The organism is Micromonospora sp. CNB394, from assembly GCF_000374985.1.
In the GTDB taxonomy this organism is placed as follows: Bacteria; Actinomycetota; Actinomycetes; order Mycobacteriales; family Micromonosporaceae; genus Micromonospora; species Micromonospora marina.
Window position 1 is genome coordinate 54,979 of sequence record NZ_KB895826.1, and the last position, 113,103, is coordinate 168,081.

The window sequence follows — 113,103 nt, forward strand, 5'->3', positions numbered from 1 at the left end:
GCCATGCCCACCCTGCGCTTCGGTGGGAGTCGGAGCCGCGGCTGGCGCGGGTTTCCTGATCTTGATCAGTTCTCCCGTGTAAGACGTTGTGGGCCGTCCGGAGTAACCGACGTCAGGACAGCGGAGGACATGCCGAAAAAAGACGGAGCAATCGAGATCGAGGGTCGGGTCATCGAGCCCCTGCCGAACGCCATGTTCCGGGTGGAGCTCGCGAACGGCCACAAGGTGCTCGCTCACATCAGCGGCAAGATGCGGCAGCACTACATCCGCATCCTGCCGGAGGACCGGGTCGTCGTCGAACTCTCGCCGTACGACCTGACCCGCGGGCGCATCGTCTACCGCTACAAGTAAGCCTGACGGCGGCCGGGAGACCCGTGTCCGTCTTCGACGTCCGGATCGCGCTCCGTCGCGGCTCCGGGCCAGATGGGAAGTAAGGCAACCGTGAAGGTCAAGCCGAGCGTCAAGAGGATCTGCAACAAGTGCCGGGTGATCCGCCGGCACGGCCGGGTCATGGTCATCTGCACCGACCCGCGCCACAAGCAGCGCCAGGGCTGACGCCCCAACACATCACCAGCTCGTCCCAGCCGCGGTCGGGTGCGCAGCGCGTACCCCCTCGTGGTTGACCCCCGGTCGGAGGCCGGGGCCCGCTCGGGCAGCGACCGATCCCGGTCGCCGGCGTTCTCGACGCCGGAAGGACAGGGACGGCCGGTAGCGGGGTGGGACGGGTCCACACCTCCGCCACAACATCACGAGGAGTACGCCCGCACATGGCACGTCTAGTCGGCGTGGATCTCCCCCGCGAGAAGCGGATGGAGATCGCGCTCACCTACATCTTCGGGGTCGGTCGCACCCGCGCCCTGGAGACGCTCGCCGCGACCGGCATCTCGCCGGACAAGCGCGTTCGGGACCTCACGGACGAGGAGCTCGTCGAGCTCCGGAACCACATCGAGGGCAACTACAAGGTTGAAGGCGACCTGCGCCGCGAGGTCGCCGCTGACATCCGCCGCAAGGTCGAGATCGGCTGCTACGCCGGTATCCGGCACCGTCGCGGTCTGCCCGTGCGTGGCCAGCGCACCAAGACCAACGCGCGGACCCGGAAGGGCCCGAAGCGGACCGTGGCCGGCAAGAAGAAGCCCGGCAAGAAGTAACTAGGAGCGCACAGACTTATGCCACCGAAGGCTCGTGCCGGAGCCGCCGTCAAGAAGGTCCGGCGCAAGGAACGCAAGAACGTCGCCCACGGGCAGGCGCACATCAAGAGCACCTTCAACAACACCATCGTGTCCATCACGGACCCGACCGGTGCGGTCATCTCCTGGGCCTCCTCCGGCCAGGTCGGCTTCAAGGGCTCTCGCAAGTCGACTCCGTTCGCCGCGCAGCTCGCCGCCGAGGCCGCCGCGCGCCGCGCGATGGAGCACGGCATGCGCAAGGTCGACGTGTTCGTCAAGGGCCCCGGCTCCGGCCGGGAGACCGCCATCCGTTCGCTGCAGGCCGTCGGCCTCGAGGTCGGGCAGATCTCCGACGTCACGCCGCAGCCGCACAACGGGTGCCGTCCGCCGAAGCGTCGCCGGGTCTGAGAGGTTAGAGAGAGATGGCTCGTTACACCGGTGCTGACTGCCGCCGTTGCCGGCGGGAGAAGATGAAGCTGTTCCTCAAGGGCAGCAAGTGCGATGGTCCGAAGTGCCCGTTCGAGTCCCGGCCGTTCCCGCCCGGGCAGCACGGCCGCGGCCGCACGAAGGAGACGGAGTACCTGCTCCAGCTCCGTGAGAAGCAGAAGGCCCGCCGTGTCTACGGCGTGCTGGAGAAGCAGTTCCGCGGCTACTACGAAGAGGCCGTGAGCAAGGAAGCCAAGACCGGTGAGGTCCTGCTGCAGATCCTCGAGTCGCGGCTGGACAACGTGGTCTACCGGGCCGGCTACGCCAAGTCCCGGGACATGGCCCGTCAGCTGGTCAAGCACGGCCACTTCACGGTGAACGGCAAGAAGGTCGACATCCCGTCGTACCGCGTCAAGGAGCACGACATCGTCGAGGTGCGTGCCAAGAGCAAGGAGCTCACCCCGTTCCTCGTGGCGCAGGGTGAGGCCGGCTCGCGGACCGTTCCGGCGTGGCTGGAGGCGATCCCGAGCCAGCTGAAGATCCTCGTGCACTCGCTCCCGGCCCGCCAGGTGATCGACACCCAGGTCCAGGAGCAGCTGATCGTCGAGCTCTACTCCAAGTAAGGGCTCGTTGCGGTGGCCCGTCCTCCGGGGCGGGCCACCGGAACAGTTGTGTCGTGGGCGTCATATAGCGGGCGCCCCGGAAGAGAAGAGAAAAGATGCTCATCAGCCAGCGACCGTCTCTCTCCGAAGAGTCGATCAACGAGACCCGCTCCCGGTTCACCATCGAGCCGCTGGAGCCCGGCTTCGGCTACACGCTCGGCAACTCGCTGCGGCGTACGCTGCTGTCGTCGATCCCGGGCGCGGCGGTCACCTCGATCAAGATCGACGGTGTGCTGCACGAGTTCACCACGATCCCCGGTGTCAAGGAGGACGTGGTCGAGCTCGTCATGAACATCAAGGAGCTGTGCGTCAGCTCCGAGCACGACGAGCCGGTCAGCATGTACCTGCGCAAGCAGGGCCCGGGCGACGTGACCGCCGGTGACATCCAGCCCCCGGCCGGTGTCTCGGTGCACAACCCGGACCTGAAGCTCGCCACCCTCAACGGCAAGGGCCGGCTCGACATGGAGCTGACCGTCGAGCGGGGGCGCGGCTACGTCACGGCGGCGCAGAACAAGCAGGCGGGCGCCGAGATCGGCCGGATCCCGGTCGACTCGATCTACTCGCCGGTGCTCAAGGTGACGTACCGGGTCGAGGCGACCCGTGTCGAGCAGCGGACCGACTTCGACCGGCTGATCATCGACGTCGAGACCAAGCCGTCGATGGGCCCGCGTACCGCGCTGGCCTCGGCCGGCTCGACGCTGGTGGAGCTGTTCGGGCTGGCCCGGGAGCTGGACGAGACCGCCGAGGGCATCGACATCGGGCCGTCCCCGCAGGACGCCCAGCTGGCGGCGGACCTGGCCCTGCCGATCGAGGAGCTGGACCTCACCGTCCGCTCCTACAACTGCCTCAAGCGCGAGGGCATCAACGCCGTTGGTGAGCTCATCGGGCGTACCGAGGCCGACCTCCTCGACATCCGCAACTTCGGTCAGAAGTCGATCGACGAGGTCAAGATGAAGCTCGCCGGGATGGGCCTGGGGCTGAAGGACTCGGCTCCGAACTTCGACCCGGCGCACGTCGTGGACGCCTTCGGCGAGGCCGACTACGACACCGACGACTACCGCGAGACCGAGCAGCTCTAGTCCGCGCTGCCGCCACACCTGAGGAGCACCAAGCATGCCCACGCCCACCAAGGGCCCCCGCCTCGGCGGCAGCCCCGCGCACGAGCGGCTGATGCTGGCCAACCTGGCCACCGCGCTGTTCCAGCACGGCAAGATCCAGACCACCGAGACGAAGGCCCGGCGGCTGCGTCCGCTGGCCGAGCAGCTCATCACCAAGGCCAAGCGCGGCGACCTCGCCTCGCGCCGCCGGGTGCTGGGCGTCGTCAAGGACAAGGACGTGGTCTACGCCCTGTTCGACCAGATCGCGCCCCGGTACGCCAACCGCAACGGTGGCTACACCCGGATCGTGAAGACCGGCCCGCGCAAGGGTGACGCCGCTCCGATGGCGATCATCGAGCTGGTGGAGGAGCTTCAGGTCGCCGAGCCGAAGGCGAACAAGAAGACCGCCGCCCGCAAGGCCGCGCAGCAGGACAAGGTCGAGGCCCTGGCCCCGGCCGAGGAGACGCCGCGCTCCAGCGACGCCGACCAGGACGCCGAGGCGCCGGTCTCCGCGTCGGGTGACACCGCCGCCGCCCGTGAGGACAGCGACGAGGCCACCGAGAACGACAAGGCCTGAGATCAGGCTCGACCGGGCCCGGTATCCCCTCGGGGGTGCCGGGCCCGTCGCCGTCGACAGGAGGTACGAGGTGGACGAGCGGACCCGGCTGCGGCTGGACGTCTCGTACGACGGCACCGACTTCTCCGGCTGGGCGCCCCAGCCGGAGCGGCGCACCGTGGCGGGCGTGCTCATGCAGACGGTGGACCTGGTGCTCGGCGCGGGCACGGCGACCGGCCTGACGGTGGCCGGACGTACCGACGCCGGGGTGCACGCCACCGGGCAGGTCTGCCACCTCGACCTGCCGGCGGCGGTGTGGCGGGAGCACGAGGGGCGGTTGCTGCGCCGGCTGGCCCGGCTCCTGCCGCCCGATGCGCGGGTGCGCGCGATGACCGAGGTGCCGGCCGACTTCGACGCCCGGTTCTCGGCCACGTTCCGGCGCTACGAGTACCGGGTCACCGACGCGCCGTGGGGCGCCGAGCCGCTACGCCGCCGGGACACGCTGGCCTGGCCCAAACCGCTGGACCTGGCGGCCCTCAACGCCTCCGCCGCCGGGCTGGTGGGCGAGCACGACTTCGCCGCGTACTGCCGGCGCAAGGAGAACGCGACCACGTTGCGCGAGGTGACCCGGCTGGACTGGCGGCGCGACCCGGACGGGATCCTGGTCGCCACCGTGCAGGCCGACGCGTTCTGTCAGAACATGGTGCGCAGCCTGGTCGGGGCGATGCTGGTGGCCGGCGACGGGCGGCGGCCGGTCCAGTGGCCGGCCGGCCTGCTGACCCGGCGGGAACGCTCCAGCGAGGTGACCGTAGCGCCCGCGCACGGTCTCGCCCTGGTGGAGGTGGGCTACCCGGCCGACCCGGCCGAGTACGCCCGCCGGGCCGAGGAGACCCGCCGGTTGCGGGTGCCGGTGGCCGAGGGCTGAACCCGGATCAGTCCGTGCCCCGCTGACCGCCGCTGTCCTCGACCGAGTCCGCGTCGGGCTGCCCGGCGGTTCCGGAGGCCGCGCGGCGGTCCAGCACACCCTGGTTGAGGTGCAGCTCGACCAGGTCGTACATGATCTCGCGGGCGGTCGCGTCGTCGCTCGGGATGTGCTCCCCGTCGGCGCGGGTGACCAGGCAGAAGGCGACGTAGTGTCCGCGTACCTGCCAGGCGACCCGGGCCGCGGCCCGCTCCACCGCCTCGGTGCCGTCGCCCGCGGCCATGCCACGGAACCGTCCCTGGCGCGTGTCGAGCAGCGGCCGGATGCGGTCGCGTACCCGCTGGGCGGTGGCCACGTCGGTGAGGTTGAGCAGACCGGCGGTGATCAGGTGGTCGCCGTCGGGGGAGCGGAGCGTGCCCCGCACGACCTGGTTGCAGCCGAGCCGGACCAGCAGGTCGGCGATCTCGCCGGTGGCCGCGACCTGGCACTTCGTGCTGGCCTGGGTCTTGAGCACCCGGTAGGCCGGTTCTCCGTCAGTGACCACGAGCTCCTTGGCCGGGAAGACCTCCTTGGCGGTGAGTGACGCCTGGTCGGTGTCCCGGGAGTCCAGGTCGGTGCCGCCGGACGGGGCGCTCGACTCGGTCGGCTGCGGGGTCGGCCGGCCGGCCGGCGGCGTGGTGGTGCGTTCGTCGAGCAGGGCCGCGACGGCGAGCCCGGTGAGTGAGAGCAGGAGCAGTACGGCGGCGCCGCCGACGAGCGTCTGCCAGAACCGGCCGCCGCCGCGGCGTTCGGCGCGCCGGGTCCGGGGCGGCTCGGAGACGTCGGCGGCGCGGGCGGCCGGGCTGGCCTGGATCGGCACCGCCGGCCGGTTCGTCGCCGCCGGTACGGGTGCCGGCACGGGCGGCGCGGGCTGCGGCACCGGGGAGGGTTCCCGTGGTGGCGCGGGCCGCCCGGGTGTGGGCGCCGGGGCCGGTGGTGCCGGAACGGGTGCGCGGGCGTCGTCCACCACCGCCTGCCCGTCGGGGTCGGCCTGCTCGGCCGCAGCGGCCGGTGGCAGGGTGGTGGGTCGCGGCGGCGGGGGCAGCGACGGGGTGGGGAAGCGGGAGCGTGACGGACCCGCGGGCGGGGGCGTCGTGGCTGCGGGCCCGTTCGGGGCCGACCCGGGCTTCGGGTACTCCAGGAAGGCGTCCTCTTCGGACTCGTACCGGTACACCATGTGGCATAGAGTAGGGCTGATTGTCCCTTTCAGGGGTAATATCGGGAAAATCTGGCGGAGTGGCGTGCGGCCCGGCCCGCGACACCGTCGCCGGAACCACTCCGGCCCGGTGCGAGAATGCCTGCGTGACCGGCGACCACTACTTCACCGCTGAGCCCTCGACCCCGGCCCGCCCGCGCGAGGTCGAGTTCACAGTCGCCGGACGCGACTACACGCTCGCCTCGGCCGGCGGCGTCTTCTCCGCCGACCGCCTCGACCCGGGCACCGCCGTGCTGCTGCGCAAGGCCGAACTGCCGGCCGCCGACGTCACCGGCGCGCTGCTCGACATCGGGTGCGGCTTCGGCCCGATCACCTGCGTCCTGGCCACCGTCGCACCGCAGGCCACCGTCTGGGCGGTGGACGTCAACGAGCGCGCCCGCGCCCTCACCACCGCCAACGCGGCCCGGGTCGGCGCCGCCCGTCGGGTACGCGCCGTCGCACCCGACGAACTGCCGGACGACGTCACCTTCACCCAGATCTGGTCCAACCCGCCGATCCACATCGGCAAGCCGGAACTGCACGGCCTGCTGCTGCGCTGGCTGCCCCGGCTCGCCCCGGACGGCGTGGCCTGGCTGGTCGTCGCCCGGCACCTCGGCGGCGACTCGCTGCACCGCTGGCTGGTCGAACAGGGCTGGGCGGTCGAGCGGCACGCCAGCCAGAAGGGCTACCGGGTGCTGCGGGTCACCCGGTAATCCGGTGTCGTCCACCGACCCGGCTCGGGCAGGATGCCCGCGTGGGATACGTGGACGTGGCAGGGGTCGGGCACATCCTCCCGGACGGACGTGAGCTGTTCGGCGACGTGTCGTTCCGGGTCGGCGAGGGCGCGAAGGTGGCGCTCGTCGGTCCGAACGGCGCCGGCAAGACCACGCTGCTGCGAATGGTCGCCGGCGACCTGCCGGTGAAGACCGGCGCGATCGCCCGCTCCGGCGGGCTCGGCGTGATGCGGCAGTTCATCGGCATGATCGGTGACGAGTCCACACTCGCCGACCTGGCCCTGTCGCTCGCCCCGCCGGCGCTGCGCGACGCCGGGCTGCGGCTCGCCGAGACCGAGGCGGCCATGCGGGCGGCCGAGGTCCGCGGCAAGTACAGCTCCGCCGCCGCCAAGGCCCAGCTCGCGTACGCCGACGCGCTCGCCGCCTGGGGTGAGACCGGCGGGTACGACGCCGAAGTCCTGTTCGACACCGTCGCCACCATCGTGCTCGACCTGCCCTGGGACAGCGCCCGGGACCGGCCGGTGCGCACGCTGTCCGGCGGCCAGCAGAAGCGCTTCGCGCTGGAGCTGCTGCTGCGCGGCCCGGACGAGGTGCTGTTGCTCGACGAGCCGGACAACTTCCTCGACGTACCCGGCAAACGCTGGCTGGAGGCGCGGCTGCGCGAATCCGGCAAGTCCGTGCTCTACGTCTCGCACGACCGGGAACTGCTGGCCCAGACCGCCGACCGGGTCGTCGCGGTGGAGGGCGGCAGCGCCTGGGTGCACCCGGGCGGCTTCGCGAGCTGGCACTCGGCGCGGGTGGCCCGGCACGCCCGCCTCGACGAGCTGCGCAAACGCTGGGACGAGGAACACCAGAAGCTGCGCGAGCTGATGCTGATGTACAAGCAGAAGGCCGCGTACAACGACGGGATGGCCTCCCGCTACCAGGCCGCGCAGACCCGGTTGCGCAAGTTCGAGGAGGCCGGGCCCCCGCCCGTACCCCCGAAGGACCAGGACATCCGGATGCGCCTGACCGGCGGGCGGACCGGCAAGCGCGCGGTGATCGCCGAGCAGCTGGAGCTGGACGGCCTGACCTACCCGTTCGACCTGGAACTCTGGTACGGCGACCGGGTCGCGGTGCTCGGCGCGAACGGCACCGGCAAGTCGCACTTCCTGCGCCTGCTGGCCCGGGGCGGCACCGACCCGGAACCGGGCAACACGCCTGTGGACGGTGCCGCCGCGCTCGCGCCAGTCGCCCACGGCGGCGTGGTCCGGCTCGGCGCCCGGGTCCGGCCCGGGCACTTCTCGCAGACCCACGACCGGCCGGAGCTGATGGCGAAGACGCTGGTCGAGGTGCTGTGGCGCGGCGACGACCACCGGGCCGGCATGGACCGGCACGCGGCGATGGCGGCGCTGTCCCGGTACGAGCTGGCCGGGCAGGGCGACCAGCGGTTCGGCACGCTCTCCGGCGGGCAGCAGGCGCGGTTCCTGGTGCTGCTGCTGGAACTGTCCGGGGCGACGCTGCTGCTGCTCGACGAGCCCACCGACAACCTCGACCTGGCCTCCGCCGAGGCGCTGGAGGCCGGGCTGACCGCGTTCGACGGGACGGTGGTCGCGGTGACACACGACAGGTGGTTCACCCGTACCTTCGACCGGTTCGTCCTGTTCCGGGGCGACGGCGACGTGGTGGAGACGCCGGAACCGGTCTGGGACGTGGGGTGATCGGCCAGGACCTGGCCGACCGGCTGTCTTCTACTCGCACGCGTACGCCGGGGAGGTGGCGCTCGGGCGGGTGCTCGCCGACCCGACCGGCGAGCTGACCGCGCTGCGGGCCGAGACCGCCGACTACCCGCCCGCGCTCGGCGCCGCGCTGGTCGCCGGTGGCTGGGAGGCCGGGCTGCTGCTCGACGGCGCGGCCAAGGGCGCGGCCGGAGGTGACTCCGGCTACGTGGTGGGCTGCCTGTTCCGGGTGGTCGGGGTGCTGGTCCACGCGCCGCACGGACGGGCCGGACGGTGGCTGGTCAACGAGAAGGGCATGATCGCCTCCGCCGGGCGCCTGCCGGGCGCGCCGCCGGACTTCGCCGCGCGGGCGCAGGCGCTGCTGGGCGCGGTGGGGCGTACCCCCGCGGAACTGGCGGCGACCATCGGTGACGCCCGGGTGTTGGCCGCCGAGGTGCGTGGTTGAAGTGCTCGCCGGGTGGGTGCCCGGCCTGCGGGCATAGGGTGGATCTCGTGAGTGAGATGACCTATCGCCGGTTGGGCGACTCCGGGCTCGTGGTGTCAGTGGTCGGCATCGGCTGCAACAACTTCGGCCGCAAACTCGATCTCGACGGCACCCGGGCCGTGGTGGACGCCGCGCTCGACGCCGGGATCAACTTCTTCGACACCGCCGACATCTACGGTGAGCCGCAGGGCGCCTCCGAGGAGACGCTCGGCCAGGCACTGAAGGGCCGCCGCGACGACGTGGTGGTGGCCACCAAGTTCGGCATGGACATGCACGGCGCGAACGGACCGGATCACGGCGCCCGGGGTGCCCGCCGCTACATCGCCCGCGCGGTCGAGGCGTCGCTGCGCCGGCTCGGCACCGACCACATCGACCTGTACCAGATGCACGAGCCCGACCCGGGCACCCCGATCGACGAGACACTCGCCGCGCTGGACGACCTGGTGACCGCCGGCAAGGTGCGCTACCTGGGCAACTCCAACTTCGCCGGGTGGCAGATCGCCGACGCCGACTGGACCGCGTCGTCGCAGGGGCGTACCCGGTTCATCTCCGCGCAGAACCACTACTCCCTGCTGGAGCGCGGGGTGGAGGACGAGGTAATCCCGGCCTGCGAGCGGTTCGGCCTCGGCATGCTGCCGTTCTTCCCGCTCGCCAACGGGCTGCTCACCGGCAAGTACAAGCGGGGCGAGGCACCCCCGGCGGGCAGCCGCCTGGCCGGTGGCGGCCGGTACGCCGAGCGGCTGGCCGCCGCGCGCTGGGACGTCATCGAGGCGATCGAGGCGTACGCGGCCGAGCGCGGGATCAGCATGCTCCAGGTGGCCGTCGGCGGTCTGGCGGCCCGTCCCGCCGTGACGTCGGTGATCGCCGGGGCGACCACTCCCGAGCAGGTGAGGGCCAACGCCGAAGCCGGCACCTGGCAGCCCACCGACGAGGACCTGGACGCCTTGGACGCCATCCTCTGACAGCCTTCGCCGCACCGACGCCCTGACCACGTCGGGCCTGCGCGTGTGCTCGCGCGTACGGCGTGCCGTCCGCGCGTCGGGTGTGCCGTGCGCGCGTCGGGCGTGCCGCCCGCCGGGGCTTGCCCGCGCGCGAGGCACCCATGGCGTTCCACCCAGAGGCAGCGCTCACGATGGGTGGAACGGTATGGGTGTCAAGAGGGCCTTGAGACACCCATGGCGTTCCACTGGCGGCTGGATCTGGCGACGAGTGGAACGGCATGGGTGTCTGCGACGGCCTTTGAGCCCGTGGTGTCTCCGGCGGCCCGGCGGGCGGCGGGCGCGGATCAGTGGTCCGCCGCGGTGGCGCGACGTTCCGCCAGGGCCTGGCGGACCAGGGCGACTGTGGCGTCCGGGCGGCGTAACACGTCGTCGGCCGTGAACCGCAGCACGACCCACCCGGCCGCGCGCAGCGCGTTCAGGCGAGCCACGTCCCGCCGGAAGTGAGCCCGTTCGCGGTGGTGGTCGCCGTCGTACTCGACCGCGAGGCGGAGCGCCGGCCAGGCCAGATCCACCCGGGCCACGAAGCGTCCGCCGGCGCGCACCTCGTGCTGGGCGACGAGCGGGCCGAGGCCGGCGTCGAGCAGGAGCAGCCGCAGCCGCGTCTCCATCGGGGACTCGCTCAACGGCTCGGCCAGCGCCAGCACCTCGCGCAACAGCGGAGCGCCCGGCCAGCCCGGGCGGTCTGCGGCGTAGGCCCGCAGGACGGGCAGCTGCACGACCCGTCGACGCAGCAGCGCGTCGACGGCGACCAGAGCCTCGGCGACTGGACCCTGCCGACCCAGGTCGAACGCGGTACGCAGCCCGGTGGTGACCGGCAGCCCGCCGACGCGGGTGCGGTCCCGCTCCGGCAGCGGCGACCGGACCACCCGCAACCGTGGGTGTGGGCGCAGTCGAGTGGCTGCCGGCAGCAGCACGGCGACCGGTGCGTCGCGGGTGAGCACGTCTGCGCCGTACAGCCAGGCGGCGCTGCGCCCGGCGAGCACGGCACCCGGCGGCAGGCGCAACGACACCGCCTCGCACCACATCCGGTGGTCGTCGGCGCGGTATGCGTCCCGGTGGACGTACACGTCCGGCAGCAGGCGGACCCACGCCGGCCCGCGCAGCATCGTCCAGGTGAGCAGCCCCTCGGAGACGGCACGGCCGCCCCGGAACGGCAGGACCGCCAGGCGGCCCGGGACACGGGCGGGAACGGACATCCCGGCAGCGTGTCGTGACGAGACCGTCACCCGTCGCCCCGGTACGGCATGTGCACGGTTCCTGGGAAAAACCTCACCCGGGCTTCCGTACGGGCGGGAGGCGTCGTACGGTAGGCCGCAAGTGACCCACGGGAGCCCGGTGCGGACCGGGCTGAGAGGGGGGCTGGGAGCCCCCGACCGTCGAACCTGATCCGGGTAATGCCGGCGCAGGGAGGAGCGTTGCCGTGCTGTCCCTGGGACGACTGCATCTCATCACCGACACCCGGCCGGGGCGTGACCCGCTCGCCGTGCTGGATGCCGCCCTGCCCGTGGCGGGCGCCGAACTCGTCGTGCAGGTGCGCGTGGAGGTCGACGCCACCGACCGGGAGGCGTACGAGCTGGCGCACCGGGTGACCGAGGCGTGCCGGCCGTACGGGGCACTGTGCCTGGTCAACGACCGGCTGCACGTGGCGCTCGCGGTGGACGCCGCCGGGGGCCACGTCGGCGCGGACGACCTGCCGGTGGCCGCCGCGCGCCGGGTGCTCGGACCGGACGCGGTGCTCGGGGCGACCGCCCGGGAGCCGGTGGGCGCCCGAGCGGCGGTGGACGCGGGCGCGAGCTACCTGGGCGTCGGCCCGTGCCATGTCACCGCCACCAAGTCCGGCCTGCCGGACCCGATCGGCCCCGAGGGGGTACGCGCGGTCGCCGAGGCGGTCGGCGTGCCGGTGATCGCGATCGGCGGGGTGACCGCAGCGAGCGTGCCGGCGTTGCGGGCCGCCGGGGCGTACGGGGTGGCAGTGGTCGGCGCGCTCAGCCTGGCCGCCGATCCCGCGCACGCCACCGCCGAGCTGCTGCGGGCGCTGACGTGTTAAGAGGGGGCCCTTCCTCTACCGGAGGCGTTAACAGGGGGCCCTTCCTTACCGATGTGGCGGTGGTGGGGGGCGGTCCGGTGGGGTGGGCTGTCGCGTGGCGGTGCGCGCAGCGAGGACTGCGCGTGGTGGTGCACGACGACCGGCCCGGATCGGGTGCCTCGTCGGTGGCCGCCGGGATGCTGTCGCCGGTCGCCGAGGCGTACTTCGGTGAGCACGAACTCACCGCGCTGCTCGTGGAGTCCGCCGCCCGCTGGCCCGGCTTCGCCGCCGAGCTGGCCGGGGCGAGCGGCGTCGGCCTCGGGTACCGCACCGAGGGCACGCTCGTCGTCGGGCTCACCGCCGACGACCTCGCCGAGGCGCGGCGGCTGTGGTCGTACCAACTGGGGTTGGGGCTGCCGATCACGCCGCTGCGCCCCTCGGAGCTGCGCGACCGCGAGCCGGCGCTGGCGCCGCGTGTGCGTGGCGGCGCGGTCGCCCCCGGCGACCATCAGGTCGACCCGCGGCGACTGGTCGCGGCGTTGCGCACGGCCGCGGAGCGCGCCGGGGTGGAGCTGCGCCCGAGCCGCGTCGGTGCGCTGTCCGAGGTGGACGCGCGGGTCACTGTGGTCGCTGCCGGGTGTGGTGCGGCGGGCCTGACCGGCCTGCCGGTCCGGCCGGTGAAGGGCCAGGTGCTGCGGCTGCGCGCACCGGGTGGCGGTCCGCCGGGCTTCCGGCACGTGATCCGGGGGTACGCGGACAGCGAGCCGGTCTACCTGGTGCCCCGGGACAGCGGTGAGGTGGTGGTCGGGGCGACGGTCGAGGAGCGCGCGGACACCGCTGTCACCGCCGGTGGCGTGCTGACGCTGCTGCGCGCCGCCGCGGAGCTGGTGCCGGAACTCGTCGAGTACGAGCTGGTGGAGTCGGTGGCCGGGCTGCGCCCCGGTACGCCCGACAACGCGCCGATCATCGGGCCGCTGCCCGGGCGGCCGGGCGTGCTCGCCGCGACCGGGCACCACCGGCACGGCATCGTGCTCACCCCGGTCACCGCCGACCTGGTCACCGAGCTGATCGTCACCGGCGAGCCGGATCCCGCGCTCGCCCCCTTCACCCCGGACCGCTTCGGGAAGGAGCGCACGTGGAACTGATCGTCAACGGCACCGGCCGGACGCTGCCCGAGGGCGTCACAGTCGCCGAGGTGGTCCGCACCGTGACCGACCGGGAGCGTGGGCTCGCGGTGGCGGTGAACGGCGAGGTGGTGCCGCGCGGCGGCTGGTCGGCGAGCGTGCTGCGCGACGGCGACCGGGTCGAGGTGCTCAGCGCCACACAGGGCGGGTGAGCGGATGTCCACGTGGGAGATCGGCGGGGTCACGTTCGGTTCCCGGCTCATCCTCGGTACTGGCGGCGCGGCCAACCTGCACGTGCTGGAACAGGCGATGAGCGCCTCCGGCACCGAACTGGTGACGCTGGCGCTGCGCCGGGTGGACACCACGCCCGGCGGGTCGGGCGGCCTGCTCGACCTGGTGGAGCGGTGTGGCGTACGGCTGCTGCCGAACACGGCCGGCTGCCGGACCGCGGTGGAGGCGGTGAAGACGGCGCACCTGGCCCGGGAGGCGTTCGACACGGACTGGGTGAAGCTGGAGGTGATCGGTGACGAGCGCACGCTGCTGCCCGACGGGGTGGAGCTGCTGCGCGCCGCCGAGGAGCTGGTGGCCGACGGGTTCACCGTGCTGCCGTACACCTCGGACGATCCGGTGCTGGCCCGGCGGCTGGCCGATGTGGGATGCGCGGCGGTGATGCCGGCCGGGTCGCCGATCGGCTCCGGGCTGGGCATCGGCAACCCGCACCACATCCGGCTGATCCGGCAGGCGGTCGACGTGCCGGTGGTGCTCGACGCGGGCATCGGCACGGCGTCCGACGCGGCGCTGGCGATGGAGCTGGGCTGCGACGCGGTGCTGCTGGCCAGCGCCGTGACCCGGGCCGCCGACCCGGTGGCGATGGCCACGGCGATGCGGTACGCGGTCGAGGCCGGGCGCCTGGCGTACGGCGCGGGCCGGATCGCCCGCCGCTTCCACGCCCTGGCGTCCACCCCCGACACCGGACGCCCCGACCTGTGACCGCCTTACGCGTAGCGGATCTCGGTATGGAAGCGCCCCTGGAGGGGCAGCCGCGTACCAAGATCTACGCCGGCCCGACCGGGGTGGTCGTGTTGACCGATCGGCGTGCCGTCCGGGGGGCGCTCGTCGACGTGGTGGCGGGTGCCGTCGGTGGGGGTGTGCGGTGGGTGGTGCTGCGGGAGAAGGATCTGCCCCGCGCCGAGCGCCTCGCGCTCGCCGTCGACCTGCGCGCGGTGCTCGCCGAGGTGGGCGGCGCGCTGATCGTCGCCGGACCCGATCCGCTCGACGGGGACGCGGTGCACCTGCCCGCCGCGGGCCCGTACCCGCCGCCCGCCGTCGGACTGTTCGGCCGCTCCTGCCACGACACCGCCGAGCTGGCCCGGCTCACCACCGAGCACTACGTGACGCTGTCCCCGGTCTACGAGACCCGCACGAAGCCCGGCTACGGCCCCGCGTTGCGACCGGCCGGACTCGCCGCGCTGGTGAAAGCCAGCCCGGTCCCGGTGCTCGCCCTAGGCGGCATCGAAACTCCGGCCCAGGTAGCGGCCTGCGTGGAGGCAGGCGCCACCGGAGTGGCAGTCCTGGGCGCCATCATGCGCGCCGACGACCCGGGAGAAACCGCCACCACGCTGGGCAGAGCCTTCCAGGAGGCGGCCACCCGTGTGACGCGCACCCACCTCGCGCGATCCGACGAAGGCCAGCCCTCAACCGCAACCACCGGAGAAGAGGACCAGTGACGCCGAAAACCGTTCTGAGCATCGCCGGCTCCGACTCCGGAGCCGGGGCGGGCATCCAGGCCGACCTCAAGACGTTCGCCGCGCTCGGGGCGTACGGCACGAGCGTGCTCACCGCCGTCACCGCGCAGAGCACGAGGGGCGTCGACGCCGTCCTGCCGCTGCCCCCGCAGACCGTACGCGACCAGATGGACAGCGTGCTCGGTGACTTCGACGTCCGGGCCGTGAAGAGCGGGATGCTCGGCACCCCGGCGGTCGCCGACGCGGTGGCCGAAGCGGCCCGGGCCGGGCGGCTGCCGCACCTGGTCGTCGACCCGGTGCTGGTCGCCACGAGCGGGCACCGGCTCGGCGTGGTGGAGGCGGTCGAGCGGCTGCTGCCGTACGCGGAGGTGGCGACGCCCAACTGCGCGGAGGCCGCGGCCCTCACCGGAGGCCCGGTGGGCACCGTCGAGGAGATGGTGGCGGCGGCGGAGGCGCTGGCGGCGCGCGGACCGGCCTTCGTGGTGGTGACCGGCGGCGACGTGGACGCCGACGGCGAGTCGGTGGACGTGCTCGCCGGCGGCGGGACCACCCGGCTGCTGCGCGCGCCGCGGGTGGACACCCGGCACAACCACGGCACCGGCTGTTCGTTCTCGGCCGCCGTCGCGGTCCGGCTCGCCGCGGGCGACGCGGTGCCGGTGGCGGTGGCGGCCGCCAAGGAGTACGTCACCCGCGCGCTGACCGGCGCGCGGGGCTGGGAGCTGGGCGCGGGACGCGGCCCGCTGGACCACTTCGGCTGGTCCGCTTGAGCGACAGGGAGGCTGTCATGCAGGCACGTCGCAAGGTGTACGTGGAAGGGGCACGCCCGGACATCCGGGTGCCGTTCGCCGAGGTGACGCTGACCGGGGACAACCCGCCGGTACGGCTGTACGACACCTCCGGTCCCGGCTCCGACCCGGAGGTGGGGCTGCCCGCGCTGCGCGGCCGGTGGATCGCCGAGCGCGGCGACGTCGCCCCGGTGCGCGGCGCCGGTACGCCGCTGGCGGGCGTGGACGGGAAGCGGCCGACGCAGCTCGCGTACGCCCGGGCCGGGATCGTCACGCCGGAGATGGAGTTCGTGGCGATCCGGGAGTCGGTGGCGCCGGAGTTCGTGCGGGACGAGATCGCGGCCGGCCGGGCGGTGCTGCCGCTGAACGTCAACCACCCGGAGTGCGAGCCGGCGATCATCGGCAAGGCGTTCCTGGTGAAGGTCAACGCCAACATCGGCACCTCGGCGGTCACCTCGTCGGTGGCCGAGGAGGTGGAGAAGCTGACCTGGGCGACCCGGTGGGGCGCGGACACCGTGATGGACCTGTCCACCGGCAAGCGCATCCACGAGACCCGCGAGGCGATCGTGCGGAACGCGCCGGTGCCGATCGGCACGGTGCCGATCTACCAGGCGCTGGAGAAGGTCGGCGGCGACCCGGTGAAGCTGAGCTGGGAGGTGTTCCGCGAGACGGTGATCGAGCAGGCGGAGCAGGGCGTCGACTACATGACAGTGCACGCCGGGGTGCTGCTGCCGTACGTGCCGCTGGCGGTGGACCGGGTGACCGGGATCGTGTCCCGGGGCGGCTCGATCATGGCGGCCTGGTGCCTGGCGCACCACGAGGAGAACTTCCTCTACACGAACTTCCGGGAGCTGTGTGCGCTGCTCGCGAAGTACGACGTCACGTTCTCCCTCGGTGACGGGCTGCGTCCCGGTTCCATCGCGGACGCCAACGACGAGGCGCAGTTCGCCGAGCTGCGCACGCTCGGTGAGCTGACGAAGGTCGCCTGGGAGTACGACGTCCAGGTGATGATCGAGGGCCCCGGGCACGTGCCGATGCACAAGATCAAGGAGAACGTGGACCTCCAGCAGGAGTGGTGCCACGAGGCGCCGTTCTACACGCTCGGGCCGCTGACCACCGACGTCGCGCCCGCGTACGACCACATCACCTCCGCGATCGGCGCGGCGATGATCGGCATGTTCGGCACCGCGATGCTCTGCTACGTCACCCCGAAGGAGCACCTGGGGCTGCCGGACCGCGACGACGTGAAGGCGGGCGTGATCGCGTACAAGATCGCGGCACACGCGGCCGACCTGGCCAAGGGGCACCCCGGCGCGCAGGCGTGGGACGACGCGCTCTCCAAGGCCCGGTTCGAGTTCCGCTGGGAGGACCAGTTCAACCTGGCGCTCGACCCGGAGACCGCGCGGGCGTACCACGACGCCACGCTGCCCGCCGAGCCGGCGAAGACCGCGCACTTCTGCTCGATGTGCGGGCCGAAGTTCTGCTCCATGAAGATCACCCAGGAGCTGAAGGACTACGCGGCGCGGGGCATGCGCGGCAAGTCGGAGGAGTTCGTCGCCTCCGGGTCACGGGTCTACCTGCCGCTGGCATGAGCGAGGCCGGGGCGGGCCGTGCGTTCCGGTCCGCCCCGGTCGCCGTTCAGTCGCGGTGGTGCCGCCCGGTACGCAGCGAGCGGGCGTCGTCGGCGTTGTCGTCCGAGGCGAGACCGGCGACCCAGTCCACGTACTCGTCGTCACCCGCGTCGCCGGGCTCGGCCGTACGGTCGGTCGGCTCCGGCTCGTTCCTGGCCCGGTTGCGCCGGAACAGGCCGCGCCGGTTCTTCGGCTTCCCGGCGGGAGCGTCGGTGTCGTCCGTCTCGGCGTGCCGCCCGCGCCGGGAGTCCGTCTCCGTCTCCGCCGCGGTGGCCTCCGGCAGCGCCGTGCCAACCTCGGCCGGTACCGCCGTCTCCGGCTCCGGGCGGGCGACCGCCGTCCCCGGCTCCGGGCGGGCGACCGCCGTCCCCGGCTCCGGGCGGGCGACCGGTCCGGCGGGGCGGGCGTTCGTGGCGAGCGCGTCCCACCCGGTGCTCGCGCCCGGTTCCGGCAGTCCCCGGTGACGGGGGTGCGGCGGCTCGGCCGGGGTGGTCGCCTCCGCGCCGTCCCGCGCCGGTGCGTCCGGTGCGGTGGTCGCGCGGTGCGGGCGGGACGCCGGAGTGAGCGGCCAGGCCGGGCGTACCTCGCCGGGCGTGCCGGTGACGTCCTCGAACATCGGGAACCGGGGCCGGGACGACGGGGCCTGCGCCGGGTCGTCGAAGAAGAAGCTGCGTCCGGCCGGTGCGGGATCCCCGGTGGCGGTGCCGGGAGCCGGGCTGGTACCGGCCGGTGTGCCGGGGTCCGGTGCCGAGGCGACGCTCGCGCCGTCCCGGGCCGGGTTCGTGGCCTGGGGGATCGGTGCGGTGCCGGCCGCACCGGACCCGGGGACGGCCGGGCCGCCGGCGCGCGGTCCGGTCTTCGGGGTGCGGGGACGCCGGGAGCGGGTGGTACGGCCCGCCGCGCCGCTGTCTCCGGTGGCTTCGGCCGGTGGCGTGGCGGCGGGGTCACTGTCCGTGTCGGCCGCGACCGGCCCGGCGGGGGCGCTGCTGTCCGTACGCGGGCCGGGGACGTGGCTCGCGGTCGTGCCGCCGGTGACCGGCGACGCGTCCTTCGAGGCGGTGCCCGCACCGGCGCTCGGGGAGGTGGCGTCCGTGGCGCGGGGAGTGGTGGTCTCGTCGGCGGGTGACGTCGATCCGTCGGTCGTCCCGCTGGACCGGCCGGGGCCGGTACGGCGCGGCCGGGTCACCCGTGGCGCGGTCGTCGCAGCTTCCGGTCCCGGTGCGGCACGGGAGGTGTCCGTGCCGTCCACGGGGGTGACTGTGGAGGTGTCAGCGGGCCGGTCGGCGGTGCCGGTGCGGTCCGAGGTGGTCGCCTCGCCGGTGCCCTCCGCATGTGCCGTGCCCGTACCCGGGACCGGGCGGCCGGCGGCGAGGACGTCGATGGCCGAGGTCCGGCGCCCCGGGGGCAGCAGACCCGGCATGGGCTGGCCGTGGCGCGTGTCGACGACGGCCGGGCGGTCGCCGGGCGGCTGAGCGGCGGCGGGCGGCTGAGCGGCGGCCGGCTGCGTGGCGGCGGGAGGATCGGTATCGGCCGGAGCCGTCGCCGGGCCGCCGGACTCCGGCCAGTCCCAGTGCGCCGGTGCGGCGGCACCGCTCGTCACCGGAGGCGCGGGCGGGGCGGCCGGGACACCCGGAGCGGACGAGTGCGGCAGTGGCGCGAGGATGTCGGTGGCCTCGACGGCCTCGGGATCACCGGTGGCGGTGACCGGGCGGGGCAGCACGGTGGTGGCGGTCGAGCCGAGCGCTCCGGCGACCACGGCGATCAGCGCGCCGTAGTAGGGCGCGACCTGGTAGCGGTCGACCGCCGAGCCGGGACCGGCGGTCAGGTAGGCGAACGCGACGAGCACCGGGCCGGCCGCACCGGCCGCCCCGCCGACGAGCGGCGGCCAGTCGGCCCGGCGGGCGAGCACGCCGACCGCCCCGCCGGCCACCAGCGCGAGCACCGGCAGCACCAGCATGGACAGGCGCTGCGCCGCCTCCGGATCGAGCCAGGACGGTTCGAGTACGCCGAGCCGTACCGTGTCCAGCGGGCGGTTGGAGACGATCGTGGGCGCGACGGACAGCAACGCCATCAGCCAGACGGTCCCGGCGGTGATCGCCACGCCCCAGCCGAACGGCGGCTTGAGCAGGACGGCGATCGCGGCGCCCGCGCCGACCACCGCGCCGAGGGCGGCGCAGATGCCGGCCGCCCAGCCCGGGTCGACGGATCCGCCCAGCTCGGCCGCGCGGGCCGGTTGCATGCACAGCGGGGCGACCACCATCGCGCCCAGCGCGCTGACGCCGGCGATGGAGAGCAGTTCGGTGGTGCCGCCCTGATCGCCGTCGCGGCGGGCGAAGCGCTCGGTGAGGACGGCTCCGGCGACCGTGGCGACAGCGGCGAACCAGCCCACCCAGACGAGCTGGGCGGGCCACCGGTTGACCGAGACGTCGACGAACGCGCCGTCGAGGCGTACGACTCCGAAGCCGTACGCGATGCCCAACTGGCCGGCCCCGGCCAGCACGCTCACCCCGAGCGCCGTGAGCAGCAGCCTGCCCCACGTCCGAAAGGCCATGTCGGGCACGTTACGGCCCGGTGCCCCCGATCGCCACCTTGCCGCCGCGCGGCGCGGCGAACCCGCCGGTGCGGCTACAACAGTTCGACCAGGCGCGCGAGGTAGGTGGTGTCGCCGACGTTTGTGAGCATGTGCACCGCGCCCGGGTCGCGGTAGACCACGCCGCCGGTCGGCTCGTCGGCGTCGATGGTGTGGCCGTCGACCGTCTGCACCACGTTCTTGGCGCCCTGGATCGCCACCACCAGATACGGGTGGTCGTGGCGGTGCAGCGGCTGCCGCTCACCCGGCTCCAGCCGGATGTGCCAGACGCGTACCCGGTCGTTCTCGTACACGATCTCCTGGCCCACCGGGCCGAGTTCGAGGTCGGCGGAGGTGTCGGTCATCGCGGTCCGTCCAGGCGGGGGAGCACCTCGGCGGCGATGAGCTCCACGTGGTCGAGGTCGTCGAAGTCGATCAGGCGCAGGTGGACCCGCGTGGCACCGATCGCGGCGAACTCGCCGATCCGGTCGACCAGCTGGGCGGGGGAGCCGACCACCGGGTCCTCCGGCGGCAGCGCGCTCGTGACGTGCAGCGGCGCGGCCCGGCGCTGCGCCTCGGCGTCGGTGCGCCCGATCGCCACCACGATGCCGGCGGAGAGCGTCAGCGGCGCGCGGCCGGAGGCGTCCCGCCCGGCGCGGTCGCACGCCTCCCGCACCCGCTCGTACGCGACGGCGGTCTCGGCCACGCTCTTGAACGGCATGTTGAACTCGTCGGCGTAGCGGGCGGCCAGCTCGGGGGTGCGCTTCGGTCCCCGGCCGCCGACGATCACCGGCGGGCCGGGCTGCTGCACCGGCTTGGGCAGCGCGGGGGCGTCGACCAGGCGGTAGTGCTCACCGGTGAAGCTGTACGTCTCGTCGGACGGGGTGCGCCACAGCCCGGTGACGATCTCCAGTTGCTCGGCCAGCCGGTCGAAGCGCTCGCTCACCGGCGGGAACGGGATGCCGTACGCGGTGTGCTCGCGCTCGTACCATCCGGCGCCGATGCCCAGCTCGACCCGGCCGCCGCTCATCCGGTCGACCTGGGCGACCATGACCGCCAGCGGCCCGGGGAGCCGGAACGTGGCGGACGTGACGAGCGTGCCGAGCCGGATCCGGGAGGTCTCCCGGGCCAGCGCGGCGAGCGTCAGCCAGGCGTCGGTGGGGCCGGGCAGCGCCGGCTCGTCCCCCATGGCCCGGTAGTGGTCGGCCCGGAAGAAGCCCTCGAAGCCGGTCTCCTCGACCAGCCGGGCGAACCGGAGCTGGTCGTCGTAGTCCGCACCGCGGTGGGGTTCGGTGAACACCGAGACCCGCATGGTCACCGTCCTCCCACGGGTACGCCCGGGGCGTCCCGCTCCATCAGCAGTTCGTGCAGCTCGGCGCTGATCCGTGCGACGTCGGCCAGGTGTTCGTGGCGGCCCAGCGTGCGGGGCCGGGGGACGTTCACCTCGACCACCTCGCGGATGCGGCCGGGGCGCGGGCTGAGCACGACGACCCGGTCGGCGAGCAGTACCGCCTCGTCGATCGAGTGGGTGACGAAGACGATCGTCGCCTTCGTCTCCATGTGCACCCGCTGGAGTTCGCCGGAGAGTTCCTCACGGGTGAGCGCGTCGAGCGCGGAGAACGGCTCGTCCATCAGCATCACCCGGGGTGAGCCGATCAGCGACCGGCACAGCGAGACGCGCTGCTGCATGCCGCCGGACAGCTCGTGCGGGAGGCGCTTCTCGAAGCCGCCCAGCCCGGCCATCTCCAGCAGCTTGCGGGCCCGGTCGCGGTGCTCGGCCCGGCGCCAGCCGAAGATCTCCACCGGCAGCAGCACGTTGTCCAGCACCGAGCGCCAGGGCAGCAGTGCCGGCCGCTGGAACAGCATCGCCACGTCGCGGCGGGGCTTCGTGATCGGCGTACCGTCCACGGTGATCTCACCGCCGGTGACCGGCAGCAGACCGGCGATCATGCGCAGCAGCGTGGACTTGCCGCAGCCGGAGCGGCCGAGGACGGCGACGAACTCGCCTTCGGCGACGTCGAGGTCGATGCCGCGCAACGCCTCCACCCGCCCCGAACGGCCGTCGAAGGTGCGGGACACCCCGGACAGTCGGATCATCTCCCGCCGGCTCCCTTCCACGTCGTTGGCGAACGCGAGCCGGGCTAGCGTAGCGGACCGGCCATATAGCACCGTCCGGGGTGGACGTCAGTCCGCTTTCTGTCACGCAACTTCGTTTCCGTTCCGCAACCGGGACGGCGGCGGCGGTTCATCCACCTTCTCGTACGCTGTTGCGCGCGAAGAGTCCCCTCACGACGGTCCAGTCGGCCGAACCCATGTGCCGACCCCGTCGGACCCACGACCCGACCGGCGAAGAAGTCCTGGTCGGAAAGGACATGGTGCACTGATGAGAAGGCTGACCCGTACGGTCGCCGCCGCGGCTCTGGCCACCGCCCTCGCCCTGGTGGGCGGCTGCAGCAGCGACTCGGAGAAGTCCGAGAGCGGCGGCGGCAACGGCGCGGCGCTGGAGAAGGTGACGTACCTCACCTCGTTCGGCAACTTCGGGCGTGACTCCTACGCCTGGGTGGCGAAGGACAAGGGCTTCTTCAAGGAGGCCGGTTTCGAGGTCGACATCAAGCCCGGTCAGGGCACGGGCTCCGTCATCCAGACCATCACCGGCGGCCAGGCCGACTTCGGCCCGATCGACCTGACCGGTGGCATCCTCCAGCTCGGCAACGGTCAGGCGAAGGACTTCGTGGCGGTGGCCGCGATCCAGCAGCGCACCATGGCCGCGATCGTCACGGTCGAGGGCAAGAACATCGCCACCCCGAAGGACCTCGAGGGCAAGAAGCTCGCCGACACCCCGACGTCCGTCGTGCGCAACCTCTTCCCGACGTACGCGCGGCTGGCCGGCATCGACGGCAGCAAGGTGACCTGGGTCAACGGTGAGGCGCAGGGCCTGATCGGCATGCTCGGCTCGGGTTCGGTGGACGGCATCGGCCAGTTCGTCGTCGGCCAGCCGACGGTGAAGACGGTGACCAAGAAGGAGCCGGTCATCCTGCCGTACAGCAACGTGATGCAGGACCTCTACGGCAACGCGCTGATCACATCCACGAAGATCGCCAAGGAGAAGCCGGAGATGGTGAAGAAGTTCACTGCCGCGCTGCTCAAGGGCCTGGAGTACTCGCTGGCCAACCCGGACGAGGCGGCCGAGATCCTGAAGAAGAACGTGCCGGCCGCCGTGCCGGCCGCGGCCTCCGCCGAGCTTGCGCTGATGGCGGCGTACGTCCGGTCGAGCAACTCCGGCACCGCGATCGGCACGCTCGACAGCGGCCGGGTGGCCAAGAGCATCGCGCTGCTCCAGGGCGCCGGTTCGCTCAAGCAGAACCTCACCCCGGACCAGATCATCGACTTCAACCTCGCGCCGAAGGCCTGACCGGTCCGCTCGGGCCAACGGGGGTGCGACCCGCCGGACACCCCGGTGGGGCGCACCCCCTTCCCGTGCCGGTCACACCGACCGGCGCAGAGAGGAGGACACGTTGACACAGTCGACCGAGGCCCGGCCGGAGGCGCCGCCGCGCCCGACGGTCCGGCGCGGGGTCGCCGTACGCCCGGCGGCGGTCGGACTGCCGGCGCTGGGACTGGTGATCGCGGTGGCGGCCTGGTGGCTGGTCACCTCGGGCCTGAACCTGGTGCACCCGGCCGCGTTGCCCCCGCCGCAGGCGGTGGGGAAGTCCCTCACCGGCACCACGGAGGTGCTGCTGCCCGCGCTGGGCATCACCACCTGGATGACCCTGTTCGGCTTCCTGCTCTCGTCGGTGGCCGGGGTGCTGATCGGGATGGCGCTGGCCGCCTCCCGCCGGGTGGAGCGGATGTTCGCGCCGCTGCTGGTGGCGGTGAACGCGGTCCCGAAGATCGCGTTCGGGCCGCTGCTGGTCGTGGCGGTGGGCTGGGGGCAGAAACCCATCCTGACCATGGTTTTCCTGCTCTGTTTCTTCCCGATCGTGCTCTCCACCGCGACCGGCCTGACCACCACTCCGGCGGATCTGGCGGAGCTGGGTCGGTCGCTCAACGCCTCGTGGTGGCAGTCGTTCCGCAAGGTGCGCTTCCCGGCGGCGTTGCCGCAGATCTTCGTCGGGCTCAAGGTGGCCATGCCGCTGGCCGCGATCGGGGCGGTGATCGGGGAGTTCTACTCCGACCGCCCGGGCCTGGGGTATCAGATCCTCCAGTACAACGGCGTCGGTGACACCGCGACCGCCTGGGCGGCGATCGTGCTGGTGGCACTGATGAGCATCGTGCTCTACGCGGCCCTGAGCCTGGTCGAGCGCCTGGCCCTGCCCTGGGTGCGGGCCACCACCTCAGCCCGCTGAGCCCCAGACAGGAGAACCCGACGTCGACCGAGAACCCAGAAGAAGACATCAACCCCACGGCTGGCGGCCGACCACGACAGGCGTGGCCCCACCGCAAACCGGCGCAGGTATCAAGCCTGAGCCGGTTGCGGTGGGGCCACGCCCCCAACAGTGACTAACCAGCGAGCCGCCAGCGACCACCCCGAGCTACCAGCGTCGTCAACGCCTGCGGCATCAAGCCGGAGTGGTTGTCCGGCGTCATCCGGATCGGCCCGGACAGCCCGTCGAGCTGCGAGGTCTCCAGCACGTCACGCAGCGCGTCCCGGTGGACGGTGCCCGGCTCGCCGCCGGCCCGCTGCTCGGCGTCGGCGATCAGCTGGACCGCGTCCGCCGCGAACGAGGAGAAGCCGTTGTAGCCGCCGAACCGGGCGGTGTAGTCCTGGAACCACTGCCGTCGCGCGGCCTTGGCCGGGGTGGTGGCGATCACGTCGTCGATCACCATGGTCTGGGTGAAGATCAGCGTCGCCTCGTCGGTCGAGCGGGCCGACGGGCCCAGGAAGAGGTCGCCGGCGGCCGTGGCGTCGAAGAACAGCGACCCGCGGAACTTGCTCTGCCGGGCGGTGGTGGCGGCGAGCATCGCCTGCTCCGGCGTGGTCCACAGGACCAGTGCCTGCGGTTTGCCGTCGATCAGCTCGTTGATCTGCGTGCCGACCTCGGTGTCGGTGACCCGCACCGACTCGTTGCCGACCAGCTTGATCGGGGTCTTGCTCAGTTCGCGGCGCAGGGCGGCGAGCCCTTCCTGGCCGTAGCCCTCGGCGCTGTGCAGCAGCGCCACCTTGCGGATGTTGCGCCGGTCCAGTTCACCGACGAGCGCGGCGGCGCTGTCGGTGGCGTTCGGGGCGAGCTTGAAGACATATCGGCGCTCGGCCACCGGCTCGGTGATGGCACTCGACGACCCGAGTGCGATCGTCGGAATGCGCTTCTCGCCGATCGTTCGGGCCGCGCCGACGGCGCATTCGTTGCAGCCGCCCATGATGACCGCGCTCACGCGTGAGTCACTGCTGAAATCGTTGATGTTCCGCAAGGACTCCGCCGCGTCCGAGCGGTTGTCCTTGACCCGCAGATCGATCTTCCGGCCGCCCAGCGCGCCGGAGGCGTTCAACTGCTCGACCTTCAGTTGCAGAGCCCGTTGGTAGACCTTGCCGACCGGCGCCGACGCGCCGGAGAGTTCCAGGTCGGCGGCGATCACGATCGGGCTGGTGTCCTGCGGTTCCCCGCCGATCCCGCAGCCGGTGAGCGTGGTGGCCAGCACGGCCGATGCGAGCGCCGCGATGCTCGCGGAGCGGATGGGGCTCAACTCAGTCCTCCAGGTGCGGCGCGGGCCGACGCCCGACCACCGCCGCTCGTCCGTCCTCAGTGGAGGAACGGGATTGGTTTGCCGTACGGTGTGCGCGAAGCCTGCAAAACCTTGCCAATGCCGGGGCCTGTGGTCAAGCGGGGATGTCGGGTGCTGTTTCGGGACAACCATCCCACATGCTGGGGTCACGGAGCATTAACCGACAATTACTGCACAGAAGCGTATGACCACTCTGGAGTGACATCCCCTGATCAGGGGGTCGGAGAAAAGAAGGTATTAGGTGATCGGATCCCGGGTTGCGTCAGCCGCGACCGTTTCCTGCCTCACTGCGGCTTCCCAAACAGGATCTCGTCTGATGAAATCGCGGCCGTGCCGCGCGCGGCGCTGGCCGCTGCGCCAGGCACGGGTCAGCGGGTCGCGCGTGGAAGAAACGACGGAGGCGATGTCGTGAGCACCGGACCTACGGCCCTGCCCGGGACCCCCGACGCCGAACAGCGGAACCGGCGCCGGCGCCTGCCCAGGCTGCGCGACGCGCGGATCCGCTCCAAGCTCGCCCTCATCCTGGTCGTTCCGGTCGCAGCTGTCATCGCACTGGCAACTATCCGACTCGTCTCGGTCGGTCAGGGCGCGTACGAGGCGGACCAGGTCCGGGCGCTGAGCGCGGTGTCGGTCGACATCGCGGCGCTCACCCAGGACCTGCACAAGGAGCGGATGGCGGCGGCGGTCTTCCTGGCCGACGCGAACCAGAAGCCGGACGCCTACAACCTGCGGGTGCGCCAGACCGACGAGCGCATCGCGGCGTACCAGGACGAGCGGGGCAGGCTCGGCGACCTGACGGGCGCCATCAGCAACCAGCTCAGGGTGATCGACGCCCACCTGTCCACGTTGAACGGCACCCGCCAGGAGGTGCTGGACCGGCTGCAGATGCCGGTGGCCGAGGCGGCCCTGCGCTACGGCATCGTGCTGGACGACCTGGTCGCGTACAGCGACGCGCTGGCCCAGCAACCGGGCGCGGACAGCCTGGCCGACGCCCGCCGTGCGGTGGCCGCGTTCGCCCACGCCAAGGCCGAGGTGGCCGAGGAGCAGGCGGTGGCCTTCACCGCACTCGACGGCGGCGCGGTCGACGAGGAGCAGTTCTCGTCCTTCGTGGCCACGCTCACCGGTCAGCAGGAGGCGCTGCTCACCTTCTCCCGGACCGCGACGCCGAGCCAGCGGGCCCTGGTGGACCGCACCGTCTCCGGTGACGCCGTCCAGCTCGCCGACCGGGTCGCCGGCGACATCTCCCGGTCCGTCGGGCGCCCGGCGCTGGTCACCCGCGACGAGGCGTCCGCCGCCGTCGGCGCGGTCGACGACCTGATGCGGTGGGCCGAGATCCAGCTCCTGGACGACATGCTCGCCGACGCCGACGAGGTACGCGCCGACGTGATCCGGCAGGCGATCGTGGAGAGCCTGCTCGTGCTGCTCACGCTCGCGGTCGCGGTGACGCTCGCCGTGGTGCTCGCCCGCTCGCTCAACGACTCGCTGCGGCGGCTGCGTGAGGGCGCGCTCGCCGTGGCCAACCACGACCTGCCGGACGCGGTGAGTCGGCTCCAGAACGTCAACGCCATCGGCGACGGCGGCGTGGACGAGATCGTCCAGCAGGTACGGGATCCGATCAAGCTGAGCAACCGCGACGAGGTCGGCCAGGTGGCAGTGGCCTTCAACGTGGTCCACCGCGAGGCGGTCCGGGTCGCGGCCGAACAGGCCGCACTGCGGACGAGCGTCTCGGCGATGTTCCTCAACCTGGCCCGCCGCTCGCAGAGCCTGGTCGACCGGATGATCGGCGAGCTGGACGCGATCGAGCGGTCCGAAGAGGACCCGAAGCGTCTGGCGCAGCTGTTCGAGCTGGACCACCTCGCCACCCGGATGCGCCGCAACGACGAGAACCTGCTGGTGCTCGCCGGCGCCGACTCGGCCGTGCCGCGTCGCGACGACGCGCTCCTGGTCGACGTGCTGCGCGCTGCGCAGTCCGAGGTCGAGCTCTACAACCGGATCGAGTTCGGCACCGTCGACAACGACATCTCGGTCGCCGCGCACGCCGTCAACGACGTCGTCCGGCTGGTCGCCGAGCTGCTCGACAACGCCACCCGGTTCTCGCCACCGAACACCGCAGTGGTCGCCGACGGCCGCCGGATCCGCGACTACGTGCTGATCCAGATCGAGGACCGCGGTCTGGGCCTCAGCGACGACCAACTCGACTCGCTCAACCGGCGCCTGGCCGCGCCGCCGACCGTCGACGTGGCGGCGTTCCGGCTGATGGGCCTGGCCGTGGTGAGCCGGCTCGCGTCCCGCTACGGGATCCGCGTCGAGCTGCGCCGCAACGTCGAGGGCGGCACCGTCGCCCAGGTCACGCTGCCGAACTCGACAGTCGTGCTGCCGGCCAACCGGGGCCAGGCCCCGCTGACCCGGCCGCGTCAGCCGCTCGCCGTCGAGCAGTCGCCGCTCAGCCAGGTCGGCGGCACCGACGCACTCGCCGGCGCCGGGCGGGGCGCGGCCACCGCGACGCTCGCCGACCAGTGGCGCGGGACGACCACCGCTCCGCCGTCCCGGTGGCAGACGCCCGCCGAGACGCGCGACACCACGCCCGCCGTGCAGCTGGGTGGGGCGACCGGCGCGCTGCCCACGGTGGCGACGCCCGCCCCGGTGGCCGCGGCGCCCGCGCCCGCGACCGCGCCGGCTCCGGTCTCCGGAGCGGGCTGGTCGGCGGGGGGACCGACGGTGGCGTACCCGGCGCTGGACCCCCTGCCGAAGCGGACGCCGGGTGTCGAGACCACGGCACCCGCGTCCCAGGCCGCGCCTCCGGCCTACCAGCCGCTGGCCGCGGCGCCGGCGGTGGAGAGCACGCCGGCGACGCCGGTGGTGGCCCGGCCCGAACAGCGGGCCGAGGCGCCGATATTCCGGGAGATGGAGGCGGTCTGGTTCCGTTCGCACGGAGACGACGAGACCACGATCTTCACCCGTCCCACGTTCGACGAGCCGCCCGCGCCGGCACAGCCGGCGGTGGCACCCCCCACGGCGTCGGCACGTCCGAAGCTGCCCACCCGCACCCCGGGGGCCCAGGCGTCGGGGCTGACCACGCCGCCCGCTTACAGCCCGCCGGACGTTCCGGCCACGCCGCCGGCGGCCGCGACGCCGCCCCCGGCGCCACCCGCCGCCGAGCCCGCGCCCGCGCCGTCGATCGACCCGGAGGCCTGGCGTACGGCGGCCGACGAGGGCTGGTCGCGGGCCAACCGTGCCGCGGAGCCCACCACCGGCGGCACCACCCGCTCCGGTCTGCCCAAGCGGGTGCCGCAGGCCCAGCTCGTGCCCGGCGGGATAGAGCCGAAGAGCGGCCGGGACCGCAGTCGGCGCACGCCGGACGAGGTACGCGGCCTGCTCTCCGCCTACCACCGTGGCGTCCAGCGGGGCCGTACGGCCGGCGCCGATCTGAACAGCACCTCGACCAAGGAGACGAACCGATGAACAGGCCGGCGGCCATGCAGGACATGGGGTGGCTTCTCACCAACTTCGCCGACAGCGTCGCGGGCATCGCGCACGTGGTGGCGGTGTCCGCGGACGGGCTGCTGCTCGCCTCCTCCCGGGACCTGCCCGGCGACCGGGCCGACCAGCTCGCCGCGATCACCTCCGGCGTGGTGAGCCTGACCGAGGGCGCGGCGCGGATGTTCAGCGCCGGCGGGGTGTTGCAGACCGTGATCGAGATGGACAGCGGCTACCTGTTCCTGATGTCCATCAGCGACGGTTCGTCGATGGCCGTGCTCGCGGCGCGCAGCTGCGACGTCGGCCAGGTGGGTTACGAGATGGCGCTGCTGGTGGAGCGGGTCGGCCAGGCGCTGGTCCCGCTGCCGAGGGACGCGGTCCGGTCCTGATCGGACCGGGGAGCTGACGACCGGAGCCGGTGCGGCTCCGAACGAGGGGAGGTGATCGCGAGATGGACCCGCGACGTGATCCACGTGGCGCGCTGGTGCGTCCGTACGCGGTCACCCGGGGCCGCACCGAGCCGTTGCAGAACATCGCGCTCGAAGCGGTGCTGTCGAGCACGCCGACGCAGTCGGCCGAGGCGCGTTTCGCCGGGCACGACAAGTACCGCATCTCCTCGGTCTGTGAGGGCCGGGCGCAGTCGCTTGCGGAAATCGCCGCTTACACCCGGATGCCGCTGGGCGTCACCCGGGTGCTGGTCGCCGACATGGTGGCCGAGGGCCTGCTGACGCTACATACTGCCGCTCCCGCGACGGGTTTCGCGGCGCGGATGAACCTGCTTGGAAGGGTGCTAAGTGGACTTCGCGAACTATGACCCCGACGGGGCGAGCCGCGGCCGGGAGATCATCTCCGCGAAGATCGTGATCGCGGGTGGCTTCGGCGTGGGCAAGACCACGCTCGTCGGGGCGATCTCCGAGATCCAGCCGCTGACCACCGAGGCGCTGATGACCGCGGCTGGCGTGGGCATCGACGACGCGTCGAAGGTGCCGGGCAAGGAGACCACCACGGTCGCCATGGACTTCGGCCGTATCACGATGGCCGAGGACCTGATCCTCTATCTGTTCGGGACGCCGGGCCAGACCCGCTTCTGGTTCATGTGGGACGAGATCATCCGGGGCGCGGTGGGCGCGGCGGTGCTCGTGGACACCCGCCGGATCACCGACGCGTTCGCGCCGCTGGACTACTTCGAGAACCGCAAGCTGCCGTACGTCGTGGCGTTGAACCGCTTCGGCGACGCGCCGCACTACGAGCTGGAGGAGGTCCGGGAGGCGCTCGCGATCTCCCCGGACGTGCCGATGGTCATGTGCGACGCCCGCCAGCGGGACTCGGTCAAGCAGGTGCTCGTCACGGTGGTCGAGCACGCGATGCTCCGCCTCCAGGCCGAGCACGGCTACCCGGCCTCGGTGGGCTGACCGCCTGCGGGTCAGTCGACCCGCAGGCGGTAGCCCCGCTTGACCACTGTGTGCACCACACGGGGGGCGTTCAGCCCGGCCCGCAGGCGGGCGACAGCCATCTCCACCGCGTGCTCGTCGGCGCCGCGCGGCAACGTCCGCAGCAGCGCGGTGCGGGAGAGCACCTTACCCGGCGACGCGGCCAGCGCCCGCAGCACCGCCATCGGCGCCGGCGCCAGCTGACGCAGCTCCCCGTCCACCACCGCGGCGTGCCCGCGCAGCGTCAGCACGTGCCCGGCCGCCTTCACCGAGACCGTGCGCCGGGGCAGTTCCTCGACGATGGTGCGGACCAGGGCGCCCAGCCGGGCCCGGCTCGGCGCGCTCACCGGCACCCCGCGCCGCACCAGTGGTTCGGCGGTGACGGTGCCGACGCACCCGGCCAGCACGTCGCCGCGCAGCGCCTCCAGCACCGTCTCGGTACGGTCCCCGGCCGCCCGCAGCAGTGCCTCGGCCGCCGGGGCCGAGGTGAACGTGACGGCGTCGACGAGACGCCCGGCCACCAGGTCGATCAGCCGGTGCAGCGGCGCCGGGTCGGCCGGTGGCGCCCACCGGTACACCGGCACCTCGATCACCGTGGCGCCGGCCGCCACCAGCGCGTCGGCGCACTCGGGCTGCCGTTCACCGTGTAGCTGCATCGCCACCACCTGGCCGGCCACCCCGCGCCGGACCAGGTGCTCGACCACCTCGTCGCAGCTCTCCGACTCCGGGGACCAGTGCTCGCGCAGCCCGGCGGCACGGATCGCGCCGGTCGCCTTCGGACCACGGGACACCACGTACGCGCGGTCGAGCGTGCCGCGCAGCGGCTCGGCCAGCCCCCAGCCCTCGGCCGCCTCCAGCCAGCCGCGCATGCCGATGCCGGTGTTGGCCATCAGCACGTCCGGCGGGTGTTCCAGGCAGGCCCGGGTGGCCTCACGCAGGTCGGTGTCGTCGGCCAGCGGGACGATCCGCAGCGCCGGGGCGAGCACCACCCGCGCGCCGCGCCGCTGGAGCAGCGCGGCCAGTTCGTCGCGCCGCCGGTCGGCGGTGACGCCGATGGTGAAGCCGGCCAGCTCGTCCCGCATCATTCCTCCTGCCGTAGCCGCACCTCGACCAGGCCGTCCCGGCAGCGCACCGGGTGCCGGCGCAGCGTCACGCCCGGCAGGTCCAGGCACCGCCCGGTGGTGAGGTCGTAGACCTGCTTGTGCAGCGGCGAGGCGAGCGTGGGCACCCCGCCCCGGCTGCCGACCAGGCCCCGGGACATGACGTACGCGCCGCCGACCGGGTCGAGGTTGTCCACCGCGTACAGGCCGTCGGTGGTCCGGAAGACCGCAACCTGGACGTCCTGGACGAGCGCGGCCACGCCCCGGTCGGGGTCGAGCCGGTCCAGCGGGCAGACCGGGGTCCAGTCCAGCGTGACGACGGGGCTCATCGGCGTACCTCCGGTAGGCCCAGCACGACGGGCTGGCGACGGTGCCCGCCGTCCGGGGGCGTGCCCCGGACCGGCACCGGCTGACCCCGCTCCTGGGTGAACGTGATGGACGGGTCGGGCACGTCGGGCGCGTTGACGAAGGAGGTGAAGCGGCGCAGCCGGTCCGGGTCCTCCAGCACGTCGCGCCACTCGTCGGAGTAGCCCGTGACGTGCCGGGCCATCGCCGCGTCGAGGTCGGCGCAGAGCCCGAGCGAGTCGTCCACGAGCACCGACCGGAGGTGGTCCAGGCCGCCGTCCATGGCCTCGATCCAGGCGGCGGTGCGCTGCAACCGGTCGGCGGTGCGGATGTAATACATTAAAAATCTATCGATTAGTCGAATCAGTGCTTCTGTGGATAAATCAGTGGCGAACAGGTCGGCGTGCCGGGGCCGGAAACCGCCGTTGCCGCCGACGTACAGGTTCCAGCCGGTCTCGGTGGCGATGACGCCGAAGTCCTTGCTCCGGGCCTCGGCGCACTCCCGGGCGCAGCCGGAGACCGCCGACTTGAGCTTGTGCGGCGCACGCAGGCCCCGGTAGCGCAGCTCCAGGGCGACCGCGAGCCCGACCGAGTCCTGCACGCCGTAGCGGCACCAGGTGTCGCCCACGCAGGACTTCACAGTGCGCAGCGCCTTGCCGTACGCGTGGCCCGACTCGAAACCCGCGTCGACCAGCCGGCGCCAGATCTGCGGCAACTGGTCGACCCGCGCGCCGAACAGGTCGATCCGCTGCCCTCCGGTGATCTTGGTGTAGAGCCGGAAGTCGCGCGCCACCTCACCGATCGCGATCAGCTTCTCCGGGGTGATCTCGCCACCGGGAATCCGCGGCACCACCGAGTAGCTGCCGTCGCGCTGCAGGTTGGCCAGGAAGTGGTCGTTCGTGTCCTGGAGCGACGCCTGCTCGCCGTCGAGCACGTGCCCGGTGCCGAGCGAGGCCAGGATCGAGGCCACCACCGGCTTGCAGATGTCGCACCCGCTGCCGCGCCCGTGCTCGGCGACGAGCCGGGAGAACGTACTGATGCCCCGCACCCGGATCAGGTCGAACAGCTCCTGCCGGCTGTGGTCGAAGTGCTCGCACAGCGCCGTCGACTGGCGTACCCCGGCGGCGTCCAGCAGCTGCTTCAGCATCGGGACGCAGGAGCCGCAGCTCGTACCGGCGCGGGTGCACGCCTTCAGCGCCGGCACGTCGGTCGCCCCACCGGCGATCGCCGCGTCCAGGTCGGCCCGGGTCACCGCGTTGCAGGAGCAGACCTGCGCGGTGGCGGGCAACGCGCCCGCACCCGCGCCCGCGCCGCCGGCCGGCGCCAGCAACGCCAGCGGGGGAGCGGGTAGCGGCCCGCCGACACTGGCCCGCAACGTCGGGTACGCGCTCGCGTCCCCGACCAGCACGCCGCCGAGCAGCGTCCGCGCGTCGTCGGAGAGGACCAGCTTCGCGTACGAGCGGGTGGCCGGATCGGTGTACGTCACGTCGAGGCAGCCGGGGGTGACGCCGTGCGCGTCACCGAACGAGGCCACGTCCACGCCGAGCAGCTTGAGTTTCGTGGCGGTGTCCGCGCCGGGGAACGTCGCCGCGCCGCCGAGCAGCCGGTCCGCGACCACCTCGGCGGTGGCGTACCCGGGGGCGACCAGACCGTGGCAGACCCCGTCCACCGCCGCGCACTCGCCGACCGCCCAGATCCGTTCGTCGGCGGTCCGGCAGGACGCGTCCACCAGCACGCCGCCGCGCGGGCCCAGCGGCAGCCCCGCCACCCGGGCCAGTTCGTCGCGTGGACGGATCCCGGCGGCCACCACCACCAGCTCCGCGTCGACGGTCCGGCCGTCGGCCAGGTCGAGTGCGGCCACAGTGCCGTCCGGCCCGGTGCGCAGCGCCGTGGTGGCCACCCCGAGGTACGGCGTGACGCCCAGCTCCTCGACGTACCGCCGGAGCATCGCGCCACCCGCCTCGTCCACCTGGACCGGCATCAGCCGGGGCGCGAACTCGACAACGCTCGTGGCGAGTCCGAGCAGCCGCAGCGCGTTCGCCGCCTCCAGCCCGAGCAGCCCGCCACCGATCACCGCGCCGGTACGGCGGCCCCGGGCGTGCTCCCGGATCGCGGACAGGTCGTCCAGCGTCCGGTAGACGAAGACGCCTGGCAGATCGGTGCCGTCGACCGGCGGCACGAACGCGTACGAGCCGGTGGCCAGCACCAGCGCGTCGTACGGGTACTCGCCGGCCGCCGTGGTCACCACCCGCCGGGCCCGGTCGACGCCGGTGGCCGGTTCGCCCAGGCGCAGGTCCACTCCCGCGTCGGGGGTGTGCAGGTTCAGCTCACCGGCGTCCACCCCGTCGAACACGGCCGAGAGCCGCACCCGGTCGTACGCCGGGCGCCGCTCCTCGGCGAGGACCGTGACCCGCCACCGCCCGTCGGTGTCCCGGGCCCGCAGCGCCTCGACGAAGCGCTGCCCCACCATCCCGTTCCCGACGACGACCAGTCTGCTGATCCGCTCGGTCATGACGCCACCTCCACCGTCTCGCGTACCTCGTCGGTTGTGGACGGATCCGCCTCGGCGAGCCAGCCGGCGATGCCCGCCACCGCGTCCCGGCAGCTGCCGCAGCCGGTGGCGGCCCGGGTCGCCGCGGACAGCGCCGCCGCCGTCCGGGCGCCCGCCCGCCAGCACGCCACCAGTGCGCCCTTGCTCACGTCGTTGCACCGGCACACGGTCGCGGCGTCCGGCATCAGCGCCGGTGACGCGGCCGGTCCGGCCGGCATCTCGCCGAACGCCCGGCCGAGCAGCAGCGAACGCCGGTCCGCCGGCACCGGCGCGCCCCTGTCGAAAAGCTGCACCACGGTGCCGACCGCCGGGTTGTCGCCGAGCAGGATCGCGCCGGTCAGTCGCTCGTCCCGGATGCGCAGCCGGGCGTAGGTGCCCCGGGCCGGGTCGGCGAAGGTCAGCTCCTCGACCGGTCCGTCCGGGTCGCCCGTGCCGGCCACGTCGCCCATCGCGGCCAGGTCGATGCCGGCCGCCTTGAGCCGGGTCACCGCCGGCCGGGGCCGGTAGCGGGCCAGCGGGTCCGCGCCGGTCAGCACGTCGGCCACCACCCGGGCCTGTGCCCAGGCGGGCGCGACCAGCCCGGTCAGCGTGCCGTCGTGCTGCGCGCAGTCGCCGATCGCGGAGATCCGCCGGTCGCTCGTCCGCATCCGGTCGTCCACCACCACACCCCGCTCGACGGCGAGCCCGGCCGCCGCGGCGAGCGCGGTGTCGGGGCGTACCCCGCAGCAGAGCACCAGCAGGTCGGCGTCGAGCGGTTCGGCGTCGCCCAGGTGCAGGCGGACGCCGTCGGCGTCGGCGGTCACGGCGGTCGCCGGCACCCCGAGCCGGGACCGGACGCCCAGGCCGGCGAGCGTGCCCGCGAGGACCGCGCCGGCGGGCGGGTCGAGCTGCCGTTCCATCAGGTGGCCGACCGGGTGGACCACAGTCACGTCGAGACCCCGGGCGGCCAGCCCGCGGGCCGCCTCCAGACCCAGCAGCCCGCCGCCGAGCACGATCACGCGTCGCGCGCCCTCGGCGGCGGCGAGGATCCGGCGGCAGTCGCCGAGCGTGCGGAACGGGACGACCCGCTCGGGCAGCGGGGCGAGGCCCGGCAGCGGCGGCACCACGGCCCGGCTGCCGGTGGCGAGCACCAGGTGGTCGTACCCGTGCCGCTCGCCGTCGTCGGTGACAACCTCGCGGGTGGCCCGGTCCACGGCGGTGACCGCCGCGCCGGTGCGGACCCCGACGCCCGGCCCGATTGCTTCGACCAGTTCCACGTCCGGCTCGCCGATGCGCCCGGCGAGCAGCGTGGAGAGCATGATCCGGTTGTACGCGCGGTGCGGCTCCGCCCCGAGCACTGTGACCGAATGGTTCCCGCCGCGCGCGTGCAGCTCGGCGGCGAGCCGGGCGCCGGCCATGCCGTAGCCGACGACGACGATGCGCTCGCTCATGCCGCCTCCACCCGGACCGCGCAGATCTTGAACTCGGGCATCCCGGAGACCGGGTCGAGGGCGTCGTTGGTGACCGAGTTGGCGCGTTGCGCGCCGGGCCAGTGGAACGGCGCGAAGACGGTGTCCGGCCGGATCGCCGTGCTGAGCCGGGCCGGCGCGCGCAGTTCACCCCGGCGGGAGACCACCCGTACCGGTGTCCCTTCGGTCACGCCGATCCGGGCCGCCAGGTCCGGGTGCAGCTCGACGAAGCCGCCGGGTGCGGCCCGGCGCAACGCGGCCACCCGCCGGGTCTGCGCGCCGGACTGGTACTGCGCGAGCACCCGGCCGGTGGTGAAGTGCAGCGGGTAGTCGGCGCACACCGGCTCGGCGGCCGGCCGGTGGGTCACCGGATGGAACCGGGCCCGGCCGTCCGGGGTGGGGAAGCGGTCGGCGAACAGCCGGGGGGTGTCCGGGCCGTCCCGGTCCGGGCAGGGCCAGAACACGCCGGTGTCGGCGTCGATCCGGTCCCAGGTGATCCCGGCGTAGTCGGCCGGCCCGCCGGCCGAGGCCCGGCCCAGCTCCGCGAACACCTCGCGCGGATCGGTCGGCAGCGGCGGCCCGCCGGTCAGCCGTCCGGCGAGCGCGGCGAGGATCTCCAGCTCGGTACGGACGCCGGCGGGTGGTTCGCGCAGTGCCCGGCGGCGCAGCACCCGGCCCTCCAGATTGGTCATCGTGCCGTCCTCCTCGGCCCACTGGGCGACCGGCAGCACCACGTCGGCCAGCTCGGCCGTCTCGGAGCGGACGAGGTCCGCCACCACGAGCAGGTCCAGGGCGCGCAGCCGGGACTCGACCCGCGCCGCGCGGGGCGCGGAAACGACCGGGTTGGAACCGAACACCAGCAGCGCTTGCGCGCCGGACGGCGTGCCGAGGGCGTCGAGGAGCTGGTACGCCGGAACGCCCGGCCCGGGTAGCGAGTCCGGGTCGACGCCCCACACCCCGGCCACGTGCGCGCGGGCCGCCGGGTCGTCGATGCGCCGGTATCCGGGGAGCTGGTCGGCCTTCTGCCCGTGTTCCCGGCCGCCCTGTCCGTTCCCCTGCCCGGTCAGGCAGCCGTAGCCGGAGCCGGGACGGCCGGGCAGGCCCAGGGCGAGTGCCAGGTTGATGAAGGCGGTGACGGTGTCGACGCCCTTGGCGTGCTGCTCGGCGCCCCGGGCGGTGAGGACGACCGCCCGGTCCACTGTGGCCAGTGCGCGGGCGGTCGCGTACAGGTCGGCCACCGGTACGCCGGAGAGCCGTTCGACCTCCGCCGGCCAGTAGCCGGCCACCGTCCGCCGGACCTCGTCGAAGCCGGTGGTCCGCTCCGCGACGTACGTCCGGTCCAGCCAGCCCTCGGTGAGCGCGATGTGCAGCAGCGCGTTCGCCACCGCGAGGTCGGTGCCGGGCAGGGGTTGCAGGTGCAGGTCTGCCTGGCGGGCGGTGGCGGTGGCGCGCGGATCGACCACGATCAGCCGGCCGCCGCGTTCCCGCAGGTCGGCGACGTGCCGCATCAGCGGCGGCATGGTCTCGGCCGGGTTCGCGCCCACCAGCAGCAGCGTGTCCGCGCGGCCGAGGTCGGCGAGCGGGAACGGCAGTCCACGGTCGATTCCGAACGCCCGGTTCCCGGCCGCGGCGGCCGAGGACATGCACCAGCGCCCGTTGTAGTCGATGTGCCGGGTGCGCAGCGTCACCCGGGCGAAGCGGCCGAGCGCGTACGCCTTCTCGTTGGTGAGCCCACCGCCGCCGAAGACCGCGACCGCGTCCGGCCCGTGGCGGTGCTGCACGTCCCGGACCCCGGCGGCGACGCGGTCCAGCGCCTCGTCCCAGGCCGCCGGCCGCAGCTCGCCGCCGGGTCGGTCGCGCAGGAGCGGGGTGGTGAGCCGCTCCGGGTGGTCGAGCAGGTCGGCGGCGGTCCAGCCCTTCTGGCACAGCCCGCCCCGGTTGGTGGGGAAGTCGCGTGCGGCGACCTCGACACCGTCACCGGTGGCGCGCAGCACCATGCCGCACTGCAACGCGCAGTACGGGCAGTGCGTGGCGGCCTCGACGGGGCGTGACCCCGAGCGCGTCGCCGTGCGTGCACCGTCTGTCATGTCGGAAAAGCGTGCCGTCGGGCGGTTTCCGGTCCGGGTCTGCTCTGTTTCGGTCCTGTCACGACCGCTTCACACCGCACGTGGGTGACGTCGTCCTCCGCGGGGTTTACAATGCGGGAAGCTTGTCTCAAATAACGGGAGCAATGATGAGCGTGGTGGACGCGTTCGACGCGGTGGCCGGCAGCTACGACCAGGCCCGGCGCCGCCTGGTGCCCTGCTTCGACGCCTTCTACGGCACCGCCGTCGAGGTGGCCGCACCCCCGCTGCGCGCCGCGCTCGCCGCCGGGCGTACCCCCGAGGTGCTGGACCTCGGCGCGGGCACCGGCCTGCTGTCCCTGCTGCTGGCCGCGGCCGTCCCCGGGGTCCGCCTGACGCTCGTGGACGGCGCTCCCGGCATGCTCGCGGTGGCCGCCGGGCACCTGGACGCCCGGGGCGTGCCGCACCGCACCGTCCACGCCGACCTGGCCGGCCCGCTGCCCGCCGGCCGGTACGACGCGGTGGTCTCCGCGCTGGCCGTCCACCACCTCGACGACTCCGGCAAGCGGGCGCTGTACCGGCGGGCGGCCGACGCGCTCGTCCCCGGCGGGGTGTTCGTCAACGCCGAGCAGGTCGCCGGGCCGACCCCCGCGCTGGACCGCCGCTACGACGAGGTGTGGACGGCCCGGATCACCGAGCTGGGTTCCGACGCCGAGGAGATCGCCGCCGCGCGGGAGCGGATGCGGCACGACCGGCCGGCCCCGGTGGCCGAGCAGTGTCGCTGGCTGGCCGAGGCGGGCCTGGTGGACGTGGACTGCTTCTTCAAGGAATGGCGCTTCGCGGTCTTCGGCGGTCAGCGGCCGGGGGGACCGGCGAGATGATTCTCGAGCCGCTCGGCGAAACGGGGTGCGCCGGCCTTCCGTAGGTGGGCGATCAGTTCGACCAGGTTCTTGTCCTCGGCGACCAGGCTGCGCCGGTAGTAGTCGATCTGCCGCGCCATCGTCTGCAGGACCAGCGGCGTCGAATGGTCGGCCACCCAGTTGAGGAACTCGTCGGCGGTCAAGACCGACAGTGATTCCCGTACGCATTCCGGCGCAAAGGCGCGCCGGTCGTCGGTCACCAGGATGTCGGCGCGCCCGTGGACGGCGGCGGCCAGCACGTGCCGGTCGTCCGGGTCCGGCGGGCACGGCACGTCGTTCGGCGAATAGCCGGTGACGAGGCCGTACGGGAACGCCTGGACGAAGCGTCGCCGCTGCCCGCCGATCGCCTGCTCGGAATGCTCGGGCCGCTTGCGGCGCAGGCGGTACATCCATTCCGCCAGGACGTCCTCGCTGTACCGCAGATCGAAGACGGCGCAGTCGCCTTCGAGCGCGAGAAGGCTGATCCAGTCGCGAAGGGTCCTGGAATAGAGAACGTTCGCGTCCAGGAACACCAGGGCGGCGCTGGGGATCACAGTGGACACCCTACCCAGCGCCCCGTGGCCGGTCCGGGAACTACACGTCGTCGGTGAAGCCCAGCGCGTCGGACTCCCACATCAGGGCCTCGTACGACTTCCGTCGCTCCTCCATCTGCCGTTGCCGGAATGCGAGGACGTCGCGGAGGAAGAGGCGCCGGTGGCTCCCGACGCGGTGGGACGCGATCGCCCCGCTCTCCAGAAGGCGCACGAGTGTGGGGCGGGACATGCCCAGCAGCTTCGCCGCCTCGGTCGTCGTCAGTTCGCGGGAGACGGCGCTGATCGCGACGCCGTCGCCGCGGGCGAGCATCGCCGAGATCTGATGGAGGACGTCGAACATCTGGGCGGGAACCTCGACCTCTTCGCCGTCCGCCGAGACGAGGCGGGCTACCCCCTCGCCTGCGTCAAGGGGGTGCCGCACGAGGAACTCCTCCATGGCGGCTGCCTTCTGGCGCTCCGCTCCATCGGTGGGCATGACCGAGGCGGCCATGCCGGTGCTGAGGCTCATGGCGGCTCCCTGTGGCAGATGCGGCTCGCGTCCTGACCGTCCGGACTCATCCCATGGTCCCTTCCAAGTGCAATATCCGCAACCAGCTTCGGTTGTTTCACCTGGTGGTGTCCCAATCCCCGATCGGCGGGGACGAGGATGACTGGCGGTCACACCGATGGGTAGTCTTCCCGGCATGACCGCCAAGGTGACGTTGTCGTTCTCCGACGAGACGATCGAGGAGGCGCGCCGGTTCGCCAAGCGGGAAGGGCTCTCCCTCTCCGCCTGGATGGACCAGGCCGCCCGGGAGAAGGCGCTGCGGGAGGTCTTCACCGCGCACGCCGACGCGGTCGGCCGCGCCGGCCTGGACCTGGAAACCGCCGCCGTGGCCGACGCCCAGGAGGCCGCGCTCGTCGACGACGCCCTGTTCGGCGGGCGTCCGCGTGCTGCGTAGGGGTGAGGTCTGGCGCATCTCCGGCGCCCGGGAACGGCTCGGCCTGGTGATCAGCTCCGACGTCTACAACGCCACGGCGGTGCCCATCGTGATCGTGGCCGAGGTGGTCGAGGAGACGCTGCTGCGCGACTCGCCGCTCGCCGTGCCGATGGGCCCGTACGTGGTGATGCCCGACCGGATCTCCGCACCGATGAAGAAATGGTTCACCGAGTGCGTGGACGTGGCCGACACCGAGACCATGCAGCGGGTCGGCCGGGCGCTGCGGATCCTCCAGGAGCTGTGAGCACCTCACCGGCGCCGTCCGGCGGACGTGCGATCTCCGTTGCCGGGCCGACGCGCGCGGGGCACGCCGGGGAAACCACCGGCTGAGAGCGTCGCCCTCGTCATCGACGAGGAGGAGTCCGTCAGTGAGCACGCTCGCTTCCGCACCGACCACGCCGCCGGCCCCCACCGCCGGCCGGCTCACCGAATGGCGGCCGGAGGACCCGGCGTTCTGGGCGGCCGGCGGCGCCCGGGTGGCCCGGCGCAACCTGTACGTCTCGATCTTCGCCGAACATGTCGGCTTCTCCGTGTGGAGCCTCTGGTCGGTGACGGTGCTGTTCCTGGGCCCCGAGTACGGCATCGACCCGGCCGGGAAGTTCCTGCTCACCGCCGTGCCGGCCGCGCTGGGCGCGGTGCTGCGGCTGCCGTACACGCTGGCCGTGGCCCGGTTCGGCGGCCGGAACTGGACCATCGTGAGCGCCCTGCTGCTGCTCGTGCCGGCGGTGCCGATGGCAGTGCTGATCGAACCCGGGGTGTCGTACGCCACGCTGATGGTGCTGGCCTGCCTGTCCGGCGTCGGCGGCGGCAACTTCGCCTCGTCGATGGCGAACATCAACCTGTTCTTCCCGGAGCGGCTCAAGGGCCGGGCACTCGGGCTCAACGCCGGCGGCGGCAACCTGGGCGTACCGGCCGTGCAACTCGTGGGGCTGGCGGTGCTGGCGACCGCCGGCGCCGCGTACCCCCGGTTGGTGCCGGCGGTCTACCTGCCGCTGATCGTGCTGGCCGCGTTGGCCGCGGCCCGGTGGCTGGACAACGTGCCGGGGGCGCGCAACGAGCCCGGCGCGCTGCGCGCGGCCGCCCGCGACCCGCACACCTGGGTGATGTCGCTGCTCTACGTGGGCACGTTCGGCTCGTTCATCGGCTTCGGGTTCGCCTTCGGCCAGGTGCTCCAGCTCCAGTTCCACGAGCGGTTCCCGACGCCCGTCGACGCCGCCTGGCTGACCTTCCTCGGCCCGCTGATCGGGTCGCTGATCCGGCCCGTGGGCGGCCAGCTCGCCGACCGGCTGGGCGGCGCCCGGGTCACGTTCTGGAACTTCGTGGCGATGGCCGCCGGAGCCGGGCTGGTGCTGTACGCCGCCCGGGACCGGTCGTTCCCGCTCTACCTCGCCGGGTTCATGGCGCTGTTCGTCTTCTCCGGCATCGGCAACGGCTCGACGTACAAGATGATCCCGGCGATCTTCCGGGCCCGGGCCGTCGCGGAGGGCGAGCTGACCGGCGATCCGGAGGCGGCGCAGCGGCGGGCCCGGCGGCTGTCCGGGGCGGTGATCGGCATCGCCGGGGCGGTCGGCGCCTCCGGCGGCGTGCTGGTGAACGTGGCGTTCCGGCAGTCGTTCCTGACCTCCGGCACCGCCGACGCCGCCTACCTGGCCTTCATCGGCTGGTACGCGCTCTGCTTCCTGGTGACCTGGGTGGTCTACCTGCGCCCCGGGCCGCGTACGCTGACCAACGTGTGACCTGTGCCATGACGAACCCGCAGGCCACGCGCGGTGCGACCCCGTTTTGACCTGCCGCCGGGCGGCCGGGTATCGTTGCCTGCTGTTGTACGACATTCTTAGGCGTGCCGCATCAGGTACGCTTGGTCGTTCGTGCGCGCTGGTCCGGCTGGGTACTCCCGGTCACCTCGGCGCGCGACCCCAGACCGACGACGAGACAAGGTAGACCTGTGCGTACGTACAGCCCGAAGCCGGGTGAGATCGAGCGTCAGTGGCACGTCATCGACGCCTCTGATGTCGTGCTGGGCCGCCTGGCGACCCACGCCGCCACGCTCCTGCGTGGCAAGCACAAGCCGACTTTCGCGCCGCACGTCGACACGGGCGACTTCGTCGTCATCGTGAACGCGGGCAAGGTCGCGCTGACCGGCAACAAGCGTCAGACGAAGGTCGCTTACCGCCACTCCGGTTACCCGGGTGGCCTGAAGCGGGTCGGCTACGACGAGCTGCTGACCAAGCGGCCCGAGCGGGCCATCGAGCTGGCCGTGAAGGGCATGCTCCCGCACAACAAGCTGGGCCGCCAGATTCTCAAGAAGCTGAAGGTCTACGCCGGTGCCGAGCACCCGCACACCGCGCAGCAGCCGGTGCCGTTCGAGATCAAGCAGATCGCGCAGTGAGCGCGGGCGAAGGAAGCAGCATGACCGACATCACCGCCACCGAGGTCGCCCCCGAGGCCACCGAGGCGCCGGCGCCCGTCGCGCGCGCGCCCCGTGGTGACCGCCCGATCCAGACCGTGGGTCGGCGCAAGGAAGCCATCGTCCGGGTCCGGATCGTGCCGGGCACCGGCAAGATCACCTGCAACGGCCGCGACCTCGAGGCCTACTTCCCGAGCAAGGTGCACCAGCAGCTCATCAAGGACCCGCTGGTCACCGCCGAGAAGCCCGAGGCGTTCGACGTGATCGCCAACCTGCGTGGCGGCGGCACCACCGGCCAGGCCGGCGCGCTGCGGCTCGCCATCGCCCGGGCGCTGATCGTCAGCGAGCCCGACGACCGCCCGGCCCTGAAGAAGGCCGGCTTCCTGACCCGTGACGCCCGGGTCAAGGAGAGCAAGAAGTACGGCCTCAAGAAGGCCCGCAAGGCTCCCCAGTACTCGAAGCGCTGATCACCACAGGCGCCTTGTACTTCTGACGGACGGCCGGTCCGCTTCCCCTCGCCGGGAGGCGGACCGGCCGTTCCGCGTTTCTCTCCTTATCGGCAGTTCCACGGAGGTTGGCGGGTATGGGCCGGTTGTTCGGCACGGACGGCGTACGCGGGCGGGCGAACGCGGATCTCACCCCGGAGTTGGCGCTGGCGGTCGCGGTGGCCGCGGCCCACACGCTGGCCGAGACCGACAAGAGCCATCCGCCGCTCGCGGTGGTCGGCCGGGACACCCGGGCCAGCGGCGAGATGCTGGAGGCGGCGGTGGTCGCCGGGCTCACCAGCGCCGGCGCCAACGTGGTCCGGGTCGGCGTGCTGCCCACCCCGGCGGTGGCGTTCCTCACCGCCGAGGCCAAGGCCGACCTGGGCGTGATGCTCTCCGCCTCGCACAACCCGATGCCTGACAACGGCATCAAGCTGTTCGCCGCCGGCGGGCACAAGCTGCCCGACGAGATCGAGATGCGGATCGAGGAGGCGGTGAAGGCCAACGCCACCACCGCCTGGAAGCGCCCGATCGGCGCCGGCGTGGGCCGGGTGCACGACCTGCTCGACGGCGCCGACCACTACGTCCAGCACCTGGTCGGCACCGTGCCGCACCGCCTCGACGGGATCAAGGTCGTCGTCGACTGCGCCAACGGCGCGGCGGCCGACGTCGCCCCGGTCGCTTACCGGGAAGCAGGCGCCGAGATGGTCGCCATCCACGCCGAGCCGGACGGGCTCAACATCAACGACGAGTGCGGCTCCAACCACATCGACGCGCTGCGCGCCGCCGTGGTCGAGCACGGCGCCCACCTCGGCATCGCCCACGACGGCGACGCCGACCGCTGTGTCGCGGTCACCGCCGACGGCGACGAGGTCGACGGCGACCAGGTCATGGCGATCCTCGCGCTGGCCATGCGGGACGCCGGCGAGCTGACCCAGGACACCCTGGTCGCCACCGTGATGAGCAACCTCGGTCTCCGGCTGGCCATGTCCGAGCACGGCATCCGGCTGGTCGAGACCAAGGTCGGCGACCGGTACGTGCTGGAGGAACTGCGCGCCTCCGGTCTGGCGCTCGGCGGAGAGCAGAGCGGACACATCGTGCTGCCCGCCTACGCCACCACCGGCGACGGCGTGCTGACCGGCCTGCACCTGATGGCGCGGATGGCCGCCACCGGCACCTCGCTGGCCGAGCTGGCCGCCGTGGTCACCAAGCTGCCCCAGGTGCTGATCAACGTGCCGGTCGGGGACCGTACCGTCGGCGCCGCCGCACCCGCCGTCCGCGCCGAGGTCGAGCGCGCCGAGGCGGAACTGGGCGAGACCGGCCGGGTGCTGCTGCGGCCCTCCGGCACCGAGCCGCTGGTGCGGGTCATGGTCGAGGCGGCCACCGAGACCACCGCGCGCGAGGTCGCCGAGCGCATCGCCGAGCAGGTCCGCACCGCCAGCCCGGCCGCCTGACCGGACCGGCCGCCTGGTCCGGCGGCCCGCCGGCCACCTGATCGAGTGCGGCGAGCTGCTCCCGGACGGAGGCCGGGCGTACGCCGGAGAGCATCGTGTCGCAGCCGCGCTGGGCGGCGAACCGGCGCAGCCGCGTGACCTGCCCGTCGCTCATCCCTTCTCCTGGAGCCGGCGCAGCCGGGTCACCGCTTCGGCCAGCACCTCGGATCGCTTGCAGAACGCGAACCGGACCAGCCGGCGGCCGGCCTCCACGTCGTCGTAGAACACCTGCGTGGGCACCGCCACCACACCGCAGCGCTCCGGCAGCGCCCGGCAGAACTCCACCCCGTCCCGGCCACCCAGCGGCGTGACGTCGGCGGTGACGAAGTAGGTGCCCTCCGGCGCGAGCACGCCGAAGCCGGCGTCGGCCAGGCCGGCGGCGAGCTGGTCCCGGCGGCGTTGCATGTCGTCCCGGAAGCCGGTGAAGTACGCGTCCGGCAGCCCGAGCGCCACCGCCACCGCCGGTTGCAGCGGCCCGGCGTTGACGAACGTCAGGAACTGTTTCACCCGCAGCACCGCCGCCACCAGCGGTGCCGGACCGCTCACCCAGCCGACCTTCCAGCCGGTGCAGGAGAACGTCTTCCCGGCCGACGAGATGCGCAGCGTCCGCTCCCGCATGCCGGGCAGCGTGGCCAGCGGTACGTGCGTCGCGGCGGCGTCGGTGAACACCAGATGCTCGTAGACCTCGTCGGTGACCGCGTACACGTCGTGTGTCCGGCACAGCTCGGCCACCGTCGTCAGCTCGTCGGCGGTGAAGACCTTGCCGGTCGGGTTGTGCGGCGAGTTCAGCAGCACCAGCCGGGTACGTGGCCCGAACGCGGCGCGCAGCTCGTCCGGGTCGAACGCGTACCGGCCGTCGGGGCCGGGCCGCAGCGTCACCGGACGGCGGACCGCACCGGCGAGCGCGACCGAGGCGGCGTACGAGTCGTAGTACGGCTCGAAGCAGATCACCTCGTCACCCGGCTCGCAGAGTGCGAGGATGCTCGCCGCGACCGCCTCGGTCGCCCCGGCGGTCACCACGATCTCGCCGTCCGGGTCGTACTCCAGCCCCCAGAACCGGCGCTGGTGGTCGGCGACGGCGGCGCGCAGCGCGGGGATCCCCGGACCGGGCGGGTACTGGTTGTGGCCGGTACGCAGCGCCTCGGCGGCGGCGGCGAGCATCTCCGGCGGGCCGTCGGTGTCCGGGAAGCCCTGCCCGAGGTTGACCGCTCCGGTGCGCACTGCGAGCGCGGACATCTCGGCGAAGACGGTGGTGCCGAACGGCCGCATCCGGGCCACCAGGGGATCGGTCGTCGTCACGGCGGCCAGCCTACGGCCCGCCGCCGACCGCTCACCAGCCGAAGCAGGCCACACCCCATCTTCCCGAGTTCTGGGCGACGACCTTGCCGTCGATGGTTATCCGGCAGGTCACTTGGCCGGCGCGTCCGGCGCTTGTGACGATCTGGACCCGCTCACGGTCGCTTGTGGTGAATCTGAGCCGCCAGGGCGAGTCGACGGAGTCGAGCAGGTGGAAGTCGCCGTTCGCGTCGTAGAACTGCACCTCAGCCTCGCCCTCGGAGCCGGTCACCTCGTACAGGACGGTGAACCGGCCCGGGCCGCCCGAGGGGGTCGTGGCCGGCGTGGCCGGGGGAGGGGTGGGCTCGTCGGCCCATCCGTCGGGTTCGCCGTAGAACGGGTCGTCGTACCGCTCGCCGGAAGCGCTCCCGCCGTCCATGGCCCGGCCGAGGAAGGACAGCCCGACGCAGCCGCAGACGATGAGCGCCAGCACGGTGACGATGCCGATCACCAGGCCGGCCACCCAGCCGTTGCCGCCGCGCTGTGGCGGCATGCCCGGATACGCGTACGGCGGCGGGTAGGGCCCGGACGGGTGCGGGCCGGGCGGGTACGACCCGGCCTGGTAGGGGCCGGGCGGGTAGGCGCCCGGCCCCCAGCCGGGCGGTGCCGGGTGGCCCGGGGCGCCGGGCTGGGACGGCCGCCCGGCCGCGCCTGGGAGCCCGGACGCCTGGGGATCGCCGGGAACCGGTGGGACGGCCGGGCGCGGCATGGCGACCGGGTCGGCCGGAGCCGCCCAGCCCGGTTCGCCCACCGCCCGGCCGGTGCCGCTCGGGGACGCGGCCGGGTCGGCTCCAGACGCGCTCACCGGGCCGGCCGCCGCCCACGGGCTCGGAGCCGGGGGCGGCGACCAGGGCGCGGGAGGCGTCCACGGCTGCGGTGCGGCCAGCGGGTCCGGCGGCGTCCAGGACGAGGGCTGCGGCGTGGCCGGCGCGGCGGTCGGGTCGCTCGGTCCGGCGGCCGGTTCGGGGGCGGGGGTCGTCTCGGACATCAGGTCAGCTCACAGGGGTACGGCGCGGACGACCGCGGAACGGTGGGCCCGGGGGGGACGGCACCCGGCCTCAATGTAGGCGGTGGTGGTCGGCTGCGCGGTCCCGGCCGGCGGTCCGCGTGCCGCGTCCCGAACCGGTCCGGACGGGCGGAACGACGTACGTGCTCGGTTCGCTCAAATTCAGTGATCGTTAACCGGCTTTCCGAGCACACGCGATGAGCGAAACTCGGCTAGGCTGCGGACCATGTGTGGAATCGTGGGTTACGCCGGTGCGCGCCCGGCACTCGGCATCGTGCTTGACGGACTGCGGCGTCTCGAATACCGCGGCTACGACTCGGCCGGTGTCGCCGTGGTCTGCGAGGACGAGCTGCTGACCGAGAAGAAGGCCGGCAAGCTCGCGAACCTGGAGAAGGTCCTCTCCGAGCGGGCGGCCGACAACCCCGACGACTGCGCCGCCAGCCCGATCGGCATCGGCGACGGCACCACCGGCATCGGCCACACCCGGTGGGCCACGCACGGCGGCCCGACCGACCGCAACGCCCACCCGCACCTCTCCCCGGACGGCCGCGTCGCGGTGATCCACAACGGCATCATCGAGAACTTCGCGAAGCTGCGCGCCGAACTGGAGGACGAGGGCGTCGAGTTCGCCAGCGACACCGACACCGAGTGCGCGGCGCATCTGATCGCGCGCGCGCTGGCCGACCTGCGCTCGGCCGGTGAGACCGACAGCCCGCAGCTCCTCGCCGCCGCCATGCGCGTGGTCTGCGCCCGCCTGGAGGGCGCGTTCACGCTGCTCGCCGTCGACGCCGGCATCCCCGGCGCGGTGGTCGGCGCCCGGCGCAACTCGCCGTTGGTGGTCGGCCGGGGCGACGGCGAGAACTACCTGGCCAGCGACGTCGCCGCGTTCATCGAGCACACCCGGGACGCGGTCGAGCTGGGGCAGGACCAGATCGTCCTGATCACCCCGGACAGCATCGACATCACCGACTTCCACGGTCAGCCGGCGAGCGGCACCGACTTCCACATCGACTGGGACTCGTCGGCCGCCGAGAAGGGCGGCTACGACTGGTTCATGCTCAAGGAGATCGAGGAGCAGCCGCAGGCCATCGCCGACACGCTGCTGGGCCGGCTCACCGAGACCGGCGAGATCGCCCTCGACGAGGTCCGCCTCAGCGAGCAGGACCTGCGCGACGTCGACAAGATCTTCATCGTCGCCTGCGGCACCTCGTACCACGCCGGCCTGGTCGCCAAGTACGCCATCGAACACTGGACCCGCATCCCCTGCGAGGTGGAGCTGGCCAGTGAGTTCCGCTACCGCGACCCGGTCCTGGACCGGTCCACGCTGATCGTGGTGATCTCGCAGTCCGGCGAGACCATGGACACGCTGATGGCGCTGCGCCACGCCAAGGAGCAGAAGGCCCGCGTGCTGGCGATCTGCAACACCAACGGCTCGACCATCCCGCGTGAGTCCGACGCGGTGCTCTACACCCACGGCGGCCCGGAGATCGCTGTCGCCTCCACCAAGGCGTTCCTCACCCAGGTCGTCGCCTGCTACCTGATCGGCCTGCACCTGGCCCAGGTGCGCGGCATCAAGTTCGCCGACGAGGTGGGCGCGGTGGTGGCCCAGCTCCAGGAGATGCCGGGCAAGCTGCGGGAGCTGCTGGACCGGATCGAGCCGGTCCGTGAGCTGGGCCGCGAGCTGAAGTCCGAGCCGACGGTGCTGTTCATCGGCCGGCACGTGGGCTACCCGGTGGCGCTGGAGGGTGCGCTGAAGCTCAAGGAGCTGGCGTACATGCACGCCGAGGGCTTCGCCGCCGGCGAGCTGAAGCACGGCCCGATCTCGCTGATCGACCAGGGCACCCCGGTGATCTGCATCGTGCCCTCCCCGGTGGGCCGGGGCATGCTGCACGACAAGGTCGTCTCCAACATCCAGGAGGTCCGCGCCCGCGGCGCCCGCACCATCGTGATCGCCGAGGAGGGCGACCAGGCGGTGGTCCGCTACGCCGACCATCTGATCTACGTGCCGCGTACGCCGACGCTGCTGGCGCCGCTGGTGACCACAGTGCCGTTGCAGGTGCTGGCCGCGGAGATCGCCGCCGCCCGCGGACACGACGTCGACCAGCCCCGGAACCTGGCCAAGTCGGTCACCGTCGAGTAGCGGATCCCGTCCACGCTCCCTCCGCCCGTCCACCGGGCGGAGGGACCGCGTCGTCTCCGGCCCGCCTCGCGGGCGACCGCCGGACGGGCGTGGCCGGCCGCCGGAAGGCCACGGGTGGCGGGTCATCGGCCCAGCACGATCCGCGCCATGCCGTCCAGCGCCGGGTTGCCGGGATCCCAGTAGCCGGTGTGGCCGTGCGGAGCGCTCGGGAAGCGCCTCCCGCCGAAGCCCGGCGCGCTCGGGTCGGCGCCGAACCAGAGCCGCTCGCCGTGCGGGTCGAGCACGGCGAGCGCCGGACCGAGCGGCGTACCCGCGAGCAGGGCGCGGCGGGCCAGCTCGTCCGGCGGCCGGGCCAGCCGGATCACGTCGTCCGGCGCGGTCGACGACCAGACCTGACCGGCGGGCATGCGCAGGTCGGCGGCGTGGTCCACGCCCACCCCTGGCGAGCCGACGAAGACCAGCGCATCGGCGCCCAGCCCGTGGTCGCGCGCGGCGGTGCCGACCACGAGCGAGCCGTAGCTGTGCCCGAGCACGGTCTGCCGGGCCGGTGGGCCCTCGTGCGCGGCCCGCAGCCCGTCCTGGAACCGGTGCAGTGCCGGGCCCGCGTCCGCGGCCTGCCGGGTGCCGGCCGCCTCGGTGAGGAAGTCGGGCGCGTCGTAGTCCAGCCAGAGCACCGCCGCCGTCTCCTCACCCGGCCCGAGCGCCGCGCACCGCTGCCACACCCGTGCCGCCCGGCCCAGCTCGGCCGGCGCGTCGGCGAGATCTGAGGTCATGCCCGGGACGTAGGTGAGCACCGAGGCGGCGCGGTCCGGGTTGCCGAGCGCCACCACCGCGCGGCCGTCGCCGGCCGGGTCCAGCCCCAGCAGGTACGCCCGGGGCGCCCCGCCCGCGGCCAGCCGATCGCCGAGCCCGTCCAGCCCGCGCAACGCCGCCTCGACGGCGGCGAGCCGGACCCGCCGGGACGCCTCCAGCGGCCCGGCCGGAAGCGGGTGCAGCAGCGCGAGCCGCCGCGCGAGCAACTGCTCCCGCCGGTCGCCGAGCAGCAGCCGGTTCGCCTGGTCCCGGGCGGCGGCCGGAAGCCCGTCGAGGCGTCCGATCCGGCCCGGTTCCCGTCCCACCAGCCAGCGCCGTTCGGCCGCGTTCAGTCCGGCCCACCAGCGGCTCACCTCGGCCGGTCCGGCGCCGGGCCCGGGCCGCCACGCGGGCGGGACGCTCACCCAGCCGCGTACCGCAGCGGTGGTCAGCTCCGCCAGCCGGCCGGCCGCCTCCCGGTCGGCGGCACCGGCGAGCGTCAGCGCGCCCTGGATCGCGGCGTGCGCCTGGACCACCGCCGGTCCGGTCTGCGCCACCGGCCGCGCCGGGTCGGGCCGGACCGCGCCGGTGCGGTCGACGAGCAGGCCACCGGACTCGGCGCGGGCCACCTCGGCACCGAGCCGGGCCTTCGCCGTGCCCAGCCGGGCGCCGAACTCGGCGAGCACCTGGTCGACCTCGACCAGCGCGGGCAGCACGTCGGTGAGGCCGGTGCGCAGGTCCTCGATGCGCCGCCGGGCGGCAGTCGAGGCCGCGCCCGACCACCCGGGCCGGAGCCCGCCGATCCGGGCGGTCAGCGCGTCGGCGCGCTGCCGTACCGGCCCGGCGAGGCCCCGCCACGCCGTACCGGCGGCCGGCCAGGCGCCCGGATCGGCCCGCCAGAGCTGCGCGTAGCCGACCGGCACGTCCGCGGGGCCGCCGCCGGACCGCCCGCCGGGCCCTCCGGGGCTTGGCACGGGCTGCCCGGGGGCACCGCTGCTCACCGGAGTACCCCGGTGAGGCGGCGGGCGGCGCGTTCGTCCACCGCCTCGTAGCCGTCCGCCCCGTGGCGCAACGCCTGCGCGGTGTCGGCCACCCGGGCACCGAGCGCGCCGGACCAGCGCCGCACGGCCGACTCCAGGTCGGCCAGCGCCACCGCGGACCGCCAGCCGTCCGGCGCCGCCACCAGCAACGACTCCGGTGCCGCGCCCGGCCCGCAGGCCAGCCGGTACGCGTCGTCGGCCAGCTCGCGCGCCACCGATCGCAGCAGCTCCGGGTCGACGTCGAACGGTCTCTCCACCATGTGCCCTCCCTCGCCCGGCGCCACCGGTCGGCCCCGGAACCGGGACGCTAGGCGGTACCCGACGGCGGCCGCCGACCCCTGTGGACAACGTGCCGGGTTGTCCACAGGGACTGTCTGCGAGCCGGTCCCGGGCGTGTACCGCCGGTAGGGTGAGGCCGTGATCGGGGGAGCCGCGAAGCGGATGCTGAGCCGGCGCGACGAGCGGGGTGGGGTGGCATGAAACAGGTGTGGCGGGTCGCCGACGTCCGCGCGGCGGAAGCGGGCCTGGTGGCCACCCTTCCGGCCGGTGCGCTCATGCAGCGGGCCGCCGCCGGGCTGGCCCGCCGCTGCGCGTTGCTGCTCGCCGGCCGGGGCGGCGTCTACGGCGCCCGGGTGCTGGTGCTCGCCGGGTCCGGCGACAACGGCGGCGACGCCCTGTTCGCGGCCGCGCACCTGGCCCGCCGGGGCGCGGCGGTGACCGCGCTGCTGCTCACGCCGGGCCGGGCGCACGCCGAGAGCCTGGCCGCCCTGCGCGCCGCCGGTGGGCGGGTCGCCGACCGGCCGCCCGCGGTGGTCGACCTGGTGCTCGACGGCATTGTGGGCATCGGCGGCACCGGAGGGCTCCGGGAGACGGCCGAGCAGCTGGCCACGAGCCTGACCGGGCAGCGCGGGCGCGACGGCACGCCCGCCACCGTGGTCGCTGTCGACGTGCCCAGCGGCGTCGCCGTCGACACCGGCCACGTCCCGCTCACCGACGCCGGGCGGCCCCGGGCGGTGCGCGCCGACGTGACTGTCGCCTTCGGCGCGCTCAAGCCCGCACTCGTCGTCGGTCCGGCCGCCGAACTGGCCGGCGAGGTCGAACTGGTCGACATCGGGCTGGCGCCGTGGCTGCGCGGCACGCCCGCGCTCCAGGTGATCGAGCGGACGGACGTGGTCGACTGGTGGCCGGCGCTGGGCGCGTCGTCGGAGAAGTACGCCCGGGGCGTGGTCGGGGTGGCCACCGGCTCGGCCACGTACCCGGGGGCCGCCGTGCTCTCGGTCGCCGGGGCGCTCGCCGGTCCCACCGGCCTGGTCCGCTACGCCGGAAGCGCCAAGGACGAGGTGCTGCACCAGCACCCGTCGGTGATCGCCACCGGCCGGGTCGCCGACGCGGGGCGGGTGCAGGCGTGGGTCTGCGGCTCCGGGCTCGACACCGGCGAGGAGTCCGCCGCCGAGCTGCGCGCGGTGCTCGCCGCGCCGGTGCCGGTGGTACTCGACGCGGACGCCCTGACGCTGCTCGTCGACGGCAAGCTGGCCGACCGGCTGCGCGGCCGGGACGCGCCGATCGTGGTGACGCCGCACGACCGGGAGTACGCCCGGCTCTGCGGCGAGATGCCGGGGGAGGACCGGGTCGCCGCCGCGCTGCGGCTGGCCGCCTGGATGAACGCTGTGGTGCTGCTCAAGGGCGACCGGACGGTCGTCGGCACGCCCGACGGCCGCGCGTACGTGAACCCGACCGGCACCCCGGTGCTCGCCACCGGTGGCACCGGCGACGTGCTGGCCGGGTTGCTCGGCTCGCTGCTCGCCGCCGGGCTCGCGCCGGAACGGGCGGCGGCTGCGGCGGCGTACCTGCACGGGCTGGCCGGCCGGGAGGCGGCGCGCGGCGGACCGGTGACCGCGCCCGACGTGGCCGCGGCGTTGCGTCCGGTACTGGCCCGGCTGGCCTGATCCGGCCGGCGGCGGGTGGCGGCGGGCACCGCCCGCCCGGCTCACGGCGCTGATGATCACTGACGGAAGTAGGCTGGGGACATGTGGCAGTCGGAGGTGCGCGTCGACCTGGACGCGATCCGGGAGAACGTGACCCGACTCAGGGCCGGCACCAGCGCCGAGCTGATGGCGGTGGTCAAGGCCGACGGGTACGGCCACGGCATGGCGCATGCCGCCCGCGCGGCGCTCGACGCGGGGGCGGACCAGCTCGGCGTCTGCACGCTTGACGAGGCGCTGCGGTTGCGCGAGGCGGGGATCACCGCGCCGGTGCTGGCCTGGCTGCTCGACCCCGGCCTGCCACTGCACGACGGGATCACCGTCGGCGTCGACCTCGGCTGCGCCAGCCTCGCCCAGCTCGACGAGATGACCCTTGCGAGCCGCCGGGCGGACCGCCCGGCCCGGCTGCACCTCAAGATCGACACCGGGTTGTCCCGGGGCGGCGCCACCGTCGCCGACTGGCCGGCGCTGCTGGAGGCCGCCGCGAAGGCCCAGGCCGACGGCCTGGTCGAGGTGGTCGGCGTGTGGAGCCACTTCGTGTACGCGGACTCGCCCGGCCACCCCACCACCGACCGTCAGCTCGCCGTGTTCCGGGAAGGGCTGGAGATGGTGACGCGCGCCGGGCTGCGTCCGCGCTACCGGCACCTGGCCAACTCGGCCGCCACGCTCACCCGGCCGGACACCCACTTCGACCTGGTCCGCCCCGGCATCGCCGTGTACGGCCTGTCGCCGGTGGCGGGCGAGCAGTTCGGTCTGCGACCCGCCATGACCGCCCGCGCCCGGGTGATGCTCACCAAGCGCGTCGCGGCCGGCACCGGCGTCTCCTACGGGCACACCTACCTGACCGAGCAGGAGTCCAACCTCGCGGTGGTGCCGCTCGGCTATGCCGACGGGGTGCCCCGGCACGCCTCGAACACCGGGCCGGTGCATCTCGCCGGCAAGCGCCGGACCATCTCCGGCCGGGTCTGCATGGACCAGTTCGTGGTCGACTGCGGCGACGACGAGGTGGCCGCCGGCGACGTGGTGACGCTGTTCGGCGGCGGCGCGGACGGCGAGCCCACCGCCGACGACTGGGCCGAGGCGGTCGGCACCATCAACTACGAGATCGTGACCCGCTTCGGCGGCGTGCGCGTGCCCCGCGTCTACGACGGTGAGCGCGCATGAGTGTCCGGTTGCCGCGACCGCGTACCGCCGCCGGCAAGGTGGCCGGGCTGGTCGGCGCCGCCGTCGGTGTGGCCGCCGCCGGGCTCGCGGCGGGCGTGGTCAGCGAGCGGGTGCTGGTCCGCCGGCTCAGGAACGACCCCGCCGACCGGTACGCCGACGAGGTCTTCGGCGAGCAGCGCAGCGACGAGACGTACCGGCTGGAGATGCCGGACGGCACCGACATCCACGTGGAGGTGGTCGAGCCGACCCGTCCGGTGACCGGGCACCCGACGGTGGTGCTGGTGCACGGCTTCTGCCTGGACATGGGCACGTTCCACTTCCAGCGCAAGCGGCTCGCCGAGCGCGGCGACCACCGGGTGGTGGCGTACGACCAGCCGGGGCACGGCCGCTCCGGCCGGCTGGAGAGCGGTGAGTACGACCTGACCGCGCTGGGCCACACGCTGCGCCGGGTGCTCGACGAGGTGGCCCCGGACGGCCCGCTGGTGCTGGTCGGGCACTCCATGGGCGGCATGACGATCATGGCGTTGGCCGAGCTGTACCCGGAGATGTTCGGCGACCGGGTGGTCGGCACCGTGCTGATGGCCACCTCGGGCGGTCTGGCGGCGGAGACCAAGCTGGTGGCACCCGCGCTGCTCGGCCGCGTCGGCTCGCCGGTGCTCTACATGATGAGCAACGCCACCCGGTACGGCGGCACCGTGATCGACCGGGCGCGCCGGTCGACCTCGAACGTGGCCTGGCTGCTCACCCGCAAGTACGGCTTCGGCACCTCGAAGCCGAGCCCGGCCCTGGTGTCGTACGTCGAGATGATGAACTCGCGCACCTCGGCCGACACGGTCACCCGCTACCTGCGCACGATCGCCACCCACTCCCGGTTCCCGGCGCTGGCCGCGCTGGCGGGCACGCCGGTGCTGGTGATCGTGGGGGACAAGGACATGATCACGCCGGTGACGCACTCCGAGGAGATCGTCCGCCGGCTGCCGCACGCCGAGTTCGTGAAGATCCACGACAGTGGGCACGTGGTGATGCTGGAGCACGCCGACGAGGTGAACGTGGCGCTGGAGAGGTTCCTGGACTCGCTATGACGGTGGTCGTGGAGCTGAAGACCGTCGAGGACACCCACGAGTTCGGGCGGCGGCTGGCCGGGGTGCTGCGCGCGGGCGATCTGCTGCTGCTCAGCGGCCCGCTCGGGGCCGGCAAGACGGCGCTGACCCAGGGCATCGGCGCCGGCCTCGGCGTACGCGGGGACATCACCTCACCCACCTTCGTCATCGCCCGGGTGCACCGGCCCGACCCGGCGCGGGGTGGCCGGGTGACGCTCGTGCACGCCGACGCGTACCGCCTGGGTGAGGCCGCCGACCCGCGTGCGGAGATCGACGACCTCGACCTGGACGCCTCGGTGGACGAGGCGGTCACCGTGGTGGAGTGGGGCGAGGGGATAGTCGAGCAGTTGGCCGACGCGCATCTGCGGGTACGCATCGACCGCCGCGACGACGACACCCGGGCGGTCACGCTGGAACCGGTCGGCGGCGACTGGGCCGCCCGGCTGGCCACCCTCGGCTGAGCGCTGTCGTACCCGCTGCCTAGAGTCCCGGGGACGACTGCGAAAGGTTGCCGATGCCCGACGACGCCCCCGCCCTCGACCTGATGGCACTCCTGCCCGAGCCGTGGCGGGAGGCGCTCGCCCCCCACCTGGACCCGGCCCGCACCGCGGCGCTGGCCGAGTTCGTCGCCCGGGAGTACGCGACCGCCACCGTCTTCCCGCCGCTGGAGGACCTGTTCTCCGCGTACCGGCTGTGCGGGCCGGCCGACACCCGGGTGCTGATCCTCGGGCAGGATCCGTACCACAAGGCGGGTCAGGCGCACGGGCTGAGCTTCAGCGTGCGTGAGGGGGTGGCGGTGCCGCCGTCGCTGCGCAACGTCTTCAAGGAGCTGGGCGAGGATCTGGGCGTGCCGAAGCCGCGCAGCGGCAACCTCGACGGCTGGGCCGCGCAGGGTGTTCTGCTGCTCAACTCGGTGCTGACGGTGCGGCAGGCCACGCCCGGCTCGCACGCGAACCGGGGCTGGGAGGAGTTCACCGACGCCACCATCCGGGCACTCGACGCGCTCGACAAGCGCGTGGTCTTCCTGCTGTGGGGCGGCTACGCCCGTAAGAAGGCGGCGCTGGTGACCAACCCGCAGCACGTGGTCCTGGAGGCCGGGCACCCGAGCCCGATGAACCCGCGCGGCTTCCTCGGCAGCCGCCCGTTCAGCGCGGCCAACAAGGCGCTGGCCGACGCGGGGCTGCCCACCGTCGACTGGGAACGCTCAGCCGGCTGACCCGTCCGACGCCTCGCCCGCCGCGGCGAGGCGTCGGCGGTACCGGGACAGCAGTTCGGCCGCGCGCCGGTCGGTCACCTCCACCTCGACCAGCGGCTCGACCGGATACACACGTTCACCGAGGCGGACCTCGACGGGCGCGGGCAGTTCGTCGCACATCCGGGCCCGCAGCTCGCCGTAGCGGGTCCGCCAGCGGTGCTCGCCCGGCTCCTCGGGCTCGGTGTGGATGCCGCCCCACTCCTGCCATCTGGCGTTCCAGCGCTGTGCGTAAGCCCGATCGAGGAACGCGCTGAACCGGGCGGAGTCCCGCCACCGCACCGCGATCTCGACCGCGTCCACCGGCAGTGACGCGCCCTGCAACAGGGCCGCCGTGCCGCCCGACAGCACGTATGGCAGGTCGCCGAGGGCGTCGATGATCCGGTCCAGCCCGAGATGCTCGATCCGCTCGGTCGGCGCGGTCCCGGCCAGCTCGTCCAGCGCCGCGTCCAGGTGGCTGTCCAGCGGCTCGACCTCGATTCGCAGTTGCCGCCCGAGCGCGGCCAGCAGGCGTTCCGCGGTGGTCAGGCTGGGCAGCCGGTCGCCGCGCTCGATCCGGGCGATGGCGGCCTGACTGATCCCGGCCCGCCCGGCCAGCGCCTGCTGGGTGAGCCCTGCTTGTTCGCGTTCACGCCGCAGGGTGCGGGCGACCTCTCGAACGAGGCGACTCTCCGTCATCCCCGGAGAATGGCAGTCCTCTTCCGAGCCTTATGCCTCTGAGTCATATTCATGACCCAGAGGCATAAGGCTCGCACCGCTTCTCTCTTTGATCCGGGCGCTACGCACCGTGACCGGGCGTGCGGCGAGGGCGTGCCCGGGGCGGGCGGAGCAGGCGGCTAGGCTGGCTTACCGTGCTCGTACTCGTGGTGGACTCCTCGACGCCCGCGGTGACCGCGGCCCTGGCCGAGGTCTCGGCGGACGGCGTCGCGCTCCGCGCGTCCCGGTGCACTGTCGACGCCCGCGCCCACGGCGAGCTGCTCGCGCCGCAGGTCGACGCCGTGCTGGCGGACTCCGGCGCGCGGCCCGCCGACCTGGCCGCGATCGTCGCCGGCCTCGGCCCGGGCCCGTTCACCGGGCTGCGCGTCGGGCTGGTCACCGCCGCCACCATGGGTCAGGTGCTGGGCGCACCCACGTACGGTGTCTGCTCGCTGGACGGGATCGGCCACCCGGCGGCCGCCGGCGAGCCGGTGCTGGCCGCGAGCGACGCGCGGCGCCGGGAAATCTACTGGGCCGTCTACGACGGCGCCGGCCGGCGCCTGGCCGGGCCGGAGGTGGCGGCCCCGGCGGTGGTCGCGGAACGGGCGCGCGGCCTGGCGGTCACCGTCGCGGCCGGTGACGGCGCACATCGGTACGCGGACGTGCTGGGGCTGCCGGTACGCGACGAGCCGCGTTACCCGGACCCGCTGGCGCTGGCCCGTCTCGCCGCGCCGCGGATCCGCGCGGGCGCGCCCGCTGAGACGCTCACCCCGCTCTACCTGCGTCGCCCGGACGCGGTCGCGGCCACCGGCCACAAGCCGGTCCTGCCATGAGGCTGGGCCGGTTCCGCTGGTGGCACATCGACGAGGTGCTGCCCGTCGAGGCGGACCTGTTCGGCGCCGAGCAGTGGTCGGCGGCCATGTTCTGGAACGAACTCGCCAACGGGCACTTCTACCTGGTCGCCACCGACGACGACGGCAGCCTGCTCGGCTACGCCGGGCTGGCCGTGTCCCCGCCCGACGAGGCGTGGGTGCAGAACGTCGCGGTCCGCCGGGACGCCCAGCGCCGGGGGATCGGCCGCCTGCTGCTGGAGGCGCTGCTCGCCGAGGCGGCCCGGCGCGGCGCCCGCAGCACGCTGCTGGAGGTCGCCGCGGACAACGCGCCCGCGCAACGGCTCTACGCCGGCTACGGCTTCGAGCCGATCGGCGTACGGCGCGGCTACTACCAACCGAGCAACACCGACGCGCTGGTCATGCAGCGCAACGAGGACTGACGCGCATGGCTGACGAACCCCTGATCCTCGGCATCGAGACCTCCTGCGACGAGACCGGCGTGGGCATCGTGCGCGGGCACACACTGCTCGCCGACGCGCTCGCCTCCAGCGTCGAGGAGCACGCCCGGTTCGGTGGCGTGGTGCCCGAGGTGGCCAGCCGCGCCCACCTGGAGGCCATCGTGCCGACCATGGACCGGGCGCTGCGCGAGGCAGGCGTCACCATCGCCGACATCGACGCCATCGCCGTGACCTCCGGGCCGGGCCTGGCCGGCGCGCTGCTCGTCGGGGTCGCCGCCGCCAAGGGGTACGCGGTGGCGGCGGAGAAGCCGGTGTACGGCGTGAACCACCTCGCCGCGCACGTCGCGGTGGACACGCTCGAACACGGCCCGCTGCCCGAGCCCGTTGTCGCGCTGCTGGTCTCCGGCGGGCACTCCTCGCTGCTGCGCGTCGACGACCTGGCCCGCGACGTGGTACCGCTCGGCGCCACCATCGACGACGCAGCCGGGGAGGCGTTCGACAAGGTGGCCCGCCTGCTCGGGCTGCCGTTCCCCGGCGGGCCGTACATCGACCGCGAGGCGCGCGCCGGTGACCCGGCTTCGATCGCCTTCCCGCGCGGGCTGACCGCCGCGAAGGACCTGGTCGGGCACCGGTACGACTTCTCCTTCTCCGGCCTGAAGACGGCTGTTGCCCGCTGGGTGGAGGCGCGGCAGCGGGCCGGTGAGCCGGTGCCGGTCGCCGACGTGGCCGCGTCCTTCCAGGAGGCGGTCTGCGACGTGCTCGTCGGCAAGGCGATCGACGCGTGCCGCAGCAGCGGCATCGACACGCTGGTGATCGGCGGCGGGGTGGCGGCCAACTCGCGACTGCGGGCGATGGCCGAGCAGCGGGCCGGCAGGCACGGCATCCGGGTGCGTACGCCCCGGCCGAAGCTCTGCACCGACAACGGCGCGATGGTGGCCGCGCTCGGCTCCCACCTGGTGGCCGCGGGCGTCGCGCCGAGCCGGCTGGACCTGCCGGCCGACTCGGCGATGCCGCTGACAGTGGTCAGCGTGTGAGCGGGGAGGGGACCGACATGATCGTCCGCATGTGGGAGGCAAAGGCCGAGCCGTACGGGTTCGCCGACCTGATCACCTGGGTCTGCGAGACCGCGCTGCCCGAGTTCGAGCACGACCCGATGCACGTCTCCAGCGAGGTGTTCTCCTCCACCGACCACCGGCTCGTGGTCGTCTCCAAGTGGCGTAACACCCCTCGGGAGCTGCCCGAGCCGCCGGCCCGCCTGATCGCCCGCCCGCCGCACAGCTGGGACTTCACCCAGGTCGACCGCTGACGCGACGGCCGTCACGACGGCCGGAATTGGTTGGCGCCCGGGTCGCCCGGCACCTAGCGTCGGTGGGTCATGCGCTTCTCACCGGCCGGCGATCCCGGCACCCCCGACGCGCGGTCGGCCACCCGGTACCTCGTGTGGCTCGCCGGGCGGCACCCCGTCATCTTCGGCGCCGGTCTCGCACTCGGCGTGCTCTGGATGCTGGCCCAGGCGCTGGTGCCGGCCGTGCTCGGCCGCGCCGTGGAGGCCGGCCTGGCCCAACGCGACCCGGACGCGCTGGTCCGCTGGAGCCTGGCCCTGCTCGGGCTGGGCCTGGTGCAGGCAGTCGCCGGGATCCTGCGCCACCGCTGCGCGGTGCACAACTGGCTCGGCGCCGCCTACCGCACCGTGCAGGTGACGGTGGACGCCACCAACCGGCTCGGCGCGGCGCTGCCCCGGCGGGTCGCGGCGGGTGAGGTGGTGAGCATCGGCACCGCCGACATCGAGCACATCGGCAGCGCCGTCGACATCACCGCGCGGGGCGCCGGCTCGGTGGTCGGCATCGTCACCGTCGCGGTGATCCTGCTCAGCGCCTCCCAGCCGCTCGGCCTGGTGGTGGTGCTCGGGGTGCCGCTGCTGATGGCGCTCGTGGCGTTGCTGATCCGCCCGCTGCACCGGCAGCAGGCCGCGTACCGGGACTCGACCGGCCGGCTCACCGCCCGCGCCGCGGACATCGTCTCCGGTCTGCGCGTACTGCGCGGAGTCGGCGGCGAGCCGGTGCTGTCGGAGCGCTACCGGCAACGGTCGCAGGCGTTGCGATCGGACGGACTGCGGGTGGCCCGGGTCGAGTCGCTGTTGCAGGCCGCGCAGATCCTGCTGCCCGGCGTCTTCGTGGTGCTGGTGACCTGGCTGGGCGCCCGGTACGCGCTGCGCGGCGAGATCAGCGCCGGTGAGCTGGTGTCGTTCTACGGCTACACCGCGTTCCTGGTGAGCCCGCTGCGCAACCTCACCGAGGCGGCCGACAAGCTGACCCGGGGACACGTCGCGGCCCGCCGGGTGGTCCGGTTGCTGCGGCTCGCGCCGGAGTTCACCGACCCGGCCACCCCGGTCCCGGTGCCGGCCGGACCGGGTGAGCTGGCGGACGTCCGGTCCGGGCTGGTGCTGCGACCGGGACGGCTCACCGCGCTCGCCGCCGCCACCCCGCAGGACGCCACCGAGATCGCCGACCGGCTCGGCCGGTACGCCGACGGGGACGTCACGCTGCACGGCGTACCGCTGCGGGACGTGGCGCTGGCGACGGTGCGGGAGCGGATCCTGGTGGCCGACAACGACGCGCAGCTGTTCAGCGGCGTGCTGCGCACGGAGCTGGACCCGCACGACCGGGCCGAGCCCGGCGCGGTGGCGGCGGCGCTGGCGGCGGCGAGCGCCACCGACATCGTCGAGGCGCTGCCCGGCGGCCTGGACGGCGAGGTCGCCGAACGCGGCCGGGAGTTCTCCGGCGGGCAGCGGCAACGGCTGCGGCTGGCCCGCGCGCTCGTCGCCGACCCGGAGACGTTGATCCTGGTCGAGCCGACCAGCGCGGTGGACGCGCACACCGAGGCCCGCATCGCCGAACGGCTCGGCCCGGCCCGTCACGGACGCACCACGCTCGTCTGCACCACGAGCCCGCTGGTGCTCGGCCACGCCGACCACGTGGTCTTCGTGGAGGACGGCAAGGTCGTCGCCGAGGGCCGGCACGAGGAACTGCTCGCCGGTGAGCCGCGCTACGCCGCCACGGTGAGCCGGGAGGAGGACCGATGAGCAACGCGCTGCCCGTCGCCGACGTCGCCCAGGTCCGCCGGTACGTGCGGGAGCTGATCCGCTGGCACCCGCGTGGCCTGGCCGCCGCGCTCGGCCTGCACGCGCTCGCCGCGGGCGCCGGGCTCGTCGCCCCGCGCCTGCTCGGTGACCTGGTGGAGGGGATCTCCCAGGGCATCGCCGAGACGACAGTGGACCGGGTCGTGGCGGCCATCGCCGCGTTCGTGGTGGTGCAGGCCGTGCTGGTCCGCTTCGCGCACCTGGCCTCGGCCCGGCTCGGTGAGCGGGTGCTCGCCGAGCTGCGGGAGGAGTTCGTCGACCGGGTGCTCGCGCTGCCGCTGGCCACGGTCGAGCGGGCCGGCACCGGTGACCTGCTCACCCGCACCTCGCGGGACGTCGCCGCGCTGTCCCGCACGGTCCGGTTCGCCGGGCCGGAGACGCTCATCGCGGCGCTGACCGTTGTGCTGATCGTCGGCGCGCTGGTGCTGACCGGCCCGCTGCTGGCGCTGCCCAGCCTCCTGGCGGTGCCGGTGCTGTGGGCCGGCACGCGCTGGTACCTGCGCCGCGCGCCGCAGGGCTACCTGCGGGAGAACGCCGCCTACTCGGACATCACCGACGGGATCAGCGAGACGGTCGACGGGGCGCGGACCACCGAGGCACTGCGTCAGGCGGCCCGCCGCCGGGCCCGCGGCGACGCGGACATCCGCCGGTCGTACGCGGCCGAGCGTTACACGCTCCACCTGCGGACCGTGTTCTGGCCGGTGGCCGAGTTCGGCTACCTGGTGCCGATGGTGGCGACCCTGCTCATCGGCGGCTGGTTCCACCTGAAGGGCTGGGCCAGCCTCGGCCAGGTCACCGCCGCCACGCTCTACGCCCAGCAGCTCACCGACCCGATCGAGCGGCTGCTCGGCTGGCTGGACGAGTTCCAGGTCGGCGGCGCGTCGCTGGCCCGGCTGCTCGGGGTGGCCGCCGAGCCGGACGAGCGCGCCCCGGCATCCCCCGCGCCGGCCCGGCCCGGCGACGCGGGCCGGCTCGCCGCGCACGACGTCCGGTACGCGTACCGCCCGGGACACGACGTGCTGCACGGCGTGACGCTGGAACCCCGGCCGGGGGAGCGGCTCGCGATGGTCGGCCCGTCCGGGGCGGGCAAGTCGACGCTGGGCCGGCTGCTGGCCGGCGTGCACGCGCCGAGCGCCGGGGAGGTGACAGTGGACGGCCGTCCACTCGCCGGGATGCCCCTGGCCGAGCTGCGTACCCATGTCGCGCTCGTCAGTCAGGAGCACCACGTGTTCATCGGCACGCTCGCCGACAACGTGGCCATGGTCCGGCCGGGCGCCGACCCGGCGCGGGTACGCGCGGCGCTGTCCGCCGTCGACGCGCTGGACTGGGCGCTGGCCCTGCCGGACGGGCTCGACACGCCGGTCGGCGCGGGCGGCCACCCGCTCACCCCGGCGCAGGCGCAGCAGGTCGCGCTGGCCCGGCTGGTGCTCGCCGACCCGCACACGCTGGTGCTGGACGAGGCCACCTCGCTGATCGACCCGCGGGCCGCCCGGGCCCTGGAACGGTCGCTGGCGGCGGTGCTGCACGGCCGTACCGTCATCGCCATCGCGCACCGGCTCTTCTCCGCGCACGACGCGGACCGCGTGGCGGTGGTCGACGACGGCCGGATCACCGAACTGGGATCACACGACGAACTGGTCGCGGCCGGTGGCTCGTACGCCGCGCTGTGGCGTTCCTGGCACGGCTGAGGACACGCGACGGGCCCCGGCGGAAGCGCCGGGGCCCGCTCGACGACCGGGTCACGAACGGCGGGTCAGCCGCCAGGTCGCGTACCCGCCGGTGCCGAGCGCGATCAGGAACACCGCCCACACCACCCCGGTGCCGACCTGGAGTCCACCGCCGCTGCCCACGTTGGCCTGGGCGGCGGCGACGAGCGAGTCGCTCTGCGCGGGCGGCAGCGCGGCCGGCGGCAACTGCTGCCAGCGCACCAGCCCGGTGCTCTCCAGCATGGTCATGTGGTCGTTGACGAACTTGTTGGCGTCCTCGGCCAGCTTGCGCACGATCGGGTCGCGGGTGCTGGCCCGGACCGCGCCGATCACCGGGAAGATCTTGCCGTGGGCGACCCGCAGCCGGGTGACGAAGATCTGGTCGAACCGGGCGCCGGTGGCGTTCTGCATCTCGGTCAGCCACCCCTTCTGCTCGCCGGTCGGGTCGCTCGGCAGCGTGGCACCCAGCTTGTTGGCCGCCTGGACCACGAGCTCGTCCAGCTCCGCGTGCTGCTTGGCGATCTCCGCGCCGACCTCGCGTACCCGGGCGGACTGGCCCTTCTCGGCCGCCATCAGTCCGGCCGGCATCTCCCACAGCCCGGCCAGCCGTACGCCGTTGAGCAATGTCATGTCCGCGGCGTTCATCTGCACGCCGGGAGTGGGTGCGGCCTGCGCCGTCCCGGGAACGACACCGATCCCCGCGCCCAGCGCGGCGAGCAGCAGGACCACCCGGTGCGCCAGCTTGCGGCGTGCGGATTCCAGCGATGCCATGGTTGCGGTGCCTCCTCGGTCCGGACCGGTACGCGTGTCGTGGACGGCCGCCCGTCCGCACACTGGTACGGATCGGCGGGCCGATCAGTTCAGCGGGTCGGCGAGGAGTCGTTCGAAGGCCAGCTCCGCGGCGCCGATCAGCGCCGCGTCGCCGCCGAGCTTCGGGGTACGCAGCCGCACGTGCTCCAGGCACGCGGGCAGCCCGTTCGAGTTGAGCCGGCTGCGTACCTGCGCGGCGGCGGCCAGGTAGAGGTCGCGCATGGTGCCGCCGAAGATGACCATTTCCGGGTTGAAGATGTTCACCAGGTTCGCGACGCCGAAGCCGAGCCAGTCGCCGGCCTGCCGTACCGCGGTCTGGGCTCGGGCGTCGCCGCGGTCGGCGGCGTCGAAGACGGCGAGCAGCGCGTCCCGGCCGCGCGCCTCGGACCGGCCGGCGGCCCGCAGCAGCCCGTGCTCGCCGATCTCGGTCTCCCAGCAGCCGCGCCGGCCGCAGTCGCAGCGCACCCCGTCGCGGACCACCACCATGTGGCCGACCTCGCCGCCGTAGCCGCCGTGCCCGGTCAGCCGCCGGCCCCCGGCGATGATGCCCGCGCCCACGCCGACGTCGCCGTAGAGGTAGATGACGTTGTCGCAGCCGACCGCCGCGCCCCGGGCGTGCTCGGCGTACGCGGCCACGTCGGCCACGTTGCCCACCGTGATGGGTACGTCTATCCCCAGCTCGTCGGCGAGCGCCGCACCGATCGGCTCGTCCACCCAGCCGGTGGTCGGGCTGAGCCGGACCAGGCCGTCCTCCCGGCGGACCATGCCGCACACCGCCAGCCCGGCACCCACACAGACCGCGTCCGGCGGCACCGACTGGTGCATCTCCTTCACCGCGCCGGCCAGCAGCGGGGCGGCCTCCCCGGCGACCAGTGTGCGCGGCCGGTCCATCTCCCGGCGGTCGAGCACCTCACCGCCGAGCCCGACGCGCGCCGCCCGCAGCCGGTCCACCTCGACGCTGTACGCGTACGCGTAGACCCGCTCCGACTCGGGCCGGACGACGAGTGACGGTCGTCCGGCCCGGCCGGTCTCCTTCGGCGTCCCCTCGCTGACCAGACCGGCGCCGGCCAGGTCCGCGGTCAGCGCGCCGATGGTGCTGCGGTTGAGTCCGAGCGCTGTGGTCAGCTCGGCCCGGGTGGTGGCGCCGTGGACGTGCACGTAGCGGAGCAATGCGCCCAGGTTCTGCCGACGGATCTCGTCCTGACTGGGGCCCGCGCGCATTGCCACCGCCATGGTTCCCGTACCCCGGGTCAGCGCGTGCCGGTGGCGGCGGCCCGCCGGCGCGACAGCGCGTCGATGGTCGCGGCGGCGAGCAGCACCACGCCGGTGACCACGTACTTGACGCCCGAGCTGTATCCCATCAGTCCCATACCGTTGTCGATAACCGCGATCACCGCGCCACCGAGCACGGCGTCGAGAACCCGGCCCTTGCCGCCGAAGAGGCTGGTGCCGCCGATCACCGCCGCGCCGACGGCGTAGAGCAGTACGTTACTGCCACCGGTGTTGGGGTCGACCGAGTTGGCCCGGCTGGCGGCCACGATGCCGCCGATCGCGGCCATCGAGGAGCAGATGACGAACACGGAGACGCGGATCCGGTCGACGTTGATGCCGGCCCGGCGGGCCGCCTCGGCGTTGCCGCCGACCGCGTAGATGTGCCGGCCGTAGCTGGTGCGCTGGAGCACGAAGGTCCAGACGACGAGCAGCAGCGCGATGAGCGGCACCACGATCGGTACGCCCTTGAGCGAGACGACGAGCACGTTTCGGCTGCGCTCCAGGTTGAGTACGTAGACCGCCATGCCGAGGATCACGGCCAGGCCGGCGATCCGGCCGGCGACCACCGCGATCGGGTCGGTGAGCAGGCCGCGGGCAGCCCGGTTGCGGTGTCGCAGCAGCTGCACGGCCGCGTATCCGGCGACGGCGACGGCGGCCAGCGACCAGCCCAGCACGGGGGAGAGGTTGCGGTTGGCGATCGCGACGAGCACGTCGTCCCGGACGGCGATGTTGGCGCCCTCGTCCATGAGCGTCAGCACGACGCCCTGGAAGGCCAGGAACCCGGCGAGCGTCACCACGAAGGACGGGATGCCGACCTTGGCGACCAGCAGGCCCAGCACGGTGCCGATCACCACGCCGGTGACGACGGCGGAGAGCACCGCCACGTACCAGGGGTAGCCGAGCACCGTCACCACGTTGGCCAGGATCGCGGCGCAGACGCCACTGGCGAAGCCGGCGGAGAGGTCGATCTCGCCGAGCAGCAGGACGAAGACCAGACCCATGGCGATGAGCGTGACCGCCGCGCCCTGGGTGAACAGGTTCGCCAGGTTGCCGGCGGTGAAGAACGACGGGCGGGCGATCGAGAAGCCCACCGCCAGTGCGACGAGCATGACCACGGCGGGGAGCGCACCGATGTCGCCGCCGCGGACCCGGCGCCAGTAGTTGTTCACGTGGCTGCCCAGAGTCGGTGTCGGCGTGACGCCGGCCGGGCCTTCCTTCTTCGTGACGGTGGCGGTCATCGGACGGCTCCTGGGGTGGTGTCGGCGGGCGCGGCGCCGTTGCCGCCCGGCTCGCCGGTGAGGCCGAGGCTGCCGGAGCGGCCGGCGGTGATCAGCTCGACGACCTGCGAGTGGGTGATGTCGGTGGTCTTCACCTGGGCGACCATCTGGCCGAGGTAGAGCGCGGCGATCCGGTCGGAGACGGCGAAGACGTCGTTCATGTTGTGCGAGATGAGCACCACGGCCAGGCCGTTGTCGGCCAGCCGGCGCACCAGTTCCAGCACCTGGGCGGTCTGCGCGACGCCGAGCGCGGCGGTCGGCTCGTCCAGGATGACCAGCCGGCTGTTCCAGAGCACGGCCTTGGCGATGGCGACCGTCTGGCGCTGGCCGCCGGAGAGGCTGGAGACGTGCTGGCGCAGCGACTTCACGGTGCGCACGCTCAGGCCGGCGAGCGTCTCGGCGGCCATCTGCTCCATGGTCGGCTCGTCGAGCACGATGCCGCTGCGCTTCTCCCGGCCGAGGAACATGTTCTGCACGATGTCGAGGTTGTCGCAGAGCGCGAGGTCCTGGTAGACGACCTCGATGCCGAGCGCGGCGGCGTCCCGGGGGCTGTTGATGCTGACCGGCCTGCCGTCGAAGACGAACTCGCCGGCGTCGGTGGGGTGGATGCCGCTGATGCACTTGACCAGGGTCGACTTGCCGGCGCCGTTGTCACCGACGAGCGCTGTCACCTCGCCGGCATGCGCGGCGAAGGCGACGTCTCGCAGCACCTGGACGGGACCGAAGCTCTTGTCGATCCCGCGTAGCTCCAGCAGGGGGGTTGCGGACACGGGGTTCTCCTTTGGGCGGAGGGAGGTCTCGGATCCCGTCCGGCGCGGGTGCCGCCCGGCCCGGGAGAACCCGTGCCGGGCGGCACCGCCTGAGGCGGGTGGGTCAGCTCACGCCGGCGTCGGTGCAGAGCTTGGCGAAGGCACCGGTGCAGAGTTCCTCCTTGGTGACGTAGCCGTCGGCCACCACGTCCTTGACGTTGTCCTTGTAGATGGCCTTGGGCTCCAGCAGCACGGCCGGCACGTCCCGGCCGCCCTCCGGGTCCTTGACCGTCTGGCCGGTGTCCTTCTGCTCGCCCTTGGCCAGCGCGATGGCCAGCTCGGCGGCGGCGTCCGCCTCCTGCTTGACCGCCTTGTAGACGGTCATGCACTGGTCACCGGCGAGGATGTTCTGCAGGCCCTCCTTGGTGGCGTCCTGACCGGTCACCGGGACCTTGCCGTTGAGCTTGTTCTTCTTCAGCACCGAGATGGCCGCGTTGCCGAGGCCGTCGTTGGCGGCGAGCACACCGTCGATCTTGCCGCGGGCCTTGGTCAGCTGCTGCTCGAAGATCGTCGCGGCCTGCGCGTTGTCCCACGCGGGTACCGGGTCGTCGGCGACCTTGGTGTACTCCTTCGAGTCGAACTTCGGCTTGAGCACCGAGTCGTACCCGTTCTTGAACAGGGTGGCGTTGTTGTCGGTCGGCGAGCCGTTGAGGTACGCGATCGACGGGTTCTTGACGCCCTTGTCGGTCAGGCACTTGCTCAGGCCCTCGCCCTGGAGCTTGCCGACCGCCTCGTTGTCGAAGCTGACGTAGTACTGGGCGGAGCCGCCAAGGGTCAGCCGGTCGTAGTCGATTGTCGCGACGCCCTGCGACTTGGCCTTGTCGAGCACGGCCTTGCCGGTGCCGGAGTCCAGGTTGACGATCATCAGGACGTTGACGCCGTTGGTGATCATCTGGTCGGCGATGGTCTGGAACGCGGTCTTGTCGTTCTGCGCGTTCTGGATGTCGGACTCGACGCCGGCCGCGTCGAACGCCGCCTTCAGGTACTTGCGGTCCGCGCCCTCCCAGCGGGCGGAGGACTTGCTGTCCGGCAGGATCACGCCGATCTTCGGCTTCTTGGCGTTGGAGCCGCCGGCCTCGTCGGACGAACCGCCGTTGTCACCGCAGGCGGCCATGCTGCCGGTCGCGAGCAGACCGACGGCCGCGAAGGTGAGGAAGCCCATGCGCATGTGCAGGGTCCTTTCGGAGGTGGGGGAGTGGTGTTTTGTTGTGCCCGGCAACGTATTCCCCGCTTCCGGTGCGCCGCAAGACTGCCGAGGTCAGAAGTTTGTTGGCGGCGGTAACAATTCAGCAACGCGGTTGTCACCCGGTGGACACCCCCGGGACAGCGCGCTCCGGGGAGCCCTCCCGCACGGACCGTCACGAACTCGCTCAGGCGGACGCGATCGGTGCTGTCGTCGCCCCGGTGAGCGCCACCAGATCCGTCGGTGCGAGCTGCACCTGCAACCCCCGGCGACCCGCCGAGACGTACACCGTCGGGTACGCCAGCGCGGAGGCGTCGACGACAGTCGGTAGCCGCTTGCGCTGCCCGAGCGGGCTGATGCCGCCACGGACGTACCCGGTCGCCCGCTCGGCCCTCGCGCGGTCGGCCATCGTCGCCCGTTTGCCGCCGGCCGCGGCGGCGAGCGCCTTCAGGTCCAGCTCGCCGGTCACCGGCACCACCGCCACCGTCAGCCCGCCGTCGACCTCGGTGACGAGCGACTTGAACACGCGCTCCGGCGCCACCCCGAGCGCCGTCGCGACGAGCGCGCCGTAGTTCGGCGCATCAGGCGATACGTCGTAGGTGTGGGTGCTGTGGGCGATCTTCCGCTTGCTCAGCAACGCGATCGCCGGAGTGCCAGGGCCCGCCACGGGCTCAAGCTAACCCGCGCGCAGCGGCACCGCGAGCCGGGTCAACCGCCGGCCGGAACCGGCCGGCAGACGAGCGCAGTGGGGTCGCCCGCCACCCGGGTCAGCGCCAGGCTCGCCGCCTCGTCGCCGGACAGCCGCAGGTCGCGGCGCAGTTTCTCCGGCTCCAGCGCCGAACCGCGCTTGCGGATCTCGACCCGGCCGACCCGCCGCTCCCGCAGCAGGGCGCGCAGCCGCTTCAGCGAGAACTGCAGCACGTCGGTGATCTCCAGGCAGCGGGCGAACGGAGTGGGCCGGGCCTCGTCGGCGTACAGGTAGGCGATCGACGGGTCGGCGAGCGTGGCGTCCAGGTCGGCGGCCAGCTCGGCGATCAGGTGCGCGCGCACCACCGCCGGGTCCGGGTCGTAGAGGAACCGCCGCACCGGTCCCACCGGCGCCTCGACCGCGCCGGTTCCGGTGAGGTGATAGGAGGGGACCCTTTTACTACCTGAGGCGTTAAGAAGGGGCCCTTCCTTCTCGCGCAGCAGTGTGGCGCGGCGCGGGACGGCGGCCAGGTCGCCGCACCAGAGCGCCGCCTCGACCAGGTCGCCGTCGACGCTGACCCACTCCGCCTCCGCGCCCGCCGGGATCAGCGCGTGGTCCAGTCCGGGCGCCACCTTCACCACGGTGCGTGGCACCCGCGCGGCCAGGCCGGTGACGAAGTCCCACGGCGGCGAGTAGGCGTTCGGGTCGAAGACGCGCCGGCCGGTGCCGGCCCGCCGCCGCGCCGGATCGCAGAACACCGCGTCGACCCCGCTCACGTCGAACGCCGTGGCGTCACCGCACTCGACCGTCACCAGGTCGGCGAGCCCGGCCGCCTCGGCGTTCGCGGCGGCCATCGTGGCGGTCACCGGGTCGGCCTCCACCGCGTACACCCGGATGCCGGCGCGGGCCGCGGCGAGCGCGTCCGCCCCGAGGCCGCACCCCAGGTCGGCCAGCGTGGTCACGCCCGCGGCGCGCAGCCGTGCCGCGCGCCGGTCGGCGACCGCGCGGCGGGTGGCCTGCTCCAGCCCGGCCCGGGTGAGGAGCATCCCGGCCGCCGCCGCGCCGAACTTGCCGTCCGCGCGGCGGCGCAGCTCCGCCTGGGTCAGCGCCGCCGCGGCGAGTCCGCCGGGGATGCCGGCCGAGCGCAGCGCGGCCGCCGCCGCCAGCGGGTCGCCGCCGGCCACCCGCTCGGCCGCGGCGAGCGCCGCCGATCCCTCGGGGGTACGCAGCGCGGCGAGCTGGTCGAGATCCACGCGCTCATTGTCCCGGCCCGGTTCCGGCGCGACACGGAGGGCGACGCGTTGGCACTCTCCTTGACGGAGTGCTAGCCGAGGAATAACCTGCGATTAGCACTCTCACCCTGAGGGTGCCAACCCCCGAGCCTCGCGCCCGGAGGTTGAGCGCCAGGCGGACCGGCACCCGCGACGACGGCCCCGCCCGGTGGCATGAGGCAGATTGACGCTGGTCGGCGTGCCGGCCGGCAACGACACCAAGTACCCGGGAGGGTATGCCCGTGACTACCGCGACCAAGGTTGCGATCAAGCCGCTCGAGGACCGCATCGTGGTCCAGGCGAACGAGGCCGAGACCACCACCGCCTCGGGCATCGTGATCCCCGACACCGCCAAGGAGAAGCCGCAGGAGGGCACCGTCCTCGCTGTCGGCCCGGGCCGGATCGACGACAAGGGCAACCGCGTGCCGATCGACGTGAAGGTCGGCGACACCGTCCTCTACTCGAAGTACGGCGGCACCGAGGTCAAGTACGCCGGCGAGGAGTACCTGGTGCTCTCCGCCCGCGACGTCCTCGCGGTCATCGAGAAGTAAGCAACCGATCAGTGTCGTTGCCCCGGTCCGGCTCGCCGGGCCGGGGCAACGACGCTTCGAAGGGATACTGATGGCGAAGATCCTCAGCTTCTCGGACGACGCCCGGCACCTGCTGGAGCACGGTGTCAACGCCCTCGCGGACGCGGTCAAGGTCACCCTCGGCCCGCGCGGGCGCAACGTCGTCCTGGACAAGAAGTTCGGTGTGCCCACGATCACCAACGACGGCGTGACCATCGCCAAGGAGATCGAGCTCACCAACCCGTACGAGAACCTCGGCGCGCAGCTGGTCAAGGAGGTGGCGACCAAGACCAACGACGTCGCCGGCGACGGGACCACCACCGCCACCGTGCTGGCCCAGGCGATGGTCCGCGAGGGCCTGCGCAACGTGGCCGCCGGCGCCAACCCGACCGGCCTGAAGCGGGGCATCGACGCGGCGGCCGCCAAGGTCTCCGAGGCGCTGCTCGGCAAGGCCGTCGAGGTCTCCGGCAAGGAGTCGATCGCGCACGTCGCGACCGTCTCCGCGCAGGACGCCGCCATCGGCGAGCTGATCGCCGAGGCGATGGAGAAGGTCGGCCGCGACGGCGTCATCACCGTCGAGGAGGGCTCCGCGCTCGTCACCGAGCTGGAGGTGACCGAGGGTCTCCAGTTCGACAAGGGCTTCATCTCGCCGAACTTCGTCACCGACCTGGAGGCGCAGGAGGCGGTCCTGGAGGACCCGTACATCCTGATCACCACCCAGAAGATCTCGGCGATCGAGGAGCTGCTGCCGCTGCTGGAGAAGGTTCTCCAGAACAACAAGCCGCTGCTCATCGTCGCCGAGGACGTCGAGGGTCAGGCCCTGTCCACGCTCGTGGTCAACGCGCTGCGCAAGACCGTCAAGGTCTGCGCGGTCAAGGCCCCCGGCTTCGGCGACCGCCGCAAGGCGATGCTGCAGGACATGGCGATCCTGACCGGCGCCGAGCTGGTCGCCCCGGAGCTGGGCTACAAGCTCGACCAGGTCGGCCTGGAGGTGCTCGGCACCGCCCGTCGCGTCGTGGTCGACAAGGAGAACACCACCGTCGTCGACGGTGGCGGGCAGTCCGCCGAGGTCGCCGACCGGGTCGCGCAGATCCGCAAGGAGATCGAGGCGTCCGACTCCGAGTGGGACCGGGAGAAGCTGGCCGAGCGGCTGGCGAAGCTCTCCGGCGGCATCGCCGTGATCAAGGTCGGCGCGGCCACCGAGGTCGAGATGAAGGAGCGCAAGCACCGCATCGAGGACGCCATCGCCGCGACCAAGGCCGCGGTCGAGGAGGGTACGGTCCCGGGTGGCGGCGCCGCCCTGGCCCAGATCCTGCCGGCGCTCGACGACGACCTGGGCTTCACCGGTGACGAGAAGGTCGGCGTCTCGATCGTGCGCAAGTCGCTCGTCGAGCCGCTGCGCTGGATCGCCCAGAACGCCGGCCACGACGGTTACGTGGTGGTGCAGAAGGTGGTCGGCAAGGACTGGGGCCACGGCCTCGACGCCGCCACCGGCGAGTACGTCGACCTGGCCAAGTCCGGCATCATCGACCCGGTGAAGGTGACCCGCAACGCGGTCAGCAACGCCGCCTCGATCGCCGGCCTGCTGCTCACCACCGAGAGCCTCGTGGTGGAGAAGCCGGCCCAGCCGGAGCCGGCCGCCGCCGGTGGGCACGGCCACTCGCACGGTCACGGCCACCAGCACGGCCCGGGTTTCTGACCCGAGGAGCACGGCCCGACGTCAGGGCACACCGCCGACCCGGTGGTGTGCCCTGACGCGCATCTGCTTACGGAACGCTGACGACATTGGCAGCCGGACCGGCGGGTCGACCAGACTGGGCGCCGTGAGCACCCTCTCCCGCCGCCGCGCGGCGCTTGCCGGTGTCGTCGCCGCCGTGGTGGCACTCGGCACCGCCGAACCCGTAGCGGTCCTGACCGGTCCCCGGTCCGCTCCGCTCGTCGCCGTCGGCGGGCTCGTCGTCGACGGCGTGCCCGAGCCGCTCAAGCAGTTCGCCATCGACGTCTTCGGCGCGTACGACAAGATCGCCCTGCTGGTCGGGACGGCGCTGCTGCTGGCCGCGTTCGGGGCGCTGCTCGGTCTGGCCGCGGCCCGGCGGCTGGTGGTCGGCCTGGCCGGCATCGCCGCGTTCACAGTGCTCGGCGTCGCCGCCGCGCTGACCCGGGCCGGCGCGGACGCGTTCGACGCGCTGCCCTCCCTGGTCGGCGGCGGACTGGGTGCGCTGACGCTCTGGGCGTTCGTGGCCGGTCCGCTGCGGCCCGGCCGGGGCGTGGCCGCGCAGCCGACACCGCCTCCGGCGGTCGCCGCGCTCGCCCGCGAGGGGGAGACCTCCGGCGGCTGGGAGCCGGTCCGGCACGACGACGACGCGGAGTCGCGGCGGCGGTTCCTGCGTGGCGCCGGCCTGCTGACCGGCGCGGCGACGGTGGCCGGGCTGGGCGGGCACTGGCTGGCCGGGCGGCGCGGCGTGTCAGCGGCCCGGGAGGCGGTGACGCTACCCGCCCCGGCCACGCCCGCCCCGCAGGTGCCGGCCGGAGCGGACCTGTCGTTGCCCCGGCTCGCGCCGTACGTGACGCCGAACCGGGAGTTCTACCGGATCGACACGGCGCTGGTGGTGCCGCAGGTGGACCCGGCCACCTGGCGGTTGCGGATCCACGGGCGTGTGCGCAACCCGATCGAGCTGAGCTTCGACGACCTGCTGGCCCGCCCGATGGTCGAGCGGTACGTGACGCTCGCCTGCGTCTCCAACGAGGTGGGCGGTGACCTGATCGGCAACGCGCGCTGGCTCGGCGTACCGATCAAGGAGCTGCTCGACGAGGCCGGCCCGGTCGACGGCGCGGACCAGGTGGTGGGGCGTGCGGTCGACGGCTGGACCTGCGGCACGCCCACCTCGGTGCTGCGCGACGGGCGGGACGCGCTGCTCGCGGTCGGCATGAACGGCGAGCCGCTGCCGATCCAGCACGGCTTCCCGGTGCGGATGGTGGTGCCCGGCCTCTACGGGTACGTGTCGGCCTGCAAGTGGCTCACCGAGCTGGAGTTGACCAGCTTCGCCGACTTCGACGCGTACTGGGTGCCGCGCGGCTGGTCGGCGCAGGGCCCGGTCAAGACGCAGTCCCGGATCGACACGCCCCGACCTCGCAGCCGCCCGGCGGCCGGGACGGTGACGGTGGCCGGTGTGGCGTGGGCGCAGCACCGCGGCATCGCCCGCGTCGAGGTACGCGTCGACGGCGGTGCCTGGCAGGAGGCGACGCTCGCCCCGGCGGTGTCGGCGGACACCTGGGTGCAGTGGTCCTGGCGGTGGGACGCGACGCCGGGCGAGCACACGCTCGAGGTCCGGGCGACCGACACGACCGGTGAGACCCAGACGGAACAGCGCGCCCCGGTCGCCCCCGACGGGGCAACGGGGTGGCACACGGTAAGGGTCACCGTGGCCTGACCACCGCCACCCCGGGGTGGGACGGCACGACGCCGCGCCCCGGAGATCGGGGCGCGGCGTCGGGGGTCGTGAGGCCGGTCAGGCGACCTTGCGCTGGTCCGGCACGGCGGTGTTGTGCGGCCGGCCGAGGCGTGCCTCCAGCCGGGCGATGTCCACAGTGGTCTGCCGGCGGTCGGCCAGGTCCTCCCAGCCGAGGGCGAGCAGCCGCAGCCGCTCGGACTCGCTGAACCCGCCCCAGACGCCGTACGGCTCGCGCACGGAGAGCGCGTGGGCGGCGCACTCGGCGCGTACCGGGCAGGCGCGGCAGACCGACTTGGCGCCGGTCTCGCGGCGCAGCCGGGAGGAGCCGCGCTCGCCGTCCGGGTGGAAGAACTGCGCGCTGTCGCGGCCACGGCAGGCTCCGAGCCGCTGCCAGTCCCAGAGCTCGTCGATCGGTCCAGGCAGCCTACGTACGTTCGACATCAGCACCCCTCCTCCCGCGCGGCACCGCGGAGAATGTTCGTTGCCAGCTACCGGGCGGCGGTCCGCGCGGGATGCCGGTTCCGGATGAACCCTCGGTACCCGAGCGGTCCGCGCCTCACACATCTGTGATCGAAAACCTCGGACATCCGGCGGCATATGCCCCATCTGTCGGAAAAGTTCTGATGATTGCCCGGAACCCCCTCCCGACCTCACCTCCGCATGGTCTGCTCTGAGTCGGAGAGGAGACCACTGTGCGTAGTGTTCTTGTGTGCGTTCGGACACCATTGGCGGCCCAGCATCTGACCTCCGCGGCGGCGCGGCTCGGGCTGTCCGGCGTCGTCCGGACGGCCGTCTCCGATCCGGAGGTGATGTTGCGGCTCGCCGAGCGTCCGGTGGACGTGGTGCTCGCCGACACCGCCCTGACCCGCCCGGACAGCGCCGGCTTCGTCCGGCGGGTGCTCGCCCGCGCCCCGCAGGCAGCGGTGCTGCTGCTCGGCACCGAGGAGTCGGAGTCGGCGGCGGCCACCATCAGCGCCGGTGCGCGCGGCCTGATCCAGAACGCCGACCACGACCTGACCAGCGCGGTGGCCAAGGCGCTGCTGCTGCTCTCCGCCGCCGGGCGGAGCAACAGGCGCCGGGTGGCGGACACCGCCCGGGACGCGGCGGCGGTGGGCGGGCCGACCCGGTCGGCGGCGCCGGGGCGTACCCAGGGTGGGCCCGGCTGGCCGGCGACGGCGCCGGTGGACGCCGCGGGCCTGCCCACCGTGGTGCCCGTGCAACGGGGCGACGATCCGGACGACCCGGCGGCGGCCGACGGCGCGGAGGCGCCCCGGCCGGGCACGGCCCAGCGGCCGGCGCGGGCGCCGCGCAGCGCGATCGGCCTGACCGAGCGGGAGCTTCAGGTGCTGCTCGGCATGGCCGAGGGCAAGAGCAACGCGGAGATCGGGCGGGAGCTGTTCGTCTCCGAGGACACGGTCAAGACGCACGCCCGGCGGCTGTTCCGCAAGCTCGGCGCGCGCGACCGGGCGCACGCCGTGGCGGCCGGGTTCCGGGCCGGCCTGGTGGCCTGACCTGGGCGGGAGTCACTCCGAGGCGGTGTCGTCGGTCCCTTCGGTGAGCGTGTCGTGCACGCCGTCGGCGTAGCCGCGGGCGTAGTCCCAGCTCACGTAGTGGTCCGGGTCCGGGTCGTAGGCCGGCTCGTGCACCCGGGGACGCCCCGAGTTGAGCAGGTGGCGCAGGTTGCCGCGCAGCAGGTCCCAGTCGAAGTAGTGGGGCTCGCGGCAGTCCTCGCACTCGATCACCAGGCCGCGCACGCCGATCGGCTGGAGCAACGCCTGGTAGATCTCCAGATCGGCGAGATCCTCCAGGACGTCCTGGCGCTCGACCTCGGTCAGCGGGTCGAGCGCGTCGTCGTCGCCGGGATCGTGCAGGCCGGCAGCCGGATCGGCCGGGTCGCCGTTGAACGGGTCGATGGGCTCGTCGTGCACCCCTTCACCGTAGACCCCGAGCCGCCGGAAAGCCCGCCCCCGCCCGTGCTGTGGCCCGGCCTACCCTCGGGCCCGCCGCTGCCCGGGCGCGCAGGGGCAGGTGGGTACGATGAGGCGACGCGCCGTCACCAGGCGCCTGCCGGTGCCCCCGCGCGCCGCCTCGCTGCAGCCCGTTCGACCAGCTCAGGGGAGCAATCGTGGAGAATTCGCCCAGCACCGAGATCCCGGCCGGCGCCGACGGCGGAGAGCTGGGTGGCCATCTGCCCGAGCTGCCGGCCGGTTCGGCCCGCGTCGTGCCGCTCGGGCTGACCTTCGACGACGTCCTGCTCCAGCCGGGCGAGTCGGACGTCGTCCCCAGCCGGGTCAACACCCGCACCCGCCTCACCCGCAACATCGAGCTGACCGTGCCGCTGCTGTCCAGCGCGATGGACACGGTCACCGAGGGGCGGATGGCGATCGCCATGGCCCGCCAGGGCGGCATCGGCGTGCTGCACCGCAACCTCTCCGTCGAGGACCAGGCGCTCCAGGTCGACCTGGTGAAGCGCTCCGAGTCCGGCATGATCACCAACCCGGTGACCGCCAGCCCGGACGACACGCTGCGCGAGGTCGACGCGCTCTGCGGGCGCTACCGCATCTCCGGCGTTCCGGTGGTGGACGGGCAGGGTCAGCTGGTCGGCATCGTCACCAACCGCGACATGCGGTTCGTCTCCGACCCGGCCACGCCGGTCCGCGAGATCATGACCCGCACCCCGCTGATCACCGCGCCGGTCGGCGTGAGCAAGGACGACGCGCTCGGCCTGCTGCGCCAGCACAAGATCGAGAAGCTGCCGATCGTGGACGCGGGCGGCAAGCTGCGCGGCCTGATCACGGTCAAGGACTTCACCAAGAGCGAGCAGTACCCGAACGCCACCAAGGACGACGCGGGCCGGCTCCGGGTCGCCGCGGCCATCGGGGTCGGCGAGGACGCCTACAAGCGGGCCCGTGCCCTGGTCGACGCCGGCGTGGACGTGCTGATCGTGGACACCGCGCACGGTCACCAGCGCGCCGTGCTGGAGATGGTCGCCCGGCTCAAGCGGGACGTCACCATCGACATCGTGGGCGGCAACATCGCCACGTACGCGGGTGCCAGGGCGCTCGTCGACGCGGGCGCGGACGGCGTGAAGGTGGGCGTCGGCCCGGGCGCCATCTGCACCACCCGGATCGTCGCCGGGGTCGGCGTCCCGCAGATCACCGCGATCATGGAGGCGGCCCGTGCCGCCCGCCCGGCCGGCGTGCCGGTGATCGGCGACGGCGGCATCCAATACTCGGGCGACATCGCCAAGGCGCTCGTCGCGGGCGCCGACACGGTGATGCTCGGCAGCCTGCTGGCCGGCTGCGAGGAGAGCCCCGGCGAGCTGATTTTCGTCAACGGCAAGCAGTACAAGGCGTACCGGGGGATGGGCTCGCTCGGCGCGATGCAGTCGCGCGGCCAGGTCAAGTCCTACTCCAAGGACCGCTACTTCCAGCAAGACGTAACCAGCGACGAGAAGCTGGTCCCGGAGGGCGTCGAGGGTCAGGTGCCCTACCGCGGTCCGCTCGCCCAGGTCGCCCACCAGCTCACCGGCGGCCTGCGCCTCGCCATGGGGTACGCGGGCGCGGAGACCATCGCGGACCTGCACGAGCGTGGCCAGCTCATCCGGATCACCGCGGCCGGGCTCAAGGAGAGCCACCCGCACGACATCCAGATGACGGTCGAGGCGCCCAACTACCACACCCGCTGACCCACCACCCCCAACCACCTGGAGTCCCCCATGCGTGACGTGGTCGAGATCGGGCTGGGCAAGACCGCGCAGCGCGGCTACCACCTGGACGACATCGCCATCGTGCCGAGCCGCCGCACCCGGGACGTCGACGACGTCTCCACCGCGTGGCAGCTCGACGCGTACCAGTTCGGCATCCCCTGCGTCGCGCACCCCTCCGACGCGACCATGAGCCCCGCCTCGGCGGTCCGGCTCGGCCAGCTCGGCGGCCTCGGCGTGCTGAACGTCGAGGGCCTCTGGACCCGGTACGAGAACCCGGCCAAGATCCTGGAGGAGCTGGCCGGTCTCGGCGAGGACGCGCGGGCGACCAAGCGCCTCCAGGAGGTCTACGCCGAGCCGATCCGCCCCGACCTGATCGCCGAGCGGGTGCGTGAGCTGCGCGAGGGCGGCGGCACGGTGGCGGTGCGGGTCTCCCCGCAGCACACCCTGGCGCTGGCCCCGGTGATCCTCGACGCGGGCGTGGACATCCTGGTCATCCAGGGCACGCTCGTCTCGGCCGAGCACGTCTCCACCACCGACGAGCCGCTGAACCTCAAGGAGTTCATCGCCGACCTGGACCTGCCGGTCGTCGTGGGCGGCTGCACTGACTACAAGACCGCGCTGCACCTGATGCGTACCGGCGCGGCCGGTGTGATCGTGGGCATCGGCGGCGACGACTGGTCGACCACCGAGTCGGTGCTCGGCATCCGGGTGCCGATGGCCACCGCCATCGCCGACGCCGCCGCTGCCCGCCGCGACTACCTGGACGAGACCGGCGGCCGGTACGTGCACCTGATCGCCGACGGCGACATGCAGACCTCCGGCGACATCGCCAAGGCGCTCGGCTGCGGGGCGGACGCGGTGATGCTCGGGGAGCCGCTGTCGCTGTGCGAGGAGGCGCCGGCCGGCGGCGCCTGGTGGCACTCCGCGGCCAGCCACCCGTCGCTGCCCCGTGGCGCGTTCGAGGTGGCCGGTGAGCCGCTCGGCTCGATGGAGAAGCTGCTGTTCGGCCCGGCCGACGAGCCGGACGGCCAGCTCAACCTCTTCGGCGGGCTGCGGCGCGCGATGGCCAAGTGCGGCTACCGCGACCTGAAGGAGTTCCAGAAGGTCGGGCTGGTCCTCGACCGCTGAGCACCACCGAGCACCGTTGAGCACCACCGAGCACCGCCGAGCACCGCATGACGACGTGGGCGCGCGGCGCGGACCTGTTCCGGCCCCGCCCGCGCGCTCGCGCGTCTAGGCTCGCCGGGTGAGACGGGGGCGGATCTGGGCGGCCGGGCTGGTGGCGGCGGCGCTCGCGCTGAGCGGGTGCACCGGCGACGACGGGTTCCGGCCGGGCGCGGCGGACGCCGGTGACCCGTACGTGCCGGGGGCCGGCAACGGCGGCTACGACGTGGGCCACTACGCGCTCGACGTGCGGTACGACCCGGCCACCGACCGGCTCACCGGCACCGCCACGCTGACCGTCACCGCCACCCGCGCGCTGTCCCGCTTCCAGCTCGACCTGGCCGGGCTGGACGTGGAGCGGGTACGGGTGGACGGCGGGGCGGCGAAGCACCGCCACGACGGCGCCGAGCTGATCGTCACCCCACCGCGCGGGCTGCCGTCCGGGAAGCGGTTCACGGTCGAGGTCACGTACGGCGGGGTGCCGCAGCCGCTGCCGAACGCCGTACTGGGCGACGGCGGCTTCCACGCCACACCGGACGGTGCGATAGCGCTCGGCCAGCCGGAGTCGGCGAGCACCTGGTACCCGGTCAACGACCACCCGTCGGACAAGGCCACGTACGACCTCGCGGTCACCGTGCCGGACGGGCTCGCCGCACTGTCGAACGGGGTGCCGGAGGGCCGGACCTCCAGCGGCGGGTGGAGCACCTGGCGCTGGGCCGAGCGCGCGCCGATGGCGAGCTACCTGAGCACGCTGGTGATCGGCGACTACCGGGTCAGCAACGGCACACACGCCGGCAAGCCGATGGTCACCGCCGTCGCCGCGGCACTGCCACCGGACGGGCCGGCCGCCGCGTCGGTGGCCCGCACCGGCGAGGTCGCCGACTTCCTGGCCGCGCGCTTCGGGCCGTACCCGTTCGAGGCGTACGGCGGCGTGGTGGTCGCCGACGAGCGGATCCGGTACGCGCTGGAGACGCAGAGCCGGCCGGTCTACGGCCCGGCGTTCTTCCGCGGGGACCGGCCGAACACCGAGGTGGTCGCGCACGAGCTGGCCCACCAGTGGTTCGGCGACAGCGTCTCGGTGGCCCGGTGGAGCGACATCTGGCTCAACGAGGGCTTCGCCACGTACGCCGAATGGCTCTGGGCCGAGCACGACGGCGGCCGGACGGTGGCGCAGACGGTCGCCGAACGGTACGCGACCACCGACTGGTCGCAGCCCACTGTCGACCCGGGCCGGGCCGGGATGTTCGGGGACGCGGTCTACCAGCGGGGCGCGCTGGCGGTGCACGCGCTGCGCCGCGCGGTGGGCGACGAGACGTTCCACCGCGTGCTGCGCGGATGGCTGGCGCAGCACCGCGACGGCAACGTCACCACCGCCGACTTCGTCGGGTACGCCGAACGCACGTCGGGGCGGCCGTTGCGGGCGCTGCTGGACGCCTGGCTGGTCGGCGCGACGCCACCGGGACTGCCGTGACGCACGCGTGACCGCCGCTGGGTAGGCTGCCGCGGTCGGAGCGGCCCGCGGCGGGGCCGCCGAACGGGCCCCGGGAGGGATCGAGGCGATGACGCGGCGTGGCGCACGACGACGGCTCGGGTTGCTGGCCTGCGGGACGCTGCTGGTGACCGGCTGCGGGTCGGCCGAGCCGGACCCGGGACCGGCAACCCCCACCACGGCGACCCCGGCGGCCACGCGCGGGTTCGCGCCCGGCGCGGCCGGCGCGGGCGACCCGTACTTCCCGAGCTACGGCAACGGCGGGTACGACGTCGCGCACTACACGGTCAAGGTGCGCTACGACCCGGCCACGGACAAGCTCAGCGGCACCGCCACGGTGCGGGCCACCGCCACCGCCGACCTGTCCGCGTTCAACCTGGACCTGGCCGGGCTGACCGTCCGCTCGGTGACTGTGGACGGCGCCGATGCCCGGCACAGCCGCACGGACGACGAGCTGGTGATCACCCCGGCCATCGGGCTGACCTCCGGCAACGGGTTCACCGCCGAGATCCGGTACGACGGCCGGCCGGAGGCGCTGCGGAACGAGGTGCTGGGCGAGGGCGGCTGGCTGCACACCGCCGACGGGGCGATCGCGCTCGGGCAGCCGGAGTCGGCGAGCACCTGGTTCCCGGTCAACGACCACCCGTCGGACAAGGCCACCTACGACATCGAGCTGACCGTCCCGAAGGGACTGACGGCGGTCTCCAACGGCGTGCCGAAGGGGAGGTCGACAAGCGGCGCCTGGACCACCTGGAAGTGGTCGGAGACCGCGCCGACGGCCAGTTACCTGACCACTGTGGCGATCGGGAAGTTCCGGGTCACCACCGGTCAGCACAAGGGGCGGCCGGTCTACCACGCGGTCACCACGCAGGTCGCCGAGGGCGCACCGGACCGGTCCATCGCGCGCACCGTGGAGGTCGCCGACTACCTGGAGAGCGTCTTCGGGCCGTACCCGTTCGACTCGTACGGCGGCGTGGTGATCGCCGACGAGCGGATCCGGTACGCGCTGGAGACGCAGAGCCGGCCGGTCTACTCGGCGAGCTTCTTCCGGCAGGGCGACAACACGGGTGTGGTCGCGCACGAGCTGGCCCACCAGTGGTACGGCAACAGCGTGTCGATCCAGCGCTGGCAGGACATCTGGCTCAACGAGGGGCTGGCCACGTACGCCGAGTGGCTGTGGGCCGAGCACAGCGGCTCGACCACGGTGCAGCGCACGTTCGAGCAGAAGTACGCGAACGCCGGCGGGCAGGTGTGGCGTACGCCGCCGGGAAAGCCGGGCGTCGCGAACCTGTTCAGCCGTTCGGTATACGACCGGGGCGGGATGACTGTGCACGCGCTGCGGGTGGCGGTGGGCGACACCGCGTTCTTCACGATCCTGCGCACCTGGGCGGCGGAGCGGAAGAACGGCAACGCCACCACCGCCGACTTCGTGGCGCTGGCCGAGCGGATCTCCGGCAAGAAGCTGGCGAAGGTCTTCGACCCGTGGCTGTACGGCACCGAGCGCCCGCCCGCCCCGAAGCCGCTGTAGGGGGTCAGTTCCTGACGCGCAGCGACGGGTGGGCGGCCAGGAACGTGTCGGCCCGCCCGCCGCGCAGCGCGGTGAGGAAGTCGCGGCCCAGCGGCTCGAGCTGCTCACCCCGGTAGGCGCCGCCGCTGCTCACCCCGGCGCCGGGCAGCACGACCAGGGTGAGCCGGTCCGCCGGCAGGCCACCCAGCGCGTACGCGAAGTCGATCAGCTTCCGGCCGCGGCCGGCGTACACCAGGGTCCGGCCCAGCGCGGCCACCACCTGCTCGACCCGCTGCGGGTCGCGGGCGGTGCCCTGGTCGAGGATCTTGCGGGCCAGCGCCCGGAGCAGTTGCTGCTGGTGCCGCTGCCGGGTGTAGTCGCCGCCGGCGGTGTAGCGCTGCCGCGCGTAGTCGAGCGCCTGCCAGCCGGTCAGGTGCCGGGTGCCCTTCTCGTAGACCATCTGCGGCCCGACGTACCCGCCGCCGGTCAGGGTGCGCATGGTGCCGTCCGGGCGGCGGTGCCGGGAGGCGACCCGCTGGTCCACGTAGAGGTCCACCCCGCCGAGCGTGTCCACCAGCTTGTCGAAACCGCCGAAGGTGATCACCGCCCCGGCGTCGATGCGCAGCCTGGTGTATCGGGAGACGGTGGTGCGCAGCAGTTCGTACCCCTGGGCGGTGCTGGGGTGGGCCTTGTCGCCCGGCACCCGGCTGCCGTAGCTCATCGCGTGGGTGAGCTTGGTCCGCCCGCCCGGGTAGCGGGCCTTCGGGTAGGCGGGGATGTCCACCACCAGGTCGCGGGGGAGCGAGAACAGGTACGCCCGGTCCAGCCCGGCGGGTACGTGCAGCAGCAGGACGGCGTCGGCGTGCGGCTCCCAGCCGGGGATGCTGACCCGGGTGTCGACGCCGACGAGCAGCAGGTTGAGCGGGCCCTTCAGGTCGGCGCCGGGCGGGGGCGCCGGGCTGGCGGTGGTCGGGGCGGGCGTCGGCGGGGCCGGCGGCGCGGTGGTCGGGCCGGCGGCCGGGGCGGCCGGACGGTTCGCCACCAGCCGGGTGGTGACCACCGCTCCGGTGGCGACCAGCAGCGCCGCCACCGGTACGGCCAGGCCCAGCAGGCGTCGTCTCGTCACGTCCGTTCCTCCCGTGGAGTTCGACGCGCCACGGGCCGCCGGAGGTTGCAGCGGCGGGAATCCCGGCGGATCGAGCGCTCTGCATGATCTGCGAAAAACACTTGCTGGCGCCATAGCTACCGGTCGGTAATGATGCGTTCATGCGTTACGACGTGCTCGTCATCGGTTCGGGCTTCGGCGGCAGCGTCACCGCGCTCCGGCTGGCCGAGAAGGGCTACACGGTGGGCGTCCTGGAGGCGGGGCGGCGCTTCGCCGACGACGAGTTCCCGCGTACGTCCTGGCGGGCCCGGCGGTTCCTGTGGGCGCCCCGGCTCGGCTGCTTCGGGCTGCAGCGGATCACGCTGCTGCGCTCGGCCGACCGCAAGGCCGGCGGCGGCGTGCTGGTGCTGTCCGGCGCCGGGGTCGGCGGCGGGTCGCTGGTCTACGCGAACACGCTCTACGAGCCGCTCGACGCGTTCTACGCCGACCCGCAGTGGCGGGACATCACCGACTGGCGCGACGAGCTGGCCCGCCACTACGACCAGGCGAAGCGGATGCTCGGCGTCACCACGTACCCGGTCGACACCCGCGCGGACCGGGCCGTCCGCGCGGTGGCCGAGCGGATGGGGGTGGCGCACACCTACCACCCGACGCCGGTCGGGGTGCACATCGGCCGCCCCGGCGAGCGGGTGGCCGACCCGTACTTCGGCGGAGCCGGGCCGGACCGCACCGGGTGCAACCACTGCGGATCGTGCATGACCGGCTGCCGGCACGGCGCCAAGAACACGCTGGTGAAGAACTACCTGTGGCTGGCCGAGCGCCTCGGCGTGCAGGTGCACCCGCTGACCACGGTGACCGCCGTCCGCCCCGACCCGGCCGGCGGGTACGCGGTGCACACCGAACGCACCGGCGCCTGGCTGCGCAAACGGCGCGAGGTGATCCACGCCGACCAGGTGGTCTTCGCGGCCGGCGCGCTCGGCACCCAGCGACTGCTGCACGAGATGAAGGCGGCCGGCGCGCTGCCGGCGCTCTCGCCCCGGGTGGGCGAGCTGACCCGGACCAACTCCGAGGCCATCCTCGGCGCATCGGTGGGGTCCGGCGCGGCCCGCCGGCGCGGCCTCGACTTCACCGAGGGGGTGGCGATCACCAGCTCGTTCCATCCCGACCCGCAGACCCACATCGAGCCGGTCCGCTACGGCAAGGGCTCCAACGCGATGGGCCTGCTCCAGTCGCTGCTGGTCGACGGCGGTCCCCGCCGGGCCCGGCGCTGGCTGGGCAGCATCGTCCGGCAGCCCGCGCTGGCGGCACGGATGCTGTCGGTACGCCGCTGGTCCGAGCGCACCGTGATCACGCTGGTCATGCAGTCGGTCGACAACTCGCTCACCACCCGCTACCGCAAGGGCCGGCTGGTCTCCGGCCCCGGCCACGGCGCGCCCAACCCGACCTGGATCCCGGCCGGCAACACGGCGGTCCGGCTGCTCGCCGAGGAGATCGGCGGCACCCCCGGCGGGGCGGTCACCGAGCCGTTCAACATCCCGGTGACCGCGCACATCCTCGGCGGCGCGGTGATCGGGGCCACCCCGGACGACGGCGTGATCGACCCCTGGCACCGGGTGTACGGCCACCCGGGGCTGCACGTGGTGGACGGCGCGGCGGTCTCGGCGAACCTGGGCGTCAACCCGTCGCTGACCATCACCGCGCAGGCCGAGCGGGCCATGTCGTACTGGCCGAACCAGGGGGAGGCGGATCCGCGCCCGGCGCTCGGCTCGGCGTACACCCGGGTGGCGCCGGTCCCGCCGCGGCGGCCGGCCGTCCCCGCGCACGCCCCCGCCGCCCTGCGCTAGGCGGGCGAGCCGGCGGGCCGGCCGCGCCGGTCCAGCCAGGCGACCACCGCGGAATGCGGCACGGTCAGGGCGGCCAGCGCGGCGACAGTCACGGACAGTGGATCGAACGGCCGTCCCGGCCACACCGCCAGCGCCACCGGCACGGCTGCGGCGACCAGGGTGGGCAGGGCGGCGGCTCGCGCGAAGCGACCCAGCGGCGCCCCCCACCGGCCGTCGGCCAGATCGGACCGGTTGGCGGGGTGCGCGCGCAACAACCGGGAGACGTGCCGGGCGGAGTGCCAGGCGGCGAAGTACGCCCCGACGGCCAGCGCGGGTGGCACGGCGGCGAAGAGGGCGACGAGGAGGACCGGTTCGGCGGCGTCGAGGTGACGCCCGCCGCGCAGGTCCCGGACGACCGTGACCGTGCCGGCGACCACCAGGCATCCGAGAGCCAGGAGCCGCAGCCCGGGACCGAGCACCGCCGGTACGCCGGGCGCGACCGCCGCAAGCAGCGGGTCCACCGTCTCGGGCCAGACCAGCAGCGGTACGACCACCGGTGGGCCGCCTCGGGCGAGCACCCCGGCCGGACGGTGGCGGACCGGTCGCCCGTCCCGTTCGGCGTGGAACGCCTCGTCCGCGGCGCCGAAGTGGATCACTGACAGGACGAGGAAGGCCAGCAGTGCCGGTGTCGGCGCGGCCTGGAACGCCACCAGGACCACGGCGGCGACGGCGGCGTAGCCGAGCGGGACGGCCAGCCGGACCCCCGGTGAGCGGGCCCGTGCGGAGCACCAACCGGGCACCAGGTGATCCACCGCCCCGTGTGGCAGGCCGGCGAGCAGTCCGGCCAAAAGGTACGCGGGCGAACTGCCCACGCCCGTGTGACGTGCCAGCGGCGCCAGGGCGAGCAGGCCGGCGACGGTCAGGACGGAGGCGCGTCCCGTACCCGCCGGCGGCCCGGTCGCAGTCCTCTGCGCCGTGGCGGCCGCGAGCCGGCGCCCCGAGGTGTACGGGGGCCCGGTGGGCGTGGTCACGGCCGTCCCGCCACCGCGAGTCCGGTGCGCCGGGCGAGGCCGCGCAGCCGGGCCAGGTCGAAGGCGCCCCAGCCGACCTTGGACGCGATGGAGAGCAGCACGAACAGGGCGGTGTCGGTGGTCGGGCTGAGCAGACCGACGCCGGACGGGCCGCCGAGCCAGACCAGTGGGTACCCCAGCCAGAGGACGGTCAGCAGCGCCGCCGCCTCCACGTAGGCGTGGTGCAGCCCTTCGGGCTGGCGGCGTGCGACGGACCGCAGCGGTCCCCAGATCACCGCGAAGATGCCCGACAGCGCCAGGCTGCCGAGGGTGAAGTACAGGTACCGGCTCCACGTCCCGGCGGCGAGATCGGCGAGGAGGCCGGCGGCGACCATCGTGGCGTTCAGGCCGACCAGCGCGGCCGACAGCCCCGGGTGCCGGCCGGGCAGGGCGTGGGTGGCGGTGAGCGCGAGCGCGACGAGCAGGAGTGAGGCGCTGACCGCCCAGTCGGCGTAGCGGGCCCAGTAGACCGGCTGGCCGCCGGGATCCGTCACCCGGCCGTCGCCGAGGGCCAGGACGGCGTACCAGAGGCCGGACCAGACGGGCACCGCGACCGCGACCTGGTACTCGATCGCGGGGACGCCGCAGGGCCGTGCCCACAAGGCGAGGAAGAGCACCGTCCCGCCTGCCATCGCGGCGACGTAGGACCACAACCACCAGCCGGTCACGCCGCGCTCCGGATCGGAGATCGGCAGTTTCCCGTCGGCGCCGCGCTCACCACCATACGGTAACGGTTGATAAGGGATTTATCTCCCAGTCTGGACGGCCGGAGGCGGGGCACCGGATGAACTTCGAGAACACCTTCTCGTACAACGTGGACCAGTTCACACTGATCTCCCACGTGCTCAGCCTGGGTTTCGCGGTGATGGCGGCCGGGCTGGTCTACTTCCTGGCGACCCGTCGTTCGGTGGCGCCGCGTTACCAGCTCTCGTCGGTGCTCTCGGCAGTGGTGATGGTGTCGGCGTTCTTCGAGCTGCTCCTGCTCTACCAACGGTGGGTGGGCGCCTTCGAATGGGACGGCGCGGCCTTCGTCCAGTCCGGCGCCCTGTTCTCCAACGGCTACCGCTACGTCAACTGGTCGATCGACGTTCCGGTGCTGTTGATCCAGCTACTTGTGGTGCTCGGTGTGACGGGCCGCCGGTTCCACCTGACCTGGGTCGCATTCGTCGCCGGCGGGCTCGCCATGATCTACACCGGGTACGCGGGCCAGTTCCACGAGGTGCAGCGGTCGGCGCCGTTCTGGGTGTGGGGGCTGGTCAGCACCGTCTTCTTCGTGTTCCTGCTGGTTCTCGTCGCCCGGACCATCTTCGGCAGCCTGGACCGGCTGCCGCCGACCGCGCGACCACTGGCCCGCGGCGTGTGGTGGCTGCTACTCGTGTCCTGGCTGCTCTACCCCGGTGCGTACCTCATGCCGGCCCTCTGGGACTCGGCCGACGGCGTGGTGGCGCGGCAGATCACGTACACGGTCGCGGACATCACCTCGAAGGTCGTGTACGGCGTCCTGCTCGGGATCATCGCCCGCCGGATCAGCGCGACCGAAGGCTATTCGCCCGCCGTGGCCGACGAGGTCGCCCTGCCCCGCGGGGGGATGACCGGCGGGGGCGGCGCGGCGGGCAGTGGCGGTCGGGACGGCGAGCGCGGCGGGGCCGGTCACGGTCGGTAGGATCGTGGACCATGAGCACGCCTCGCCCCGTCCTCGTGGTGGACTTCGGAGCCCAGTACGCCCAGCTCATCGCGCGCCGTGTCCGCGAGGCGAAGGTCTACTCGGAGATCGTCCCGCATTCCATGCCGGTGTCCGAGATGCTGGCGAAGAACCCGGCCGCGATCATCCTGTCGGGTGGCCCGTCCAGCGTCTACGCACCGGGTGCGCCGCAGATCGACGCCGGGATGTTCGACGCCGGGGTGCCGGTCTTCGGCATCTGCTACGGCTTCCAGGCCATGGCCCAGGCGCTCGGTGGCACCGTGGCGCGCACCGGCAACCGTGAGTACGGCGGCACCCCGCTGCGCCCGCGCCTGACCGAGCCCGGCGTGCTGCTGCGCGACCTGCCGGCCGACCTGCCGGTCTGGATGAGCCACGGCGACTGCGTCACCGAGGCCCCGGACGGCTTCACCGTCACCGCCGAGTCGGCGGGCGCCCCGGTCGCCGCGTTCGAGGACGTGGCCGGCCGCCGCGCCGGGGTGCAGTTCCACCCCGAGGTCGGGCACACCGCGCACGGCCAGGAGATGCTGACCCGCTTCCTGTACGACATCGCCGGCATCGAACCGACCTGGACGCCGTCGAACATCATCGACGAGCAGGTCGCCCGGATCCGTGAGCAGGTGGGCGACAAGGAGGTCATCTGCGGCCTCTCCGGCGGCGTCGACTCGGCGGTCGCCGCGGCGCTCGTGCACCGCGCCGTGGGTGACCAGCTCACCTGCGCGTTCGTGGACCACGGGCTGCTGCGGGCGGGTGAGGCCGAGCAGGTCGAGAAGGACTACGTGGCGGCGACCGGCATCAAGCTCAAGGTGGTCGACGCCCGGGAACGGTTCCTCGGCGCGCTCGCCGGGGTGACCGACCCGGAGCAGAAGCGCAAAATCATTGGCCGGGAGTTCATCCGCGTCTTCGAGGCCGCCGCCCGGGAGATCGCCGCGCACGGCGACGTGGAATACCTGGTGCAGGGCACGCTCTACCCGGACGTCGTGGAGTCCGGCGGCGGCACCGGGACCGCCAACATCAAGAGCCACCACAACGTCGGCGGTCTGCCCGAGGACCTGAAGTTCGCCCTGGTCGAGCCGCTGCGGACGCTGTTCAAGGACGAGGTCCGCACGATCGGCCTGGAGCTGGGGCTGCCCGAGGCGATGGTGTGGCGGCACCCGTTCCCCGGCCCGGGCCTGGCCATCCGGATCATCGGCGCGGTCGACGAGGAGCGCCTCGCCGTGCTCCGCAAGGCCGACCTGATCGCCCGCCAGGAGCTGACCGCGGCCGGCCTGGACCGGGGCGTCTGGCAGTTCCCGGTGGTGCTGCTGGCCGACGTCCGCAGCGTCGGGGTGCAGGGCGACGGGCGCACCTACGGCCACCCGGTGGTGCTGCGCCCGGTCTCCAGTGAGGACGCGATGACCGCCGACTGGTCCCGGCTGCCCTACGACGTGGTGGCCCGGATCTCCACCCGGATCACCAACGAGGTCGCCGAGGTCAACCGCGTGGTCCTGGACGTCACCAGCAAGCCGCCGGGCACCATCGAGTGGGAGTGACGCGGCTCAGGCCGCGGGCGGCGCTGCGGCGTCCGGCCGGGCCGCCTGTGCGCCGGCGTCCGGCCCGGCCGGCGTCTGCGGCGTAGCCGGCGGGACCGGTGCGGCCGGCGGGACCGGCGGCCTGCCCGGTGGGTGCGGCCACGCGGGCGCGCCGTCCGGCTCCTCGGGCATCAGGAACCACATGATCGGGTACGCGAGCGCGGCGAGCCCGCCGGTGAGCACCGTGGCGGTCGCGAAGACCACCCGGACCAGCGTGGGATCGGCGGCGAAGTAGCGGCCGAGGCCGCTCGCCACACCGGCGATCATGCGGTCGCTGACCGGCCGGCGGAGCTGCTTGTACGGGGTCTGGGAGGGGTTCGGGAAGGTCATGTGTCAACGGTCCCGCGCGCTGCGGCGGGCGACCTCGGTGACCGCCCGGACGCCTACCCTGAACCGTCCCTGAGACGCCAGCGTAGAGTCAGGAATCTGACTCTTTTCGATGTCGGTAACCCGCTCCGGGGAGAATTTGCTCCCGTGACCACCTCGCTGGAGCCGCTCCGCAGGATCGCGGCATACGCAGTCTGTGCTGACTCAAACGGTCGAGTGTTGCTGGTCCGCGCATCGGAGCGCTCCGGCACCCCCGGCACCTGGTCGCTCCCCGGGGGAGCGGTCGACCACGGTGAGGACCCCAAACACACGGTCGTCCGGGAGACCGCGGCCGAGACCGGGCTCTCGGTGGCGGTCGCCGGCCTCCAGGACGTGCTCGCCGACATGCGGGCGCTGCCCGAGCGGCGCATCACGATCCACACCGACCGGCTCCTCTACACCGTGTCGGTCCGCGGGGGGACGCTCACCGAGCGGGTCGACCGCCCGACCGACCTGGCCCGCTGGTTCACCCTCGACGAGGCCCGGGAGCTGCCGCTGCGGTTGTTCACCGCGCGTGCCCTGGGCCTGCCCACCTCCACCGACGACATCGTGCCGGAGGAGGTGCCCGAGTTCCCCTCGTTCTACGCCGTCCCCGGCCCGGACGGGCTGCACCGGGCGCAGCGCTTCGCCGCGTACGCGGTGGTGACCGACCCGGAGGAGCGGGTGCTGCTGACCCGGGTCTCCGACGGCTACCCGGGTGCCGGCTGCTGGCACCTGCCCGGCGGCGGCACCGACTACGGCGAGCAGCCGGGCGCGGCGCTGATCCGGGAACTGGTCGAGGAGACCGGCCAGACCGGCCGCCTGGTCGAACTGCTCGGGGTGGCCAGCCACCGGGACGCCGCCTCACTCGGCCCGGAGGGCTACCCGATCGACTGGCACGGCGTACGCGCGTTCTACCGGGTGGTGGTCGACCAGCCCGCGCCGCCCACCGTGGCCGACGTCGGCGGCTCCACCTGCGAGGCCCGCTGGTTCCGCCGCGAGGAACTCGGCGCCCTCCCCACCGACCGCCTCACCGAGGTGACCGCCGAAGCGGTCCAGGCCGCCCACCTCCTCTAGACCGACCCGCTCACACCCGGGCCCCACCCCGGCGATCATGAAGTTGACGGCGCGAAATGTCCGCCTCGGTACCGCTAACCTCATGATCGACGGAGTGGGCGCGGGAGGGGCGGGCTGTGGAGTAGCGGCGGCGTCGAGCACGCCGAGCACCCGGCGACACCGTCGTACGCGAGTTCGCCGAGGAGACCGGTCTGACCGTCGCGCCCGGCGCGATCCGGGCCGCTGCCGCCGGCATGGCCGCGCTGGAGAAGGTCACGGGTCTGTCGATGACGGACGTGGCGGCGTGGGCCACCGGGCGGCGGGTGACGTGAATCGCTCGCCGAGCCGCTCTGGGTGCCCTCCGGTACAGTCGGAAGTACGGCTGACCGACGAAAACGGGCGTAGAGGCCCGAGGTGGGAATAAGCGGGCGGTTCGCGCGGTTAAGGGAGATATAAGTACCGCCGGCAGCTATCGCCAAGCCCCTGTCCCCTGTGCAATGGTGTATTCCGCAAAAGGGCTGCCGGACCCGAAAGGTCCGGCACGAGACAGCCGGACACCCGCCCCGCAGTGGGCGGCCAGCCGATCCGGTGATGGAGGAAACGTGCCGAGAGCCCCATGGCGCCGGCGTCGTACGACTGACAGTCCGCGCCCCGCAGGGCGTCGCTGGGCGGGCAGGTTGCGCCGCAGCAGTACGTTCGCCCGCCAGGTGCTGCTGGTCCGCGTGGGCCGCCGGGACGGCGCGACCGTCTCGGGGACCGACCGGGTCACCCCCGACCACCGTTACGCCGACCGCCAGCGCCTCCGCTACGGACGGCTCGACACCGACATCGAGACGGTACGCCCGATCAGCCCGGCGCTCGCGCCGACCGCCCCGGTCGACGACGAGTCTCCGGCGATGTCGATCCCGCTTCTGCCGGGTGAGCGCACCGCCGCCCGCCGGGCCAAGTTCGCGCTCGTCAACGCGTGCACGCTGAGCAGCCTCATGCTCGGCATGCTGGCCATCTTCCTGGCCATGCGCGGTGACGTGCAGATCGCCGCGATCTGCCTGATCGCGTGCGTCGCGTTCGACGGCCTCGACGGCGCGCTGGCCCGCAAGCTCGGTGTGGCCAGCCCGTTCGGCGCGCAGATGGACTCGCTCGCCGACATGTGCTCGTTCGGCCTCGCCGCGCCGGTCGTGGTCTACGCCTCGCTGGCCGGTTCGGTGCCGCCGGCGGCCGCCGCGGTCTCCTGCGCGCTCGTCGCCGGCTGCGCCGCGATCCGGCTCGCCCGGTTCAACGTCTCGCCGAAGGACGGCCGCTTCTTCTGCGGCGTGCCCACCACCATGGCGGCGGCGGTGCTCGCCCTGACCGTGGCCATCGGCGTGCCGGTCTCCGGCCTGGTCATGGTGGCCGGCGTGGCGCTGCTCGCCTTCGCCATGGTGTCCAGCTTCCCGTACGCCAAGCTCGCCCGGCTGCTGAAGCTGCCGCCGTGGCTGTGGCTGGCCCCGGTGGTCGGCGCGCTCGTCGACATCCGGCTCACCTTCGCCCTCGTGGTGGTGGGCTACCTGGTCAGCGGGCCGCTGCTCTGGCTGCACCAGCGCCGTACCGCCTGACCCGAGAACGACGGAAGGGGCGCCGCTGCAGCGGCGCCCCTTCCGCGTGTCCGGCGCTCAGCGCCAGCGGGCGATCACCGTCGCGCCGCCGACCACCTTGTCGCCCGGACCGACCAGCGGGTCCGCGGCGTCGGCCGGCAGGTAGACGTCGGTACGCGAGCCGAACCGGATCAGGCCGAAGCGCTCACCCCGGGCCAGCAGCGAACCCACCGGCGCCCGCTGCACGATCCGGCGGGCGATCAGACCGGTGCGCTGCGCCACCACCACGGTGCCGTGGTCGGTGTCCAGCACCGTGTACGCGGCCACGTTGTGCTCGGCGTCCGGCTTCATGGCGTTGACGAACCCGCCGTCGGCGACGAAGTAGTCGACCACCTTGCCGGCCACCGGCGCGCGGTTGACGTGCACGTCCAGCACCGACAGGAAGACCGCGATCCGCAGCCACTCGCCGTCACCGAAGCGCTCGTCCTGCAGGCGCTGCACGGACAGCACCTGACCGTCCGCCGATGCGACGACCGCCGACGGATCCTCCGGCACGTCCCGCTCCGGGTCACGGAAGAACGCGGCCACCGGCGCGGCGGCCAGCGCCGGCAGCAGCCAGAGCTTCGACTTCGGCCGCGCGGCCCGGGCCAGAGCGGCCAGGCCGAGCGTGATGCCGGCCGCGGCCACCCCGTTCGAGTCGATGTGCATGCCCCGGGTCAGCGGCACGCTCGACGGCCGGTACGCCGGGGACAGCGAGGCCGCGAGCGCGACCGGTGCCGGGGTGAACCGCAGGTGGTGCACGCGTACCGGCGGGGTGTTGCGCAGCACCAGGTCGGTGCGCACGCCGTGCAGCACACCCTGCCGGTCCAGCTCGCCGTCGGCGCCCCCGGTGCGGAACAGCGGCGCGGCGACGCTCAGCACCGCACCCTCGGCGAGGTACTTCGCCAGCCCGTCGATCGCGACGCGCGCCTCGTCCGCGGTGCCGGTGAACGGCTCGGCGACGACCACCACCGCGGCAGCGTCGGCCTCGGCGAGGGTGTCGACCACGCGTACCCGGTCGGCGACCCAGCGGCCCTGCGCGGTCACGTGTTCGCGCAGCGCTGCCGCGGCGGCGCCCTCCGCCGGCACGACGGTGAGCCGGTCGCCGGGGAGCAGCGCCTCGATCGCGGCGGCCAGTACCGCGGACTCCGGCGTCGCGCCGACCAGCAGGCCGGCCTTCGGGTCGTTACGCCGGGCGAACTCGCTGACGAGCGTGCGGGCGGCGCGCTCGCCCAGGCGCACCGCACCGGAGGGACCGGTGACGCGCACGGCGGGGGACTGGGTCATGTCGGACGGGCTCCTGACGAGATAGCGAACGGACGCCGGCGGCTCCGGCGACCCGACCGGCGGCTCCGGCATGGTCCTGGTGCGCAGGCCGGCCGGCGGAGGCGAGATCTCCGCCGACCAGCATAGGCCGCGTCCGAAGGTCGCCGCAGTGGCGCGGTCAGGCCGGATCCCCCGGCGTACGGCGCTGCGGAGTCGCCTCGTCGGCCGGTGGATCGAGCGGCGGTAGCTCGCGCGTGGCCGGCTCCGCGGAGTCGGTGGTGGCCTCGGTGGCCCTCTCGTCGGCGTCGGCGGCCGTCCCCGTGCCGCCGGCCGTTTCCGCGCCGGCGTCCGGGGAGCCGTACGGCGCCGAGACAGTGACCTCGGGCGCGGACTGCGGCGCGGCCTGCTCCGGTGCGCGGCCCGAGCGCAGCGCGCCGATCAGCCCGAGCAGTCCGATCAGCACCAGCCCACCGGCCAGGAACCAGCCGACCGGGGGTACGGAGAGGCCGAGGATCCGGGCCAGCAGCCACCAGACGGACAGGCCGAGGAAGACGAGTCCGAAAGCGAACGACACGACGTCGGTACGGTGTGCCTTCACCGGGTCACCTCCAGCTTGCCGGCGTTCACGTAAACGTAGAGGCGCAGCTTGCCGCCACCGGGGCCGTCGGCGCCCGGGTCGGTGGTCTCCCACTGGCGACCGCCGAGCCCGCCGCTGCTCCGGCCGAAGACCGTGGCGTCGCCGGCGTTCACGTCGGCCACCGTGGTCACGTCGACGTCCGGCGGTACGACGACTGTCGCGTTGCCGAGGTTCACGTCGACCGTCACCTGGACGTCCTGCTTGTCGAAGTCGATCCCGCGCAGGTCGAGCGTCGCGTCACCGAGGTTGTTCTCGTACCGGTTCGCCAGGTCGCGCAGGTCGGTCGGGGCCCAGGTGACGTTGCCGTCCATGCCGCGTACCCGGTCGTAGGACTCGGCGACGGTGGCGATGCCGAGCGCCGCCGCGGTCACCAGGCCCAGGGCGATCAGCCAGCGGGCCCGGCCGAGCCAGGTGCCGACGAGCAGGCCGAGGCCGATGGTCGCGAGCACCGCGGCGAAGTAGCCGGCGGCACCGACCGGGAAGACGTCGAGCAGGTCGAGCATGGCCACCACGCCGAGTGCCAGGAAGATCAGCGAGAACGTGATCGCCCCGAGCGGCGAGCGCTCCTTGGGTCGCTTGGGCGGTCGCGGCGGCCGACCCGGTGGCGGCACGGGTGGCGATCCGGCGTAGGGGCCGTGCGGGGCGAACGGCGGCCGGTAGCCGCCGGGCGGCAGCGGTGCGCCCACCGGCGCGGGCGGCGGTACGGCAACCGGCTCCTCCAGCCGGGCGCCCGCGTCCCGCGCGCCCGGCCAGGCCGGGTTCGCGCCGTAGGCCGGCCAGGCGGCGGTGTCGGCGACCGGGCCGGTCACCTGCTGCATCGCGACGGTCGTCGGTTCGGACGGGCCCGGCCGGGTGCCGGCCGCGGCGGGCCAGCCCGGCGCCGGCAGTGTCGGGTAGCCGGTGGCGGGTCCGGCGTGGCCCGGCTCGCGCGCCGCGTCGGACGTGGCCGGGTGATCCGGCTCGGACCCCGGCACCGGCAGGTAGCCGGGCTCGGACACGGACGCGGGCGCCGAGGACACGGACGCCGGGGGGTAGCCCGGCTCCGGGCGGCCGACCGGCGGATAGCCGGGCTCGGCGGGCAGGCCGCCGGACGGCGCCGTGTGTACCGGCGGCACGGCCGGTCCGGCCGGTGTGCCGGTCCACTCTGCCGCGGGGGGAGCCGCGGTCCAGGTACCCGGTGCCGGGGCCGGCGGCGCGGGCCAGGCCACCGGTGGCACCGGGCCCGGCGGGGGACCGTGCGGCGGTGCCGGCTGGGCCGGGCGCTGCCCCGGGCCGCGCTGCTCGCGGTTGAGCAGGAGCGCGCCGCCGATCAGGATCACCGCGCCGAGCAGGATCGCCCGGAACCCGTCGGTGACGACGTAGGCGAAGCCGAGCGCCACCACGATGCCGAGCACGATCACCGTGATCGGGGACATGCTGGACCGGCCCCGGCCGAGCATGGCCTCCACCGGTGAGGCGGTGTCGCCCTCGCCGGGGATGATCAGCCAGCCGGCGACGTACACGATGATCCCGATGCCGCCGAAGAAGCCGAGCACGGCCAGCAGCACACGCCACAGCACCGGGTCGGTGTTGGTGGCCCGGCCGATGGCGGCACACACCCCGGCCAGGTAGCGGCCCTCGCGGGGACGTACCAGGCCGTACCGGGTGGTGAAGCCGGCGGCGCCGGGCGGTGGGGCGTACCCACCGGGTGGCGGACCGGCGAACGGCGTGCCGCCGCCGGGCGGCGGGGCCGCCTGGCCGGTCGTGGGCGCCGCTCCCGGCGGGGGCGGCGGGGCGTCCTGTGCTGCCGCCCAGGGGCGGGGCGGACGGGCAGCGTCCTCGTTCATGCCTCCGATACTGCTGCCCCGGCCGCCCGAGCAGCCTCCGGACCCGACCCTGACCCCACCCTGATATCCACCGCCGGTGAAACTCCGGGGCGTCCCCGTGGTCCGGGGCGTCACGGCCGTGTGACGATCGGAGCGTCGGCGCCGCCGGCCTGCCCCGCCTCGACCTGGGAGCCTCCGATCAGCAGCACCCCCGCCCCGCACGCCCCGCGCCTCTACCGGGCCACCGACCACCGGCTGGCCGCCGGGGTGGCCGCGGGCATCGCCGAGCACCTGGGCATCCCGGTGCTGCGGGTACGGATGGCGTTCATGGTGCTGCTCGGGCTCAGCGGTCTCGGGTTGCTGCTCTACGCCGCCTTCTGGGCGGTGGTCCCGCCCCGGCCCGGCGACACCGCGGTCCCGCCCCGCCGCGACCTCAACCAGCTGCTGCCGTTCGTGGCGATCGGGCTCGGCGTGCTGCTGCTCCAGGTGTTCGCGTTCAACTCGGTGGGCGCGGCCGGCACCGCCGGCTGGCTGGTGGCGATCATCGCGGTCGGCGCGGGCGTCATCTGGCACCAGTCCGCCCCGGAGCGGCGCCGGCAGTGGGGCGATGCGGCGGTGCCCTGGCTGGGCGCGGTGGTGGAGGAGAGCGACCGGCGCGCTTTCGTGCTGCGCTTCGTCGGCGGCGGCGTGCTCGTCGCGGTCGGCATCATCGGCGTGGCCGCCGTCTACTCGCCGGCGCAGAACTTCGACGCGGTGCTCAACGGCGTGATCTTCGCACTGGTCGGGCTGGCCGGCGTGGGTGTGGTCACCGGCCCGGTGCTCTGGCGCACCTGGAACCAGCTCCGCTCCGAGCGGGAGGGCCGCATCCGGGAGCAGGAGCGCGCCGAACTGGCCGCGATGGTGCACGACCAGGTGCTGCACACGCTGGCCCTGATCCAGCGCAACGCCAGCGACGTCAAGACGGTGCAGCGGCTGGCCCGCGGCCAGGAGCGCTCGCTGCGCAACTGGCTCTACAAGCCGACCGCCTCGCCCACCGAGCGCTTCGCGGCCGCCCTGGAGCAGGCCGCCGCCGAGGTGGAGGACACGTTCGCCATCACCGTCGAGGTGGTGGTGGTCGGCGACCGGGAGACCGACGAGCGGGTGGGTGCGATCGTGGCCGCCGCCCGGGAGGCCCTGGTCAACGCGGCCCGGCACGCCGGTGTGCAGACCGTGTCGCTGTACGCCGAGGTGGAGCCGGAGCAGGTGAGCGTGTTCGTCCGGGACCGGGGCAAGGGCTTCGACCCGGATACGGTGGAGAATCACCGGCACGGCGTCCGGGGTTCGATCATCGGGCGGATGAAGCGGCACGGCGGCCGGGCGGAGATCCGGTCCGAGCCGGGGGAAGGGACCGAGGTCCGGCTGATCCTGCCGATCAGCGGCTCCGGCTCCACGGCGGAAAGGGACAGGTGACATGTCCGAGCAGGAACCGATCGAGGCAACGGTGCCGCGCGGGCCGCTGCGGGTGTTCCTCGTCGACGACCACGCGATGTTCCGGGCCGGCGTCCGTGCCGAGCTGGGCACCCGTGTGGAGGTGGTCGGCGAGGCCAGCTCGGTGGCCGAGGCGGTGACCCGGATCGCGGCCACCGCGCCGGACGTGGTGCTGCTCGACGTGCACATGCCCGACGGCGGCGGTCGCGCGGTGCTGGAGGCGATGCGGCGTACCCACCCGCAGGTGCGGTTCCTGGCGCTGAGCGTCTCCGACGCCGCCGAGGACGTGATCGGCCTGATCCGCGCCGGTGCGCGGGGGTACGTCACGAAGACGATCTCGCCGGAGGAGTTGACCGACGCGATCCGGCGGGTGGCCGACGGCGACGCGGTGTTCAGCCCGCGGCTGGCCGGGTTCGTGCTCGACGCGTTCGCCTCCCGGCCGGACGCGCCGGTGGCCGACCCGGAGCTGGACCAGCTCACCAACCGGGAGCGCGAGGTGCTGCGGCTGCTGGCCCGGGGGTACGCGTACAAGGAGATCGCCAAGGAGCTGTACATCTCGATCAAGACGGTCGAGACGCACGTCTCCAACGTGTTGCGCAAGCTCCAGATGTCGAACCGGTACGAGCTTTCCCGCTGGGCCGCCGACCGCCGGCTGGTCTAGAGATCCCACTCCGCCCGGCGGCGGGGCCTCGGCAGCTTCGTACCCCCGGGTGCCCGTGTCGCCCGCTCGGTTGGCACGGCATCATCCGGACGGACAAAAAATGCGACAGACGGGCGTCCGCCGGAGGGTGTCGAGGCCGGCGCGGTCAACGTCACAGCCTCCCGCGCCGCAGGGACGTCCGTCGACTCGTCTGTGCCCGTCTTGCCTGTTCAGGGTCCTATCGTCCGTACGCTTTGTGATCTTTTCTCAAGTATCGGCAACGTGGCGAGCAACTAACGGCTTGATAACGGCACCTTCACGGAAAGGGCCGGTTGGTGTCACAGTGGCAGCACCTCACCCCCCGGTGTGAGGCATCTTGTCGGGCCTGCCGACCACGTGACGCCGTGTTCAACGCCGCCGCGTGGCCGACGGCCCTGCGCGATGTCTCGTCCAGGGTGTGGCGCCCGGCGGATCGGTCCCCCTGGGGTGTCCCGAATTCCTCTGCGGTAAACCGGCGTCCTGCGGTTCGGGTCGCCGGTGGTGTCACCCCCAAGACGTGCGTGAAACCCACGACGGAACCAGGTTAAGAAAGAGGAGGCCCCTCGGAATGAGAGTCTCGAAGCGGGCGAGCGGCGCGCTCGCGGTGGGCGCGGCATTCGCGCTCGTCGCGTCCGGCTGCTCCAGCGGGAACAACGACGGTGGCGACGCCGGCGCCAGCAGCGACGGCGCGATCGTCATCGACGGCACCCAGCCGGAGAACCCCCTGGTTCCGGCGAACACCACCGAGACCGGTGGTGGCGCGATCATCGACTGGATGTGGAGCGGTCTGGTCGAGTACCCCAACAACGGTGGGGCGCCGCAGAACCTGCTCGCCGAGTCGATCGACACGACCGACTCGAAGGTCTTCAAGATCAAGATCAAGCAGAACACCAAGTTCCACGACGGCACCACCGTCAAGGCCGAGAGCTTCGTCAAGGCCTGGAACTGGGCGGCCTACGGCCCGAACGGCGCGCAGAACGCCTCCTTCTTCTCCGACATCCAGGGCTTCGACGAGGTCTACACCGAGGACCCGGACGGCCCGGAGGGCCCGCAGAAGGCCCCGGAGCCGAAGGCCAAGGAGATGTCCGGCCTGAAGGTCGTCGACGACTGGAACTTCGAGGTCACGCTCGCCGCGCCGACCTCCGTGTTCCCGACCAAGCTCGGCTACAGCGCCTTCGTGCCGCTGCCGGACGCGTTCTTCTCGTCCACCCCGGCGGACTTCGGCAAGAAGCCGATCGGTAACGGCCCGGTCGAGCTCGTCTCCTGGCAGGACGACGTCGAGATCAAGCTGACCCGCTTCGACGACTACAGCCTGCGCGACAAGATGAAGATCAAGGACGTCACCGTCAAGATCTACCAGGACGACACGGCGGCGTACAACGACCTGCTCGCCGGCAACCTGGACTTCCAGCAGCAGGTTCCGGTCTCCGCGCTGGCCGGCGAGAAGTGGAAGACCGACCTGGGTGAGCGGGCTCTGTCCTCGACCACCCCGTCGACCGGCATCATCGCCTTCCCGATCTACGACAAGCGCTTCGAGAACCCGAAGCTGCGCAAGGCGATCTCGCTGTCCATCGACCGGCAGTCGATCACCGACAAGATCTTCTTCGGTACCCGCAAGCCGGCCGACAGCTGGGCCAACCCGCTGACCCCGGGCGCCGAGCCGGGCAACTGCACCGCCTGCAAGTTCGACGTGGCCCAGGCCAAGCAGCTGTACGCCGAGTCCGGTGGCTTCCAGGGCAAGCTGACCCTGTCGTACAACGCGGACGCCAGCCACAAGGAGTGGATGGAGGCCGTCGCCCAGCAGATCAAGACCAACCTGGGCATCGACGCGGTCGCCGTCGGCGTGCCGACCTTCGCGGTCTTCCGCGCCAACATCAACGCCTACAAGATGACCGGCGCCTACCGGGCCGGCTGGCAGCAGGACTACCCGGACGTCGAGAACTGGATCAACCCGCTCTACGTCACCGGCGGTTCCTCGAACGACGGCAAGTACAGCAACCCGCAGGTGGACGCCCTCGCCAAGGAGGCCACCGCGGCCCCCAGCCTCGAGGAGGCCCACAAGAAGTTCGCTGAGGCCGTCAAGCTGATCGACCAGGACGTCCCCTCCATGCCGATCTACTTCGGTGGCCAGCAGTCCGGCCACTCGGAGAAGATCAAGAAGGTGGAGCTGACCAACGTCGGCGAGCTCGACATCACCTCGGTCGAGCTCTGATCCGAACGGTCTGACCCCGGGTCGGGCTCGCCTACCGGTGAGCCCGACCCGGGGCCGTTCCGCGAGGGGGTGTACAACGAACCCCTCGCATGTTGTCGTCGCCGCGCCGGCTCACCCGGCGCTCCCTGTCTGGAGGACCACCCCATGGGCCGTTATCTCTTGAGACGGCTGCTGCAACTCGTGCCGGTGTTCATCGGCACGACGTTCCTGATCTACTGGCTCGTCTGGTCAGTGCCCGGTGACCCCTTCGCCGGCAAGTGCGGCGATCGCGGTTGCCCGCCCAACTACCGGGCCATGATGACCGAGAAGTACAACCTCGACGAGTCGATCTGGGTGCAGTACGCCAGCTACATGAAGAACCTCTTGCAGGGGGACTTCGGTATCACGTTCGGCGGTCGCGAGATCAGCGACATCATCGCCACGTCGTACCCGAACACCCTGAAGCTGGCGGTGGTCGCCCTCGCGATCGAGGCCGTGATCGGTCTCGGTGCGGGCATCCTCACCGGTCTGCGGCGCAACGGCTTTCTGGACAACCTGGTCCTGGTCTCCACGCTCTTCCTGATCGCCCTGCCGGTCTTCGTCATCGGCTTCGTGCTGCAGTGGCTGCTGGGCGTCAAGTGGGGCATCATCACCCCGACCGTCTCCAACGAGATGCGGTTCAGCGAGCTGATCGTGCCCGGCTTCGTGCTCGGCAGCGTGTCGATGGCGTACGTGGCGCGGGTCGCGCGGACGAGCATCGCCGAGAACCGGCGTGCCGACTACGTCCGCACCGCGATCGCGAAGGGCCTGCCGATGCGCCGCGTGGTCGGCGTGCACCTGCTGCGCAACTCGCTCATCCCGGTGGTCACCCTGCTCGGCACCGACCTCGGCGCCCTGATGGGTGGCGCGATCGTGACCGAGGGCATCTTCGGCATCAACGGCATCGGCCGCCAGGTGCTCCGCTCGATCGTGACGAAGGAGAGCGCTACCGTTGTCGGCATCGTGGTGGTGCTGGTTCTCGTCTATCTCATCATGAACCTGGTGGTCGACCTGCTCTACGCCGCCCTCGACCCGAGGATCCGCTATGAGTGACCGCCGCAGCGAACGAATCGTCCCAGCAGTCTGCGCGGGTAACCACGCTCGCGCCGAGCGCAGCGAGGTGCGGGCATGAGTGACCCGAATACCGCGTCGATCGTGACGACGCCGCCCGCGACCATGCCCACCGAGGCCGGGTCGGGCGCACCCACAAACGCCGGCCTCCCGGAGAGCGCCAAGCAGCAGAAGCCCCGCGGCCTGCTCGGCGACGCCTGGATCGACCTGCGCCGCAAGCCGCTGTTCTGGATCTCGGCGACGTTCATCCTGATCTTCATCGTGATGGCCGCCTTCCCGTCGCTGTTCACCTCCGGCGACGCGGTCAACGGCACGCTGGAGCGCAGCCGGGTCGAGCCGTCGTCGGCCGCCTGGTTCGGCTACGACGTGCAGGGCCGCGACGTCTACTCGCGGGTCATCTACGGCGCCCGCGCCTCGATCGTGGTCGCGGTGGTCTCCACCATCCTGACGCTCCTGGTCGGCGGCACGATGGGCATCATCGCCGGCTACCGCGGCGGCTGGGTGGACGCGCTGCTCTCCCGCATCGCGGACATCTTCTTCGGCCTGCCGTTCGTGCTCGGCGCGATCGTCATCCTGACCACGTTCAACGGGTCCGGCACCGACAACGGTGAGTGGACGATCATGGGCCTGGTGATCATGTCCCTGAGCGTGCTGAGCTGGCCGGTCGTGATGCGGCTGATGCGGTCCTCGGTGCTCGCCACCAAGGAGGCCGACTACATCGTCGCGGCCCGCGCCCTGGGCGCCGGCACCGGCCGGATCATCCTCAAGCACCTGCTGCCGAACTGCCTGGCCCCGCTGCTGGTCTACGGCACGATCATGGTCGGCTCGTTCATCGGCGCCGAGGCCACGCTCTCGTTCCTCGGCATCGGCCTGAAGAACCCGGTGGTCTCCTGGGGCATCATGATCAGCGAGGCGCAGAACTACATCCGGGTCTCGCCGTACCTGCTGTTCTTCCCCGCCGCGTTCCTCGTCACCGCAGTGCTGAGCTTCGTCATGCTCGGCGAGGCGGTCCGCGAGGCCCTCGACCCGAAGCTCCGATAGGGGAACTGAGTTGTCCGACATTCTCGTGTCCGAGCAGTCCGCGCCGGGCGCCGACGGATCCGGCCGCTCCTCGGGCCGCCTGCTCGAGGTCGACGACCTGCGGGTCGAGTTCCGCACCCGGGACGGCGTCGCCAAGGTCATCAACGGAGTCACGTACCACGTCGACGCGGGGGAGACCCTCGCCGTGCTCGGCGAATCCGGCTCCGGTAAGAGCGTCACCGCGCAGACCATCATGGGCATCCTGGACACCCCGCCCGGGTTCGTCACCGGTGGGCAGGTCCGCTTCCACGGCAAGGACATGCTCACCATGTCCCCCGAGCAGCGGCGGCGGATCCGGGGCGAGGGCATCGCCATGATTTTCCAGGACTCGCTCTCGGCCCTCAACCCGGTTTTCACAGTCGGCTTCCAGATCGCCGAGCAGTTCCGCATCCGGCGCGGCATGAGCCGCTCGGACGCCAAGAAGCGCGCGATCGAGATGCTCGACCAGGTGAAGATCCCCAACGCCAAGGGCCGTTTCAGCAACTACCCGCACCAGTTCTCCGGCGGTATGCGGCAGCGCGCGATGATCGCCATGTCGCTGGCGCTGGACCCCGAGGTGCTGATCGCCGACGAGCCGACCACCGCGCTGGACGTGACGGTGCAGGCCCAGATCATGGACCTGCTCGGCGAACTCCAGCGGGAACGGCAGATGGGCATGATCCTGATCACCCACGACCTCGGCGTGGTCGCCGACGTCGCGGACCGGATCGCGGTCATGTACGCCGGGCGGATCGTCGAGGAAGCCGACGTCTACGACCTGTACCGCAAGCCGGCACACCCGTACACGCTCGGCCTGCTCAACTCGATCCCGCGGATGGACGAGAAGGGGCAGGAGCTCCGCACCATCAAGGGCCTCCCGCCGAACCTGATGAACATCCCGCCGGGCTGTGCGTTCAACCCGCGCTGCCCGATGGCGCAGCCGGTGTGCCTGGAGAAGGTCCCGCCGCTGCTGCAACTGGGCAACGGCCGGGCCAGCGCCTGCCACTTCGCGGAGGAACTGGTGAACCGTGACTGAGAACATCATCGAGGTTCGTGACCTGGTCAAGCACTACCCCGTGACCCGGGGCGTGGTGTTCAAGAAGACCATCGGCCACGTCAAGGCCGTCGACGGCGTCTCGTTCGAGCTGAAGGCCGGCGAGACGCTCGGCGTGGTCGGCGAGTCCGGCTGCGGCAAGTCGACGCTGGCCCGGGTACTGATGAACCTGGAGAGGCCGACCGCCGGTCAGGTGCTCTACAAGGGCCAGGACATCTCCAAGCTCTCCGGTGGCGCGCTGCGGCGGCTGCGCCGGCAGATCCAGCTGGTCATGCAGGACCCGTACACCTCGCTGAACCCCCGGATGACGGTGGGTGACCTGATCGGCGAGCCGTTCGAGATCCACCCCGACGTGGCTCCGCGCGGCAGCCGGCGCACCAAGGTCAAGGAGCTGCTCGACCTGGTCGGCCTCAACCCGGAGCACATCAACCGGTACCCGCACCAGTTCTCCGGCGGCCAGCGGCAGCGCATCGGCATCGCCCGGGCGCTGGCGCTGCGGCCCGAGGTGATCGTCTGCGACGAGCCGGTGTCGGCCCTGGACGTCTCGATCCAGGCCCAGGTGATGAACCTGCTGGAGAAGCTCCAGGCCGAGTTCGGGCTGTCGTACGTCTTCATCGCCCACGACCTGTCCGTGGTGCGGCACCTCTCCGACCGGGTAGCCGTGATGTACCTGGGCAAGATGGTGGAGATCGGCACCGAGGACGAGATCTACGAGCGGCCGACCCACCCGTACACCCAGGCGCTGCTGTCGGCGGTGCCGGTGCCGGACCCGACCTTGCGGGAAAGCAAGGCGATCATCCGGCTCCAGGGCGATGTGCCCTCGCCGGTCAGCCCGCCCTCGGGCTGCCGGTTCCGCACCCGGTGCTGGAAGGCGCAGGACGTCTGCGCCCAGGAGGTGCCGCTGCTCCAGATCCGGCCGGGCTCGGACCACCCGAGCGCCTGCCACTTCGCGGAGAAGCGGGAGATCGTCGCCACCCACGAGGTGGCCTGATCCGTTCCGGACCGCCTGCCGGCGTCAGCTCGACGTCGGCAGGCGGTTCGTCGTATCCGGGGGCGTGTCGCCACGTCACAGCGGGCCGCGGCCGGCGCGCAGCAGCAGCAGCGCGAGCTGGGTGCCGTCGGCGCCGAGTTCGGACCGGAACCGCTCCAGGATCTCCCGCTCGCGGGAGAGCACCAGCCGGGTGCCGCCGGACGCCATCCGGGTCGCGCCGACCTCCTGGGAGAGCGCCGCCCGCTCCTGCCAGAGCGCGATGAGGGTGCGGTCGATCTCGTCGATCCGCCGCCGGATCTCGCCGATCCGCTCGGCCGCCGTCGCGTCGTCGGTGCCGGTCCGGGCCGCCGCGGCCCCGGTCGGGTCGCCGCCGGCCGTCAAGTCGTGCCGCGCCAGGCTGCCGCTGGACTCCACCACGTCAGTCATCATCGTCGTCCCTCTCGGGGCTCGGGCCCGGTACCCGGATCCCGGAACGAAAACGCCCCGGGCTCTGGGAGCCCGGGGCGTTTCGCAGGTCTGTGATCAGGCGCGACCTACGGCTGCCGGACTCCCGGTGCCGTAGTAAAAGGAGAAGCGCTGATCGAACACGCTGTCGAGTATGCCGACCATCCGGGCGGGCGCGCAAGGAGACGCACCAACAGGTGAGACGTGACCGTGTGCGCGCAGCGGTGGCGCGGGCGGGGAAGTGTCCGCCCGGCGGCATAGACTCGGGCTGCGATGCATCCTCTCTTCGACATTCCCACATCCCTGCCCGCGCCGGAGTCCCCGCCCGCGCCGGAGTCCCGGCCGACCCCGCCGCGCCGTCCCGGGGGCACCGGGTCGGACCCGGTTGCCCTCCTCGACGGCCTGAACGGCCCGCAACGGGACGCGGTGACCCACGCCGGCTCCCCGTTGCTGATCGTGGCCGGCGCCGGGTCCGGCAAGACCCGGGTGCTGACCAACCGGATCGCCTACCTGCTCGCCGCCCGCGACGTGCACCCGGGCGAGATCATCGCGATCACGTTCACCAACAAGGCCGCCGGTGAGATGAAGGAGCGGGTGGCCGCACTGGTCGGCCCGCGCGCCCGGCTCATGTGGGTCTCGACGTTCCACTCCGCCTGCGTACGCATCCTGCGGGCCGAGCACGAGCACGCCGGCCTGAAGTCGACGTTCTCGATCTACGACGCGGACGACTCGCGCCGGTTGATGCAGATGGTCGCCCGCGAGCTGGACCTGGACCCGAAGCGCTACCCGGCCCGGGGCCTGGCCGCGCAGGTGTCGAACCTGAAGAACGAGCTGGTCGACCCGGAGGAGTTCGCCGGCCGGGCCAAGGGGCCGAACGAGCGGGCGCTGGCCGAGGCGTACACGCTCTACCAGCGGCGGCTGCGCGAGGCGCACGCGCTGGACTTCGACGACCTGATCATGACGACGGTGCACCTGCTCCAGTCGCACCCGCACGTGGCGGAGAGCTACCGGCGCCGGTTCCGGCACGTGCTGGTGGACGAGTACCAGGACACCAACCACGCCCAGTACGTGCTGATCAAGGAGCTGGTCTCCGGGACCGAGGGGGTCGCGCCGGCGGAGCTGTGCGTGGTCGGTGACGCCGACCAGTCGATCTACGCGTTCCGCGGTGCGACCATCCGCAACATCCTGGAGTTCGAGCGGGACTTCACCGACGCCCGCACGATCCTGCTGGAGCAGAACTACCGCTCCACCCAGACCATCCTCAACGCGGCCAACGCGGTGATCGACCGCAACACCTCCCGGAAGCCGAAGCGGCTGTGGAGCGACGCCGGGTCCGGCGAACAGATCGTCGGGTACGTCGCCGACACCGAGCACGCCGAGGCCGACTGGGTGGCCCGGGAGATCGACCGGCTGGTCGACGACGGCGAGACCCGTCCGGGCGACGTGGCGGTGTTCTACCGCACCAACGCCATGTCCCGGGTGTTCGAGGAGGTGTTCATCCGGGTCGGCCTGCCCTACAAGGTGGTCGGCGGGGTGCGCTTCTACGAGCGCAAGGAGGTGCGCGACGCGCTCGCGTACCTGCGCGCGGTGGTGAACGACGACGACACGGTCAGCCTGCGCCGCATCCTCAACACCCCGCGCCGGGGCATCGGCGAGCGGGCGGAGGCGTGCGTGGAGGCGCTGGCCGCCCGGGACCGCATCTCCTTCGGTGCCGCGCTGCGCCGGGCCAAGGACGCACCGGGCATCTCCACCCGGGCCGCGAACGGCATCGCCGAGTTCGTCGCGCTGCTCGACGCGGCCCGGGAACTGGCCGGCACCGGCACGCCGGAGGAGGTGCTGGAGGCGGTGCTGACCCGCTCGGGCTACCTGGCCGAGCTGGAGGAGAGCCTCGACCCGCAGGACGCCGGCCGGGTGGACAACCTCCAGGAGTTGGTGAGCGTCGCCCGGGAGTACACCGAGCGGATCGAGGCGCTCGGCGCCGACGACGAGCGGGCCACGCTCGCCGGTTTCCTGGAGCAGGTGGCGCTCGTCGCCGACGCCGACCAGATCCCTGCGTCACCGGCCTCGGCGCCTGACGGCGCGGAGGCAGACGATGCCGCGCCGCATCAGGGTGTCGTCACGCTGATGACGCTGCACACGGCCAAGGGCCTGGAGTTCCCGGTGGTCTTCCTGACCGGCCTGGAGGACGGCGTCTTCCCGCACCTGCGCTCGCTCGGCGACACCCGCGAGCTGGAGGAGGAGCGGCGGCTGGCGTACGTGGGCATCACCCGGGCCCGCCAGCGCCTCTACCTGTCCCGTGCGGTGACCCGCTCGGCGTGGGGCGCCCCCGCCTACAACCCGCCGTCGCGGTTCCTGGAGGAGCTGCCACCGGAGTTGGTCCGCTGGGAGCGCACCGAGGGGTCGTACACCTCGTGGGGCGGCGGAGGCGGCGGCGTGGGTGGCCGGGCGGACCGGCTCGGCCGCGGCGGCTTCGCCGGCGGCACGCCCAAGGCGACCGAACTGGCGAAGCGGCTCGGCGTGGACGCCAGCCGTCTGGCCACCGCGAGCGAGCTGAAGCAGGCCCCGAAGGTCTCCGTCGGGGACCGGGTCAACCACCAGCGGTACGGCCTGGGCCGGGTGCTGGCGGTGGAGGGGGCCGGGCCGGGTGCCCGGGCCCAGATCGACTTCGGCGACCAGACCATGTGGCTGGTGCTGCGGCACGCCCCGATCGACAAGCTCTGAACGTGGGCGGGCCCGGTCCGGCTCGTTGCCGGGCCGGGCCCTCCTCCTGTTGTGGCGTTGTAGATTCTCGTCGACCTTGTCGTCGGTCGCGTGGCTGACCTGGGTGTGACGGTTGTTTCTCAACGGTTTGTCGGCCGGTTCTTCTCATCGACTTGTCGTTTCTTGATGCCCTTGGGTGGCGGAGTCGTTACCCGTAGCGTTGGTGTGCACGTGGTTGTGGTAGCGGTGCCGTGACGCCAAAGGAATCTCGGTGGCGAGATGAGAGGCGAAGTCGTAGCCTCGGCCTCGTCAGCGCTCAGTCGAGGAGGTCGACATGGCATGCATGGTCGTCAGCGAGGTAGCTGCCATCGCGGCGATGCGGGAGTCGACCGCGCGTTGATCCGCTGCCACTAGCTTCGAGTGGCTGTCGCCGGGCTCTTGGAGTCTGGCGGGACGTTCGGCTCCTCGCGTCGTTGCGGTTCGTCTGGCCGTGGATCGGTTCCGCGTTGCCAGTTGCTGGCGCCCGTTGTTCGGCGCCATGTTCACCGCTTACTGCGCTGATTTGAGGAGAATTTCGTGGATTCCGTATCCTCCTTCGAGCCGCTGCCAGCGGCCGAAGGCGGCCCCAGCCGCGCTGTTCGCGTGGGGAACACCGTGCGTCGTCCGGTCCGGCCGTGGACCGGCACTGTGCATGCTCTGCTGCGCCATTTGGAACAGGTCGGATTCTCAGGCTGTCCGCGGGTGGTCGGCGACGGCGTCGACGCCGACGGCAACGAGGTGCTGACCTGGATCGAGGGCAGCTTCGTGCACCCTCACGCCTGGTCGGACGAGGGCGTGTGGCAGGCCGGTGCTTTGCTGCGCGATCTGCACCATGCCACGGCCAGTTTCGAGCCGCCGCCGGATGCGGTCTGGCAGCCGTGGTGGATGCACCGTCCCGGTGAGGGCTCGCTGATCGGGCACTGCGATGCCGGGCCGTGGCACGTCGCCATCGTCGATGGTCGTCCGGCGGCGTTGATCGATTGGGAGCTGGCCGGGCCAGTCGACGCGCTCGACGAGGTTGCCGTGGCCGGGTGGTGGAACGCCCAATTGCACGGCGATGACGTGGCCGAACGCAACGACCTGCCGGACGCCGCCACGCGGGCGCGACACCTGCGGCTGTTCCTGGACGGCTATGAACTGCCGGTAGCTGCTCGGGACGGGTTTGTCGGGCGGATGATCGAGCTGGCGATTCGGGACTGCGCCGCTGAGGCGGCCCGTGCCGGGATCACGCCGGACTCGACCGATCCGGCACCGTTGTGGGCGCTGGCCTGGCGGGCCCGCGCCGCTGATTGGATGATCCAGCACCGCAACCTGCTCGAACACGCCATCGGCGTGTAGAGCGGGTTTCGTCAAACGTGGGCCGTCGGCGTACGCGTCGGCGGCCCACGGTCATGCCGGGATCGCTTGCTGGATGCGGTGCCGATTGTAGGGGCCGACTTTGGGTCGGGCGTTGGCACCGGCATAGCGGTGCAGTAGTTCGCGGACGGCTGGCTGGTCGAGATCGTCGAGCAGGCTTTGGCCGCGTGGGGTTGGGGTCATGGGCGCGTAGCGGTGCGGTGCGCGTAGGAGTGGCTGGGCGCCGATGTCGGCTTCGAGGCGTTGCAGTTGCAGGTTGAGGTTCTGGGTGTGCAGGCCGAGCGCTGCTGCCGTGCTGTTCATGCTGGGGTAGGTCGGCATCTGCTGGAGCGGTGCAGGCGTTGCCATCCAATGCGTTGGCCTTCGACCGCGCGGCGGACGTCGCGGGGCAGGCCGGGGTGGTTGAGGCAGGTGACGGTGTGGCCGTTCCCGCACCGGCAGACCACCGGCAACGTCGTCAACAACCACATGATCAAGCGACGAGTCGACCACAGCGTCGGTACCCGACCGGAACGCCACCGCGACATCTCGTGCCTCAAGCTTCCCATGGACGAACCGTGGTCAACTCATTTGAGGATGGGACATCTCTTTCGAGAACCTACAGACGCGGTCAGCAGGCTACGTCGACGCCCCGGGCGCGCAGGAACGGCGCCGGGTCGATCTGGTTCCACATCGCGCCCTGGTGCACCTCGAAGTGCAGGTGCGGGCCGGTGGAGTCGCCGGTGGAGCCTTCGTACCCGATGACCTGATCGGCCTTGACCGTGTCGCCGACGCCGACGGCGAGCCGGCTCTGGTGGGCGTAGTGGGTCAGGTAGCCGTTGTGGTGGTCGATGAAGACCGAGATGCCGTAGCCGTCGCCCACGTCACCGGCCTTGACCACGGTGCCCGCCGCGGCGGCGTGGATCGGCGTGCCGGCCGGCATGGCGAAGTCGATGCCGGCGTGCTGGGTGCCCCAGCGGGGCCCGTAGCAGGACGTGATGTCGGCGCCCTTCATCGGGATGACCCACGTCGGCTTCTTCGCCACTGGCTTCTTCGTCGGCTTGGGCTTGGGCTTGGCCGTCGCCGTCTTCTTCGGTGCCGGGGTGGTGGCGCTCGGGCTCGGCGACGGGCTGGCCGGTACGGCGGACGGGGTGACCGGTTCGCGGGCCGAACGGTCGGCGCGGGCGGCGTCGTCGGCGCGGGCCGCGACGCCGAGGTCGACGGCGGCAGGCTTCGGGTCGGACGGGACGGTGGTGGCGACCACGCCACCGATGCCGAGGCCGAGCACTGCTACCGCGCCGGTGACCAGGTAGACGGTGCGCCGGGCGCGGCGCGGACGCCGGTGCCGGGCGGGAGCGTTGTCCGGGGTGGGGCTGCTGTGCTGCACGGGGTCCTTCATCGGTTTCGAGGGGCACGTGACCTCGAAATACTGGTGTCGGTGCAGGTCGCAGCGGGTATCGGGGGGTGGCGGGGGTGGCCCGCGTCGCTGCCACGCGTCCCGTTTGCGACCGGTCGGCCGGTTCGGCCGAAGAGATGATCATTCGTCGATGTGTTCCCGCCCACATCCGCAGGTGTGACGTGGCATACATCGGCGCAGACGAAACCGCCCGGACCGTGCGGTCCGGGCGGTGATGGGGCGGTACGGAGCGTCAGGACGCGGCTACGTCGCTGTAAACTGCCTCGACTTCGAGCTGAATGTCCACTCCGCGATCCCTGAGGAACGCCACCGGGTCCTCCGGCTGACCCTTGACATGGATCTCCAGGTGCAGGTGGGAGCCGTAGGAGTGCCCGGTGTTGCCGACCAGGCCGAGCTGGTCGCCGGCCTTCACCTCCTGGCCCTCCTTGACCGTCACCGCGGAGGAGTGGCCGTAGATGGCCTCGCTGCCGTCGGAGTGCTTGACGATGACGGCGTAGCCGTAGCCGCCGAACCAGCCGGCCTTGGTGACGGTGCCGGCGTGGACCGCCTTGTAGGGCGTGCCCTCCGGGGCGACCAGGTCGATGCCGGTGTGCAGCTTGCCCCAGCGCATGCCGTAGGGGGACTTGAAGTCGTAGCCGTGCAGCGGCAGGAGCCACGGATCCTGCTCGGCGGCCTCGCTGTCGGAGCGGTCGGCGCGGGACGGGCGCTCCGCGCTGTCGGCCCGGGCGGCGGCGTCCTGGCTGGCGACTGAGGCCTGCCGGAGCTCGTCGAGGACCGACGGGTTGACGCTCTTGGCGTCGGGGAGGGCGTTCGCGCCGATGGCGACGATGCCGGCGCCGACGAACGCGGTGGTGACCACCGCGGCGTAGCGGCTCCGCGGGGGGGTGGGTACGCGGCGACGGCCGCGATAGCGATCGGGCTCAGACGACAGGCGCTGACGCACGCACACCCTCCGTTGTCGGGGATCCGATGCGACTCCGGACCGTTCGGTGAAGCTCGTTCGAACCTCCGGTGTCGCGTCGTCACCCGTCCGTGGACCTGATGACAACCGTGGACACGTTAGCCAACCGCCACTCCTGTCACAAGCCGAAGCGCCGAAATGCCGATTCGTTATGTCCGATTCCATCCGACCTTGTCATATCTCGTGCCGCCGGTCGGATGGCCTGTCGACCGCCCGTTCGTCGCGGACAGTGACCGAACGGCGGAGGTGTCCGGCTTTCCGCGTACCCGGGTGGGCGGTAGTGGGTGGCGCATATGTGGGATGATCCGGCCCGGCTTCCCGCCTCCCGCCCGGCCGGGTTACCGTTCGTTAAGGTCAGCAGTGCCGGTGAAAGGTGTGCGCAGATGAGCTCTCGTATCCGGGTCGTCGTCGCGAAGCCCGGCCTGGACGGCCACGACCGGGGCGCGAAGGTGGTCGCCCGCGCCCTGCGTGACGCGGGCATGGAGGTCATCTACACCGGCCTGCACCAGACGCCGGAGCAGATCGTCGAGACCGCGATCCAGGAGGACGCGGACGCGGTCGGCCTCTCGGTGCTCTCCGGCGCGCACATGACGCTGTTCAAGCGCGTCGTCGAACTTCTCACCGAGCGCGACGCCACCGACATCGTGGTGTTCGGCGGCGGCATCATCCCCGAGGCCGACATCCCGGAGCTGGAGCGGCTCGGCGTCGCGAAGATCTTCACCCCGGGCGCCACCACCGGGTCCATCGTCGAGTGGGTGCGGGAGAACGTAGCCCAGCCGGTCGGCTGACCGGCTGGGATCCCGGCCCCCGCGGGCCCGGCCACCGCATTTGCGGCTCCGGGCACGGGGGAGGGGCCGGACGCACCCCTCACACGCCCGGCCCCTCTATGCACGATGCCCCGCCGCCACCCCTCGACCGACAGGGCATCGGCCGCTCCCGTCGTCGCGCTTGACCAGCGCGCCGACATCACACTCAACGACGCCCCCGACGGGC

At 73.0% G+C, this 113,103-nt stretch carries 106 protein-coding genes and 1 riboswitch; of the genes, 67 read left to right on the forward strand and 39 right to left on the reverse strand.

Features of this window, described 5'->3' with window-relative positions:
- Nucleotides 1-129 precede the first annotated feature (129 nt).
- The 8 genes from infA to truA all read left to right on the forward strand — a co-directional run bounded on the left by infA (nt 130) and on the right by truA (nt 4,832).
- Nucleotides 130-351, forward strand: coding sequence for a translation initiation factor IF-1 (gene infA / locus C569_RS0104240; RefSeq protein ID WP_007073013.1), 222 nt, complete (start codon nt 130-132; stop codon nt 349-351).
- A gap of 90 nt (nt 352-441) precedes the next feature.
- Nucleotides 442-555 carry a 50S ribosomal protein L36 gene (gene rpmJ / locus C569_RS0104245; RefSeq protein WP_012184307.1) on the forward strand — a complete coding sequence of 38 codons (114 nt, stop codon included), beginning with the start codon at nt 442-444 and terminating at the stop codon, nt 553-555.
- A gap of 212 nt (nt 556-767) precedes the next feature.
- Nucleotides 768-1,148 (forward strand): 30S ribosomal protein S13, encoded by a 381-nt coding sequence (rpsM, locus tag C569_RS0104250; protein ID WP_013288614.1) that lies wholly within the window; start codon nt 768-770, stop codon nt 1,146-1,148.
- Between the two features lie 18 nt (nt 1,149-1,166).
- The gene (gene rpsK, locus C569_RS0104255; protein WP_013288613.1) at nt 1,167-1,574 is read left to right on the forward strand and encodes a 30S ribosomal protein S11; all 408 of its coding nucleotides are present in this window, start codon (nt 1,167-1,169) and stop codon (nt 1,572-1,574) included.
- A 14-nt stretch (nt 1,575-1,588) separates the two neighbouring features.
- Nucleotides 1,589-2,215: a 30S ribosomal protein S4 gene (gene rpsD, locus C569_RS0104260; protein WP_018784565.1), complete on the forward strand. Its 627-nt coding sequence runs from the start codon at nt 1,589-1,591 to the stop codon at nt 2,213-2,215.
- A gap of 95 nt (nt 2,216-2,310) precedes the next feature.
- The gene (locus tag C569_RS0104265; RefSeq protein ID WP_018784566.1) at nt 2,311-3,333 is read left to right on the forward strand and encodes a DNA-directed RNA polymerase subunit alpha; all 1,023 of its coding nucleotides are present in this window, start codon (nt 2,311-2,313) and stop codon (nt 3,331-3,333) included.
- Nucleotides 3,334-3,367: 34 nt separating this feature from the next.
- Nucleotides 3,368-3,928: a 50S ribosomal protein L17 gene (gene rplQ / locus C569_RS0104270; RefSeq protein WP_018784567.1), complete on the forward strand. Its 561-nt coding sequence runs from the start codon at nt 3,368-3,370 to the stop codon at nt 3,926-3,928.
- Nucleotides 3,929-3,998: 70 nt separating this feature from the next.
- On the forward strand, nt 3,999-4,832 hold the full coding sequence (gene truA / locus C569_RS0104275; RefSeq protein WP_018784568.1) for a tRNA pseudouridine(38-40) synthase TruA: 834 nt from the start codon (nt 3,999-4,001) through the stop codon (nt 4,830-4,832).
- Between the two features lie 7 nt (nt 4,833-4,839).
- On the opposite strand, the gene C569_RS0104280 is transcribed toward truA, so the two are convergent.
- A complete protein-coding gene (locus C569_RS0104280; RefSeq protein ID WP_231394727.1) occupies nt 4,840-6,045 on the reverse strand; it encodes a hypothetical protein in 1,206 nt (401 codons plus the stop codon).
- 125 nt (nt 6,046-6,170) lie between these two features.
- Here C569_RS0104280 and C569_RS0104290 point away from each other — a divergent pair, with 125 nt between their 5' ends.
- Genes C569_RS0104290 through C569_RS0104305 form a run of 4 tightly spaced genes read left to right on the forward strand, consistent with a single transcriptional unit; the run spans nt 6,171 to nt 9,961 of the window.
- On the forward strand, nt 6,171-6,776 hold the full coding sequence (locus tag C569_RS0104290) for a class I SAM-dependent methyltransferase (protein WP_026267682.1): 606 nt from the start codon (nt 6,171-6,173) through the stop codon (nt 6,774-6,776).
- Between the two features lie 41 nt (nt 6,777-6,817).
- Nucleotides 6,818-8,497 (forward strand): ABC-F family ATP-binding cassette domain-containing protein, encoded by a 1,680-nt coding sequence (locus tag C569_RS0104295; protein ID WP_018784570.1) that lies wholly within the window; start codon nt 6,818-6,820, stop codon nt 8,495-8,497.
- Nucleotides 8,498-8,552: 55 nt separating this feature from the next.
- Entirely contained in the window at nt 8,553-8,960 is a 408-nt protein-coding gene (locus tag C569_RS29810; protein WP_018784571.1) for a hypothetical protein, read from the forward strand.
- A gap of 38 nt (nt 8,961-8,998) precedes the next feature.
- Nucleotides 8,999-9,961 carry an aldo/keto reductase gene (locus C569_RS0104305; RefSeq protein WP_026267683.1) on the forward strand — a complete coding sequence of 321 codons (963 nt, stop codon included), beginning with the start codon at nt 8,999-9,001 and terminating at the stop codon, nt 9,959-9,961.
- Nucleotides 9,962-10,284: 323 nt separating this feature from the next.
- On the opposite strand, the gene C569_RS0104315 is transcribed toward C569_RS0104305, so the two are convergent.
- Nucleotides 10,285-11,196 (reverse strand): DUF559 domain-containing protein, encoded by a 912-nt coding sequence (locus C569_RS0104315; protein ID WP_018784573.1) that lies wholly within the window; start codon nt 11,194-11,196, stop codon nt 10,285-10,287.
- 118 nt (nt 11,197-11,314) lie between these two features.
- A riboswitch (TPP riboswitch) is annotated at nt 11,315-11,426 on the forward strand.
- On the opposite strand from C569_RS0104315, the gene thiE reads away from it, so the two are divergent.
- The 7 genes from thiE (at nt 11,421) to thiC (ending at nt 17,272) form a co-directional block, all read left to right on the forward strand.
- Nucleotides 11,421-12,047: a thiamine phosphate synthase gene (gene thiE, locus C569_RS0104320; protein ID WP_018784574.1), complete on the forward strand. Its 627-nt coding sequence runs from the start codon at nt 11,421-11,423 to the stop codon at nt 12,045-12,047. Its footprint overlaps the riboswitch before it by 6 nt.
- Nucleotides 12,041-13,171 carry a glycine oxidase ThiO gene (gene thiO / locus C569_RS0104325; protein WP_196806674.1) on the forward strand — a complete coding sequence of 377 codons (1,131 nt, stop codon included), beginning with the start codon at nt 12,041-12,043 and terminating at the stop codon, nt 13,169-13,171. The genes thiE and thiO overlap by 7 nt, the downstream gene beginning before the upstream one ends.
- Nucleotides 13,162-13,362, forward strand: a complete 201-nt coding sequence (thiS, locus tag C569_RS0104330; RefSeq protein ID WP_013288601.1) for a sulfur carrier protein ThiS — start codon at nt 13,162-13,164, stop codon at nt 13,360-13,362. The genes thiO and thiS overlap by 10 nt, the downstream gene beginning before the upstream one ends.
- A 4-nt stretch (nt 13,363-13,366) precedes the next feature.
- Nucleotides 13,367-14,140: a thiazole synthase gene (locus tag C569_RS0104335; protein ID WP_018784576.1), complete on the forward strand. Its 774-nt coding sequence runs from the start codon at nt 13,367-13,369 to the stop codon at nt 14,138-14,140.
- A gap of 26 nt (nt 14,141-14,166) precedes the next feature.
- Nucleotides 14,167-14,877, forward strand: a complete 711-nt coding sequence (locus tag C569_RS29815; RefSeq protein WP_018784577.1) for a thiamine phosphate synthase — start codon at nt 14,167-14,169, stop codon at nt 14,875-14,877.
- Complete coding sequence (gene thiD, locus C569_RS0104345; RefSeq protein ID WP_018784578.1) at nt 14,874-15,662, forward strand: bifunctional hydroxymethylpyrimidine kinase/phosphomethylpyrimidine kinase; 789 nt, start codon at nt 14,874-14,876, stop codon at nt 15,660-15,662. Before C569_RS29815 ends, thiD begins: the two co-directional genes overlap by 4 nt.
- A gap of 17 nt (nt 15,663-15,679) precedes the next feature.
- A complete protein-coding gene (gene thiC, locus C569_RS0104350; protein WP_018784579.1) occupies nt 15,680-17,272 on the forward strand; it encodes a phosphomethylpyrimidine synthase ThiC in 1,593 nt (530 codons plus the stop codon).
- A gap of 46 nt (nt 17,273-17,318) precedes the next feature.
- On the opposite strand, the gene C569_RS0104355 is transcribed toward thiC, so the two are convergent.
- From C569_RS0104355 to C569_RS0104370, 4 genes are all read right to left on the reverse strand, one after another.
- Nucleotides 17,319-19,862 carry a hypothetical protein gene (locus C569_RS0104355; RefSeq protein WP_026267686.1) on the reverse strand — a complete coding sequence of 848 codons (2,544 nt, stop codon included), beginning with the start codon at nt 19,860-19,862 and terminating at the stop codon, nt 17,319-17,321.
- Between the two features lie 74 nt (nt 19,863-19,936).
- The gene (locus C569_RS0104360) at nt 19,937-20,245 is read right to left on the reverse strand and encodes a cupin (protein WP_018784580.1); all 309 of its coding nucleotides are present in this window, start codon (nt 20,243-20,245) and stop codon (nt 19,937-19,939) included.
- Nucleotides 20,242-21,192, reverse strand: a complete 951-nt coding sequence (locus C569_RS0104365) for an LLM class F420-dependent oxidoreductase (RefSeq protein WP_026267687.1) — start codon at nt 21,190-21,192, stop codon at nt 20,242-20,244. Before C569_RS0104365 ends, C569_RS0104360 begins: the two co-directional genes overlap by 4 nt.
- Before the next feature lie 2 nt (nt 21,193-21,194).
- Nucleotides 21,195-21,977 carry an ABC transporter ATP-binding protein gene (locus C569_RS0104370; RefSeq protein WP_018784582.1) on the reverse strand — a complete coding sequence of 261 codons (783 nt, stop codon included), beginning with the start codon at nt 21,975-21,977 and terminating at the stop codon, nt 21,195-21,197.
- A gap of 286 nt (nt 21,978-22,263) precedes the next feature.
- On the opposite strand from C569_RS0104370, the gene C569_RS0104375 reads away from it, so the two are divergent.
- Together C569_RS0104375 and C569_RS0104380 are read left to right on the forward strand one after the other, a co-directional pair.
- Nucleotides 22,264-23,292 carry an ABC transporter substrate-binding protein gene (locus C569_RS0104375; RefSeq protein WP_018784583.1) on the forward strand — a complete coding sequence of 343 codons (1,029 nt, stop codon included), beginning with the start codon at nt 22,264-22,266 and terminating at the stop codon, nt 23,290-23,292.
- 103 nt (nt 23,293-23,395) lie between these two features.
- Complete coding sequence (locus C569_RS0104380; protein WP_018784584.1) at nt 23,396-24,226, forward strand: ABC transporter permease; 831 nt, start codon at nt 23,396-23,398, stop codon at nt 24,224-24,226.
- Nucleotides 24,227-24,380: 154 nt separating this feature from the next.
- Here C569_RS0104380 and C569_RS0104385 read toward each other — a convergent pair whose 3' ends face one another.
- Nucleotides 24,381-25,562: an ABC transporter substrate-binding protein gene (locus tag C569_RS0104385; RefSeq protein ID WP_018784585.1), complete on the reverse strand. Its 1,182-nt coding sequence runs from the start codon at nt 25,560-25,562 to the stop codon at nt 24,381-24,383.
- A 447-nt stretch (nt 25,563-26,009) separates the two neighbouring features.
- On the opposite strand from C569_RS0104385, the gene C569_RS0104390 reads away from it, so the two are divergent.
- From C569_RS0104390 to C569_RS0104405, 4 genes are all read left to right on the forward strand, one after another.
- Entirely contained in the window at nt 26,010-29,063 is a 3,054-nt protein-coding gene (locus C569_RS0104390) for a sensor histidine kinase (RefSeq protein ID WP_018784586.1), read from the forward strand.
- Nucleotides 29,060-29,467 (forward strand): roadblock/LC7 domain-containing protein, encoded by a 408-nt coding sequence (locus tag C569_RS0104395; protein ID WP_013288588.1) that lies wholly within the window; start codon nt 29,060-29,062, stop codon nt 29,465-29,467. Before C569_RS0104390 ends, C569_RS0104395 begins: the two co-directional genes overlap by 4 nt.
- A gap of 62 nt (nt 29,468-29,529) precedes the next feature.
- Entirely contained in the window at nt 29,530-29,892 is a 363-nt protein-coding gene (locus C569_RS0104400; RefSeq protein ID WP_013288587.1) for a DUF742 domain-containing protein, read from the forward strand.
- Nucleotides 29,873-30,490: an ATP/GTP-binding protein gene (locus tag C569_RS0104405; RefSeq protein WP_018784589.1), complete on the forward strand. Its 618-nt coding sequence runs from the start codon at nt 29,873-29,875 to the stop codon at nt 30,488-30,490. The genes C569_RS0104400 and C569_RS0104405 overlap by 20 nt, the downstream gene beginning before the upstream one ends.
- An 11-nt stretch (nt 30,491-30,501) precedes the next feature.
- Here the strand turns inward: C569_RS0104405 and C569_RS0104410 are convergent, their stop codons facing one another.
- Genes C569_RS0104410 through C569_RS0104430 form a run of 5 tightly spaced genes read right to left on the reverse strand, consistent with a single transcriptional unit; the run spans nt 30,502 to nt 38,039 of the window.
- Nucleotides 30,502-31,590: a uroporphyrinogen-III synthase gene (locus C569_RS0104410; protein WP_018784590.1), complete on the reverse strand. Its 1,089-nt coding sequence runs from the start codon at nt 31,588-31,590 to the stop codon at nt 30,502-30,504.
- Nucleotides 31,590-31,937 (reverse strand): nitrite reductase small subunit NirD, encoded by a 348-nt coding sequence (gene nirD, locus C569_RS0104415; protein ID WP_018784591.1) that lies wholly within the window; start codon nt 31,935-31,937, stop codon nt 31,590-31,592. The genes C569_RS0104410 and nirD overlap by 1 nt, the downstream gene beginning before the upstream one ends.
- On the reverse strand, nt 31,934-34,465 hold the full coding sequence (gene nirB / locus C569_RS0104420) for a nitrite reductase large subunit NirB (protein WP_018784592.1): 2,532 nt from the start codon (nt 34,463-34,465) through the stop codon (nt 31,934-31,936). Before nirB ends, nirD begins: the two co-directional genes overlap by 4 nt.
- Nucleotides 34,462-35,934 (reverse strand): FAD-dependent oxidoreductase, encoded by a 1,473-nt coding sequence (locus C569_RS0104425; protein ID WP_018784593.1) that lies wholly within the window; start codon nt 35,932-35,934, stop codon nt 34,462-34,464. The genes nirB and C569_RS0104425 overlap by 4 nt, the downstream gene beginning before the upstream one ends.
- Nucleotides 35,931-38,039 (reverse strand): molybdopterin oxidoreductase family protein, encoded by a 2,109-nt coding sequence (locus tag C569_RS0104430; RefSeq protein ID WP_051090447.1) that lies wholly within the window; start codon nt 38,037-38,039, stop codon nt 35,931-35,933. Before C569_RS0104430 ends, C569_RS0104425 begins: the two co-directional genes overlap by 4 nt.
- A gap of 146 nt (nt 38,040-38,185) precedes the next feature.
- On the opposite strand from C569_RS0104430, the gene C569_RS0104435 reads away from it, so the two are divergent.
- Nucleotides 38,186-38,896, forward strand: a complete 711-nt coding sequence (locus tag C569_RS0104435) for a class I SAM-dependent methyltransferase (protein WP_026267688.1) — start codon at nt 38,186-38,188, stop codon at nt 38,894-38,896.
- On the opposite strand, the gene C569_RS29820 is transcribed toward C569_RS0104435, so the two are convergent.
- Complete coding sequence (locus C569_RS29820; RefSeq protein ID WP_018784596.1) at nt 38,869-39,468, reverse strand: PIN domain-containing protein; 600 nt, start codon at nt 39,466-39,468, stop codon at nt 38,869-38,871. The genes C569_RS0104435 and C569_RS29820 overlap by 28 nt on opposite strands.
- Before the next feature lie 40 nt (nt 39,469-39,508).
- Nucleotides 39,509-39,976, reverse strand: a complete 468-nt coding sequence (locus tag C569_RS0104445) for a helix-turn-helix domain-containing protein (RefSeq protein WP_018784597.1) — start codon at nt 39,974-39,976, stop codon at nt 39,509-39,511.
- Between the two features lie 175 nt (nt 39,977-40,151).
- On the opposite strand from C569_RS0104445, the gene C569_RS0104450 reads away from it, so the two are divergent.
- The 6 genes from C569_RS0104450 to glmM all read left to right on the forward strand — a co-directional run bounded on the left by C569_RS0104450 (nt 40,152) and on the right by glmM (nt 44,794).
- Complete coding sequence (locus C569_RS0104450) at nt 40,152-40,409, forward strand: DUF6364 family protein (RefSeq protein WP_018784598.1); 258 nt, start codon at nt 40,152-40,154, stop codon at nt 40,407-40,409.
- Nucleotides 40,399-40,692 carry a type II toxin-antitoxin system PemK/MazF family toxin gene (locus tag C569_RS0104455; protein ID WP_018784599.1) on the forward strand — a complete coding sequence of 98 codons (294 nt, stop codon included), beginning with the start codon at nt 40,399-40,401 and terminating at the stop codon, nt 40,690-40,692. Before C569_RS0104450 ends, C569_RS0104455 begins: the two co-directional genes overlap by 11 nt.
- A 124-nt stretch (nt 40,693-40,816) precedes the next feature.
- Nucleotides 40,817-42,184 (forward strand): MFS transporter, encoded by a 1,368-nt coding sequence (locus C569_RS0104460; protein ID WP_018784600.1) that lies wholly within the window; start codon nt 40,817-40,819, stop codon nt 42,182-42,184.
- Nucleotides 42,185-42,393: 209 nt separating this feature from the next.
- Nucleotides 42,394-42,837, forward strand: a complete 444-nt coding sequence (gene rplM / locus C569_RS0104465; RefSeq protein ID WP_018784601.1) for a 50S ribosomal protein L13 — start codon at nt 42,394-42,396, stop codon at nt 42,835-42,837.
- A 20-nt stretch (nt 42,838-42,857) separates the two neighbouring features.
- A complete protein-coding gene (gene rpsI / locus C569_RS0104470) occupies nt 42,858-43,322 on the forward strand; it encodes a 30S ribosomal protein S9 (RefSeq protein WP_018784602.1) in 465 nt (154 codons plus the stop codon).
- 116 nt (nt 43,323-43,438) lie between these two features.
- Nucleotides 43,439-44,794 (forward strand): phosphoglucosamine mutase, encoded by a 1,356-nt coding sequence (glmM, locus tag C569_RS0104475; RefSeq protein ID WP_018784603.1) that lies wholly within the window; start codon nt 43,439-43,441, stop codon nt 44,792-44,794.
- Between the two features lie 150 nt (nt 44,795-44,944).
- Here the strand turns inward: glmM and C569_RS0104480 are convergent, their stop codons facing one another.
- Together C569_RS0104480 and C569_RS34840 are read right to left on the reverse strand one after the other, a co-directional pair.
- Entirely contained in the window at nt 44,945-46,132 is a 1,188-nt protein-coding gene (locus tag C569_RS0104480; protein ID WP_018784604.1) for a pyridoxal phosphate-dependent aminotransferase, read from the reverse strand.
- Between the two features lie 31 nt (nt 46,133-46,163).
- Nucleotides 46,164-47,156, reverse strand: a complete 993-nt coding sequence (locus C569_RS34840; protein ID WP_026267689.1) for an MmpS family transport accessory protein — start codon at nt 47,154-47,156, stop codon at nt 46,164-46,166.
- Between the two features lie 244 nt (nt 47,157-47,400).
- Here C569_RS34840 and glmS point away from each other — a divergent pair, with 244 nt between their 5' ends.
- Entirely contained in the window at nt 47,401-49,314 is a 1,914-nt protein-coding gene (glmS, locus tag C569_RS0104490) for a glutamine--fructose-6-phosphate transaminase (isomerizing) (protein ID WP_026267690.1), read from the forward strand.
- A gap of 122 nt (nt 49,315-49,436) precedes the next feature.
- Here the strand turns inward: glmS and C569_RS0104495 are convergent, their stop codons facing one another.
- The gene (locus C569_RS0104495) at nt 49,437-51,080 is read right to left on the reverse strand and encodes an alpha/beta hydrolase (RefSeq protein WP_051090449.1); all 1,644 of its coding nucleotides are present in this window, start codon (nt 51,078-51,080) and stop codon (nt 49,437-49,439) included.
- 23 nt (nt 51,081-51,103) lie between these two features.
- Nucleotides 51,104-51,406 carry a type VII secretion target gene (locus tag C569_RS0104500; RefSeq protein WP_018784607.1) on the reverse strand — a complete coding sequence of 101 codons (303 nt, stop codon included), beginning with the start codon at nt 51,404-51,406 and terminating at the stop codon, nt 51,104-51,106.
- A 216-nt stretch (nt 51,407-51,622) separates the two neighbouring features.
- Here C569_RS0104500 and C569_RS0104505 point away from each other — a divergent pair, with 216 nt between their 5' ends.
- The 5 genes from C569_RS0104505 (at nt 51,623) to ung (ending at nt 56,608) form a co-directional block, all read left to right on the forward strand.
- On the forward strand, nt 51,623-53,092 hold the full coding sequence (locus C569_RS0104505) for a bifunctional ADP-dependent NAD(P)H-hydrate dehydratase/NAD(P)H-hydrate epimerase (protein ID WP_018784608.1): 1,470 nt from the start codon (nt 51,623-51,625) through the stop codon (nt 53,090-53,092).
- Between the two features lie 81 nt (nt 53,093-53,173).
- Entirely contained in the window at nt 53,174-54,292 is a 1,119-nt protein-coding gene (alr, locus tag C569_RS0104510) for an alanine racemase (protein ID WP_018784609.1), read from the forward strand.
- Nucleotides 54,289-55,374, forward strand: coding sequence for an alpha/beta fold hydrolase (locus tag C569_RS0104515; RefSeq protein ID WP_018784610.1), 1,086 nt, complete (start codon nt 54,289-54,291; stop codon nt 55,372-55,374). Before alr ends, C569_RS0104515 begins: the two co-directional genes overlap by 4 nt.
- On the forward strand, nt 55,371-55,853 hold the full coding sequence (gene tsaE, locus C569_RS0104520; RefSeq protein ID WP_018784611.1) for a tRNA (adenosine(37)-N6)-threonylcarbamoyltransferase complex ATPase subunit type 1 TsaE: 483 nt from the start codon (nt 55,371-55,373) through the stop codon (nt 55,851-55,853). Before C569_RS0104515 ends, tsaE begins: the two co-directional genes overlap by 4 nt.
- Before the next feature lie 53 nt (nt 55,854-55,906).
- Nucleotides 55,907-56,608, forward strand: a complete 702-nt coding sequence (ung, locus tag C569_RS0104525; protein ID WP_018784612.1) for a uracil-DNA glycosylase — start codon at nt 55,907-55,909, stop codon at nt 56,606-56,608.
- On the opposite strand, the gene C569_RS0104530 is transcribed toward ung, so the two are convergent.
- A complete protein-coding gene (locus C569_RS0104530; protein WP_018784613.1) occupies nt 56,597-57,322 on the reverse strand; it encodes a helix-turn-helix transcriptional regulator in 726 nt (241 codons plus the stop codon). The genes ung and C569_RS0104530 overlap by 12 nt on opposite strands.
- 173 nt (nt 57,323-57,495) lie before the next feature.
- Between C569_RS0104530 and tsaB the strand changes: the two genes are divergently transcribed.
- The 6 genes from tsaB (at nt 57,496) to C569_RS0104560 (ending at nt 63,458) form a co-directional block, all read left to right on the forward strand.
- Nucleotides 57,496-58,173, forward strand: coding sequence for a tRNA (adenosine(37)-N6)-threonylcarbamoyltransferase complex dimerization subunit type 1 TsaB (gene tsaB, locus C569_RS0104535; protein WP_018784614.1), 678 nt, complete (start codon nt 57,496-57,498; stop codon nt 58,171-58,173).
- A complete protein-coding gene (gene rimI / locus C569_RS0104540) occupies nt 58,170-58,613 on the forward strand; it encodes a ribosomal protein S18-alanine N-acetyltransferase (RefSeq protein WP_018784615.1) in 444 nt (147 codons plus the stop codon). The genes tsaB and rimI overlap by 4 nt, the downstream gene beginning before the upstream one ends.
- A 5-nt stretch (nt 58,614-58,618) precedes the next feature.
- Nucleotides 58,619-59,665 (forward strand): tRNA (adenosine(37)-N6)-threonylcarbamoyltransferase complex transferase subunit TsaD, encoded by a 1,047-nt coding sequence (gene tsaD / locus C569_RS0104545; protein ID WP_018784616.1) that lies wholly within the window; start codon nt 58,619-58,621, stop codon nt 59,663-59,665.
- A 17-nt stretch (nt 59,666-59,682) separates the two neighbouring features.
- Nucleotides 59,683-59,937 carry a hypothetical protein gene (locus C569_RS0104550; RefSeq protein WP_026267691.1) on the forward strand — a complete coding sequence of 85 codons (255 nt, stop codon included), beginning with the start codon at nt 59,683-59,685 and terminating at the stop codon, nt 59,935-59,937.
- Between the two features lie 69 nt (nt 59,938-60,006).
- Nucleotides 60,007-61,713 carry an ABC transporter ATP-binding protein gene (locus C569_RS0104555; protein WP_018784618.1) on the forward strand — a complete coding sequence of 569 codons (1,707 nt, stop codon included), beginning with the start codon at nt 60,007-60,009 and terminating at the stop codon, nt 61,711-61,713.
- Nucleotides 61,710-63,458 carry an ABC transporter ATP-binding protein gene (locus tag C569_RS0104560; protein ID WP_018784619.1) on the forward strand — a complete coding sequence of 583 codons (1,749 nt, stop codon included), beginning with the start codon at nt 61,710-61,712 and terminating at the stop codon, nt 63,456-63,458. Before C569_RS0104555 ends, C569_RS0104560 begins: the two co-directional genes overlap by 4 nt.
- 51 nt (nt 63,459-63,509) lie before the next feature.
- Here the strand turns inward: C569_RS0104560 and C569_RS0104565 are convergent, their stop codons facing one another.
- The 7 genes from C569_RS0104565 to C569_RS0104595 all read right to left on the reverse strand — a co-directional run bounded on the left by C569_RS0104565 (nt 63,510) and on the right by C569_RS0104595 (nt 70,768).
- The gene (locus C569_RS0104565; RefSeq protein WP_018784620.1) at nt 63,510-64,247 is read right to left on the reverse strand and encodes a DUF4142 domain-containing protein; all 738 of its coding nucleotides are present in this window, start codon (nt 64,245-64,247) and stop codon (nt 63,510-63,512) included.
- A gap of 84 nt (nt 64,248-64,331) precedes the next feature.
- Nucleotides 64,332-65,507: an ROK family protein gene (locus C569_RS0104570; protein ID WP_026267692.1), complete on the reverse strand. Its 1,176-nt coding sequence runs from the start codon at nt 65,505-65,507 to the stop codon at nt 64,332-64,334.
- Between the two features lie 29 nt (nt 65,508-65,536).
- Entirely contained in the window at nt 65,537-66,796 is a 1,260-nt protein-coding gene (locus C569_RS0104575) for a sugar ABC transporter permease (protein ID WP_018784622.1), read from the reverse strand.
- Nucleotides 66,793-67,605 carry an ATP-binding cassette domain-containing protein gene (locus tag C569_RS0104580; RefSeq protein WP_018784623.1) on the reverse strand — a complete coding sequence of 271 codons (813 nt, stop codon included), beginning with the start codon at nt 67,603-67,605 and terminating at the stop codon, nt 66,793-66,795. The genes C569_RS0104575 and C569_RS0104580 overlap by 4 nt, the downstream gene beginning before the upstream one ends.
- Nucleotides 67,606-67,708: 103 nt before the next feature.
- A complete protein-coding gene (locus C569_RS0104585) occupies nt 67,709-68,812 on the reverse strand; it encodes a sugar ABC transporter substrate-binding protein (protein ID WP_026267693.1) in 1,104 nt (367 codons plus the stop codon).
- A 202-nt stretch (nt 68,813-69,014) separates the two neighbouring features.
- A complete protein-coding gene (gene ybaK, locus C569_RS0104590) occupies nt 69,015-69,494 on the reverse strand; it encodes a Cys-tRNA(Pro) deacylase (protein WP_018784625.1) in 480 nt (159 codons plus the stop codon).
- Nucleotides 69,495-69,535: 41 nt separating this feature from the next.
- Nucleotides 69,536-70,768, reverse strand: coding sequence for a methyltransferase domain-containing protein (locus C569_RS0104595; RefSeq protein WP_018784626.1), 1,233 nt, complete (start codon nt 70,766-70,768; stop codon nt 69,536-69,538).
- A 254-nt stretch (nt 70,769-71,022) separates the two neighbouring features.
- On the opposite strand from C569_RS0104595, the gene groES reads away from it, so the two are divergent.
- The 3 genes from groES to C569_RS0104610 all read left to right on the forward strand — a co-directional run bounded on the left by groES (nt 71,023) and on the right by C569_RS0104610 (nt 74,786).
- Nucleotides 71,023-71,337, forward strand: coding sequence for a co-chaperone GroES (groES, locus tag C569_RS0104600; protein WP_018222648.1), 315 nt, complete (start codon nt 71,023-71,025; stop codon nt 71,335-71,337).
- Between the two features lie 70 nt (nt 71,338-71,407).
- Entirely contained in the window at nt 71,408-73,054 is a 1,647-nt protein-coding gene (groL, locus tag C569_RS0104605; protein ID WP_018784627.1) for a chaperonin GroEL, read from the forward strand.
- Nucleotides 73,055-73,178: 124 nt separating this feature from the next.
- Entirely contained in the window at nt 73,179-74,786 is a 1,608-nt protein-coding gene (locus C569_RS0104610; RefSeq protein WP_018784628.1) for a sulfite oxidase, read from the forward strand.
- A gap of 78 nt (nt 74,787-74,864) precedes the next feature.
- On the opposite strand, the gene C569_RS0104615 is transcribed toward C569_RS0104610, so the two are convergent.
- Complete coding sequence (locus C569_RS0104615; RefSeq protein WP_026267694.1) at nt 74,865-75,248, reverse strand: WhiB family transcriptional regulator; 384 nt, start codon at nt 75,246-75,248, stop codon at nt 74,865-74,867.
- Nucleotides 75,249-75,499: 251 nt separating this feature from the next.
- Here C569_RS0104615 and C569_RS0104620 point away from each other — a divergent pair, with 251 nt between their 5' ends.
- Nucleotides 75,500-76,318, forward strand: coding sequence for a response regulator transcription factor (locus tag C569_RS0104620; RefSeq protein WP_026267695.1), 819 nt, complete (start codon nt 75,500-75,502; stop codon nt 76,316-76,318).
- Between the two features lie 12 nt (nt 76,319-76,330).
- Here C569_RS0104620 and C569_RS0104625 read toward each other — a convergent pair whose 3' ends face one another.
- Nucleotides 76,331-76,735 carry a DUF5319 domain-containing protein gene (locus C569_RS0104625; RefSeq protein ID WP_018784631.1) on the reverse strand — a complete coding sequence of 135 codons (405 nt, stop codon included), beginning with the start codon at nt 76,733-76,735 and terminating at the stop codon, nt 76,331-76,333.
- Nucleotides 76,736-76,932: 197 nt separating this feature from the next.
- Between C569_RS0104625 and guaB the strand changes: the two genes are divergently transcribed.
- The 4 genes from guaB (at nt 76,933) to C569_RS0104645 (ending at nt 82,697) form a co-directional block, all read left to right on the forward strand.
- Nucleotides 76,933-78,495: an IMP dehydrogenase gene (gene guaB, locus C569_RS0104630; protein ID WP_018784632.1), complete on the forward strand. Its 1,563-nt coding sequence runs from the start codon at nt 76,933-76,935 to the stop codon at nt 78,493-78,495.
- 30 nt (nt 78,496-78,525) lie between these two features.
- Nucleotides 78,526-79,644: a GuaB3 family IMP dehydrogenase-related protein gene (locus C569_RS0104635; protein ID WP_013288539.1), complete on the forward strand. Its 1,119-nt coding sequence runs from the start codon at nt 78,526-78,528 to the stop codon at nt 79,642-79,644.
- 118 nt (nt 79,645-79,762) lie between these two features.
- Nucleotides 79,763-81,151, forward strand: a complete 1,389-nt coding sequence (locus C569_RS0104640) for a M1 family metallopeptidase (protein WP_026267696.1) — start codon at nt 79,763-79,765, stop codon at nt 81,149-81,151.
- An 88-nt stretch (nt 81,152-81,239) separates the two neighbouring features.
- The gene (locus tag C569_RS0104645; RefSeq protein ID WP_026267697.1) at nt 81,240-82,697 is read left to right on the forward strand and encodes a M1 family metallopeptidase; all 1,458 of its coding nucleotides are present in this window, start codon (nt 81,240-81,242) and stop codon (nt 82,695-82,697) included.
- Nucleotides 82,698-82,701: 4 nt separating this feature from the next.
- Here C569_RS0104645 and C569_RS0104650 read toward each other — a convergent pair whose 3' ends face one another.
- On the reverse strand, nt 82,702-83,802 hold the full coding sequence (locus C569_RS0104650) for an LCP family protein (RefSeq protein ID WP_018784635.1): 1,101 nt from the start codon (nt 83,800-83,802) through the stop codon (nt 82,702-82,704).
- 140 nt (nt 83,803-83,942) lie between these two features.
- Here C569_RS0104650 and C569_RS0104655 point away from each other — a divergent pair, with 140 nt between their 5' ends.
- On the forward strand, nt 83,943-85,625 hold the full coding sequence (locus C569_RS0104655; RefSeq protein WP_018784636.1) for an FAD-dependent oxidoreductase: 1,683 nt from the start codon (nt 83,943-83,945) through the stop codon (nt 85,623-85,625).
- Here the strand turns inward: C569_RS0104655 and C569_RS0104660 are convergent.
- Complete coding sequence (locus tag C569_RS0104660; protein WP_018784637.1) at nt 85,622-86,635, reverse strand: Brp/Blh family beta-carotene 15,15'-dioxygenase; 1,014 nt, start codon at nt 86,633-86,635, stop codon at nt 85,622-85,624. The genes C569_RS0104655 and C569_RS0104660 overlap by 4 nt on opposite strands.
- Complete coding sequence (locus C569_RS29825) at nt 86,632-87,342, reverse strand: bacteriorhodopsin (protein ID WP_018784638.1); 711 nt, start codon at nt 87,340-87,342, stop codon at nt 86,632-86,634. Before C569_RS29825 ends, C569_RS0104660 begins: the two co-directional genes overlap by 4 nt.
- A 116-nt stretch (nt 87,343-87,458) precedes the next feature.
- On the opposite strand from C569_RS29825, the gene C569_RS0104670 reads away from it, so the two are divergent.
- Entirely contained in the window at nt 87,459-88,337 is an 879-nt protein-coding gene (locus tag C569_RS0104670; RefSeq protein ID WP_018784639.1) for a bacteriorhodopsin, read from the forward strand.
- Between the two features lie 11 nt (nt 88,338-88,348).
- Nucleotides 88,349-89,905 (forward strand): glutamine-hydrolyzing GMP synthase, encoded by a 1,557-nt coding sequence (gene guaA, locus C569_RS0104675; protein ID WP_026267698.1) that lies wholly within the window; start codon nt 88,349-88,351, stop codon nt 89,903-89,905.
- Between the two features lie 6 nt (nt 89,906-89,911).
- Here the strand turns inward: guaA and C569_RS29830 are convergent, their stop codons facing one another.
- Nucleotides 89,912-90,274, reverse strand: coding sequence for a PspC domain-containing protein (locus tag C569_RS29830; protein ID WP_018784641.1), 363 nt, complete (start codon nt 90,272-90,274; stop codon nt 89,912-89,914).
- 144 nt (nt 90,275-90,418) lie between these two features.
- Here C569_RS29830 and C569_RS0104685 point away from each other — a divergent pair, with 144 nt between their 5' ends.
- Complete coding sequence (locus C569_RS0104685) at nt 90,419-91,366, forward strand: NUDIX domain-containing protein (RefSeq protein WP_026267699.1); 948 nt, start codon at nt 90,419-90,421, stop codon at nt 91,364-91,366.
- A 656-nt stretch (nt 91,367-92,022) separates the two neighbouring features.
- Nucleotides 92,023-92,937, forward strand: a complete 915-nt coding sequence (locus C569_RS0104690) for a phosphatidylcholine/phosphatidylserine synthase (protein WP_018784643.1) — start codon at nt 92,023-92,025, stop codon at nt 92,935-92,937.
- A 57-nt stretch (nt 92,938-92,994) separates the two neighbouring features.
- On the opposite strand, the gene C569_RS0104695 is transcribed toward C569_RS0104690, so the two are convergent.
- The 3 genes from C569_RS0104695 to C569_RS0104705 all read right to left on the reverse strand — a co-directional run bounded on the left by C569_RS0104695 (nt 92,995) and on the right by C569_RS0104705 (nt 96,684).
- Nucleotides 92,995-94,242, reverse strand: coding sequence for a phosphatidylserine decarboxylase (locus C569_RS0104695; RefSeq protein WP_018784644.1), 1,248 nt, complete (start codon nt 94,240-94,242; stop codon nt 92,995-92,997).
- Between the two features lie 157 nt (nt 94,243-94,399).
- Nucleotides 94,400-94,819, reverse strand: a complete 420-nt coding sequence (locus C569_RS0104700) for a hypothetical protein (RefSeq protein ID WP_018784645.1) — start codon at nt 94,817-94,819, stop codon at nt 94,400-94,402.
- Nucleotides 94,816-96,684, reverse strand: coding sequence for a PspC domain-containing protein (locus C569_RS0104705; protein ID WP_018784646.1), 1,869 nt, complete (start codon nt 96,682-96,684; stop codon nt 94,816-94,818). Before C569_RS0104705 ends, C569_RS0104700 begins: the two co-directional genes overlap by 4 nt.
- A 177-nt stretch (nt 96,685-96,861) precedes the next feature.
- Between C569_RS0104705 and C569_RS0104710 the strand changes: the two genes are divergently transcribed.
- The 7 genes from C569_RS0104710 to C569_RS0104740 all read left to right on the forward strand — a co-directional run bounded on the left by C569_RS0104710 (nt 96,862) and on the right by C569_RS0104740 (nt 105,214).
- Nucleotides 96,862-98,112, forward strand: a complete 1,251-nt coding sequence (locus C569_RS0104710; protein ID WP_026267700.1) for an ATP-binding protein — start codon at nt 96,862-96,864, stop codon at nt 98,110-98,112.
- A gap of 1 nt (nt 98,113) precedes the next feature.
- Complete coding sequence (locus C569_RS0104715) at nt 98,114-98,791, forward strand: response regulator transcription factor (protein ID WP_018784648.1); 678 nt, start codon at nt 98,114-98,116, stop codon at nt 98,789-98,791.
- 586 nt (nt 98,792-99,377) lie between these two features.
- The gene (locus C569_RS0104720) at nt 99,378-101,021 is read left to right on the forward strand and encodes an ABC transporter substrate-binding protein (RefSeq protein ID WP_018784649.1); all 1,644 of its coding nucleotides are present in this window, start codon (nt 99,378-99,380) and stop codon (nt 101,019-101,021) included.
- Nucleotides 101,022-101,165: 144 nt separating this feature from the next.
- A complete protein-coding gene (locus tag C569_RS0104725; protein WP_018784650.1) occupies nt 101,166-102,092 on the forward strand; it encodes an ABC transporter permease in 927 nt (308 codons plus the stop codon).
- 75 nt (nt 102,093-102,167) lie between these two features.
- Nucleotides 102,168-103,151, forward strand: coding sequence for an ABC transporter permease (locus C569_RS0104730; RefSeq protein ID WP_026267701.1), 984 nt, complete (start codon nt 102,168-102,170; stop codon nt 103,149-103,151).
- A gap of 25 nt (nt 103,152-103,176) precedes the next feature.
- On the forward strand, nt 103,177-104,205 hold the full coding sequence (locus tag C569_RS0104735) for an ABC transporter ATP-binding protein (protein ID WP_018784652.1): 1,029 nt from the start codon (nt 103,177-103,179) through the stop codon (nt 104,203-104,205).
- Nucleotides 104,198-105,214 carry an ABC transporter ATP-binding protein gene (locus C569_RS0104740; RefSeq protein WP_018784653.1) on the forward strand — a complete coding sequence of 339 codons (1,017 nt, stop codon included), beginning with the start codon at nt 104,198-104,200 and terminating at the stop codon, nt 105,212-105,214. The genes C569_RS0104735 and C569_RS0104740 overlap by 8 nt, the downstream gene beginning before the upstream one ends.
- A gap of 75 nt (nt 105,215-105,289) precedes the next feature.
- On the opposite strand, the gene C569_RS0104745 is transcribed toward C569_RS0104740, so the two are convergent.
- Complete coding sequence (locus C569_RS0104745; protein ID WP_018784654.1) at nt 105,290-105,643, reverse strand: chorismate mutase; 354 nt, start codon at nt 105,641-105,643, stop codon at nt 105,290-105,292.
- A gap of 288 nt (nt 105,644-105,931) precedes the next feature.
- On the opposite strand from C569_RS0104745, the gene pcrA reads away from it, so the two are divergent.
- Nucleotides 105,932-108,379, forward strand: coding sequence for a DNA helicase PcrA (gene pcrA / locus C569_RS0104750; RefSeq protein ID WP_018784655.1), 2,448 nt, complete (start codon nt 105,932-105,934; stop codon nt 108,377-108,379).
- A 555-nt stretch (nt 108,380-108,934) separates the two neighbouring features.
- Complete coding sequence (locus C569_RS0104755; protein ID WP_155945497.1) at nt 108,935-109,735, forward strand: aminoglycoside phosphotransferase family protein; 801 nt, start codon at nt 108,935-108,937, stop codon at nt 109,733-109,735.
- A 51-nt stretch (nt 109,736-109,786) separates the two neighbouring features.
- Here the strand turns inward: C569_RS0104755 and C569_RS33045 are convergent, their stop codons facing one another.
- From C569_RS33045 to C569_RS0104765, 3 genes are all read right to left on the reverse strand, one after another.
- A complete protein-coding gene (locus tag C569_RS33045) occupies nt 109,787-110,074 on the reverse strand; it encodes a hypothetical protein (protein ID WP_155945498.1) in 288 nt (95 codons plus the stop codon).
- 289 nt (nt 110,075-110,363) lie between these two features.
- Nucleotides 110,364-111,131 (reverse strand): M23 family metallopeptidase, encoded by a 768-nt coding sequence (locus C569_RS0104760; RefSeq protein WP_018784657.1) that lies wholly within the window; start codon nt 111,129-111,131, stop codon nt 110,364-110,366.
- 250 nt (nt 111,132-111,381) lie between these two features.
- Nucleotides 111,382-112,092, reverse strand: coding sequence for a M23 family metallopeptidase (locus tag C569_RS0104765; protein ID WP_026267704.1), 711 nt, complete (start codon nt 112,090-112,092; stop codon nt 111,382-111,384).
- Between the two features lie 401 nt (nt 112,093-112,493).
- On the opposite strand from C569_RS0104765, the gene C569_RS0104770 reads away from it, so the two are divergent.
- Nucleotides 112,494-112,898, forward strand: coding sequence for a cobalamin B12-binding domain-containing protein (locus C569_RS0104770; protein WP_013288515.1), 405 nt, complete (start codon nt 112,494-112,496; stop codon nt 112,896-112,898).
- Nucleotides 112,899-113,103: the final 205 nt, after the last annotated feature.

Excerpts from the sequence above, each read along its gene's own strand:
- C569_RS0104565 (WP_018784620.1), bottom strand. The coding sequence starts at position 64,247 with ATGGCATCGCTGGAATCCGCACGCCGCAAGCTGGCGCACCGGGTGGTC.
- C569_RS0104315 (WP_018784573.1), bottom strand. The coding sequence starts at position 11,196 with ATGTCCGTTCCCGCCCGTGTCCCGGGCCGCCTGGCGGTCCTGCCGTTC.
- tsaE (WP_018784611.1), top strand. The coding sequence starts at position 55,371 with ATGACGGTGGTCGTGGAGCTGAAGACCGTCGAGGACACCCACGAGTTC.
- C569_RS0104635 (WP_013288539.1), top strand. The coding sequence starts at position 78,526 with ATGCGTGACGTGGTCGAGATCGGGCTGGGCAAGACCGCGCAGCGCGGC.
- C569_RS0104335 (WP_018784576.1), top strand. The coding sequence starts at position 13,367 with ATGTCCACGTGGGAGATCGGCGGGGTCACGTTCGGTTCCCGGCTCATC.
- rpsM (WP_013288614.1), top strand. The coding sequence starts at position 768 with ATGGCACGTCTAGTCGGCGTGGATCTCCCCCGCGAGAAGCGGATGGAG.
- pcrA (WP_018784655.1), top strand. The coding sequence starts at position 105,932 with ATGCATCCTCTCTTCGACATTCCCACATCCCTGCCCGCGCCGGAGTCC.
- glmS (WP_026267690.1), top strand. The coding sequence starts at position 47,401 with ATGTGTGGAATCGTGGGTTACGCCGGTGCGCGCCCGGCACTCGGCATC.
- C569_RS0104615 (WP_026267694.1), bottom strand. The coding sequence starts at position 75,248 with ATGTCGAACGTACGTAGGCTGCCTGGACCGATCGACGAGCTCTGGGAC.
- C569_RS0104355 (WP_026267686.1), bottom strand. The coding sequence starts at position 19,862 with ATGGCCTTTCGGACGTGGGGCAGGCTGCTGCTCACGGCGCTCGGGGTG.
- C569_RS0104505 (WP_018784608.1), top strand. The coding sequence starts at position 51,623 with ATGAAACAGGTGTGGCGGGTCGCCGACGTCCGCGCGGCGGAAGCGGGC.
- C569_RS0104430 (WP_051090447.1), bottom strand. The coding sequence starts at position 38,039 with ATGACAGACGGTGCACGCACGGCGACGCGCTCGGGGTCACGCCCCGTC.
- rpsD (WP_018784565.1), top strand. The coding sequence starts at position 1,589 with ATGGCTCGTTACACCGGTGCTGACTGCCGCCGTTGCCGGCGGGAGAAG.
- thiC (WP_018784579.1), top strand. The coding sequence starts at position 15,680 with ATGCAGGCACGTCGCAAGGTGTACGTGGAAGGGGCACGCCCGGACATC.
- C569_RS0104450 (WP_018784598.1), top strand. The coding sequence starts at position 40,152 with ATGACCGCCAAGGTGACGTTGTCGTTCTCCGACGAGACGATCGAGGAG.
- C569_RS0104730 (WP_026267701.1), top strand. The coding sequence starts at position 102,168 with ATGAGTGACCCGAATACCGCGTCGATCGTGACGACGCCGCCCGCGACC.
- C569_RS0104745 (WP_018784654.1), bottom strand. The coding sequence starts at position 105,643 with ATGATGACTGACGTGGTGGAGTCCAGCGGCAGCCTGGCGCGGCACGAC.
- C569_RS0104725 (WP_018784650.1), top strand. The coding sequence starts at position 101,166 with ATGGGCCGTTATCTCTTGAGACGGCTGCTGCAACTCGTGCCGGTGTTC.
- groL (WP_018784627.1), top strand. The coding sequence starts at position 71,408 with ATGGCGAAGATCCTCAGCTTCTCGGACGACGCCCGGCACCTGCTGGAG.
- C569_RS0104360 (WP_018784580.1), bottom strand. The coding sequence starts at position 20,245 with ATGACCGACACCTCCGCCGACCTCGAACTCGGCCCGGTGGGCCAGGAG.
- C569_RS0104365 (WP_026267687.1), bottom strand. The coding sequence starts at position 21,192 with ATGCGGGTCTCGGTGTTCACCGAACCCCACCGCGGTGCGGACTACGAC.
- C569_RS0104695 (WP_018784644.1), bottom strand. The coding sequence starts at position 94,242 with ATGACCCAGTCCCCCGCCGTGCGCGTCACCGGTCCCTCCGGTGCGGTG.
- C569_RS0104395 (WP_013288588.1), top strand. The coding sequence starts at position 29,060 with ATGAACAGGCCGGCGGCCATGCAGGACATGGGGTGGCTTCTCACCAAC.
- tsaD (WP_018784616.1), top strand. The coding sequence starts at position 58,619 with ATGGCTGACGAACCCCTGATCCTCGGCATCGAGACCTCCTGCGACGAG.
- C569_RS0104550 (WP_026267691.1), top strand. The coding sequence starts at position 59,683 with ATGATCGTCCGCATGTGGGAGGCAAAGGCCGAGCCGTACGGGTTCGCC.
- rplQ (WP_018784567.1), top strand. The coding sequence starts at position 3,368 with ATGCCCACGCCCACCAAGGGCCCCCGCCTCGGCGGCAGCCCCGCGCAC.
- nirB (WP_018784592.1), bottom strand. The coding sequence starts at position 34,465 with ATGACCGAGCGGATCAGCAGACTGGTCGTCGTCGGGAACGGGATGGTG.
- C569_RS0104400 (WP_013288587.1), top strand. The coding sequence starts at position 29,530 with ATGGACCCGCGACGTGATCCACGTGGCGCGCTGGTGCGTCCGTACGCG.
- C569_RS0104705 (WP_018784646.1), bottom strand. The coding sequence starts at position 96,684 with ATGAACGAGGACGCTGCCCGTCCGCCCCGCCCCTGGGCGGCAGCACAG.
- C569_RS0104560 (WP_018784619.1), top strand. The coding sequence starts at position 61,710 with ATGAGCAACGCGCTGCCCGTCGCCGACGTCGCCCAGGTCCGCCGGTAC.
- C569_RS34840 (WP_026267689.1), bottom strand. The coding sequence starts at position 47,156 with ATGTCCGAGACGACCCCCGCCCCCGAACCGGCCGCCGGACCGAGCGAC.
- C569_RS0104770 (WP_013288515.1), top strand. The coding sequence starts at position 112,494 with ATGAGCTCTCGTATCCGGGTCGTCGTCGCGAAGCCCGGCCTGGACGGC.
- C569_RS0104425 (WP_018784593.1), bottom strand. The coding sequence starts at position 35,934 with ATGAGCGAGCGCATCGTCGTCGTCGGCTACGGCATGGCCGGCGCCCGG.
- glmM (WP_018784603.1), top strand. The coding sequence starts at position 43,439 with ATGGGCCGGTTGTTCGGCACGGACGGCGTACGCGGGCGGGCGAACGCG.
- nirD (WP_018784591.1), bottom strand. The coding sequence starts at position 31,937 with ATGAGCCCCGTCGTCACGCTGGACTGGACCCCGGTCTGCCCGCTGGAC.
- guaA (WP_026267698.1), top strand. The coding sequence starts at position 88,349 with ATGAGCACGCCTCGCCCCGTCCTCGTGGTGGACTTCGGAGCCCAGTAC.
- C569_RS0104655 (WP_018784636.1), top strand. The coding sequence starts at position 83,943 with ATGCGTTACGACGTGCTCGTCATCGGTTCGGGCTTCGGCGGCAGCGTC.
- C569_RS0104280 (WP_231394727.1), bottom strand. The coding sequence starts at position 6,045 with ATGGTGTACCGGTACGAGTCCGAAGAGGACGCCTTCCTGGAGTACCCG.
- C569_RS0104410 (WP_018784590.1), bottom strand. The coding sequence starts at position 31,590 with ATGCGGGACGAGCTGGCCGGCTTCACCATCGGCGTCACCGCCGACCGG.
- C569_RS29815 (WP_018784577.1), top strand. The coding sequence starts at position 14,167 with ATGGAAGCGCCCCTGGAGGGGCAGCCGCGTACCAAGATCTACGCCGGC.
- alr (WP_018784609.1), top strand. The coding sequence starts at position 53,174 with ATGTGGCAGTCGGAGGTGCGCGTCGACCTGGACGCGATCCGGGAGAAC.
- C569_RS0104370 (WP_018784582.1), bottom strand. The coding sequence starts at position 21,977 with ATGATCCGACTGTCCGGGGTGTCCCGCACCTTCGACGGCCGTTCGGGG.
- C569_RS0104720 (WP_018784649.1), top strand. The coding sequence starts at position 99,378 with ATGAGAGTCTCGAAGCGGGCGAGCGGCGCGCTCGCGGTGGGCGCGGCA.
- C569_RS0104515 (WP_018784610.1), top strand. The coding sequence starts at position 54,289 with ATGAGTGTCCGGTTGCCGCGACCGCGTACCGCCGCCGGCAAGGTGGCC.
- C569_RS0104500 (WP_018784607.1), bottom strand. The coding sequence starts at position 51,406 with ATGGTGGAGAGACCGTTCGACGTCGACCCGGAGCTGCTGCGATCGGTG.
- C569_RS0104760 (WP_018784657.1), bottom strand. The coding sequence starts at position 111,131 with ATGAAGGACCCCGTGCAGCACAGCAGCCCCACCCCGGACAACGCTCCC.
- C569_RS0104585 (WP_026267693.1), bottom strand. The coding sequence starts at position 68,812 with ATGCGCATGGGCTTCCTCACCTTCGCGGCCGTCGGTCTGCTCGCGACC.
- rimI (WP_018784615.1), top strand. The coding sequence starts at position 58,170 with ATGAGGCTGGGCCGGTTCCGCTGGTGGCACATCGACGAGGTGCTGCCC.
- C569_RS0104570 (WP_026267692.1), bottom strand. The coding sequence starts at position 65,507 with ATGCGCGCGGGCCCCAGTCAGGACGAGATCCGTCGGCAGAACCTGGGC.
- rpsK (WP_013288613.1), top strand. The coding sequence starts at position 1,167 with ATGCCACCGAAGGCTCGTGCCGGAGCCGCCGTCAAGAAGGTCCGGCGC.
- C569_RS0104670 (WP_018784639.1), top strand. The coding sequence starts at position 87,459 with ATGAACTTCGAGAACACCTTCTCGTACAACGTGGACCAGTTCACACTG.
- C569_RS0104645 (WP_026267697.1), top strand. The coding sequence starts at position 81,240 with ATGACGCGGCGTGGCGCACGACGACGGCTCGGGTTGCTGGCCTGCGGG.
- C569_RS0104265 (WP_018784566.1), top strand. The coding sequence starts at position 2,311 with ATGCTCATCAGCCAGCGACCGTCTCTCTCCGAAGAGTCGATCAACGAG.
- C569_RS29830 (WP_018784641.1), bottom strand. The coding sequence starts at position 90,274 with ATGACCTTCCCGAACCCCTCCCAGACCCCGTACAAGCAGCTCCGCCGG.
- C569_RS0104715 (WP_018784648.1), top strand. The coding sequence starts at position 98,114 with ATGTCCGAGCAGGAACCGATCGAGGCAACGGTGCCGCGCGGGCCGCTG.
- C569_RS0104445 (WP_018784597.1), bottom strand. The coding sequence starts at position 39,976 with ATGAGCCTCAGCACCGGCATGGCCGCCTCGGTCATGCCCACCGATGGA.
- ung (WP_018784612.1), top strand. The coding sequence starts at position 55,907 with ATGCCCGACGACGCCCCCGCCCTCGACCTGATGGCACTCCTGCCCGAG.
- groES (WP_018222648.1), top strand. The coding sequence starts at position 71,023 with ATGCCCGTGACTACCGCGACCAAGGTTGCGATCAAGCCGCTCGAGGAC.
- C569_RS33045 (WP_155945498.1), bottom strand. The coding sequence starts at position 110,074 with ATGCCGACCTACCCCAGCATGAACAGCACGGCAGCAGCGCTCGGCCTG.
- C569_RS0104435 (WP_026267688.1), top strand. The coding sequence starts at position 38,186 with ATGAGCGTGGTGGACGCGTTCGACGCGGTGGCCGGCAGCTACGACCAG.
- C569_RS0104375 (WP_018784583.1), top strand. The coding sequence starts at position 22,264 with ATGAGAAGGCTGACCCGTACGGTCGCCGCCGCGGCTCTGGCCACCGCC.
- rpsI (WP_018784602.1), top strand. The coding sequence starts at position 42,858 with ATGACCGACATCACCGCCACCGAGGTCGCCCCCGAGGCCACCGAGGCG.
- infA (WP_007073013.1), top strand. The coding sequence starts at position 130 with ATGCCGAAAAAAGACGGAGCAATCGAGATCGAGGGTCGGGTCATCGAG.
- C569_RS0104555 (WP_018784618.1), top strand. The coding sequence starts at position 60,007 with ATGCGCTTCTCACCGGCCGGCGATCCCGGCACCCCCGACGCGCGGTCG.
- C569_RS0104575 (WP_018784622.1), bottom strand. The coding sequence starts at position 66,796 with ATGACCGCCACCGTCACGAAGAAGGAAGGCCCGGCCGGCGTCACGCCG.
- C569_RS0104530 (WP_018784613.1), bottom strand. The coding sequence starts at position 57,322 with ATGACGGAGAGTCGCCTCGTTCGAGAGGTCGCCCGCACCCTGCGGCGT.